We start from the raw sequence: 115,343 nt of genomic DNA on the forward strand, positions 1-115,343 counted from the left end.
CTTCTGCAATATTCTCCTCCAGCACCTTGCGGTCCACATAGACCTGTCTGAAGAGCGCCTCCACAGAGCCCTGATGATTGCCCTTTTCCAGAGCACTTCCGGCAATAACCGGCTTTTTCGGTGGTACAAAGAGAGGACGGTCCATAATGAAATCAAACTCAGGAGCCGCCTGGTCCATGGAGGTGAACTCTGCCTCCCGCGGCAGCTTGTCCTTTATGGTAATGGCCTTGTCCTCCACCTGCTGAATCAGCTCATAAATGTACCGCTCCTGCTCCAGATAGCCTTCATCCACATACTGACGAATCTGGCGGGACAAATTGCTGACCGTGTCCATTACCTGTCGGGCCGCCTCAGACCACTGACGGCGGATATGACGCATATCATACTGCTTCTCCACCTCATCAATGCCCTCAATGGAAAGAATCCGCCCCAAAATGGCATCCATTTCCTCACGGGAGGACTGATTCATGAGATAATCCCAAAAGGCGCCAAAGCTCCGCCCCTGTTCCGAATGCTGGATGTAATCCCGGTCCTGAAAGAACTTTTCCAGCAGCTCTCCCTTGCCTTTTTTCCATGTAACAATCTGCTCCATGAGGCTGCGTTCCAGATCACGGAAGTTTTCCTCCACCTCGCGAAAATCCGCCAGAATACTTCTGGCGGTTTCAGCAGCATGAATATAGCGGTCCTTTATCTGAACCTCATTTAATGTTTTCGGGGAACCTCCCTGCTCCAGACGGTTTATTTCCTGCTGGATAGCCTCCTGTTCAGCCTTAAGCTGGGCAATGCGTTCCTGTGGTGTCACATTGCTGGCCTGATCAATCTCCCGCATAAGATTAAATACCAGCCGCACTCTGGATTCAGTGCCAATGAAGCTCTGCTTTTTCAGACCCACCAGCCATTCAATCCCCCGCTGGGCAGCAGCCGTCAAGTCATAGCAGGCTTCATTTTTATTCACAAAAAATTTTCTAAGCCAGGAATGCTGTCCATCGGTCCAGGAAGCCAGATAGTCCTTGGCAGGCCGGATAATATCCACCGCCTGGGCATTATCATGGAGATCATATATGAAATTGCTTAAATCCTCCAGCAGCCTGTCCTCCGGCACTGCCCGCTGATTCTTTGCCATAAACTCATGATAAAGAAAGGCCGCCACGAAGCTGCATTGCTCCGAGGCCAGCAGACGCCAGGCCGGATGCTCGTTTCTCAGCTTTACCAAAAAGCTGTACTGCATATTTTCCGGTATATTTTCAATCATCTTAGATACTCACTATACTTGTTGTTTTCTGTTAAAGCTCAATTACACCATAATGAACCTTGGAGTGCTTGCCTCCAGCAATGGTGTCAAAGCCCAATCTGGCAAACTCAAGGCTGCGGCTGTTTTCCTTCATCACAATGCGATGACGGGCCACCCGTCTTGCCTCATTGACAGCAGTCAGCTCCAGGGGCCGGTGATCCGCCACAGCCCTAATAGGATTAATATTGTGGCTGTCCTTCAATGGATGGCGAAACATGGGGTCAAAATATATAACATCCACTGATTTATCCGGCAAGGTCTTTAAATACTCATTGTAATCCGCATTTACTACCTTGACCCTCTTAATGGCACTATGAAGCTCATAATTGGTAGCCAAAAAATGCTGCATTCCTTCACCCGTAACAAAGGCAATCAGCGGGCTGGCCTCCAGACCAATGACACTGCCACCTTCTCCGGCCACAAAGCTGGCCACAATGGAATCAGCCCCAAAGCCCAGGGTACAATCCAAAACACTCATGCCTTCCTTTAGGTCCATGGCCTGAATCATGTGGTCCTGGTCCCCCATGCGGATATTTTTTATGCGCAGCTGGGACATATTGGGATGGAAAAACAGCTCCCCGTCCAGAGTGTCCAGTACAAAACTGCCCTTCTTGGCCACCAGAATATTATCTACGCCGTATTCCTTCCGCATATCCGGCAGGGCCGCACGATTCCGCTTAACATTCCTGATACCCAGCTTTTCCGCAGCATAGGCCGCCAGCTTTATACTGTCCCTATGATTTTTTCTGTCCGTTGTGACAATGGTATTTAACATGATTCTCCCTAAATATATGACACGATGAGCTTAAAAGCCTGTACGCTTAAACATCTTGGCCAGCTCATCACTGCTGAATTTCAAAATAGTTGGCCGCCCATGTGGGCATGTATATGGCATGGCAGTCTTATTAAGCTCCTCCAGAATAATCTCCATCTGACGGAAATTCAGCTCAAAGCCCGCCTTGATGGCCGCCTTGCAGGCCGTCATGGCCAAACATTCATGGCGGATTTCCGCTGCACTTAGCTGGTGCATATCCTCCAGGGAAGTCAAAATTTCCCGGATAATATTTTCTGCCTCTCCCACGGGAATATCCGCAGGAATCTCCATGAGTCGGTACTGGTCCGGACCGCTCTGCTCCAGACCAAAGCCCAGGCTATGGAACAATTCCAAATTTTCCTCAATAAGCTGGGACTCACGGCTGCTGAAATCCAAGAATAAATGGACAAGCAGCTGCTGGGACGGAATCCGCTCCGTCATGGCCGCAAACCGGTCATACAAAATCCGCTCATGGGCCGCATGCTGGTCGATGATATAAAGCCCCTTGGCATCCTGGGCAATGATATATGTATTGTCCACCTGTCCAATCGGCACCATAGGGCTGGACGGGCTGGCAGACTCCACAGGATTGACTGCTGGCTGGCTCACAGCTTCCGTGGAAGCTGCTGAAACAGATTCAGTTGTTGAAGCCGCTGGTTCAGTTGCTGGCACCTCATTGGCAGATACCCCACCGGCAGACGGCTCCAAGATTTCCCCGGTTTCCGTATCCACCACCAGATTATTGTGAATCTCCATCTGGGCCTCGTGTAAGGTCTTGGCCTGCTGCTCCACCCGATACTGATAGGCAGAAGACGGCAGGCTGGACGGAGTATAGCTATGGCTCACTGCTGCAGCCACAGTTGTCTTTGGCTCCTGGGCCGGCACAAAGTGCATATCGTCAATAAGCGGCTCCATTACAGGCTTTGCTTCCTTCATGGAAGCCGGTGCCCCGGTAAAATGCCGCTCCGGCCGCTCCACCTGGGCCGCAATATTTCCCAGAGCCTGGCCATGAGGCCTTACTGCATCCAGCACAGCCTTGTAAACTGCCTTGAAAATCCGGCCCTCATCCTCAAACTTTATCTCGCTCTTTTGCGGATGCACGTTGACATCAATGGAATTAGGGGCCACCTCCATAATCAGGGCCACCATTGGATAGCCGGATTTAGGAATCAAGGACGCATAGGCATTATCCACCGCCTTGGACATGGCACGATTGGATATTATACGGCCATTGACGATAAAGGTCTGCCAGTTGCGGTTGCTCCGAATGGTGGAAGGCTTGGAAATATACCCCCTAATGCTGATATCCGCATCGGCAAAATCCATGCCCAGCAAAGCATCCCCCACAGAGCCGCCATAAATGCTGCGCAGAGTATCATGAAGGTTCCCATTTCCCGGTGTTACCACCGAGGTTTTGTTGTTGTTAATAAACTTAAAGGCAATATCCGGACGGGAAATAGCCAGCTTGATAATGAACTCATTAATCTTGCTGGCCTCGGTATTGTTGGTTTTCATAAACTTCTTGCGGGCAGGAGTGTTAAAAAACAGGTCCTCCACCCGAATGGTAGTACCAAGGCTGCAGCCAGCTTCCCCGATTTCCGGTTCCTTGCCCCCGATAATCTTTACCTCAGTACCCAGCTCAGCCCCGGCCTGGCGGGTCTGAAGGGTAAAGCGGGACACTGCGGAAATACTTGGCAGTGCCTCACCCCTAAATCCCAGGGTATCAATGTCCATCAAATCCTCAACCTTGAAGATTTTACTGGTGGCGTGGCGGCGGATGGCCATTTTTGCGTCTTCCATGCTCATGCCGATACCATTATCCGATACCCGCATAAAGCTGGTACCACCGGCCATGATTTCCACTTCAATGCGGTCTGCCTTGGCATCCATGGCATTCTCAATCAATTCCTTTATAACTGAAGCGGGGCGTTCTACTACCTCGCCGGCCGCTATCTTGTTGATAGTGCTATCGTCCAGAACATGTACGAAACTCATCCTTTGCCTGCCTCCTCCTTGGCCTGCTGCTGTAAGCGATACAGGGTATTCATTGCTTCAATTGGGGTCATGGTCATTACATCCATGGCCAACAATTCATCACTTATGGAATTGCCAAAGAGGGAAGCCATCATATCATCCGGCTCTGCCACTTCCCTGGCCTTTTCCTGCTTTTTGGTCAATGGTATGCTCTCCACCTTGGAGCCCTCGGCCTCCAAGGCAGCCAATATCTTCTCTGCCCGCTGGGTTACAACCTTTGGCAGTCCTGCCAGACGGGCTACATGTATACCGTAGGATTTATCTGCTGAGCCAGGAATAATCCGCCGTAAAAAGCTGATATCCTTGCCCTTTTCCTTTACGGCAATGCAGTAATTCTTGATTAAATCATCCTCAAGATCTGTCACCTCATGGTAATGGGTGGCAAAGAGGGTCTTGGCGTGAACCTGCTCCCGAATATGCTCAATAACAGCCCGGGCAATGCTCATGCCGTCAAAGGTACTGGTACCACGGCCAATTTCATCCAAAATAACCAGACTGTCACGGGTGGCGTATTTCAAAATCTGGGCCACCTCATTCATTTCCACCATAAAGGTACTCTGGCCACTTACCAAATCGTCGCTGGCACCAATACGGGTAAAAATACGGTCCACCGGAGAAATAGAGGCTTCACGGGCAGGAATAAAGCTTCCCACCTGGGCCATAAGGGTCAGTAACGCTGTCTGACGCATATAGGTGGATTTACCCGCCATATTAGGCCCCGTAATAAGCATTATTTCACAATCTGTATGATTTAAGCGGGCATCATTGGGAACAAACAAATCCCTTGTAAGAATCCGCTCCACCAATGGATGCCGCCCGTCCTTGATATCTATCTTACCATTATTTACCAGCTGAGGCCGCACATAGTTATAATTGCTGGCCGCCTCTGCCAGACCAGCCAGTACATCCAGTACCGCAATATGCCTGGCGGTTTCCTGAATGTCTCCCAGCTTGGCCTTAATGGTCTCCCGAATCTCCATAAAGAGATTGTATTCTATATTGACAATCTTTTCCTCGGCCCCCAGAATCTTGGTTTCAAAATCCTTCAATTCCTGGGTAATATAACGCTCCGCATTGGCCAGAGTCTGCTTGCGGACATAGTGATCCGGTACCAGCTCTGCCCCGCTGTGGCGCACCTCAATATAATAGCCAAAGACCTTGTTATAGCCGATTTTCAGGGTACGAATGCCGGTGGCTTCCTTTTCCTTCTCCTCCATTTCCTGCAGCAGCTGCTTGCTGTCACGGGAAATCTTGCGGTATTCATCCAGCTCCTCATTGTAGCCTTCCTTGATAATGCCACCATCACGAATGGTAAGCCCCGGAGAGTCCACAATAGCCCGATTCAGAAGGTCTACAAAATCCTCATAAAGATGAATTCCCTCGTGGCACTTCTTTAACAATGGAGACTTGCAGTCTGACAGGAGCTTCTTGATAGCCGGCAGGGCCATAAAGGAGGTACGCAATGCCACCATATCCCGGGCATTGACAGAACCCACCTCAATACGGGTCAGCAGACGCTCAAAGTCATAAATGGACTTGGTGGAGGACTTCACCTCTCCCCGCAGCATGAAATCCTGGGTCAGTTCTTCTACTGCATCCAAACGCTGATTAATCTGCCCAATATTAATAAGGGGATATTCCAGCCACTTCTTCAAAAGACGGGTGCCCATGGCCGTATCCGTAAAATCCAACACATCCAGCAGGGTATCCTTTTTGCCCCCATCCCTAAGATTGCGGGTAATCTCCAGATTACGCAGGGTATAGGTATCAATTACCAGATTATTGGCAAAATCCAGCTTGGTGAGCTGGGACAAATGGGATAAATCTGTCCGTACAGTTTCATGGAGATAACCCAGCATGGTAGCCACGGCCTCACTAGCCGCCTGCCCTGCCGGACGGTTATTTACATCAAAATGCTGGATGATTAAATCATCCACATTCTTCACAGGCTCCTCAATGCTGGTAAAGGCACAGGCCGCCATACGCATATCGATAAAGCCCTTTAAATCCCCCAGGAAGGATGGCTCTCCCAAAATAATCAGCTCCGGCATCATAATGCGATAAAGCTCATCATAGAGGGCCTGCAGACGGTCATCACCGGTATATACCCCATAGAAGCATTCACCAGTGGAAATATCTGCACCCGCCAATACCACCTCTGCCTCAGTTTCATACACCAAAGCAATATAATTGTTGTTGGCAGACTGCAGGGCACTTTCCTCCAGAATGGTACCCGGAGTAATAACCTTGATGACCTCACGCTTGGTCAGCCCCTTGGCCTTGGGATCACCAATCTGCTCCGCAATGGCCACCTTGTAGCCCTTATTGACAATTTTGGTTATATAGCTTTCTGCTGCATGGTACGGAATACCACACATGGGATTTTTCTGCACATCACCGCTGCGGCTGGTAAGAGTAAGCCCCAGTTCCCGGGAAGCAGTTACCGCATCATCAAGGAACATCTCGTAGAAATCACCCATACGGAAGAAAAGAATTTCATCCGGGTGCTGTTCCTTTATTGCCAGATACTGCTGCATCATTGGTGTTAATTCCATGAAAAAACCATTCCTTCTGTCTATCTTATGTAATAAAATGAAGACTTATTCAGGTGGAGTTTTAAACTCCATCTGAATTTAGTCGAATTTTACCCATTGCTTTACGGGTGCTTAACTCCCACCTTAAAGGAGGGAGTCTTAGCACCCGTTAACATCGGAAACTTATGCCAGTTCACCCTTCAAAACCCAGGTCTGAGGCTGACAAATCTTCACCTTAACCAGATCTCCCGGCTGTTCCTTGCCCTCATAAGGCCACAGCACCAGCTTGTTGGTATCTGTACGGCCGGACCAAACCTTGTCGTCGTTGCTGCTTGGTCCCTCTACCATTACCTCTACTACCTTGTCCTGAAGCTGCAGATTCTTCTCCAGACTAATCTTGTTCTGAAGCTCCATAAGGCGGTTCAGACGGTCATGCTTCACCTCATCCTCCACCTGGTCCTCCATAGTAGCCGCCGGAGTACCGGAACGCTTGGAGTAAATAAAGGTATAGGCCTGGTCGTAGCGAACCCATGCCATTAAATCCAGCAGCTGCTGGAAGTCTTCCTCGGTCTCCCCCGGGAAGCCCACGATAATATCCGTGGTAATGCTGGCATCCGGCACCGCCTGACGAATCTTGGCAATAAGCTCCTTATAGGCCTCCACGGTATATACCCGGTTCATGGCCTTCAAAATGCGGTTGGAGCCGTGCTGCACCGGCAAATGGAAATGGGTACAGATATGCTGGCTGTTCTTAATAACCTCGATAACCGCATCACTTAAATCCTTAGGGTGAGAGGTCATATAACGTACACGTTCAATACCCTCCACCTTGTCCACCATGGAAAGCAGCTCGGCAAAGGTGGCCTTCTTGTGGTCCTTGCCATAGGAGTTAACATTCTGTCCCAAAAGGGTAACCTCTTTATAGCCCTGGTTCACTGCCTCCTGCACCTCGGCAACAATATCCTCCGGCATACGGCTGCGCTCACGGCCCCGTACATAAGGAACTATGCAATAGGTGCAGAAATTATTGCAGCCATACATGATAGGAACCCAGGCAGACAGTGCTGTCTTGCGGTGAATGGCAATATCCTCCGGCATGTCCTTTTCATTGATTTCAGTATCTACAATATGCTTCACCTGGGCCTGTTCCAGCTTTTCAACGGTGGAAACCACTTCCTGAATCTTGTTGGTACCAAGAACAAAATCAATGTGAGGCGCACGCTTAATGAGCTTTTCTCCCTCATGCTGGGCCATACAACCGGTAATACCAAAAATAAGGTCAGGATTGTTGCGCTTAAGGCCCTTAATCTCCCCGATTTTGCCATAGACCTTATCCTCGGCATTTTCACGGACAGCACAGGTGTTAATGATAATCAGATCCGCCTGGTCCATGTCCTCGGTGGGCTCATAGCCCAGCTTGGCCAGCTCCCCCTCCATGCGCTCAGCGTCACTGAAGTTCATCTGGCAGCCGTAGGTCAGCATTTTCAAGTATTTCTTCTCTTTATTTATGGTCAAATTGATACATCCTCTCAAAAAAATCGTACTGTTTATTATACCACAATTAAAAAAGGATTTACACGGCATATACCGGTAAATCCCCTTTGTACTTTCCCTATTGATTTTAGAGGCCTGCGTCTGTTAAATAGCCAATTCATTCAGCAGATTTCGCAACACAACAATTTCATCCTTTGTAAAGGTAACCCCCTTGCCCATACGGCTTCTGTCCGGTGCCCACTCCCTAATATCATATTTAGGATTAAGATGATTCCAGGATACCAGATTCAGCTCCTTGCGCCAGCCCCGCCTGTCCTGACAGATAACCCCCATTTCTTCTTTAATTTCACAGGTAATTTCCCTTTTCTCATTACTCTCCATGATATTATTCACTCCTTTGTTAATATATTTAATATCTGACTATATATTAACAAATATTATTATGTTTGTAAACAATTTTCCAAAATAAAAAAGGCTGTTTTCACAGCCCTCAAAAGATAATCACATATTTCCGTCCCAATGCTTAAATAAATTATTCTCCACATTGAGGCTATCGCATATTTTCCCCACCAGCATATCCACCAAATCCATCAAGGTCTTTGGCTGATGATAAAAGCCGGGACTGGCCGGAATAACCATGGCCCCCAGACGGGACATCTTAAGAAGATTTTCCAAATGGCCAGCGTGCATCGGGGTTTCACGAGGCACAACTATAAGACGGCGTCCTTCCTTTAAAATCACATCAGCAGCCCTGGTCAGCAAATTATCCGTAACCCCGGTGGCTATACAGGCTACTGTCTTCATAGAAGCAGGCACTACCACCATGGCATCAGCCCTAAACGAACCGCTGGCAATGGAAGCTCCAACATTATGCACATCATGAAGCATATCGGCACTGGCCAGAATCCGCTCATAAAGCTCAGGACATTCAAACCGCACAACCTTATTGCCACTGTCCGTCAGCACCACATGAACCTGATGGCCGGCATCCTTCAGCACCTCTATTAAACGCAAGCCATAAATACTGCCACTGGCTCCCGTTATTCCTACAATAATTTTCATATATCCTCCAAAAAGCCCCTGCATCAACCGGCCTCAAAGGCATTCTCAATAAGCCTGAAGCTCATGTTGCCGCTTTTAGGGGCCAATATCTCCAGCACATCAAAGCGGTAGCTGTAATCCTGCAAGCCCTTATATCTGATATAAGATTGGGCTGTGCGGACAATTTTCTGCTGCTTGTAATAATTGACTGCTTCCGCCGGGGCACCATATCTCAACGAGCCTCTGGTCTTGACTTCCACAAAAGAAATCAGATTCCCCTTGCTGGCTATAATATCTATCTCACCGGTCTGGGCCCGATAATTCTTCTCACGGATAAAATACCCGTGATTTTCCAGATATTGGGCCGCCACCTGCTCTCCCTTATTTCCTAAAATCTTGTTGTTCATTACATGCCCCTTACTGGCGGCATCTGATTTTTCTGTTCCTTGCGCCGCTGGTCAATCCTATACACATAAGCCAGAATTTCAGCCACAGTGGTATACAGCTCTGTAGGAATTTCCTTGTCCAGCTCCAGAGCCATCAGCATATTTACCAGAGATTTGTTCTGGTAAACAGGCACCTTGCCTTTTTTGGCAGCCTCCAAAATGTTTTCTGCCACATGGCCCTTACCCTTGGCCACGACCTTTGGCGCCATATTCTTTTCAGGATCGTATTTAAGTGCTACGGCCTTTTTCTCGGCAAGGGGATCCCTCTCCGGCTCCTCATGCGGCCGTCTTCCTCTATTCATCATTGCTTACAGTTCCTATCTTCAGATCAGTTAGGTTAATCGGTGAATCGTACAGGGCTTTGCGGATATCCGGCAAATAGTCCTTAAACTCTTTTACTGCATCGTTATCCGAGAATACCACCCGCAAATTCAGGTTATTGCCCTCATACAGACGACAAACAATATCCACTGCCCCGATTTCATCTGTCAGCACACATACACGGAACCATGTATCCTTCCGCGTAACACCGTACTCGTCCTCATGGGGCGGTTCGTCATAAATATGAAGATATGCAGGATAGCTGAGAGTGCCGTCACCTACATAAAGAGGCATCATATAGGAAATTGATTTCTGACCATCTGCCTTAAAGGCACCGTCACTATCCATGGAGCCCTTTATGGCATTGGTAAAATTGGTAATTTCCTTGCTGGCATTTCTGTACTGATAGCCCTTCATTTTCTTCAGGGTTCCAAGATCCGCCAGCTGCATAAATGCCCACAGCTTTGGCAGGGCATCAAAGCCCATCTTCTGGGCCGCCTGCTGAACCGAGGCCGGCATATTTCCCTCTATGGTGCGAAGCAGGGTATTCAGCTGCTTGGCATCCTGCTCAGACAGCATCCCCTGATTTTCATTTATAAAGTTGTTAAGAAGCTGAGCCTCCTTTGGAGTCAGCTCCATATTTTTCATGATTAGCTGACCGGCATCCTTCAAGGCCAGCGCCACCTGCTGGCTGTCCATCTGTGGCAGCTGATACTGAGTGCTGGTATTAGGTGCAGGCGCATTATTGTTCTCTATTGGCTGATTGGCCCCGAAGCGATTGAATATACTTCTGAACAAAGGATTCTGCTCCACAGGACCATTCATTCTGGCAGAAGTACCCTCGTAGGCCATGCCAATATTATTGAGACGCACGTTAATAGTCTCCCGCCCTGGAATGGTAGGAGCTGTTCCATCACTATTGGTAACCGTTGGCTGGCCCGTCTGAGGCTGTACTGTCTCCTCAGAGGCCATAGCCGCCTGATTAGGCATCGCCACACCTGGCTGGGACCCCTGAAGCGGTGTCCCCTGGACAGGAGTGCCCTGAGCTGCAGCCCCCTGTGGCATGGCGTTGGTGCCCGGCATATTGCCAACCATATTATTGGCAGCATTTGCTGTTGCCCCTGGCTGGGCCTGTCCCGCCATATTCTGGCCAGTTTGGACATTTTGCGGAGTCTGGGTATTGGCACCAACCTCCGGCATAGGATTATTTGGAACCCCTGCTCCCAGCTGAGCCACCTGCCCATTCTGTCCCATTGGAGCATTCTGCAGGTTCTGAGCCCCTTGGGCAACATTATTGCCAGTATTTTGGGCCATGGCCTCTGCCATATTGCCCATAGGAACCCCCTGAGGCTGAGCCGTATTGCCGGTTCCAGCCCCCTGGGCCACAGTCTGGGCCATATTGCCAGTCCCAGCTCCCTGGGCCATAGCCTGCCCCATCCCCTGGGCAGTACCCTGTGGCATTCCCTGAGTGTTCCCCTGCTGTGCCTGAGTCTGAGCCCCATCACCGGCAAAGGCTGATTTCGGGAAAAAGGCATCCACCAGCTTATTCAGTATATTGAGCCCTTCAGTAGGCTGCTGTGCTCCCTGGGCAGGCTGAGAATTGGTAAGGGACGCCAGCTGGGACAAAAGCTGCTCCAGCTGCTTTGGCATTTCCTCCCCCTCCGGAAGCTGCATAAGCTGAAAGGCCAACTTATTGATATTAACCGGCTCCATGGAGCTATTGTTGCCCAGAACCGACTTTAGATTATCAAAAATCGCCTGCATTTCCTCGGAAAACTCACCCAGTTTCCCCTGGTCCGCCATGGTCCCCATCTGGGTTAAAATACGGCTCAGGGTATTGAGCTGTTCCACGGAAAAGCGCTGGCTGGCCAATGAACTGCCCACGCCCTCGCCTACAGTACCTTCCACGGTAAAGGCGTTGCGCATAATATTTTGAATGATATTTTTCAGCTGATTTGGAATGGCATTTTCCGCCTCAGACTGATGGGTGGAAATCTTGGACAGAACTCCAGCCATATTATCAATGGAATTCTTTATACTGACATCAGTACGGGGTGAAAAGGCAGAACCGGCACTGCCACCGCCATCTCGTTTGACGGATATTTTATCGCCTTTGGTCTCTTGGGTACGCTCCGTCGCCTGGACAGAAGGCGTCATTCCTGTAACATTGGTTGGCAAGGCCTCTCCACCTCCTAAATACGTTCTTACTGCTTGCTAAATATATTATCGATTTCCTCGACTTCTTCTACCATGGATTTTATTGGCTCAAAGGACAGCCGATGAATCGGACATGGCCCATATTTGCGAATAGCCTCGATGTGGCTGCCAGTGCCATAACCCTTATGGCCGGCAAAGCCATATTCCGGATACTGCCTGTCGTATTCATCCATCAAACGGTCACGGGAGACCTTGGCAATGATGGAAGCCGCTGCAATAGAGGCCGACTTGGCATCACCCTTGATAAGTGACAAGGATGCCATAGGCAAATTATCCAGCTTCACCGCATCCAAAAGCACCTTGTCCGGCTGCGGCTCCAGTCCAAAAATAGCTTCATACATACCATTTATGGTTGCCTGCAGAATGTTCACCCGGTCAATGGTACGCTCGTCAACAAAGACCTGCTTAACGCAGAGTGCCTTGGCCATAATCTCGTCATAAAGCTCATCACGGACCTTTTCCGACAGCTTCTTGGAATCGTTAATCTTCGGGATTATCAAATCCTCCGGCAGAATTACCGCCGCCACGGACACAGGCCCCGCCAAAGGACCACGGCCAGCCTCGTCCACACCGGCAATAACCTTGAGCCCTTCATTTCTGGCCTCATCCTCATAACGGTACATGGCCTTTACGCGGGCTACTTCCTTTTGCTGCCGCTCATAACGCTTGATGAGTCGGGCACTGGCCGCCCTGGTGTCCTGTCTCAGAGCCTCAATCAGCTCCTCTGTCACCTGACCGGACGCAAACAAACCCTCTATTTGTTTTATCGAAAGTTCAGCTATATTCATTAATCTTTTACCTCATAAAATGAGCCTCATATCTCTGGCTCTGGTGGGGTATCAAGGCTAACAGTCCCCAGCTTGCCGCTTCTGAAATCAGTGAGAACAATGCGCTGGGCCTTTTCCAGATCTACTACGCCGCCCTTGACCAGACAGCCCCGCTTTTTGCCAATAAGCTCCAGCAGTTCACCAGAGGTTTCCGGCAGCTCGGTGGTAATCTTATAACGCTCCTTGATGCGCTCCGGATACAGCTTGAGCATGGTATCAAGGAATACACCCGTAATAAGCTCCCTATCCACCGCCTCATCATTGATGGCTCCGGTAAATGCCAGCTTCAGACCGGCATTCATGTCCTCAAACTTCGGCCAAAGAATACCCGGGGTATCCAGCAGCTCCAGGCTGTCCGCCAGACGAATCCACTGCTTGGCTCTGGTAACACCCGGCTTATCAGCAGTCTTGGCCTTATTGGAGCCGGCCAGACGGTTTATGAGGGAAGACTTGCCCACATTTGGAATACCCAAAATCATTACCCTTGCAGAGCGGGCCTTGGCACCCTTGGACACCAGCTTTTCTGTCTTGGAACGGGCCAGATCCTCCGTAATCTTCACCAGCTGTTTGGTTCCCTTGCCCTGGGTGGCATCCACTGCCACAGCCTGAACACCCTGACTGCGGAAATAATTAACCCACTTCTTGGTAATAGCCGGGTCCGCCAAATCGGACTTATTGAGGGCCACCACCTTTGGCTTCCCCGCAATAATTTCCTGCAGCATTGGGTTGGCACTGCTATAAGGAATACGGGCATCCAGCAGTTCAATAACCACGTCCACCAGCTTAAGGTTTTCCGTTATGATTCTTCTGGCCTTGGTCATGTGACCCGGGAACCACTGTACATTCGGCAGCACCTGCTCCGCCGCCAGCTTTCTGGCACTTTCTTCCCGTTCTTTTATGTAATCGTTCATATATAAACTCCTATTCTAAACCTTTAAATTAAAATGCTTATAAGAATACGCCTTATAATTATATAGCCATGCCCATTTATTATCAAATCCAGTTTTTGTACCGCATTGAAAAGGCCGGGAAAACGCCACGGCATCTCCCCAGCCTGTAAAACCATACTGTTATTTTCCTATGCACTCCGCCAATAGGGCCTGCACCTTATACACATCAGCATCCTTGCTGAAGGTTTTTACCAATGGTGTAGTCCCCATATCAGCTACCCATATTTTAAGCTCTGCATCCAAATCAAAATGACCGGCGGACTCCACCTCAAAATGACGGATACTCTTATATGGTACGGAATGATAATTTACCTTCTTGCCCGTTGCCCCCTGAATATCCACCATTATAAGCCGATAATCCGTAAAAATCATCAAGTCCCGAATCCACTGATAGGCCTGCACAACCTGTTCATTCCGTCCCAACAGCTTGCCATAATCCTTCTTAACCGCCTCAACATCCGTTCCTGAAGCATTTCCCATCAAGCCACTAATTAACCCCATAGCTCTCGCCTCCTGTCCATATTTATTGGGTCACTTGATCCAAAAAGATTGTTTTTTATAACAATGCATATCAAGTAGGCTTTCCCATGACTTCGATTTTCTCATATTTTCTTGTTTCCGAATCTATCACTATCATTGCAGACTCACCAATCTGTGTACCATCGCGATAGGTAGAAAATACATCCGTCAAAGTGATGCCATCTTTATCATATATTTCCTTCACAGGTGTATGCCCAACTACCTGAGTATACTCCTCATGTCTAAATGTTTCCCGTTTCCCATTAGGCGGTCTAAACCACAATGGTGATTCATCATGCCAAAGATGATCTTTCGAAGCATGATTTACTGCCCCAATAACATTATCAATATCAGCATCAAGCAGACCAGCATCAAGCCACTTTACAAACTCTTTTGTAAGTCCACCATGCGAAAATAGAACATTGCCAATTCTATGCATTATATTTATCTGGGACGAATCCGGCAATGTGTGTACAAGCTCCTCCAACTTAGACATAACCGTTCGCTCTGCATATGGAGAATATCCCGTTTCCAACCGTCCCCATAGATAACTAACATCATGATTGCCATAACACCAAAGCGTTTCAGGATAATCAACTGCAAACTCTATTGCCCTGTCAAAGGTCTCTTCGTATCGATTAACTTGAAATTCCATATTCCAATCATCTGGCACATCCATAAGGCATACAGCCCTATCTGCCCTACAAGATTTTAAAATATCTTCAGCTCTGTCAAAAATCCATGTTTTTAAATGAATATCAGGAATAACAAGAACCTTCATAGTGTCACCTCACTTTCATCATAACGAATTTGCCGCCAGTTGGCTATCTGATTTCATTTTATATTAAACCTATAATGTTCTTCCTCATTTCACCGAATACCATCTTTATCTTATGCTATTCATGCAAAGTAATATGCTCATCCCCCAATAAATTTCCCGTTATCACCGACGAGTTAGGATTATGATTATCAAAGCCCTGTCTTGCCCGCTCCAAGCTGGCATTGGCATAACAATAGCGGCAGCCATGGATACAGGTATCATACTGACCAATATCAAAACTCTCAACGCAGTTGCACAGCGGCCGCTGGGTCTTGGCCCTGCTGACATTAAGTGACTTGCCCACTATGCGCTCCACCAGCTCCCCATCGATACAGGCCCCATGAACAATGCCGTACTTTTCCAAATCAATGGCCTCAGAACAGGTCTGAAGGGTAACACCACTGCCTTTGGCAATATCTGACATCCCCGCTGCCAGTGTATTCATTTCTTCCTCAGAAAGTTCATGCAAGTTCAGGCCCTGAGTGTTCTTTTTAGCCTTGGCATATAAATCAATAAAGCTGATGACACACCGTTCCACACAGGGAGCCAATGACTCCAGGGTATTTTTGAACCATTCCAGATGCCCCTCTATAGTGTAGTGATCATTCAATAAAATCGGGTCATAACGCCACACTACCCGTTCCCGCCCAAGCCTTTCGGATAACTCCTGCACGGTGCTTATAATATCCTTTTTATCCCACAGCTTTGCCTCCACATCATGACCATAAGGGGTTATGGAAACCTGGACATAATACTTATAATCATTGAGAGCATCCAATCCCTTTAACATAGGTGCAGGGTCCTTTGTCCAAAAAACAATACAGTCCACATACTCGGGTTTCAAGGATATACGACTCACTTGCTTGCGGTTGAATGGATTGACCACATCCACATAGCCCGCCTTTAACCTCTGACAAAACCAGTCAAAGTAAAATGCCGGTATATCCGTCCGCCTGCTGGCACTAATTATCATGACGTTTTATCTCCTCTAACTCTCCTTTAGAGATAAGGAACAGCCCATAGCACTTAAATAACGAATTATTGTTTCGATAGTACCGCCGCTCCCTTTTTCCAAGCGGCTAATTGCCTGCTGCGACAAACCAGACCTCTTACTTATTTCCTTCTGAGTTAGAGATAATTTTTTCCTCTTTTCTATGAGTTCTTGCTTAAATTTCATTTCAGCCAAGAATAGTTGATGTTGCAAGCGTAATTGCTCATCACTTTCCACTAATTTATTTATAATCTTTTGTTCTTCTACGGGATTGCTTTTAGTTAACATAATATCCCTCCTACAAAATGCATCTATACCACTTTTGCGAATCTCAGCACGTATATCATAAATTTCCAACTGCTCTTGTTTGGGCAATTTTTCAATATAGGAAATAATAACATTTTTTCCTCCCGCAGACTGGTAGTCAAAAATATCCAAGATAATGCCTCCTAAAATATTACCCTACAGTAATTTTACATCATTATTGATGTATTATCAATGTATTTAACTTTTTCTCACACTCTAATAATTAATTGTTGTTTTAAATATTATTTATTATTTAATGTAATATTATTCTTTGTTTTATATTTTATAAATTAATCGTTGTATTGTCAAAAAAATCTTTTATAGTCGCTACGACAAAAACATATTAAAAAAACGGCAAATGCCCAAATATAGCATTTGCCGTTTTTTATATTATCAACTTAATATCATTTTTCCGTATAAGGCTTATAATCCAGTGGCTTGGTGCAGCCCCATTTGGCGGCCACCTTTTGAAAGTTTTTACGCTGTATGGTTTTAAACATCAGTTTCAAGCACAGGCGCAGAGGGAGCGGAAAGATTTCCAGCCCAGTGAATTTACGGCATTCATCGGAAAAGAAATCGCCATTTTGAGCGAAAATCTGCCCCATTTTACGATAAGGCTCCGTAATTTTATCCCGTTCCTTGCCCTCAACGAAACGTATGCCGAAATTGTCACCTTTTACCAGGGTTCCACCGTATTTGCACCCCAGCTGCCCGGCCAATAATCTTAAATAATTCTCACCGCAGCGAAGCTGGGCCCCTTCAGCAAAACCACTCTGTAAAATAAAGGACAACTGAGTATTTTCATTCTTGGGGGCAAGGCCTTCCAAAAACTCCATCAGCAGCCCTGGAACACACTCCACATAAAGAGGCAAGGCGATTATGATGTTATCATTTTCCCTAAAGGCTTCCCGGATTTTCTCCCAGTCCTTGCGGACAGAAATCTCATAAACCTCACTGGAACAGCCACCCTCCTGAAGCCCGGCGGTGAACTTTTCCAATATCTTATCCGTATTGCTGAACTGCTTCACCCGTGGACTGCCGTTAATAATCAGTGCATGCATTTTGCCGCCTCCTTTAACTCAGCCACAGGATAAGCCCCCAGGGATTTGCTGTCCAGATTATCGGTACACCTGTCCAGCCACTGCTGCAGATAGTTTCTGTTGGCTTCCCCCTGATAAATAATCCCAATATCCGTCCTCTTATCATAACGAAGTATATGCCGCATCTGGTCACCACGAAACTCAAGATAAATACAGAGAATCGGCAGTATCCGATCAAAAACATTCTTCCCCTTATGGTTCAGAAAACCAAGAGCCGTATCAGAAATAACCCATAGCTGGTCTGCAGTAATTATTTTCTGCATTATCCCTGCATAATCGTCATTAATGACACAAGTGCCGGGGTTCTTCAGCCAGCAATGACCACAGCCCATGCAATGGCTTATGTTCATATCAGCTGTATCAATGACTTCAAAATCTGTCTTTTTCTGATTAAGAAGCCCTTTTAATATTTCTGACATATTGCTATTTGAAGTCGTGTTTATGATAAGTACCATAGCTCCTCCGCAATGCCATTAAAAAATTACCCGAAAATCTGTCCTGGCAAGACTTTCTTTTCCTTATACGGGAACTGGGCCTCAAAGGCTTCCAGCTCCTCAGGATTTTCTTCGGCTACCATGTAGCCGGCTGGTGGAGTATATTCCCCCGTGATGCCAGATAAATAGCCTGGCTTTAATTCCTTGCAGAGGAAGAATGATGCGTCCTCTCCCTCCGGCAGCCCATGATAGCGGATGCCAAATTCACTGGCGTAGGTAAAGCCGCTCTTGCCATAAAAATCAATATTTCCTTCAAAGCACATGGCACCACAGCCCAGCTCTGCAGCTTGCTCAAGGCAATAATCAAGCAGCAGCTTTCCATAGCCCTGGCGCTTGTATTCGGGAGCAATAGAGATTGGTCCCATGGCCATTACCGGAATATTTTGCCCATTATCAGCCTTAATAATAGCCCGCATAAATATATTCTGGCCAATGAGTACGCCTCCCTTTTCCATAACAAAGTCCAGCTCTGGCACAAAATCAGCATTATCTCTCAGCTTATGCAGTACATAATGCTCCACACAGCCGGGACGGTACACATTCCAAAATGCTTCCCTAACAAGGTTCTCCACAGCCCTATAGTCCTGCTGAGTCTCCCGACGAATAACTATATCTTTTTTATCCAATTTTCTCGCTTCTTTCTTTATACATATATTCAAGTTTGCCCGTGCACAGTAGCACAGGCCTTCAAATTCTTCAAAGCGTCTGGATTGTTCTCAATAATTGCCCCCACCGTCTTGCATTCTTCCAGCTCCTGACACTCCCCACAATTGTTCATGTTCTTTTTCAGGGCACACTGACGAATTTCGCAATACTTCTCACAGTATATAAGCTTCACACCATCAGCACGACAGCCTTCACAATTAATATGCTCTGGCTTGATAGGCGAATTGTACAGCTCACTCCAGGCCTTGGCGGTCTTTTCCCGCAGGGCATCGTCATTGTTGGCCGTAGCAATATAGGCATCACATTGTTCACAATCTAGTCCGCAAAACGCAAGTAGCTCTTTCATAAAAAATATCCCCCTATAATACACACTTTCATTTAATCCCTTTAATGGGTTCTCATCCAATCATCCAAAAACTTCATCTGCTCCTCTGTGTGGAACCAATGCTCACCCTTCTCCATAACCGTCAGCCCGGCCTTGTGCTTCTCGGCAAATTTCTCCATAGTTTCCCGGGAAGTAAGCTTATCCTCGCTGCCATACAGTATTCTTGTCGGCACATTCCAGCTGATGGGGTGGCTTCTCACATAGGAAAGATACTCCCAGGACAAATCCTCCCCAAACTCCGTGGATATGACCCCCTTGGCCTCCAGCTCGGCCTCCGTTACATTGGCCCACATCATCATATCCTCAATGAGCCGTTCCATATTCACAATAGGCGAAATGAAATAGGCCTTCTGAACAAGTCCATCCAGATTTCCATTCATGCTGAAAAAGGCACCAATACTATTGGCCACCAGTATTACATTGTCATACTGCGTTTTCAGCTTCTCCACGAAGGCCCTTATCTCTTTTCCCGTTTCCCAAGGTGCGCTGGTCTTATAATCCAGTCCCACAACCTCAGCATCCGGGAACAGTGCCTTATAATGATTGGCCTCCGCTGCACTGCCGCCCTTTCCATGAACATACAATATTACAGTCATCCAATTCTCCCCTATTTATCAATGTATAAAAAATCATTCCCCCGATAAAAATGAGTTTCCCTGTGCTTAATCCTTCAAGGCCTTCAAGGCAGCCTCACGGGCATGAATCAGGGTAGTATCATATACCGGCAACACACTATCCTCAGCGGTTATCAGCATACCAATTTCCGTACAGCCAAGGATAACGCACTCTGCCCCCTGTGCCTTCATGGAAGCTATTATGCGCTGATACTCCTTGCGGGAGGACTCCATCACCTTTCCCAGGCACAGCTCGTCAAAAATAACGTCATTTACCAGCTCAATGTCCGCCTCATCCGGTATCATTACCTCCAGACCAGCCTTTCTGAACCGTTCATGCAGAAAATCCTGGGTCATGGAGAACTTGGTCCCCAAAAAGCCCACCTTACACAGGCCATCCTCCTTTATCTTCTCTGCCGTAGTATCTGCAATGTGCAAAATCGGTATACTGATATTCTTCTCAATGTCAGGCACCAGCTTATGCATGGTATTGGTGGCGATAACAATATAGTCAGCTCCCGCATCCTCCAGCCGCTTGGCTGCCTCAGACAGGATTTTTGCATTTCCCGCCCAGTTGCCGGTGGACATATTCTCCTCCAGCTCCGCAAAGTCCACGTTGTACATCATTATCTTGGCACTGTGGTAGCCCCCCAGCTTCTCAACTATGGTCTTATTCAAAATCTCATAATATGTAATGGTACTTTCCCAACTCATACCGCCTAATAATCCAATGGTCTTCATAATTATTCCTCCCCAAAAACAAGCTATCACACTACTCGGCACAAGGTTTTACTTTCTGACCAGCTCACTAAAAATCTTATCCCGGTCAAATTCGCCGGTAATCAGCCCCGGAACTTCCTTGTAGGCCTTGCAGAGAGCCAGGCTCATTTCCGTAAACACACTGCTCATCTCCTTATCCGTATATGGACAATCATCGGTGACAATCAGGGTTGCAAAGCTAAATGCCACCAGCCACAGATTCTGAAAATAGCGGTCCGCCGTTGCGGCGTCCATATTATAAATTCTCATTATAGAATCCCGCACCAAATCCTGGGAAAACTTCAAAGCCTCCATGGCTCCGCCACAGGCTTCGCTTGGCTTGGTCAAAAACAGCAGCTTGTACAGCTCCGGCTCGTTCTGGGCAAAGCGGATATACTGCTGACCTACTCCAAGGAATGGGATAGGCCCTGCCAGTCCGGCCTCAACATACTCCTTATAGCAGACCTTGGCCTGCTGATGAACCTCACTCTTTAACTGCTCAATGGTATCAAACCAGGTAAAGATGGGACGGGTGGAAACATTCAGCTCCGCCGCCACCTCCCGGGCCGTCACAGCATTAATCCCCTTTTTGCGGGCCACATTCAGTGCCGCACTCACTATATCTTCCTTTTGAAACTTCACTTTAGGTGGCATATAGTGCCTCTCTTTCTATCTCCAAAACTTTTGTTGCATAACTAATGTTGCATAACAATTATTATACTATTCCTTCTCTGCTTCCCTGTCAAGGAAAATTTCTTGCTGAAAGTTACCTTGAAGTCACACTTTTATGTTAAAATAGTATACAAACTATTTATTCTAAAGGAAGTGTTGTTTTTTTGGATACCTATCACCCCACACTTATATTTGCCATAATCTTCGTTTTAATGCTGATTAATGTCTTTTTTGCCATGGCGGAAACTGCCCTGACAGAAAGCCATAAAAGCCGGCTGGAAAAAATGGTGGATGATAATGTCCCAGATGCCAAGGCAGCCTTGGAGCTGTACGAAGCTCCGGAATTAGCCTTCGTGGTCGTACAGATTGGCATCACCCTGGTCAGCATCCTGATGGGTGTTGCCACCAGCGTGCTGCTTACCCCTGTTGTGGGCCAATATATCAGCTTTGTCCCATATCACGAATGGGTTGCACTGCTGGCCAGCATTGTGGTGGTTACCTATTTCACCCTGCTTCTATCTGAATTCCTGCCAAACTCCATTGCCATGCGTCATCCTGAGCAGACCCTTATTAATTGTCAGGGGACCCTGCGGACTTTGGTGAAAATCACCCGGCCATTTACGGCAATTCTCGAAACCTCTGCCAGCTTTTTCCTCAGCTTCTTTGGTATAAACCTAAAATATGAGGACGTGGTTACCGAGGACGAGGTAAAGGATCTGATTGAACAGGGTACAGAGGACGGTACCTTTGAGAAGACGGAGCAGGATCTGGTGGACCGGGTATTTCACATGAGTGACCAGACCGCCTACTCCCTTATGACACCAAGAACCCAGATGATGTGGCTGGATATCAATGACTCACTGCAGCACAATCTGGACCTTATCAAAAACTCCTCAGAGTACATTATCCCTGTGGGACGGGACAGCCTGGATGAGTTCTGCGGTGTTATCTACACCAAGGACCTTTTAAATGCCGCCTTAAACAACGAATCCCTGGAGCTGGAGCCCTTCATCAGAAAGCCGATGTTTATTCCCCGCTCCATGGAAACCTTCCGGGTGCTGGAGCAATTTAAGGAATCCGGCATTCACGAAGCAGTAGTCCTTGACGAATACGGCGGCGTAATCGGTTTCATTACCCTGCAGGATATACTCATTGAGCTTATTGGTGATACCAACAACGTAAACGAGCAGGAGCAGCTACAGATTGTACCAAAGGACGACAACGAATGGTACGTCGAGGGTATGTGCTCCATCGACGACTTCAAGGAAAAATTCGATATTGATGAGCTGCCGGAGGAAGAGCAGGATTATTACCAGACCATGGGCGGCTTCGTCACCTCCCTCTTTGGCTACATTCCAAAGAAGGGTGAAAAGGTGGAATGGGACGACTTTACCTTTGAAATCAGCCGTTTGGACAAGTACCGGGTGGACAAGATAATCTGCACCCGCAAGGTTGAGGAGCCTGCCACTGAGGAACCAACATAAAATCTCCTGCCTTTAGGCAGATAAAAAAACGCTGGAGCGAAAACTCCAGCGTTTTGTATTACAGGGATATTAATTTTATTTGGCCACTACTGTCAGAATTGGAATTTCTGCAGGGAGGTCTGAAGCTCCTGAGCCAGATCAGCCAGAGACTGGCTGGCTGTAGCAATTTCAGTGGCAGAAGCACTCTGCTCCTCGGAAGCAGCAGAAACACTTTCCATTTCCTGAGATACCTCATCACCCTTGCCGGCAATGCGTACAGATTTCTCATTGATGTTCTTGGTATCCTCAGATACAGCATGGAGCTCTTCAATCATATTCTGAGCACGCTCTACTACACCATTAGAGGCTGCATTAATGGCCTGGAAGGTTTCACGGAGCTTCTCCACGGAGGCACTGCCTTCACGAACAGCATTGCTGCCCTTTTCCATGGAAGCAACTGCAGCATCTGTGTTATCCTGAATTCCCTTAATAAGGGCGGTAATCTGCTGGGCAGCATTCTGAGATTCCTCAGCCAGCTTTCTTACCTCCTCTGCTACAACGGCAAAGCCACGACCCTGCTCACCGGCACGGGCTGCCTCAATGGCAGCATTCAAAGCTAACAGATTGGTCTGGCCTGCAATACCGGAAATGGTCTCCACAATCTGACCAATTTCCTGGGAGCTCTGTCCCAACTTATTAACAGTGTCTGCAGACTCTCTTACTATAGCCTCCGCAGACAGAATCTGCTGAACAGCAAATTCAATGGCCCTGGTACCATCTTCAGCCTGATCGTTGGCAGATTTAGCCTCGTTGGTTACAGCGCCTGCAGCAGTACCAAGATTCTCTACAGCCTCATTAGACTTATCTACAGAAGCCTTCATATCCTGCAGCAACTGCTGCTGTTCTATAACTGCACTGGCAGATGTGGTTACATTCTGAGCCACCTGATCAGAGGCCTGTGCTGACTGACCAGCGGAAGCTGTCAGCTCCTCGGAGCTTGCTGCCAGCTGTTCGGAAGAACGGCTGATCTGACGCATTAATTTATTAAGAGTACCACATACTTCATCAATGGATCTTTCCATGGCACCAAACTCATCGCCACGATCTACACCATTGTTGTTAACACGGAAATCACCGTCACGCAGCTTATGGCAAATTCCCATCATCTTGTTAAGTGGAGAAGTTATTTCCTTGGTGATCCACATAACAACTACAACCAAAATCAACAAAGTAACAACACTGAGAATAATCATGTTGCGCTGAGCGGCATCACTTTCTTCATCATTGATTCTATCAATTTCTGCTGCGGCCTCGGCTGCCTCATCAGCAAGATTTGCCAAATCACTGGCTACAGTTGCTGCCAATTTGGAATTATTATCATATATTGCCTTACCTTCTTCAGGATTACCACTCTGGGACTGTTTTACAGAAGAATTGAGACCATCCTTGAACTTTGCCCAATCCTGAGCAGTTTTGGCATACTTTTCTGCAGTATCACCTACACCACCTGAAGCCTTATTAAATGCTTCGAGATTTTCATCAGTGGTTTTAATAGCATCATCATACTTGCCCTGAAGCTCCTTCATACGAGCCGGATCATCCTTGACGGTGGTCATAATAACCGTCATGGTCTGGGCGGAGCGCATCCCCTGGCGTGCATTGCCCAAATGCACAAGGCCAATTACATTCACATTGTACAAATGTGTCATGTCATTTTGGGCCTTTTCCAAAGCTGTGAACCCAAAGAAGCTTATAATTGCCATTCCAATAGCTGAAATAACAGCCAAAATGAGCAGCTTATAAGCTACCTTAATATTGTTCATAAAATTCATAACAATATCCTCCCTCTTTTCCACGATGCATTATTCTAATCCGCATCAATTAATAACAATTATTATTTTTCCATACAAAGTCAATACTATCATACCATATATCAACAGTCATGTTAATAATTATTATTCGTTAATAATAAATGATAATCCATTAATTTATTAAGGCATTATGGAAAACTTTCAAATAAATAAGGAGAAGAATCAAAATTAATTCTTCTCCTTTTATATTAAATTAGCTCATACATATTTTTTGTCTGTTCCAAAATGCTGTCACGGCGCTTCTTGGAATCGGCGAAATAATCATGAACAGCCTGGCGGTCACCGCTTTCTATGGCCACTATTACCTCAGCCAAAATGCCCTGCAGGAGCTTCAGATGGTTGGTGATGGCCTCCTGATTGGTCATGCAGATATCCGCCCACATATCGGCGTTGGAGGATGCAATACGGGTAGTATCCTTAAATCCACCGCCGGCCAGCTTGAGGCAGGCGGCCATATCGCCGTGGCTGCGATTCAACAGGGTTACCAACGCCGCAGCGGCTACATGAGGTATATGGCTGATAACTGAAGCGCAACGGTCATGCTGGGCAATATCCAGGGTTTCCAAATCCGCCCCGGTAAGTCTTACCAAATCACAAATCTTATCGGTGGCCTCTTTAGGAGTCCCGGTATTTTCCACTATTACATAGCATTTATTGACAAATAAATCCTTCTTGGCAGCAGTGACACCACTCATTTCACGGCCTGTCATTGGATGCCCCGCAACATAATAGATATCCGGTGGCAGAATTTCCTTCAGGCTATGCCAGATAAACTGCTTGGTACTGCCCGCATCTGTAATGATGGCCCCACTTTTCAGGAATGGCAGCATTTTCTCCACCATAGGCACCATCTGAAGCACCGGGGTACTGAGGAAGATCACATCTGCATCCTTCACCACTGCCTCCAGATCGCTGGAAGCAAAATCAACGGCCCCCATTTCCATGGCCTTATCCATGGACTCCTGGGTACGGCACTGACCAGTTATGTAAATGTCATCTCCCATTTTGTCCTTTAGGCAAAGCCCCAGAGAACCACCTATAAGACCTACACCGATTATGGCAAGATTTAACTTGGCCATTAATTATTCCTCCCTCAAAATGGCGGACATACGCTTAATTTCAGCCATTACCTTTTTAAATTCCTCCGGAGTCAGAGACTGGTCACCATCACAGAGGGCCACCTCAGGATGTGGATGTACCTCGATAATAAGACCATCTGCCCCGGCTGCAATAGCCGCCTTGGCCATTGGACTTACCATGCTGCGACGGCCAGTGCCATGGCTAGGGTCAACGATAATAGGCAAATGGGACAGCTCCTTGACTGCCACTACAGCACTGAGGTCCAGGGTATTTCTGGTGTAGGTTTCATAAGTACGAATACCACGCTCACAGAAAATTACATCATCACAGCCGGAGCTCATAACGTACTCAGCGGCATTGAGCCATTCCTTGATGGTTGCACAGAGGCCCCGCTTCAGGAGAACCGGACGGCCGGCACGGCCCACTTCCTTCAAAAGCTGGAAGTTCTGCATATTGCGGGCACCTATCTGAAGCACATCAGCATAGCGGGCCACTTCCTCCACAGTACGCTGGTCCAGCACCTCAGTTACAACCTTTAAATTGTACTTATCAGCGGCCTTCCGGAGCATCTGCAGGCCATCCTCGGCCATGCCCTGGAAATCGTAAGGGGAAGTCCGGGGCTTATAAGCACCACCCCGCAGGAACTGGGCTCCGCCATCGGCAACAGCCTTGGCAGCCTCCATCAGCTGATCCATGCTCTCAACGGCGCAAGGACCGGCCATAACAACAGGATTGCCACCGCCGATTTTCACGCCGCCTACATCAATAATGGAGTCCTCACCCTTGAATTCGCGGCTGACCAGCTTGTATTTTTCAGTAATGCGGACAGTTTTTTCCACACCCGGCAGAGCACAGTGCATTTCCAGCTCGCTGATGGCCTTTTTGTCACCGATAACACCTACGATGGTACGGGATGTACCAGTGGACAGATGATATTCAAGACCCTCATTCTTTATTTTCGTTTTTACCCGCTCTAAATCCGCTTCGGTTGAACCTGGTGCCATTACAATAATCATAACTATTACCTCCTACAAAACTATAAATCCAAAAGATAAACCATAAAATATAAAACCAAATAAAAAAGCTCGCCCCTGTAACAGGGACGAGTCTAACTCGCGGTACCACCCTGCTTGCCTTGGCAAGCCACTCTCGTCAGGTACTAACATACCCTAGCCCTTGGTAACGGGGGCCTCCGGCAAAGCCTACACACCTAATGATGGGTTCAGCCTGCAGCTCACGGGTGTATTTCGTCAGGTTCTCCTGCTGTGTTGCACCAACCCACAGCTCTCTGGAAGGGTCTGCTGATTACTTCTCCCGCTCAATGCTTTTTCAATATGAACATTGTTTACACTTCATGTGCTTTATTATAGCTATATGACATATTTGTGTCAAGTAGTATATAAACAAATATTGATAAATGCTACACAATGCCTTATACACGGTATAGCATGGCAATTTCGTTGCAGTTAGGAAACTTTGGACAATCAATACATTCCTTCCAGATTTTGTGCGGCAGCTGATCCTTGGTAATTTCAGCAAAGCCACATTTCTGGAAGAACTGGTCCTGATATGTCAATGTGAAAACATCGGTAATACCCAGCTCCTTGCCTTCCTCAATGAGGCCACGGACTATTTCCCGTCCTATGCCCCGCCGGCTATGGCCAGGGTCCACCGCCAATGAACGGATTTCCGCCATATTTTCCCATGTAATGTGCAAGCCGCCTACACCAACAATACCGTCCTTCTCATCTACAGCCACTATCATATCCCGAAGGGACTCATAAAGGGCGTTACGGGACCGGGCCAGCATAAGGCCCTCGTCGGCGTAATGGTTTACCAACTCATATATTGCTTCTATATCAATAAATTTTGCCTTGCGATAAATCAATTCATTTCACTCCAAAAAGGGTATCAAAATATAATATATTAACTACGATTCACGGCTGGGACAGAGCTCATTCAGAGGACACTCCCCACAAAGGGGCTTGCGGGCCTTGCAGAGCCTCCGGCCATGCCAAATAAGCCAATGATGAGCTGCAGACCAGTTATCCTTAGGAATGGCCTTCATAAGCCCCTCCTCCACCTTTAATGGTGTATCACCCACCGCCAGCTTCAGACGGTTGGCCACCCGAAACACATGGGTATCCACCGCTATGGCCGGGCGGTTGAAGGCAATACTGGTAACCACATTGGCGGTTTTACGGCCCACACCCGGGAGCTCCAGCAAGGTGTCATAATCAGATGGCACTTCACCGTCATACTGCTCCACCAAGGTCTTGCAGGTGGCCATAATATTTTTGGCCTTATTCCGAAACAAGCCACAGTCCTTTATCTCCTGCTCCAGGGCCCCGATTCCCATATCCACAATGGACTGGGCATCAGGAGCCTTTTTAAACAGGCGGGCGGTGGTAATATTCACCCGCTGATCCGTACATTGAGCAGAGAGAATAACGGCTATCAGCAGTTCAAAGGGATTCTTGAATTTAAGGGCAGGCTTGGTGTCCTTATAAAGCTCCCCCAAAATATTAAGTTGCTGTTCTTTTATTTTCTTGGTTACGCGCATAGTATCAGCTCATTATCAACATCAATTGGTAAGACTGCGCAATGGTGCCGGAATTCGTCCGCCTCTGGCAATAAAGGCATCGGAGCTCCAGCTATTGCGTACCTTGACGATAGGGCAACGGCCCAACAGACCGCCAAATTCCACGCTGTCCCCCACCTTTTTGCCAGGAACCGGAATAATGCGGACAGCAGTTGTCTTGTTATTAATCATACCAATAGCAGCCTCATCGGCGATAATGCCGGAAATTGTGGCAGCAGTGGTATCTCCTTCCACAGCAATCATATCCAGACCAACGGAGCATACGCAGGTCATGGCCTCCAGCTTTTCAATGGACAGAGAGCCGCACTCAATAGCCTCAATCATGCCCTGATCCTCACTTACCGGAATAAAGGCGCCGGAAAGGCCACCAACATGGGATGATGCCATAAGTCCGCCCTTCTTTACTGCGTCATTGAGGAGAGCCAGGGCTGCGGTAGTACCCGGAGCACCGCAACGCTCCAGACCCATTTCCTCCAGTACGTTGGCAACGGAATCACCAACGGCAGGAGTCGGAGCCAAGGACAGATCAATGATGCCAAAAGGCACTCCCAGACGACGGGAAGCCTCACGGGCCACCAGCTGGCCTACACGGGTAATCTTAAAGGCAGTCTTTTTAATGGTCTCAGCCACCTCAGTGAAGTCTGCCCCCTTAATATCCTCAAGGGCGTGCTTAACAACGCCAGGGCCGCTGACACCTACGCTGACAACCTTCTCTGCCTCGTTAACGCCATGGAAAGCACCGGCCATAAACGGATTATCCCCCGGGGCATTGCAAAATACCACCAGCTTGGCACAGCCCAGGGCATCCTGATCCCGGGTAAGCTCAGCAGTACGCTTAATGACCTCACCCATCTGGCGCACGCAGTCCATATTGATACCGGCCTTGGTGGAGCCAAGATTCACGGAGGAGCACACTACATCAGTGGTAGACAGAGCCTGAGGAATGGAATCAATAAGAATCTTGTCGCCCTTGGTAAAGCCCTTGTCCACCAAGGCGGAGAAGCCACCGATAAAGTTTACGCCAACCTCTTTTGCAGCCTTGTCCAGAGTCTCAGCCACCGGAACATAGGAATCCGTCTCGCAGGCCTCAGCTGCTATAGCAATAGGAGTTACAGAAATACGTTTATGAATAATAGGAATACCATACTGAGCCTCGATATCCTCACCGGTCTTTACCAGAAACTCAGCACTCTTGGTGATTTTGTCATATACATTCTTGCAGAACTGATTAATATTGGGATGAGCACAATCACGGAGGGAGATACCCATGGTAATGGTACGTACATCCAGCTTATTTTCCGTAATCATACGGTTTGTTTCCAAGATATTGTCAATTGTAATCACTAAACAGACCTCCAAAATGCCCAAAAACTTACTTTCAGCTTAAACAGATTACATTAATTATACATTATGCATAATGTTAAAGATTTCCTGATTCTGAACCTTGATTTCAAGATTCATTTCCTGCCCCTTGTCTTTAAGCTCCTTCTGAATGTCTGCTAATTTTACTGATGAATCGGTAAGTTCAGCCATCATAATCATGTTAAAAAAGCCATCCACGATATTCTGGTTTACACTGGTAATATTTACCTTCTTGGCAGCCAGAATATTGCTTACATTGGCAATAATGCCCACCTGGTCTTTTCCAAAGATAGTTACTACTAATTTCATAATTGTATTCTCTCCCTTTAACCGATATTTTGCTGCAATGTAATCTTTACAGTATTTCATAATTATACCATAACTTTGATTATTAATTAACACATTTCTTAAACTTACAGTAGGCAAATTTCCATTAGTTGATGCCACGACTAAAACGAGGAGAAATATTTATCCATAAATGGAAAAATATGAACATTTGCGTTATAACTAGGCAAAAGATATTTCCCGCCTCGTTGAAACGCCCCTAGGAATATTTTTCCATAAAATGGAAAAATATGAACATTTGCGTTATAATATTGCAGTATCTGATTCGACATATATTTTAATTAGGAGGCAACATGATTACCAAGGAATTGATAGATGAGATAAACGCATTGGCCAGAAAGCAACGCTCTGCGGGGCTGACACCTGAAGAAAAGGAGCGCCAGACTGAGCTTCGTCAGGCTTATTTGGTGAGCTTCCGTGAAAACATGAAGTCCGTTTTGGATAATATTGAAATCGTTGACGAGCTCCCTAAAAATCAGCAGCACTGATTTAGTATTAAGAGGCATTAATTGGTATTAATTTGTTTGACAAAATTTATCATACAACTTATACTTGAATTAAAGATTGCTTATAGGGGATAAGCAGTATATTTCGGGGAATTTAATATTATATTTTTAAGGAGATGTTATAATATGTCGAATCCAGTAAAAATTACTGAAACCGTTCTCCGTGACGCCCATCAGTCACTGTTGGCAACCCGCATGCGCATTGGTCAGATGCTTCCTCAGTTAGAGGCTCTGGACAACATTGGCTACAATGCGCTGGAAGCCTGGGGCGGTGCAACTTTTGATAGCTGTCTGCGTTTCTTGAATGAGGATCCATGGGAGCGCCTTGATACTCTTAAGGCTCATCTCAAAAAGACTCCTATTCAGATGCTGCTCCGTGGACAGAATCTGTTGGGCTACAACCACTACTCTGATGATGTAGTAAGAGCTTTCGTTAATAAAGCATCCGAGCACGGTGTCGGCGTATTCCGTATTTTCGATGCACTGAACGATGTAACTAATCTCCGCACTGCAATTGATGCAGCTCTGAAGGCAAAGGAGAAGCCACATGTACAGGGCTGTCTCGTATATACCATCAGCCCATTCCATACCAACCAGACCTTCGTTGATCTGGCAAAAGAGCTGAAGAAGATGGGTGTTCACTCCATCTGTATCAAAGATATGTCCGGCCTGTTGAAGCCTTATGTAGCCGAGGATCTGGTTAAAAAGCTGAAAGAACAGGTTGGCCTCCCTATCGAACTTCATACTCACTATACTTCCGGTTTCGGTTCCATGACTTATTTGAAGGCCATTGAGGCAGGCGTAGATATTATTGACTGTGCTCTGTCCCCACTGGCAAACGATACTTCCCAGCCTTGTACTGAGACAATGATTGCTACTCTGGAAGGCCTGGAGAGAGACACCAAGCTTGACCGTCAGGTTATGGAGCCTATCGCTAAGCACTTCCTGGGCGTTAAGAAGGAAATCATGAAGGAGTTCAATCTCCCTGGTTACTTCGATGTTAATCCAAAGGTATTGGATTTCCAGATTCCAGGTGGTATGCTTTCCAACATGGTAAACCAGCTTAAGGAAATGGGTGCTGCTGACAAGTATCAGGAGCTGCTGGATGAGATGCCTCGTGTACGTGAAGATCTTGGCTTCCCACCACTTGTAACTCCATCTTCCCAGATTGTTGGTACCATGGCTACCATGAACGTAATCATGATGGCTAACGGCCAGCCACGTTACACCATGGTTCCTAATGAGGTTAAGGACCTGGCCCGTGGTAAGTTTGGTAAGACTCCAAAGCCTGTTAAGAAGGAAGTTCTTGAGGCTATGAAGATTAAGCCTGAGGATATGATTACTGACTGTGCTGTAGCAGATGCCAAGGAGCCTAAGGTAGCTGACTTCAAGAAGGAGCTGGCTGAAAAGGGTTATCCAAACGCTTCTGATGAAGATGTACTCTCCTATGCACTGTTCCCACCAGTTGCACTGGAATTCTTCAAGAACAACAGATAATATATCCATATAACTTAATATATCCTAAGCTAACGAAAGAGGCCTATCGCATTGCGATAGGCCTCTCTTTGATTGTAAAACCGTTATAATACATTGCCTTTCTTTTTTACGACCTCATGGTGTGGATTGGTCATTACCATGTCCGCTGCTTTCTTTACGATGCACAACAGCTCCACCTGGTTGCCCTGGTCAAAAGCCTTCAGCTTGCTGAGCACCTCACCTCTGGAACTGCTTACATACTTTGGCTTCATGGAATTCAATGTAATTGCCTTGATGTCGGCCACGCACTGCTCGCAGCGACAGACACCGGGAATGCTGTCCAAAGTCTTGTCGAGGTACTGATCAACAAAAATCTCCACCACATTTTTTACTTCAACAGCCATCTCTTCTCCCCCCTTCACTGTTTGGTAAAAAAAACTCCCTCTTAATACGTTTTATTCTGTTTTTTCCTATAACTATATTAACTATATAAATATGTATATAGTTGCTATACTGCATAGAATATAAGAAATTTGTCAGACCAAAGGCCTTATCACACCATGTTTATACTTTATTTATATACTATTTATACTGCCAATGACAAGCATTTCTTTCAATAAGATCGATAGTAGTAAACAAAATAAGTCCCAAAAGACTAAGAACTACAATGCCGGAATACATCTCCAAATAATTTACCCTGAGCCAGGCATCCATAATAAAATATCCCATACCATATTGGGTGCCAAAGGTCTCAGTAAAGAACAGCACTGAAATGGCTGTAGCCAAAGCTACCCTGATGGCTGTAATAAATTTTGGCAGTGATGCCGGCCACAGCACCTCAAAGAAAATATCCTTAAAGGAGGCACCAAGGGAATAAAGAGGATAATATGTTTCGTTGGGAATTGCCCGAATACCGTCCCGGACAGCCACCACCACCTGAAACACGATTATCAAAAATATCATAAAGACCTTGGAAAGCTCCCCTACGCCAAACAACAGCATAAGTATAGGCAGCAGGGCAATCTTTGGAATTGGATATGTTAAATAAACCACCGGGGCCAAAAATCTGTCTGTCTGCGGGAAGTATCCCATGATAACCCCCAGAGGCAGCCCCACCGCAATGGCCAACAGCAGCCCGGCAGCAATGCGCCACAGGCTGTATAGGCTATGAATGGCAATATATTTCATGAATATATCCGCCAGATTCTCCACCACCAGAACCGGCGATGGAATAATTGGTAAATCTACCACCTTGGCCACCACAAACCAGATAATGGTAAGGGCCACCGCCGCCAGCAGATACCATACGCTCACTAATTTTCCCATGCCTGATTCCAGTCCTTCTTTATAGAATTCTTGAGCTTTAGGCTCATTTCAAAAAACTCAGGATTTTGTCGTATATCCTTGCCCCCAAACAGTGGATTGTCCACAATGCGGTTAATGTTGCCGGAGCTGGCAGACAGAACCGCAATGCGCTGTCCCAGATACAGGGCCTCCTCCACATAATGGGTAACAAATATGGTAGCCACGTTGTTTTTCTGCCATAGCTTTAAAAATATATCCTGCATTTCCTCCCTGGTAATGGCATCCAGGGCAGAAAATGGCTCGTCCATCAGGAGGACATCAGGCTGGAGTGCAAACACTCTGGCCAAGGCTACCCGCTGCTGCTGACCACCACTGAGCTCTGTAGGATAACGGTGCCCAAGGCCCTCAATGCCCAGCTGGCGCATGAGCTTTTTCAATACCTTGCGGTCAAGAAGCTCCGGTGCCCGCTTGATTTTCATCCCCAGACGGATATTGTCAATAACGGTACGCCAAGGAAGCAGGCCATAATTCTGTGGCATAAAGCCAATGGTCTGCTTCTTCGGATTAACCTCTTCCCCATTAATCTTAATAGTTCCCTCATATTCGGGGATGAGGCCGGCAATGGCCTTTAACAGGGTGGACTTGCCACAGCCCGAAGGACCAATAACCGCCAGGGTACCCCCGGCGGGAATGGTAAGATTAATGCCGGAAATGGCTGTATAGACATCGCTGTCTGATTTGTAATTTACGGATAAATTTTCAATGTTAATCATAGCTAAAAAATGACACAAGAATTACTTAAGCAAATCCACTACCAGATCCTTGTAGGAGAACTCCTGCTTAATAAGGCCCTTGCTGTTCATCCACTTCATGCAGTCCACTACGTCCTTTTCCTTTGGCAGACCAGCTTCACGATACTTAGGCAGCTTCAGTGCAGTCTTGGCAACAGCAGGGAAACCGCTCTTTTCGATAATCAGGTCCATGTATTCATCCTGAGGATGCTCATTAAGATACTTAACAGCCTTGTTATAAGCACGATAGAAAGCCTGAAGCTCAGCCTTCTTGTTATCTACAGCCTTGGCGGTGAACATCATAACGCCAGGATTGATACCCATCTGCTCAGAATCAGTAATGAACTTGCAGCCGTTGGCTACAGCGATGCTGCCCATTGGCTCCGGAAGAGTAGCTGCTGCCAGCTTGCCGTTCTGGAGCATTTCCAGACGGGTAGGAATCTGAGGAATAACCACCTTGTTGATGCTGTCTTCCTTCATGTTCTGGGACACGGAAATCTGATCGGTAACATACTCAATAATAGTGTTCTTGGATACAGCCACATCCTTGCCAACCAGATCACGAGGGCTGGAAACGGCCTCATTCTTGCCGGCAATAAGCTTGTAGTCACCATCAGTATAAGCAGTAACCTTTACATCAAAGCCACCGCTCTTGGCAAATGCCACTGCCAACAGGTCAGAAATAGCACCATCAAGGTTGCCGCTCTGCAGGGCTGCATCACGGTCCATGGCACTCTTAAACTGCTGAATCTCAACCTTCAGGCCTTCCTCGGCAAAATAACCCTTTTCCTGGGCAATGATGATTGGCACGGAATCAATATCCGGCATAACGCCAACAGTGACGGTCTGCATTTCCTTATTATTGGACTGCTGCTGACCACAGCCAGTTACCAGCAGGGCAAATACGCATATCAAAGACAATGCCAATACTAAATACTTTTTCAATGTAAAAACCTCCATATTTATGTTGTTTAAAAACCGAACCGACATGTTGCCAATTCAGCAGCATTAACGGTTAAAAAGGGAGATACCCTGCTCCAGATAATGAACAATAGTATCAATTAATCCCTTGTTTTCATTATAAACCCGTTCAGCCTCCTCCTTGGTACGAATAGCCTTCTGGCGCATAGCTTCCAGCTCATCCAGCTGACGGTTTACCTCCTCATAGGTTTCCTTGGCCTCCTGAATGGAACGGTTCAGCTCCTCAACCTTGCTGAGGGCCTTCTCCTCTTCCTTGGCTGAGGCCTGGGCATCCTTTTTCTCCTGGGCTTCCTTGCCAGTCAGCTTATCAAAGACCTTTTCGGCACCGGACTTGTCCTTCTGGTCCTTATTCAGCTGCTCATTTTTGCCCTTTAGCTTATCCGCCTCAGATTTTGCGGCCTGCTGCTGGGCTTCCAAATCCTTGATACGCTGATCCAGCTGCTTCTTTTGGGAATTGAGATCACTTTGCTTGCCCTCGGCAGTACGGGCATCCCTTTCGGATATTTCCTGCTGGGTCTTCAGCTGGGCATCCCTGGAGGTCTGCTCGCTGACATAGCCGGAAATAAACAGCCCCACCATCATGGCCACAACGAAGGCCAGTAAAAGTGTAAATACCAGCTTGCCCTTACCACTTTTTTTAGGTGGTTTGGGCGGCATACCATTATTAGGTGGCTGATGATGGGATTGGCCAGGACCATTAGTGGCCTGGTGACGATGACGTACATTAACCGGCTCCAGACGACGCACCTGATTGTAATTAATCAGCTGAGTCTTCTGGTCCTCCATGTCATCAGTTACCCGGGGTATGGGCTGGGTTTTATCCAAATTGTCACTCATTTAATCTATCATCCTTACTTGTATTCATACTTGCTATTTAATATGTGAATTAACCTGGCGGGTCAGAAGCTCCGCTTCCTTTTCCAGGGTCTTGGCCTGCTTCAATGAAGCATCAGCCGTGCGGATAGTGGATGCGTTTTTATCATCCATCCACTTGGCATAGCCCTGGGCATAGTCAATATGTAAATCACAGATTTTGATGCGAAGTCTATGCAATGAACCGGCAGCCGCTGGAACATTCATATCCTCCAGCTCCCCTTTTCGGGCCTGCCACTCCGGCACTACCCCATCCAGCATTAGCTTCTTCAATGCCTTACGGGTATCGTCACTGCCCAAAGAACCGCTGCCAAGAATGTTGCTGGCATCCTGCTCCAGAGACATAACCTTGGCATCATGCTTGGTCATAATGGCCGCAGACTGTTCCAGATATACCTTCACGTGATCACGGCGGGAATGGTTAACCATGGTAATGAAATCCTTTAAATTGGTGATTTCATAAAGCTGCCAGCCCCCATTATCCTTTTTGACAAATTCCATGTCCAGAATAAATTCTTCGTTGGCTTCCTCCTGGAAGACCCGCACCTTGGCCACAGCAGTACCGTTATCGCCATCCACGGCCATACTGTCCAGCCCCCTGAAGGAGGTGGATCCAATACCGGATTTTTGCACTACCATATCGGCATCAATGCCGCCAGCCCCTTCACTGTTGCCGGTCTTGGTCCACTGGCCATATTCCACGTAATTGTCAATGGCCATCTGAAGGCTCATGCTGACCGGTGCCTTAAACATACGGGTAAAGCTGCTGACTGCATCCTTGGCATCTCCCACCGCAGGAATGTTGGCATCCACCAAGCCTTCCAGCAGAGCGTCGCTGCTGGTATCCAGCAGGTGCTCAAAATCGATGTATTTTCTTATCTTGTCCTTGTCATGATTCTCAACACATTCCTGAATCATTTTTAAGGCATACTCCGGGGTGTTGGTATAATATGTGGCATACCACCAGGCCCCTCCAGCGGCCGCCACCAATACAACGGCCAAAATCGCCAAGAGTCTATACTTGACAGAACGTGCAAAGCTGCTCATACTGACACTTCCTCTTTTATTTACTGTATATAAAAAATATAATTGCTGTCATTACTTTTCATGGTGAACTGACACATTATTCGACAATAATGCCGCCACCTACCACCTGGTCGCCGTCGTAGAATACTACGGACTGCCCCGGTGTAACGGCCCGCTGCGGGCTGTCAAAGGTGACCTTAACCCGGCCATTTTCCAGAGGTGCCACAGTGCCCAAGCCCTCACGGGCTCCGTAGCGAATGCGGGCATTAACCTTTACAGGTCCAGTTAATTCATCAAAGGCCAGCCAATTCATGTTTTCGGCTATAAGGCTTTCTGCAAATACTGACTGATTTGGCCCTACCACAACCTGATTTTTTGCCATGTCCAGCTTCACCACGTAAAGAGGCTCCGGATATGCAATCCCCAAGCCCTTGCGCTGACCTATGGTATAAAGTGGCACCCCTTCATGGTGTCCTAATACGGTACCATCCACATGGACAATATCACCGGGCTTAAGGCACTGAGGCCGGAACCGACGCAGCATAGCCTTGTAATCATCATCCGGAACAAAGCAGACCTCCTGGCTTTCCGCCTTTTTGGCCACTGCCAGACCATACTTTTCTGCCAGTGCCCTGGTTTTAACCTTGGTAAATTCGCCCAATGGCAAAATTATATGCTGTAAAACATCCTGTTTTACACGATATAGGGCATAGGACTGGTCCTTATGCTTATCCACTCCGCAATAAAGGCCGTAGCGGCCATTTTCATCCTGCTTCACCCGGGCATAGTGACCGGTGGCAAAATAATCAGCCCCCAGCTCCTGGGCTTTACTTAAAAGAGCACCAAACTTTATCTGAGGATTGCAGGCTACACACGGATTTGGTGTACGGCCTTGGGCATATTCATCCAAAAAGTAATCAATAACCTTGTTTTGGAACATCTCCCGAAAATCCGCCACGTAATGCCTAATGCCCAGCTGCTCCGCTACCCGCTGAGCATCCTTAACTGAAACCAGTGCTGCTGCCTCAGCCTCCGGCGAAAGGCAAAAGCCGCGGCCTTCATCACTGAGCCGCATAGTAATGCCGATAACCTCATAGCCCTGCTCCTGTAAAAGAGTCGCGACCAGAGAGCTATCTACCCCGCCACTCATGGCAACAGCCACTTTTTTCTTCATATAAAAACCTCCCAGGGACATAACTTGCCTTGTATACCTACTATATTATAACGCAATTGTTCATATTTTTCTTCTTAAAGAAGAAAAATATTCCAATCAGCGTTTCAACTCGACATTTTATGTCGAGTTATATAACCTATCATACCCATCGTCAAAAGCTTTAGGGCATTTCCCACCTTGTCTTAAATTTCCTTTAGTTATTTTTGTAAGTCTGCTAAAATAACTAAAGAAATATTATATTTTACGGTGACGGTTATGATTACAGGAATAATTGCAGAATACAATCCATTTCACAATGGACATCTCTATCAAATAAACAAAGTGCGGGAGCTTTACGGCCACGATACCGGTATCGTGGCCTGTATAAGTGGCGGACTGACCCAGCGTGGCGAGACTCCTATATTGGACAAGTGGCAACGGGCCGCATTGGCTGTGGAGAACGGCGTCAATCTGGTGCTGGAGCTTCCGGCCATATTCGCAGGCCGCAGTGCCCAACACTTTGCCTTTGGCGGTGTATCACTGCTCCATAAGCTGGGGGTTGTGGACCGATTGGTGTTTAGCACTGAATATCCAGACATCGAACAGCTGAGCAAGGCAGCCTCCATCGATATAGACCTGTATCGGGCTGAGCTGCAGTTTATGATGAAGCAGGGACAATCCTATGCCAGTGCTCTGCCCCAGGTTATGTCCCGTATAACAGGCATTGACGTCGATATTTTCAAGGAGCCTAATACCATTTTGGGCATAGAATATATTAAGGCCTTGAAGCATCTTTCCTCTTCCATGGAGCCGGTGGCCATTCAGCGTATAGGCACCAGTCATACTGACACGGAGATAGCCAACGGCTTTGCCAGTGGTACTGCCATAAGGGAGCTGATGACCAATGCAGCAGAAACGGATACCTCCGCCGGCATATCGCAGGAAATCAGGGAAAGACTGCAGTCCGTGGTTCCTGAGGCTACCTATAATAAGTTAATTTCCCTGTCTCCTTCTGACTTTAACCGGCTCTACCCTACGCTACAGCTAAAATTATTAAATAGCCGTCCAAAGGAGCTGGCAGAGATTTATTCCATGAACGAAGGAATGGAATATAAATTAATGGAAGCCGCCACTGCCCCAACCATGACGGAGTTTGTGGACAGCCTGCTGAGCAAGCGTTACCAGCGGAGCCGCATTAATAGGCTGGTTAATTATATTCTGTTGGATTTAACGAAGGATCTGGTAGCGGAAGCAGAACGGACCGGCGTCACCTATGGCCGGGTGCTGGCCTTTGATGACCGCGGCCGTGAAATCATGAAGGAAATAAAAAAAGTGTCCGCTTTGCCACTTGTAACCAAGGTAAGCCAATACATAAATCAGCGGGATTTTATCAACAAATATCTCACCACACCACTGCAGCGTCAGCTGCATGTGGATATACAATACAACAATCTCTACGAGCTGGGACAGCAAAAGCCACAGCTTAACAAGGATTTTGTGACTTCACCCTTCTATTATTCAAGATAATATCGATTGCCAGGCAAATGGCACATAACAAAAGTACCGCCGGTCCATAAAACAGGACCGACGGTATTTTTTATTGAGCGTTGGATTATTTCTCAAGCTCTTCAAATTTAATGTTGGTTATTATACGACCAAGGCGGGCACCGGAAATAAAGTTCCAGAACCACTTGATGCCCACGGTGATATCCTCGTGAGCCCCCTCAAGCCGCATGAGATGCAGGAACATCCAGATAACCCATGCCAGGAAGCCGCCAATTTTCAGTGCCCCCCAGGAAACAACAGCCTCACAGCGGCCAATTGTGGCCATGCTGCCGTAGTCCTTGTACACAAATTCCTGCAGCTTTTCGCCCTTGATCATGCGGATAATATTATCCACTGCAGCCCTTGCCTCCTGATTGGCCACAGGAGCCACTGTAGGCAATGGCCGGCCATCCTGCAGGAAGTGGGCATTATCACCGATGGCAAATATTTCCGGATAGCCAGGAACCTGCAGAGTCTTTTCCACGATAACACGGCCTGCCCTGTCACACTCGGCACCAATGGTTGATGCCAAATCATGGGCCCGGACACCAGCCGCCCAAATAACGGTCTTGCTTGGAATAAAGGTACCATCCTTGAGGGTAAGGCCATCCTCACTGCAGTCTGCCACCTGGGTATTCAGCATAACCTCAACACCCTTCTTCCGCAATACATCCAAGGTGTATTTCTGAAGCTTTTCAGGCATCATCGGCAGTACCCTGTCTGTTGCCTCAATAAGCTTAATGCTTACTTCATCGAAATTGAGGTTAGGATAGTCCAGCTTCTGCACAGCCACCAACTCAGCCAAGGCTCCCGCTTCCTCTACACCGGTCGGACCGCCGCCAACACAGATAAAGGTCAGCATCTTGCGACGCTCTTCCTCACTGTCCTCCTGCTTATTGGCACGTTCAAACATATGAAGGGCATGATTGCGGATATGCAGGGCCTCCTGAATGGTTTTCATGCCGTAGGAATACTTCTCCACGTTTTTCATACCAAAGAAATTATTGGTAGCCCCGGCAGCCACAATTAGGTAATCATAGGAAATGTCACCGTGGTTGGTGTGAAGAATCTTATTTTTGCCGTCAATTCCCGTAGCCTTGGCCATAAACAGATCCATATTTTTCCGCTTACGGAACATGGCTCTTACCGGGAAGGAAATATCATCTGTGGAAAGCACCGCTGTAGATAACTGATACAAAAGTGGCTGGAACAGATGATAATTAGTTCTGTCAACCAGAGTAATCCTTACGTTGACATTCCTAAGGGCCTTCATGGCCGCAACACCGCCAAAGCCTGCACCAACTATAACAACATGAGGTAATTTCTCAGTCAATATATATCGCTCCTTTTTTTAATATCATGATTAAGGTAGTTTATTATATCACATCTTTGCAATAAATAATATACATAATATAAATCATCCCTACAAGGCTTTTACACAAAATCTTGTAGGGACAATTATATTGAAAGTATGGGATATAAAATGACTTATCTGAAAATAATCAGCTGATTACTACATAAGTCCTGGCAATACATTCTGGAACATACTGAGTATCAGAATAATAACCAAGCCGGTTAAGCCAGCCACAAAACCACCTATGGTCCATGCCTTCATGGTTTGTGGGAAAGTAAAGCCGGAAAAACGGTTGATAACCCAGAAGCCGGAGTCATTTGGCAGGGATAAGCCAACACCGCCGCAGCAAATGGCCAAGCCTACCAATATTGGAGAAGCACCCATGGATTCAATGGATGGAGCAACAATTGCTGCTGTTGTAACAAGTGCCACAGTAGCTGAACCCTGAGCAGCACGGAGAATCTGGCTCAGTGTAAAGCCAAGGATAATAAGTGGTACATTAAAATCATGCATAGTAGCAACAATGTAGTCACCGATACCAGTTGCATTGATAAGTGCACCAAAGCTGCCGCCTGCACCGGTAATCAAAAGTACCATACCAGCCTGGCTGGCGGCACCGGTAATCATTTCTTCTGCCGGCGATTTAAAATATTTCTTCAGAGTCAGCAATGCAACAACTACACCAAGGAACAGGGCAACATTCTTGTCACCGATAAAGGCACAAATCATGCCCAGGGTAGATTCCTTATCCAAAACGGCCCCTGCAACTGTACCAATCAAAATCAAAATAATAGGAAACAGTATCAGCATTATGGCCAAGGTTCCGGAGCAATGTTCACTGGACCGTCCATAATCCTCGGATAAATCAATGTTTTGCTTTTCATGACCACACTGCTCAGGAAAAAAATGCTTTACAGTCAGCTTGGAATAGAGCACACCACCCACCAGGGCAGCCGGAACGGCAACAATGATGGAATAAAGAACGAACGAGCCTACAGAAGCATTCAGTGCTCCAGCAACTGCCATTGGGCCCGGAGTAGGAATGATTATACAGTGACCAATAATAAGGCCAACGCCCAACGCTGTTACGAATCTTGCCAAAGGAATACCGGTTTTTTCAGATAACTGACGGGCAAGATTTACAAGGATTACGAATGCTGCGTCAAAATACACCGGAATCGCAACGATAACGCCTGTCAAGGCCATGGCCAAAGGTGAATTTTTGACACCTATTTTCCTCAATGCCAGGCTTGCTATTTCTTCTGTTCCACCAGTCTGATACAACAGCTCACCCAGCATTATACCTAAAGCAATTACTATACCTATTCCGCCCAAAGTGCCACCAAAGCCGGATGACACACTGCTTAAAATTTTTGGTACAGGCAACCCTGCCGCTACACCAATAACCAAGGATGTTAAAATTAATGCCAAAAATGGATTCACCTTAAACTTGATAATCAACAGCATCAGTAAAATAATGCCGCTTAAGAAAATAACCATTAACAAAAGAATCTCCCCCTTACTTTAAAATTCTTTTTTGGATTAAGGTATATGACTTACGCCTAACAGCCATACACTTTTTTATCAGTTTAGCCCCTCTTAAATAGATCCATATATTGTTCCACTACAGCCGTCATCTGCTTTTCAGCCGCCTTGGTCATTGCTTCAAAGCGTGTGTTGGCATCTGTGTTGGCCCCCAGGAACTCGCGGGAAGCCTTTATTCCGGTAGTGGATACCTCAGTATTAATATTTATTTTTCTGATTCCCAATTCTATTGCCTTACGAAGCAATTCATCCGGAATCCCGGAGCTGCCATGCAATACCAATGGGATATCTACAGCTTTATTTATACTGTCAAGCTGCCCAAAATCCAGCTTTGGCTCTCCCTTGTATATTCCGTGAGCATTGCCAATAGCTATTGCAAGAGCATCTGCCCCGGATGTCCGGGAATATTGCCGGGCATCAGCCACGGAAGTGAAGCTCCCCTGCTCCCCCGTTGCTGCCGGTGTACCATCCTCCGGATTCATATATCCCAGCTCGCCCTCCACACTGGCTCCCATACCATGGGCAATATCTGCCACATAACGGCTTTGCTCAATATTTTCTGCCAACGGCAGGGCTGAGCCATCGTACATGATGGAAGTAAAGCCTGCCTTTAAGGCCCGGAATATAGTCTCCAGCTTCTTGCTATGGTCCAGATGCAGAACCAATGGCAGCTCGCAGTGGGCTGCATAATAGCTGAACATGGATGCCATCGCTTCCAAAGGCATATGCTTATCATAGCTTTCCCCAAAAGATACAATAGCCGGAGATTGGGTATTTCTGGCCGCCGCCATAACAGCCTGAACCGATTCCACATTATACACATTGAAAGAACCAATGGCCATCTTCTTTTCCTCGGCCAACTGAAGGATTTCTTTCAAATTCATTAGCATACCAATATCCTCCTATTATTTGGTACAGAGCATATCAACAACCTTGCGGAGAGTATCAACAGCTCCCACATTACCTGGGAATATAACATAAGCCATATCAGGGAATTTGCTTTCCTTGCCGGTCTTCCAGACAGGAATGCCAGGAGCAACCTGTCCCATAACCATTGCATGCTTTACTGACAGGCCCTTGGTTCCCACATCACTGGAAGTAATTCCCCCCTTGGCAATAAGGAAGCCAGGCTGTATTGATAAACGATTTACTATACTGGTTATTGCCTCGGAAATCTTCACAGAAACCCGCAGTGATTCTTCCTCAGAACCGGCATCAAACCGCTTACGGCCGGTATAGACGGCCACAGTCTGACCGTTTTTAATATCCTTTTCCACCTCAGCCACAATCCGCTTCAGTTCATCCTCCAGCTTCTCAGGCTCCAAAACCAGCATATGATTAAATTCAATACATTTTACATAAAGACTCTTTTGAAGCTCTTCAAACTGCTTTGTGGTTTTCTGCACATGGGAGCCAATGATAATAAGACCACCATTATTGTTTCCGGAGGCAACCAGCTCTTCCCTGGTCAGCAGCGGTTTATCGGAAACGCCGCCGATAACCTTGGTAAATGCTGCCGCCGTACGGAACATGAAGCTCTTTCCCTTGTTCATGGCTTTTATAAGAGCAAGGGCAAATACCTTGACGTCTACATAATCAACTGCATTAACAATTACCTTATTAAAATCCTTTACTGCCAGCAGCTGATTAGTGATTTTTTCCACATCAAAGGCCCTTAAGTCATCCAAAGAAATGCAGGTAACCGAATCCTTGGTGTACTGTCCCCTGGTTTTTTCCTCAATATATTCAGCCATGTTGGACTTGGTATAACTGAAGGTCTTATCCTTGGCAAATTCCGTCTCCCCGGCCGGAGTCAGATATTCCTCCTCCTGCACATAATGGACATTTCCAATGGTAAAGCGCCCACCCTCTTTGAAGAATGGCATCAATACCTCACCGTCAATAGGCTGGCTTCCCTCAGCTTCCACCACCCTGCGCAACGTCTCAGTCTCCAGTGGATAGTGTCCCCGAAGAGTTGAATCGCTGCGGCTGATAATCATAAAGCCCTGATTACGCTTCTTGGCCTCTGCTGCTATGCGCTGTGCCATAATAGTGTGCTGCTCTTTGGTATATTCAGCAGAAAAAGCCCGGGAATTGGTCAGAATAAAGAACATTGAATTGGCTTCATCAAAACCTGCCGCAATGCTTTCTTCTGTCCAATCAGTGTAAACTGAAATATCGTGAACAGTTTGTACACCGGTAGGATCGTCATCCAGAACCACAATTTTCTTGTTAAAATCCTTCAAAGCAACATGTAATGCTGCCTCCACCTTTTCCTCATCTATTTCCTTTATGTTTGCAAAAAGCTCGCTTTTTAAAACCTTGGCCATTTCCTGTCCTCCCACTATCACTCAGCAGTCTTTACTTCGACCCCGGATATATGCTCATAGAACTGAACTATACCGCTGTGATCGTCCATAATATGACCGTTTGCCTTAAGGCTGAGCATAATCTGCTGCAATTCGCTGGTAAGAACAAGAGGCACTTCAAGACTCTTGGCCGTATCCATGACATTGGTAATATCCTTCAAATTGATAGCAATGGTACCACCCGGATTGAAGTTGCGGCTGTACATCATAGGAGCCTTGGCATCAAGCACCACACTGCCGGCCAATCCGCCACGAATGGCTTCATATACCTTCTTAGGATCAGCACCAGCCTTCTGTGCCAATACCAAAGCCTCAGAAACAGCGGCAATGTTAAGATTAACAATAATCTGGTTGGCCAGCTTGGTAACTGAGCCACTGCCATTTGGGCCCACCACAGTAACAGAGGTTCCCATGGCATCAAATACGTCCCGCATTCTGGCAACAACGGCTTCCTCACCGCCAATCATGAATGCCAGGGTTGCATTGATGGCACCGGGCTCACCACCGCTGACAGGTGAATCAAGGAAATCACAGTTCTTTTCCTTGGCCCATTCGGCAAACTGCTTGGATTCAACAGGAGTTACAGAGCTCATATCAGCAATAATAGTCCCCGCTGACACGCCTTCAAGAATTCCATTCTCCCCCTTCAGCAGGGAGGCAACAATTTTGCCGTTAGGAACCATGGTGATAACTACATCCTGTCCCTGGGCAGTCTCCTTAGGGCTGGTACCGGCTTTTGCCCCCTCCTTGACCAAAAGCTCCACTGCTTCCTGATTAATATCATAAACAGTTGTCTCAATCCCCTTCTTTAAAAGGTTGCGTACCATTGGCTTTCCCATAATCCCCAGACCAATAAAACCTACTTTTGACATTTCTAATTCCTCCTACTTGATTTTTCCCCTTATTATATTTATGTCAGTACGTAATATGTAGCATACTACTCAATTTAAAAAGATGTACCATGTAGCATACTACTTACTGCACAAACAAATACCTGATTCATTGCCCCCGACAAACCATACAACCGGTGCAGAACTGCTGCAGCAGGACTGCCACGGTATGCTGGTGTGTCTGGATTTCTTGGATTACATATGTCTGCTCATAAGCTCCCGTGTTTTGTCCATATGATCCTGAAGGGCCCTTACAGCCTCATCGCCATCACCGGCCTTAAGCGCCTTTAATATGCGCTCATGCTCCTGAAAGGCCATCTCATGCCTGTTCTTGTACACCAGGGAGCTTATGGTTACACGCTCAACCTGTGCCCGCATCATCTGGAAAATACGGGCAAAATACATATTGCCTGTATAGTTGATGCTTACCTCATGAAATTCCATATCCGCCTGCATGAACTCATAATGATTATCCTGGTCCCGCAGCTTCTTCATGGTATTTTCCAGACAATCTTCCATTATAGCCAGGGCTTCCTGACCTTTTTGGGTGCCAGCCCCCTCTGCCAAACAGCGAAGTGTACACTCCTCAATGGCTTCACGGGCCTGTATAATTTCATTTATGTGTTCAACCGAGACCGGCTTAACGCCAAAACCACGGTTTAAATAAACCTCTATGAGATCCTCATTTCTCAGCTGCAATACAGCTTCTCTTACCGGAGTACGGGATATATTGAGCTTATCAGCAATCATCTGCTCAGAATAGATTTCCCCCTCATGAAGACTGCCGTCCACAATAGCATGACGCAAATACTCATATACCTGGTCTTTATATGATACCTTTTTTATCATGTCAGGATACCCTCCTCTGTTGTATGTAGTATACTACACTCAAGTACCTTATTGCAATTACTTTTTATTATTTTCTTTGTTTTTATATTTTTGTGCAAATATTCATTTTTTTCTTCCAAGTTATTTCATCTGACTATGGGGGAACAATAAAAAAATACCGCCGGACAGAATGCAATTCTGTCTGACGGTATCTGTACTTATATACTTGAATACCTCGTACTTATTGTTTTTGCAGGCTTAGATGGCCAGATCCTTATTTTCCTCCTGCTCAGCCTCATCTTTGCGGGCTGCATACTCAGGCTGCTCCTCAAAAATAACTGTTGGAGCCAATTCAAAACCGTTAAAGCGACTGGCGCTGACGCTGGTATAAGAGCCCATATCGCTTACCAGCACCCTATCCCCTACGGACAGCTTTGGTGCCATAAAATCACGATAAAGCACATCAATGCCATCACAGCTTGGACCGCCGAAGGTGGAAGGCTTCATTGGCCCCTTGCCAAAGCAATGCAGTGGATAGGTCCAGTGGTCAAACATAATACCGGAGAAGCACCCGTATATACCTTCGTCCAGGATATACCAAGGCTTGCCACCACGATTCTTGGTACCAATAACGGAGGTTACCAGATTAACAGCAGTGCCGCACATAAAGCGGCCTGGCTCCATCCATACCCTGGTATCCGGGAAAAGACGGTCTATCTGATGATTGATGGACTCCATCATAGCAGCCACATCAACGGCCAGACCATCTGCATCCGGAACAGGGAAGCCGCCGCCAATATCCAATTCAGTTAAGTGCATCCCCCGGGCCTCAGCCTCATCGAAAAGATTACGAACTAAGAGCAGTGCCTCCTCATAGGCTGCCGTAGAAAGGGACTGGCTGCCTACATGGAAGCAGATACCTCTGGCACGGAGACCGGCCTTCTCGGCCTTTTCCAGCAGATCCAGTGCCTCATTCATTGGTGCGCCAAACTTGGTATTCAGATCAACCAATGCCTTGTTGTTGCGAACCTGAATACGTACCAGCACATCAGCCCCCGGAACCGCGTCAGCCATCTTTGGTATCTCGGACTCATCATCATAGGTGAAACGATGCACCCCATTGTCAATTGCCGCCTGCAGCCCCTTGGCATCCTTCACCGGATTGGCATAAATCATGCGGGAGCCATCCACCCCAAGCTCTGCCAGTGCTTCAATCTCACCAGCTGATGCCACATCAAAATGGGAACCCATTTCTGACAGCATCTGCAAAACCTCAGGAGTTGGATTGGCCTTGATTGCATAATATACACCAGCCCGTGGCAAGTGGTCACGCAGGAAGCGATAGTTCTCTGCTACCTTCTCAAGGGAGGTTACAAGGAACGGGGTCTGAATCCGTTCTGCCATAGCGTTCATTTCCTTTTCGGTAAGTCTGAAACTTTTCATATCACATTAACACGACCTTTTTTCTTAAATTTGGCCTATCCATAAAATTGCATAAACCTACAGAGTGTATTGTAATACATTCGTTCCTATTCTACAACTAAAAAAACTATTTTTTGCATTTTTTTACAAATTATGCATTATTTACTAAAAATCACCTGCCCCAGGGGACAGGTGATTTAAATACTTATAATGCTGTTTATAAAGTTTTGGCAATAAAGGCCAGCAGTGGCAGCGCAATGATAGTACGCTCCAGGAAAATCACGAACAGACGCTTAATATCAAGGCCAACATTGGACTTAACAATGATACTGCCCACCTCGGTGAGATAAATTATCTGAACCAAAGACAAGCCAGCCACCAGGAAACGGGTCTGCTCAGGCAAGTCAGGAGAGGTAATCAACGCCGGAATAAACATATCGATAAAGCCCACCAGGGTGGCCGGAGCGATCTCAAAGGCCCCTTCAATACCCAGGAAGCTCATATAGGCACCCATAGGATAGGAAACCCACTGCATAATTGAGGTTTCATTTACAAGCAGGGACCCCAGTGTTCCCCACGCAATTACTATTGGAATCAGATCCATAATAATGCCAATGGTCATTTTGCCGGCTGAATCCAATGCATTCATTAAACCGAATTTCTGGGCCCGCTTCATGGCTGCCACCCAGGCCCATCCCAACAAGGAGGTGGACTCTGGCACTTCCTCATTTATGTTTTTCTCACCGCAATATTCATCAGGGATGTTGGACAAAGGTGGAATACGTACACCAATCATAGCCAGCAGGAGGCCGATGGCAGTTACAGAACCGTAAAGCAGAAGGAAATGGTTGGTTACATTCAGTGTTTCGGCAATTACCATACAGAACGGAATAGATACCAAAGAGAAGTTGGTCATAATTGACGCAGCCTCACGCTTGCTGTAATAGCCATGCTGATGCTGGTTGCCGGTAATCAATACGGCAGTATTGGAGGAAGCCAGCCAGGATGCAATCAGATCCACAGAGGCACGGCCAGGCACCTTGAACAATGGTCTGATTAAAGGTCTCAGCAATATACCCATAAATTCCATAATGCCGCAGTCGGTCAGGAACGGAAGCACAAAGCTCAAGGTAACAGCAATGGCAATCAGTGTCTGAGCCAGGGAAACCATGCTGGCCCCCACGTCCTCACTGCGAACAGCCTCAGGGCCCACCTCAAACACAACACATATGGTTACAAGCAGGGCAATCAGACGGGTCAATGCATAAGGCTTGGATACAAACATCAATGGAAAAATCCAGCTATATCTGCCTGATTTTTGAGGCTTCCAGAAGCATCCCACCAGGGCACTTAACGCAGAAAAAACCACAACAACTGTAAGAAGCCAAGGTACATTCTGCTGAATAGCCTTGTCCAGTGCCTCAGTCAATACACTGAGGGCTGTATTGTAGGTACCGCCTGTGGTATCCCACGGATACAAAAACATAAAGCATCCAAATAATGAACACCCTACAAATTTGAGAATATCTGATAAACCATATTTTTTCGTTGAAGTATTCTGCTCTTCCATTTCTTGTTTTGCAACCATTGTCTGCATTATTATCCCTTTCGAATTATATAAATATGATATTCATTAGTGAATTATCTTTCAACACACCAACGCATAATATAATACATGATTATGGAAATTTATGCAATGAATAATTAGTATAAAAATACCGTCAGATGAATTATCCATCTGACGGCTTTATTATTTTGCGATTTATGAAATTATTATTTTCCGGTTCTGCCACGCTTGGTCATTGGAATACCCTTCTGACACAATGGGCAGTTGTCCGGCTGGAAGGTCTGAACATCCATGTGGAGCAGTGCTGTGCTTGGCACATCACCAAAGGTAGCCCGGCCGCCGCTGCGGTCAACCAGCATGCTTACTGCTACTGGAATACCACCATGCTCCTTTACTACATCAATAACCTCACGAATGGAACCGCCGGTGGTAACGATGTCCTCAACGATGAGAACCCGCTCCCCTTCATGGAGAGTAAAGCCGCGGCGGAAGGTCATCTTGCCATTTTCACGCTCAGTAAAGATTGCTCTGGTACCAAGAGCCTTGCCGGTTTCGTGGGCCAGCAGAATACCACCGGTTACAGGGCCTACTACGGTTTCAATATTGGCATCCACAAACTTGGCAGCCATGGCCTGGCACAGCTTCTCAGTATATTCAGGCTTCTGAAGTACATTGAATTTCTCCACATAACGTGGGCTGTGTAAACCGGAGGTCAGCAGAAAATGGCCTTCCATTATTGCACCGGTCTCCAGCAGCATATCCTCTACTTCTTTTTCAGTCAGCTTCTTTAACTCTGCCATTATTTTACCCTCTCCATTTCTTTAATAATTGCTTCTGCAGCCAGCTTCGGATTCAGAGCAGCCCTAATTGGACGCCCCACCACCAGATGGGTGGCACCATTCTTCAAGGCTGCCTCTGGGGTGGCAATACGGCTCTGGTCATCAATGCTGGCCCCCGCAGGGCGTACCCCTGGGGTAATAATCAGAAAATCCGGGCCGCAGGCCTCACGGATGGCGGCCGCCTCCTGAGGAGAGGCCACTACACCATCAAGACCGGCTTCCTTGGTGAGCTTGGCCAAACGAACCACCTGCTCACGGATTTCACACTGCATACCAAGGCCCTGCCAGTCATCCTGGTTAATGCTGGTCAGAATAGTTACCGCTATAAGCTTCGGACATGGAATTCCCATTTCCTCAGCCTTTTTATGCACCCGCTCCGCTGCCTTCTTCATCATGGTAAAACCACCGGAGGCATGTACATTCATAATATCCGCCCCCTGCGCCATAAGGGAGCAGAGACCTTCGGCCACGGTATTGGGAATGTCATGGAGCTTAAGGTCCAGAAAGATGTTCTTCCCCTGTTCCTTCAAATAGGATATGACCTTGGCTCCTTCGCTGTAGAACAGCTCCATGCCAACCTTGTAGTAGCTGACGCTATCTCCCAGAGTTTCTACCAGCTCTTTTACATCGTCAAATTTATGATAATCAAGGGCTACAATCAAACGATTATCTGCCATAAAAATCTCCTCTATCCAAATAATAGTGCGAAGGAATTTTGCCGTAGAACGAGGCAGCATGAGAAAAATCCCGGAAGCGTACTAAATAAGGTACGCTGAGGACATTTTTTGAAATGCTAACAAAGTTATACGGCAAAATAACGAGCACTTATGCCAGGTCGTAGCCGCCGCCCACATAATCCTGAATAGCCAGGCTATACACTAAGCGGCGCTCCCGCATGAACTCCAGCACATTGAGAACCTCCCAGGCGGTATCCAGGGAAGTCAGACATGGGATAGCATGCTCTACCGTTGCACGACGGATCTTGAAGCCATCGTGTACAACGCTCTTGCCCTGATTCTGGGTCATGGTATTGATGACCATGTGAATGCGACCCTTCTTGATCTGCTGGATAATGTCCACACTGCGCTCGTGCATCTTGCCCACTACTTCCACATCAATGCCCATGGACTGGATAGCCTTGGCACTGCCGGCAGTAGCTACCAGCTTGAAGCCCAGCTCGGAGAAGGCCTTGGCCAGCTGCTTCATTTCTGCCTTGTCCTTGTTGGCTACAGTAAAGAGAATGGTACCATTTACCGGTATATTCATGCCGGCACCGGTCATGGCCTTGTAGAGGGCCCGGTTATAGTGATAATCGATACCCATAACCTCACCGGTGGACTTCATCTCAGGACCGAGGGAAATATCCACATCAGCCATCTTGTTGAAGGAGAATACTGGCGCCTTTACTGCCACATAAGGCTTAGGGCTGACCAGACCAGTCTTGAAGCCCAACTCCTTAATAGTGGCACCCATGGCAATCTGGGTTGCCACATCCACCATCTGTACATCTGTTACCTTGCTGAGGAACGGTACAGTTCTGGAGGAACGTGGGTTTACCTCGATTACGAATACCTCATCGTTGGCCACTACATACTGGATGTTCATAAGGCCCTTGACGTGGAGCCCCACTGCCAGACGCTTGGTGTAGTCCACAATGGTGTACTTAACCTTCTGAGGCAGGGTCTGTGGCGGATATACGGCAATGGAGTCACCGGAGTGAACGCCGGCCCGCTCGATATGCTCCATAATACCCGGGATAATCACATCAACGCCATCGGAAATGGCATCGACCTCAACCTCGGTACCCTGCATATAGCGGTCTACCAAAACCGGATGCTCAGGAGTAACCTTTACAGCCCGGCCCATATAATCAACAAGCTCTTCCTCGTTATATACGATTTCCATGGCCCGGCCGCCCAGTACGTAGGAAGGACGAACCATTACAGGATAACCGATTTCAGTAGCACCCTTGATGGCATCCTCCTGATTGGTTACACTGATGCCCTGTGGGCGTGGAATACCAGTCTGGGTAAGCACTTCATCAAAGCGCTCCCTGTCCTCTGCTCTGTCGATGTCATTTACAGAGGTACCGAAAATCTTGATGCCGGCCTTGCTGAGGGCCTCAGCCAGATTAATGGCAGTCTGGCCACCAAACTGTACGATAACGCCCTCCGGCTTTTCCTTGTCGATAATGTTCAGCACATCCTCGGCAGTCAGCGGCTCGAAGTAAAGTCTATCGGAAATATCGAAGTCCGTGGATACGGTCTCCGGATTATTGTTGACGATAATGGCTTCAATGCCCATGTTTCTGAGGGCCCATACAGAGTGAACGGAGCAGTAGTCGAACTCCACACCCTGGCCGATACGGATAGGACCGGAACCCAATACCATCACCTTACGACGCTTGCTGGAGGTATCTACCTCATCCTCCTGGGCATGGAAGGTGGAATAATAGTATGGAGTGGCCGCCTCAAACTCAGCCGCACAGGTATCTACCATCTTGTAGCATGGCAGAATGTTCATGGTCTTTCTGAGGGTGCGGATTTCATCGGTGGTCTTGCCAGCCAGCTCTGCAATGGAGCGATCAGCCAAACCCACATCCTTGGCTGCCAGCATCAGGCTTGGAGTAATCTGCTCTTTCTGTATACGCAGCTCCAAATCAGTGATTTTCTTAATCTTACGCAGGAACCACTTATCTATTTTAGTTATGTCATGGATACCATCCACATCGATGATACCCCGGCGCAGAGCCTCAGCGATAACAAAGAGGCGTTCGTCGTTGCACTTGGACAGGGCCTTGATAACCTTGTCATCGTTCCACTCGTCCATATCCTCCATGTGAAGGCGGTGTACACCGATTTCCAGGGAGCGGACTGCCTTCAGGATAGCACCCTCGAAGTTACGGTCGATGGACATAACCTCACCGGTGGCCTTCATCTGGGTACCCAGAGTCTTGTCGGCATAAACGAACTTGTCAAATGGCCAGCGTGGGAACTTAACTACACAGTAGTCCAGGGCTGGCTCAAAGCAGGCCTTGGTCTTCTGGGTTACGGCGTTGGTAATCTCATCCAGGCTGTAGCCGATGGCAATCTTGGCAGAAACCTTGGCAATTGGATAGCCTGTGGCCTTGGAGGCCAATGCAGAAGAACGGCTTACACGAGGGTTTACCTCGATTACATAATACTGGTTAGTCTTAGGATCCAGAGCATACTGGGCGTTACAGCCGCCCTCGATGCCCAGCTCACGGATAATGCGGATGCTGGCACTTCTCAGCATCTGATATTCATGGTCAGTCAGGGTCTGGGAAGGAGCCACAACGATAGAGTCACCGGTGTGAACGCCAACCGGGTCAAAGTTCTCCATGTTACAGATGGTAATACAGTTGTCGTTGCCGTCACGCATTACCTCGTACTCGATTTCCTTCCAGCCGGCCACGCTGCGCTCAATAAGCACCTGGCCAATCATGGAATACTTCAGGCCCTTGATAACAATATCAACCAGCTCTTCCTCATTTTCAGCAATACCACCGCCGGTGCCGCCCATGGTATAGGCAGGACGGACAATCAGCGGATAGCCGATTTCGTTGGCAAACTGAACAGCAGACTCCACGTCCTCTACAATGGTGGACTCCGGAATAGGCTCGCCCAGCTTGTTCATGGTTTCCTTGAAAAGCTCTCTGTCCTCTGCCTGCTCAATGGCCTTCAGTGAGGTACCCAGCAGTTCTACGTTGTACTTTTCCAGAATACCACGCTCGGAAAGCTGCACGGCCAAATTCAGACCAGCCTGGCCGCCCAGGGTTGCCAGCAGGCCATCCGGCTTTTCCTTGCTGATAATGTGCTCCATGAACTCCACAGTCAATGGCTCGATATATACTCTATCCGCCATGTGCTTGTCAGTCATAATGGTAGCCGGATTGCTGTTTACCAGCACTACCTCCAGGCCTTCCTCCTTAAGGGCGCGGCAGGCCTGGGAGCCGGCATAATCAAATTCAGCGGCCTGACCGATGATAATAGGGCCAGAACCGATAACGATAACCTTCTTTAAATTTTCCTTCTTTGGCACTACTTATTCCCCCTTCGTCTCGCCAGTCAACAATGTCCAGAACTGGTCAAACAGATACATGTTATCATCAGGGCCCGGGGAAGCCTCCGGATGATACTGGACGGAGAATAATGGCAGGGAGGTATGACGCATACCCTCTACAGTGCCATCATTTACATTAAGATGAGTAACCTCCAGCGGAAGCTCCTTCAAGGAGTCCTCCTCTACGGCATAGCCGTGGTTCTGGGAGGAAATATACACCCGGCCGTTGCGCAGGTCCTTAACCGGCTGGTTGGAGCCGCGGTGACCAAATTTCAGCTTGTAGGTGTTGGCACCCAGGGCCAGTGAAATCAGCTGATGGCCCAGACAGATACCAAACATTGGCTTCTTGCCAATGAGCTTCTTAACCTCGGCAATAACCTCAGGCACATCCTTTGGATCTCCAGGGCCGTTGGAGAGGAAAATTCCCGCAGGATTCATGGCCAAAATATCATCAGCCTTGGTGTCTGCCGGTACTACAGTCAATTTACAGCCCAGATTGTGGAGAGAATTCAGGATATTCTGCTTGATACCGAAATCCATTACTACCACATGAGGACCATCATTATCCATTACATACTGCTCAGGAGTGGTAACCTCGGCTACCACATCGGTTTTAATTGGCACAGCCATAAGCTTGTCAATTTCTTCCTGGGTTGCATCCTCGGATACGATAACACCCTTCATGCAGCCCTGAGAACGGATGGTCTTGGTTACTGCACGGGTATCCACATTGTAGAGGCAAGGAATCTTCTGGTCATTAAGGAATTTGGCCAGCTCATTTTCCTTCTGCCAGTTGCTGCCCTCATCGCAGAGCTCACCGATAATGAAGCCATTGACAAAGGATTTGCGGGACTGCATAAACTTCTCAGCCACTCCGTAATTACCAATCAGCGGGAAGGTAAGAGTAACTATCTGACTGCAATAGGATGGGTCAGTAAGAATCTCCTGATAGCCGGTCATACCGGTGTTAAATACTACCTCACCAGTAGCCGTAAGCTCGTTGAGCAGGTCACCGGTGAATACGCTGCCATCCTCAAGAATAAGTTTTCCTTTCAAGAATTACACCTCCACAATTACACCATTATCCATTACCAGCTGGCCATCAACCAGAGTCTTGATAGCCTTGCCCTTGAACTGGCGGCCGATAAATGGAGAATGAGAACCCTTGGTATAGAACTTCTTGTCGTCAACAGTCCACTCCAAATCAGGGTCAATCACAGTTATATCAGCAGGCATACCTACGGAGAGGCTGCCGGCATTTAAATCGAAAATCTTGGCTGGCTCAGCGGTGAGCTTGGAAATCATGGTAACGAGGTCCAGCTTGCCAGGGGCCACCAAATCAGTCATCAGACAGCCAAGGGCTGTTTCCAGACCCGGGAAGCCGCTAGGAGCATACATATACTCCCGGTCCTTTTCCTCCTGGGCATGTGGGGAATGGTCCGTAACGATACAGTCAATGGTGCCATCCTTGATACCCTCCAGCACTGCTTCCACATCCTTGGACTGGCGCAGTGGCGGATTAACCTTGGTGGAGCTGTCAGAAAGAACCACCATATCATCGGTCATAGTCAGATGCTGCGGAGTAGCCTCGGCAGTAACCTTCACCCCACGCTTCTTGGCCTGACGTACCAGATCTACCGCATTGGCAGAGCTGATGTGGGCCACATGAACCCTTGCACCGGCATATTCAGCCAGGGCGATATCACGATATACGGCAATATCCTCAGCAACCGTTGGACGGCCCTTCATGCCCAGCATGGCACTGCGGTGGCTTTCGTTCATAACGCCCTCATCCACCAGGCTAGGGTCCTCTTCATGGTTGATGATAACCTTGTCAAAAGGCTTCAGATAATCGTAGCAGTTAAGGAGCACCTTGGCGGACTTGGTAAAGTGACCGTCATCGGAGAAGGCGACTGCTCCTGCCTCGGTCATATCACCCATTTCAGCCATTTCCTCGCCCTTCTGGCCCTTGGTAACCGCACCGATAATCTCTATATGAACTACAGCCACATCCTCTGCCCGCTTCTGAAGGGAGCGGACCATTGCGGCGGTATCTACTACTGCGTTGGTGTTAGGCATGGTAGCCACGGTGGTGTAACCACCTGCTGCCGCAGCCTTGGAGCCGGACTCAAAATCTTCCTTGGCTTCCTGGCCTGGCTCACGGAGATGAACGTGCATGTCGATGAAGCCCGGGCATACAATCTTGCCCTCTGCCTCGATTACATTATCAGCAGTTGCCTTGATATTGCAGGCTACTTTAGCAATCTTGCCGTCCTCGATTAAAACATCGGCTACTTTATCAAATGAATTGGCAGGATCGATTACTCTGCCGCCCTTAATCAATGTTTTCATGCCTTGTTACCTCCAATCAATGCGTGGGTCAGTATAGCCATACGAACTGCTACACCATTCTGCACCTGCTCCTGAATAGCGGAGTGGTCGCCGTAAGCTACGAATGGAGAAATTTCCAGGCCCTTGTTCATTGGACCAGGGTGAAGAACCAGTACATCATCCTTGGCCAAAGCCAGACGCTTATCGTTAAGGCCGTAGATACGGGCATATTCTCTTGGAGATGGGAAGAGGCCTGCCTTTTGGCGCTCCAGCTGAATGCGGAGAACGTTGATAACATCCGCATCCTTAATGGCATCCTCAATATTGTCATGGATTACGATGCCCTCTTCCTCAAAGAGATAACGTGGCATCAGGGTTCTTGGGCCAGCCAGATGGACCTCAACACCCATCTTGCGCATGCCCTGAATGTCCGAACGGGCTACGCGGCTGTGGGTGATATCGCCTAAAATAACGTACTTCAAGCCTTCCAGATGTCCCTTGTGCTCCTGCACTGTAAACAGGTTAAGCAAACCCTGGGACGGATGGGCATGGGCACCGTCACCGGCATTGATAATAACCGGACTGGCAACCTTGGCAGCATACTCTGCAGCACCCTCAGCCTTGTGACGCATTACGATGGCATCAACACCCATGGCCTCAACAGTGTACAGGGTATCCCGCAGGCTCTCGCCCTTTACGATACTGGAGGTGCCGGCAGTAATATTTACCACATCGGCTCCCAAATACTTACCAGCCAGTTCAAAGGATGAACGGGTACGGGTACTTGGCTCGTAGAACAAGGTCACGATGGACTTGCCTCGCAGGGCCGGTACCTTCTTGATGTCACGATGAATGATGTTCTTCATCTCCTTGGCGCTTTCCAGAATCACCTGGATTTCCTCGGCAGAGAAGTCGGCCAACGCCAGAACATCCTTGCCTCTGAGGTTTACTTTAGAATTATCCAAGACAATCACTCCTTTATTATTTTGACCCGACTGGTTGTGTGAACTGAGCAACAAAAAAAGCTTTCTCATGCCGAGGCACAAGAAAGCTAAAATCTGCTTTTAGATATAGTTATCCCAGTAAATATTGATAGCGCACTATCTTACCAGCTTCCTTTATCAGCCTCACAGGACTAATTTCAAAGGTCATTATTCAACTGTAAAAACTATAACACATAGTCGATACGAAAGCAAGGAATATTAGTAGTTATAATATATTTACAACAAAAAGAGGACTGCAGGAACAGTCCTCTTTAAATTTCAATATCAGATTTCCATAATGATTGGCAAAATCATTGGGCGGCGGCGGGTGCGCTCGAAAATATAGCGTCCCAGAGCGTCACGCATAGCGGACTTCAAGCCGGACCACTCGGTAATGCCTTCGTCCTCACAGCGGGCCAAAGCTTCCTCCACCCGGGTACGGACATCATCCATGAGCTCTTCGGATTCACGGACATAGACAAAGCCGCGGCTGACAATATCAGGACCAGCCACTACAACGCCCTGCTCCTTGTCCATGGTAACCACGATGATAATGATACCATCCTGGGACAGCTGACGGCGGTCACGGAGAACGATGTTTCCAACGTCACCTACACCAAGGCCATCAACCAAAATGCGGCCGGAGGTAACCTTGCCGGCTACCACGCCCTTGTTCTTGGTGAACTCCAAAATCTGGCCATTTTCGCCAATGAAGATATTTTCCTTCTTCATGCCCAGCTCCTGGGCCAGCTTGGCGTGCTTCACCAGATGGCGGTACTCACCATGAACCGGAATAAAGAACTTAGGCCGAACCAGATTGTGCATCAGCTTCAGCTCTTCCTGGCTGGCATGGCCGGATACGTGGATGCCGTTTTCACGGCCATAAACCACATGGGCTCCCAGCTTCAGCAGGTTATCAATGGTTCTGGAAACCAGCTTCTCATTGCCTGGAATAGGGGTAGCGGAAATAATAATGGTATCACCTGGCACAATCCCAACCTTGCGGTGGTCGGACTGTGACATACGGGTCAGGGCGGACATTGGCTCGCCCTGGCTGCCGGTGGTAATAACAACGACCTGATTAGCCGGATAATTATTTATCTCATCAATATCGATGATGGTTCCCTCCGGAGCGGTGATATAGCCCAGCTCCCGGGAAATATTCACTACATTGACCATGCTGCGGCCAAGAACAGCCACCTTGCGCTTGTAGCTGATAGCAGTATTGATAATCTGCTGAATTCTATGCACGTTGGATGAGAAGGTAGCTACGATAATGCGGGAATTTGCATTGTGGAAGGCCTTGTCAAAGGAAACACCAACGGTGCTCTCACTTGGGGTATGCCCTAAACGCTCAGCATTGGTACTGTCCGCCATCATTACCAGTACACCCTTGTTGCCCAAATCGGAGAAGCGTCTGAAATCAGTCATCTTTCCGTCAATTGGGGTATAGTCCAGCTTAAAGTCGCCTGTATGGACAATGGTTCCAATAGGCGTAGTAATAGCCAGACCTACAGCATCAGGAATACTGTGGTTCACGCGAATAAAATTCACGTTAAAGGAGCCAGCCTTGATACTGTCACCCTGCTTTACGGGACGTAACATATCATTGCCTACTCCATTTTCCTTCAGACGACCTTCAAGGATACCCAGGGTAAGTCTGGTGCCGTACACTGGTGCGTCTATCTCCTTCAGCACATAAGGCAGTGCCCCGATATGGTCCTCGTGACCGTGGGTCAACACAATGGCCTTAACGTGCTCCCGGTTTTCCTGCAAAAACGTAAAATCAGGAATAACCAGGTCTATACCCAGCATCTCCTCGTCTGGAAACATTAAACCGGCATCTATAAGCAGTATCTCCTCGCCGTACCGCACTACTGTCATATTTTTGCCGATTTCACCTAATCCGCCCAAAGGAATAATCTGTAATTTTTTCTCTTTTGGCAAAAATCACACCTCCATATTTAATTAGAAAACACATTTATGATAAATCCGAATCTTATAATATAAACCGTTTCACAAATCCTTTAACTAAGAATAATTATCCGAACAGCTCATCACACTCCATTATACGTTATCAGAATGAGATTTGTAAAGAGAAAAAATGAAGTGACAATTCATGCAGAATCATCACTTCATGGGCATTACTTATACTGTTTTAGGATTTTCTGAATATATTCCTTGTAATCCTGAACTACCTGTGGCGGGCTTACTACCTGTATATCGTCTCCGAAACGGGCCAGCCAGCTGAAGAAATTGGTGGTGACATAGAGCTTGGTGGTCAAATCAAAATGACCATCATCCACCTGTTTGGTGTCTACTTCCTCCCCGAAACGGTCAATCATAATGGTTATGAGCTTGTTGCGGCACCGCAGCACCACTGTCCGCTCATTTTCCTCGTTCGCCATCATGCTGAAGGCCCGCTGGGAATACTTGGACAATAAATCCCGGTCCGGCTTTCTCACAGCCTGTTCCTTGGAAATGGTCAGCGAGCTTCCATCAATGCGGTCAATGCGGAAGGTCTTGGTTGTTCTGGTGCTGTTTTCATAGCCCACCAGATAATAGTGGTCCTCGTTCCACACCAAAAAGTACGGGCTTATGTCATATACCTTGCCATCATGTCTGGCCTGAAGCTCTTTCTTTATGTTGTACTCATTATATTTGAAGTTAATTCTTCGTTTCTTGCCGATAGCCCTGGTCAGCTTGTCTATGGTCAGATTAACGAGCTTGCTGTAGGGCTTGATATTCTTATTAATATCCCGATTCCACAGAAGCTCCTGGGCCTGATACTTACTGCACAGCTTTTGCAGCTTCTCAATAAGGGAATTGGTGGCCTTGGTGGAGATAATCTTGGAGGCGGAAATGGCATCCACCATAAGCTTTAATTCCGACAGCTCAAAAATCCGTTCCCCCATGAAAAAGGAATTGTTGGAGGACTTGACAATCACCACATCATAGCCGGAGGCAATCAGCAGGTCCACGTCATCCTTGACGGTCTTGCGGTTAACATCCAGCCCCAAATCCTTCATCCGATCAATAATCTCGTTGGTGGATAATGGATGGTCCTCGTCGGTTTCTTCATTGAGCATCCTCAGAAGCTGCAGCATACGGGCCTTTTTGTTGCCCTTGATACCCTTCTGGATGGCATCAGCATTAATATTTCCGTCATTTATATAATCGTAGGCCATAAATATCACTCCTATTCCAGCAGTTGAACAACGGTATATAGAAATACTCCATGGTAATAAAAACGACCAAATATCAATGTAACTAAGTATTATCACATAATGCTATTGCCGTCAAGAAAAAAGAAGATATTGCCGGGGGATTTTGGCAATACCTTCTAAAAATAAAACTCTCAAATTAATGATAGGAAATTTTCCATCATTTTCCGCCCCTGAGGGGTCAGAATGGATTCCGGATGAAACTGCATTCCATAAACAGGGTACTCTTTATGCTTCAAGCCCATAATGGTACCATCAGCCAGCTCGGAGGTTATCTCCAGACAGTCAGGAAGACCTTCCCTGGCTACCACCAGTGAATGATAGCGGCCTACCTCCACCTGCTGCGGCACATCCTGATATATTTCTTCCCCGACATGGCTAATAGGGGAGGTTTTCCCGTGGTAAATCTCTCCTGCACCCACCACCTTGCCGCCGAAGACCTCTCCAATGGCCTGATGCCCCAGACAAATGCCTAAAATTGGCAGCTGTCCCTTCATTTTGTCAATAAGCTCCTCCGTAATACCAGCATCCTTAGGCACTCCCGGACCAGGAGAAATCACAATGGCCTCATAGCCCTTCTCAGCTACTTCCTCCACCGTAATCTGGTCATTGCGGACCACCTCAACCTTTGCTCCCAGATCGCACAGAAGCTGATAAACATTGTAGGTGAAGGAATCATAGTTATCTAAAAGCAACAACATCATTCTCCACCTCCTCTACTACCTTAAACATGGCTTTGGATTTTTGCAGTATCTCGTTATATTCAAAGTCGGCCTTTGAGTCATACACGATACCGGCCCCTGACTGAATATAGGCATTGTCTCCGTCAATAACCATGGTCCGCAGGGTAATACACATATCCATATTGCCATTAAAATCCATATAGCCAACGGTTCCGGAATAAGCGCCACGCTTCACCGGCTCCAGCTCCTGAATAATCTCCATGGCCCGGAGCTTCGGGGCACCGCTGACTGTCCCTGCCGGGAAGCAGGCCTTGATAACATCCATAGGGGTGAAGCCCTTCTTAAGGCTTCCCATAACCTCAGAAACCATGTGCATAACATGGGAGAACCGCTCCACCTCCCGCAGCTTGGTTACCACCACGCTGCCCGGCTCACTGATGCGGCCTATATCGTTACGGGCCAGGTCCACCAGCATGGAATGCTCTGCACATTCCTTAATATCGGCCTTAAGCTCTGCTTCCAGAGCCTTGTCCTCCTCCTCGGAGCCGCCCCGCCGACGGGTACCGGCGATTGGATAGGTGTAAACGTGCTTGCCGGCCACCTTAACCAGCATTTCCGGGGAAGCAGCCACAAACTTCTTTTTGCCAAAATTCAGATAGAACATATACGGGGAAGGATTAACCTGCCGCAGACGGCGATAAAAATGGAAGGCCGGCTTGGTGAGCTTTTCCCTAAACTGGCGGGATGGCACCACCTGAAAAATATCCCCGGCCACAATATAATCCTTGCACTTCTTAATGGTTTCCGCAAAATCTGCCGGCATCTTGCCGTATTTGGCCAAAAAATCCACCTTTTCCCTGCGCTGAACACTCTTTACAGCAGGAGTCTGTACCGTCGCATAGAGCTTATCTGCCAGCTCCATCATTTTCTGCTGGGCGTCTTCGTATACCTCATCCAGATTCTGGCCATCCTTGACGCTGGCCAGATAAATGAGCTGGGAGGCATTCTTCTGCTGGTCAAACACCATGAGGATACGGCAAATCATAAACTGTCCCAACAGCTCTTCATCCGCCACCTGCAGATTCCGCACCCGGTCAAAGACAGCGGAAATTTCATAATTGAAATAACCTACGGCACCACCGTTGGCCAAAGGCAGCTCCTGGTCGCCCATGGCACTTTTGAGACCATCCATATACTTATTTATGGCCGTTACAGGGTCACCGTCCACCGCCTTCATTTCATCCTCTTCCTGAATCATGAGGCGATTTTTATACACCTGTAATTTTATAAACGGGTCTGCCCCAATAAAGGAAAAGCGGCCAAATTTCTGATGGGCATCCACAGACTCCAGCAGGAAGCCCTTTTCCTCTCCCACCAGCTTGTAATACATGGACACAGGAGTATCCAGGTCAGTGGAAATCGGCATGCTAAGGGGCACCATATTGGCGGTTTGCGCCTTGTTTTTGAATTCTTCCAACGATGGTGTCAACTTCATTTAACTCACCTTCTTATCCAGCGCCTGACGGATATCACCTATAAGCTGGCCCGCCTCAGCATACTTTTCTTCCATAATCAGCTTTACTACAGCAGAACCCACAATAACTGCATCGGACTGCTGTGCCGCCTCCACGGCTGCCTCAGGAGAACCAATACCAAAGCCCACGGCACATGGGGTATCGGTCTGCTTCTTCACCCGCTCAATCACCTTGTTAATAGGACTGTAATCAATCTTTCTTACGCCGGTAACACCGTTAATGGATACGCAATAAATGAAGCCATCGGCAGTCGTACAGGTTTCACTGATGCGGGCATCGGTGGTACCCGGAGTCACGAACTCCACCAAATGAAGGCCCTGGGCCTGACAAATCTGCTTCATCTCCCCGGACTCCTCATGAGGCACATCAGGAATGATAAAGCCATCTATTCCAGCCTCCTTGGCATCCACTGCCAGCTTTTCGAAACCATAGTTAAGCATATTGTTGATATAACCCATGCCCAAAATCGGCACCTGGGTAAACTGACGGATTTCCTTCACCAGCTCCAATACCTTTGGCAGGGTCATGCCCCTCTGAATTGCCTGATAGGAAGCGGCCTGAATAACAGGGCCATCAGCCATAGGATCAGAGAAGGGAATTCCCAGCTCAATCACATCGGCACCGGCCTCCACAGCGGTCTTTACCGCCTTGATGGTGCCTGCCGCATCCGGCATGCCGGCTGTAATATATATTACCAGCCCAGTTTTATTATCAGCCTTAAGCTCCTGAAATTTATCCTGTAAACGACTCATAATCAAATCTCCTCTCCTAATGCCTTTGCTACCTGCTGCACGTCCTTATCTCCACGGCCGGACAGGGTAACTACCACCACTTCATCCTTTTTGGTATTTGGCATGAGCTTTTCCAGATATGCCAATGCATGGGAGCTTTCCACAGCCGGAATGATACCCTCTTCACGGCTAAGAAGCTGGAAGGCATCCAACGCTTCCTTGTCATTTATTCCCACATACTTGACCACGCCCTGATCATGGAACATGGCATGCTCCGGACCAACACCAGGATAGTCAAGACCGGCAGAAATGGAATAAACCTCAATGACCTGTCCGTCATCATCCTGTGCCAGATAGCTGTAAGCACCATGGAGCACTCCTGGGCGGCTGTCCGGATTGGATAAGGTCTGGGCATTGTCCCCTACAGCCGGGCCACGGCCAGCGGCCTCCACGCCGAACTTCTTTACATCCTTATCATCTCTGAATTCATAGAAGGTACCAATGGCATTGGAGCCGCCGCCTACACAGGCAATCAGATAATCCAGACGGCCGCCGGCTTCCTCCTTGATTTGTTCACGGATTTCCTTACCAATAACAGACTGAAAATCCCGCACCATGGTTGGATATGGGTGAGGACCAACAGCCGAACCAATAATATAATGTGTATCCTCAATATGAGCTGCCCAATAACGGATAGCCTCGCTGGTAGCATCCTTCAGGGTGGAGGTACCGGTGGTTACCGGCACAACCTCAGTGCCCAGAAGTCTCATCTTGAACACATTCAGCTTCTGGCGCTCCATATCCACGGCACCCATGAACACCTTGCACTCCATACCGAAGAGGGCCGCCACTGTAGCTGTGGCCACACCGTGCTGGCCGGCACCGGTTTCCGCAATAATCCGCTTTTTGCCCATACGCTTGGCCAACAGCACCTGTCCCAGAGCATTATTAATCTTATGGGCACCGGTATGAAGCAGATCCTCCCGCTTCAGGAATATCTTGGCCCCGCCGTAATATTTGGTCAGCTTCTCGGCATAATAGAGCAATGTAGGACGACCGGCGTATTCCACATAGTATTTTCTTAAATCACTTAAAAACTCCGGATCGTTCTTGTATTTTTCATAGGCTGCTTCCAGCTCAGTCAATACCGGCATAACAATTTCTGGTACATACTGACCGCCATATTTTCCAAATCTTCCCTTTGACATAATCTCTTCCTCCTAAATCTCATTCAAACCTGTATGTAAACATTCTTTTAATCACTTAATAAGGCAAAATCCCGGGTGGTTTTTCCTACATCCTTGGCAGTGGATAATCCCTCTCCCACCAATATGCCATCCAGGCCGGCCTCATGGAGCTTCCTTACTTCCTCCATACTATGGATACCGCTTTCGCTGATAATAGTTCTGCTGCGGTCCACATAAGGCAGCAGCTCCAATGTATTATCAATGGTTGTCTTAAATAATTGCAGGTTACGGTTATTGATGCCGATAAACTTGGCCGGGGTTTTCATGGCCTTGTCGATATCCTCCCGGTCATGAACCTCCAACAAGGCATCCATACCCAAATCCCAGGCCAGCTTCAGATAATCGTCCAGCTGCTGTTGTGTAAGAATTCTGGCAATCAGCAGTATGGCATCAGCCCCCAGCATTCTGGCCTCGTAAATCTGATATTCATCAATAATGAACTCCTTGCGGAGCAGGGGCAGCTTGACCTCTTTTCTCACTGCCACCAGATCCTCATTCTTTCCTAAAAAGTGGGGATCCGTGTGGATGGATAACATGCTGGCACCGTTTTGTTCATACATTCTGGCCAATTCCAATACAGAATAGGGATGTCCAAAATTGCCCTTGGAGGGTGACTGGAGCTTGCACTCGGCTATAAGGTTCCATTTCCTTTTCTGGAACTGGCTGCACATGGCAAAGGTACCTTTTTCCGCCTGCTCCTTTACAGCCTTCAAAGGGAGCTTCCTCTTTGCATCCTCGACTATATCCCGTTTCTTGGCCACAATTTCGGCTAAATAATCTCTCATATTTCCACCACTTTCTTTCCTGCTGCCACCAAAAACTTTCTGATTAATTCCGGTGATTTTTTACCTTCAATTTCCATGGAGCCGGAAGCATCTATTCCGTAGGGATTAAACACTTCAATGGCTTCCTGAAGGGTGTTGGCTGATATACCACCGGCTATTATGTATGGCTTCTTCAATTCCCTTATGGTACTGGCGGCCTCCTGCCATCGAAAGCTGACGCCGCTGCCCCCCACTGTATGCCTGCTGTAGCTGTCTATAAGTATGTACCGGGCGGGATAAGCCTCGGCCCTTTCCAGTGAGAAATCCTCTCCATATCGAAAGGCTTTTATGATGGGCTTTTGTATCCTCTGAGCGTACTTTTCATCCTCATGTCCATGAAGCTGAACCAGATCCAAGCCACAATACTCAGCCAAATCATTAACCTCGTCAGCAGGCTGGTCCACAAAGACCCCCACCTTTATCGGTCCCTTTATCTCACTGCATATGCGCTTTACGGTGTCCGTAGGACAAAAGCGTTTAAATCTGTCGCTCATGATAAAGCCCATAAAATCAGCCGTGCTGGCCGCCCGGGCCGCTTCCATATCCCTTATGCCACATATTTTTACCTTTGCCATTTTTGAACACCTCATTTATAAAACAAAAAGCCCCATGCATAACCTCCTACAGTTATACATGGGGCGAATTAATCCGCTGTGCCACCCAATTTCAGTGATATTCTCCGGTAATAAAAAAACACTTTATCCCATCCGAGACAAAATGTTTGCGCCACTCGTAATATCACCCTCTTAAGTACAGGAACCAGGTCCGATACCGCAGCCCAATAACGGTGGCAACCGTTCCAGCCTATTCACGGACAATGGCAACATTGCCGCTTTCGGTGGACTCTCTTGGGACCATTCGCTAAACGCTTTTCACAGGTCATTCCACCTCCGAATTTTCATCCGGCACCTGCTCGCTATCAAAAGTTGGATTAGCTACTATTTCCCAATCAATGATTTAGGTATTAAATTATCAACACCACAATAATAAGTCATATATCACTGTGTGTCAACATTTTTTGTAAACTTTTTGAAAAAATATAAAATTACGTTAAAAAACTGTAAAGCATATAAACTGCCAATCCCACTACTACGGCCAGCACCATCAAAGGAAGTGCTACAAACACAAAGCCGGCCAGCAAAAGGGCAATGGCCACCGCAAACAGCAGCTTGGTGAGAGTACTGCTGCCGGAAGAAAAACGGATGATACGAGGCCCCCGGCTCCCTCCGGAGCCCCCGTATCCTCCAAAGCCTTCAAAAGGATTGCTGCCCTCTTTACGCTGACGGGCAGCATCCTGTTCATTTCCACCTGCCTCAATAGTTATGCCGTCATAAGCGTTTATCTCCGCCTTGTCCATAACCCGCACATTCCCCTGGGCACAGTTAGGACAGGTTCCATCCATATTCAGCTGGCTGCCACACTTCTGACAAATCATAACAACTAACTCCTTTTTTCCGATGCTAACTGGTGTTAAAACTCCTTTTTCTTGGACGAGAGTTAAGCACCAGTAAAGCCCTGGGTAAAATTCAACTAAATTCAGGTGGAGTATAACACTCCATCTGAATAAGTTATCATTTTACGCTTCCCGTCTTTGGCGTATACGCTTAATCAGCACCATATCGTCCTTATCTCTGGTGTGCATGAGATAGTCTCCAATAAACTTGTTTTTAATGCGAAGTCCCGGAGCAATCTCAGAAAGAGGCACCAACACAAAGGCTCTGTCCAGCATGTGCTTATGAGGAAGAGTCAGCTCCTCTGTATCCATCTCCACGCCCTCAATGTACAACAGATCCAGGTCAATGGTTCTAGGACCCCAGTGGGTATGGCGAACCCGCCCCAGCTTCTTTTCAATGTCCTGACACACCCGCAGGAGCTCCATTGGTTCCAGCTCTGTTCTTACACACATGGCACCATTGAAAAACAGAGGCTGGTCTGTCTTGCCCCATGGTGGCGTTTCATAGAAGGATGATACACTGACTAAATGAATTTTGTCTGAAGCCGCTAACATTTTAATGGCTTTTCGAATAGTCGCTTCCTTATCCCCCATGTTGGAACCGATACTGATGTAGCACTCATACATCTTCTTCATTTCTCTCATTCCTTTTCTTGCGCTTAATACATAAAAACATAACTCTCTCTATATTTAAAATATATATAAATTAATATATATATTCATGCCGTTGACGCTGAATAGTGACCTGAACATCCTTAAAAACACCGGGTATTGGAGCCCCGGGTTTATGAACGACCACCTTTAACCCCTCCACCAAGGAAAAATCCTCGAATATGCCCTGGGCAATTCTGTCAGCCAGACATTCCAGCAGCTTTACAGGTGCTCCCTCCACAATTTCCTTTACTCTGTCATAGATTGCGGAATAATTCACTGTATTTTCCAAATTATCCGTATGTCCTGCCTTGCGCAAATCCAACTGAAGCGTTAAATCCACAACAAAGCGCTGCCCCAGCTGTTGTTCCTCCGGCAATACCCCATGCTTGCCAAAGAAATCCATCCCCTCTAAATAAATACCATCCATCATAGCTTTACTCCCATAATAGCATCAGTTATTCGGCACATGCGGGAAATCGGCAAAACATCATGCACCCGCATAATCTCGCATCCCTTCATTATCCCCATAACGCAGGTTGCGCCAGTAGCTTCCATCCGTTCCTCCACCGGCAAATTCAGGGTATTGCCAATAAAACTCTTGCGGCTGGTGCCCAAAAGAATTGGATACTCCTTTCCATCAATATTTTTCATTTTCTCCAGGTTCTGCATAACGTACAGGTTACCCTCCACGGTTTTACCAAAGCCGATACCCGGGTCCAAAATGATATTTTCTTCCTTCAAGCCAGCCTCCTGGGCAATAGCAATACTCCGGCGGAAAAAATCCACCATGGAATCCATTATGTCTCTATTATACTCCTTAGAAGCACGATTGTGCATCATAACTATTGGTAATTGATATTTAGCCGCCACCTTGGCCATTTCGCCAGGTTCCTCTGCATACTGGAGGCCCCAGATATCATTGAGGATATGTACCCCCTTGGAAGCTGCATAATCAGCAGTTTCCGCCTTAAAGGTATCAATGGATACCGGCACCGGACATTCCTTCAATATAGGCTCCAAAAACTGGCTGAGACGTTCAATTTCCTCTGCCGCCGACATGGTCTGAAAGCCGGGACGGCTGGACTCGGCCCCAATATCAATAATATCTGCCCCGGCGGCCACCATTTCCTCCATGTGCTTTAAGGCGCCATCAATGGTATTCCATTTTCCTCCATCGGAAAAGGAATCCGGGGTAACATTCAAAATCCCCATAATAAGGGTCCTGGAACCTATCTCCAAGGCTTTCCCGTCGGACCACTTATATACTCTCTTACTCATTATTATCCCTTCCTAACATACTCCAGGCCTGATGATAGCTTTGGCTGTCATCCTTAAACAGGCCACGGCAGGAAGATGTGATGGTTTTGGTACCATGGGCCATATCCCCCCGCATGGTCATACAGAGCTGCTGGGCTTCCACAATTACCAGCACACCATCAGCCTTCAGCCCCTGCTCCACGGCGGTTGCCACTTCCTCCGTCATGCGCTCCTGAAGCTGGGGACGATGGGATATTATTTCCACCATTCTGGTAAACTTGCTAAAACCGGCAATAAAGCCTTCATGAGGCTTGTAGGCAATTGACACCCGCCCAAAGAAGGGCACCAGATGATGCTCACACATAGAATAGAACGGAATATCCCGAACCGCCACTATGCCTTCATTTTCAACCTTGAACAGCTCGCCCCAAACCTCATTGGTGCCAGCATTAATTCCATTGAACAGGTACTCGTACATACCGGCTACCCGCTCAGGGGTCTTTTCCATTCCAGCCGCCTTAAGGTCAACCCCCAGGGCCTCCAGGAACTCCTGCATTGCCTGTACAGCTTTTTTGTTCATAGAATTATCCCCTTCGCTTTATCATCATAGCATCTCCAAATGAAAAGAATCTATATTTCTCTTCCACAGCCTTTTCGTATGCCTTCAAAACAAACTCACGACCAGCAAAGGCACTGATGAGCATTATAAGGGTGGACTTTGGCAGATGGAAATTGGTTATAATTCCATCTACAATCTTAAATTCATAACCCGGATAAATGAAGATATTGGTCCAATCTGTGCGGCCGGCAATCTCGCCAACACCTGTGGCAGCAGACTCCAAGGTGCGGATAGAAGTAGTGCCTACCGCAATAACCCGCTTGCCGGCAGCCTTGGTGGCTTTTATAAGGTCCGCAGTTTCCTGGGGAATGCTGTAATACTCCTTGTGCATTACGTGTTCCTCGATATTATCCACGCTAACGGGCCTGAAGGTTCCCAACCCCACATGAAGGGTGACAAAGCCAAGATTTATCCCCATGTCCTTCAGCTCAGCCATCTGCTCCTTGGTAAAGTGCAGACCGGCTGTTGGAGCCGCTGCAGAGCCCTTTTCACGGGAATAAACAGTCTGATAACGCTCACTGTCCTCCAGCTTTTCGTGAATATATGGTGGCAGTGGGGTTTCCCCAAGACGGTCCAGAATTTCCTCGAAAATTCCTTCGTAGTTAAACTTAACAATACGGCCGCCAAAATCCGTGCTGTCCTGCACCGTACAGGTCAGCTCATCACTAAAGCGGACAATCTGCCCCTCTCTGGCCTTACGCCCCGGTTTTACAAGGGTTTCCCAGGTGTCACCGTCAATACGGCGCAGCAAAAAGACCTCAACCTTGCCGCCGGTGCCCTCGCGCCAGCCCAAAAGACGGGCCGGCAATACACGGGTATCATTGAAAATCAGGGTATCCCCCGGCTCCAAATATTCCTTCAAGTCATAAAAATGACGGTGCTCTATAGTTTCCTCCACAGGATCCAGCACCATAAGCCGGGAAGAGTTACGCGGCTCCACCGGTGTCTGGGCTATAAGCTCCTCGGGTAAATTATAGTCAAATTCAGTTAATTTCATGCTTTAATATATCTCCCAAAATCAATACAGCTTGCTGATTTCAACATCTGTATAGTAATGATGCAGAATCTCGTCGTATTTTTTTCCTGCATCTGCCATGGCCTTGGCTCCATACTGGGCCATGCCCAGACCATGACCGAAGCCGTGGCCGTCAAACACTATGGCCACATTATCTCCTTCCACCCTCAGGTTGGTGCCATGCATGGCGGCCGGAGCTGCGTCAATAACATTGGCAGAGCCATTGTTTTTAACATCCTTCTTTACAGGCGGAATAGTTGCTGCCCGCTCAGTGCGAATATTGAAATAGGTGCTCTTAAGTCCAAAGATTTTACGGACATCCTGGGCATTTATAATAATGGTCTGGCCCGTGCCCACAAATTTTACTGCATTGGCCCGTCCGGAAGCCAATACACCATTGATGCTGGAGCTGCCCTGGGCAGCTGTCATGGAAATGCTCTTAAGCTGGCCGATGTTTTTTCCGGCTGCACTGAGGAGCTTCTGCACCTGGGCTGCCGTAAACCGTACTGACCAGTTGTGATATGGTGATTGGCTGTCATCATCCTTTACGGAACGCAGATATGGCAAATAATTGCCCCATACATCCTCAGAATTCTCTGTGGAACCACCGGAGGAGGAATGATATGGCGCATAAATTGGCTTACCCTGATAGGTCATTACCAATCCCATTGTAGCATCAGTTGCCAGTGAGGTGCTGTCCGCCTCATTGACCAGGCCATCATAGGACTGACAATGAGTGGAATCGCACAGATCATAACCGGACCCGAAATGAGCCTTCTGATTTTTCGTATAAAGGGCAAAGGTGCGGGCTGCCACTGCCTGGGCCTTTAAGGCCTCCTGATTCCAGGACGGAGTCATTTCTGATGGCAGAACCCCTTTGACATAATCCTCAAGAGACAAGCGGTTCACAATAAGCAGCTTGCCCCCTTCAGCGGTAACTACCAGCTGTCCCCGATATTCATGGCCGTTGTATTTAATCTTGCTGCCGGAGGCGTTCTCTACCGGAGCGAATACCAGGGAAGATGCCCCCGTGCTCTTGCCGTTGATAAGGATATTATTATTCTCTGCAGAAACGCTGGCCACAATATTGCTCTTAAAGCTGCCGTAATTATGGCTGTCATTGCCCCCAAGGGCATTCATGCCATTAACAGAGCTGATAACGCCCTTGACTACGCCATCCCCGATACCAATGCGGATAACATTATCCACTCCATAATTTTTCTTCACGGCAGACTGCTGCTCAGCCTGTGTCTCCTCATTATGGGCAGAAGCACCGGTCGGCCTAGGCGGATTGGTCCGCTTGTGTGCATTTGTTGGCTTGGTGCCGGTATCCGGAGTAATAACACTGGCCTCGGCCATAGCAGCTCCGCCGGATATTACCAATGAACCCGCAAAAGCCGCCAACATCCCCTGGGCGATTTTTTTATATAAATCCTTCTTCATCATAAAGTCCACCTCATCTTATTGTTCAGTCTGTGCCGCTGCTGCTTCCAGCATGGCCCGTTTTCTGGCCTTGGCTTCCTTTTTACGCTGCTTGCGGATAGCCTTGCTGTAGCGCTCTTCTTCGCTGAAAATGCATCCGCAATAGGGCTGACGATAAAGCTCCAGCTCCTTGCTGATGTCAATTCCCTCCTGCCAGCCTGGACGAAAATCCTCATAATAGAACTTCACCCCGTACATATCCGCAAAATGCTGAGCTGTCTCCTTCATAAGCTCATGCTGCTGATAAATACTGTAAAACAGGGTTGAGGAAAAGGCATCAAAGCCATTTTCCGCCGCATAGCGGGCCGTCTGCTCCAGCCGCCATGTATAACACATACGGCAGCGGCCATTTTCCTGGCTTTCCGCCGCCAGGGCCTTCCTCAGAAAATCCCTCAGCATGTAGTTTTCGTCAGTAATAATATTCATATCCACCTTTTCAGCAAACTGTTTTGCCGCCTTCAGGCGTTCCTCCCACTCCTTATAGGGGTGAATATTAGGATTAAAGAAATATCCCGTAGGCTCAATGCCATCCTCCCGCAGCTTTTTCACGGGATAGCAGGAACAGGGCCCACAGCACATGTGAAGTAACAAATTCATTATTAAATCTCCGGATAAGGAATGCCCATATGCTCATAGCCGGCCTTGGTTACCATGCGTCCCCTAGGGGTGCGGTTGATAAAGCCAAGCTGCAGCAGATATGGCTCATAAACATCCTCAATGGTATCGTTTTCCTCGCTGATGGCCGCCGCCAGAGTATCTATACCCACCGGGCCACCGCCAAATTTCTTTATCATGGAGTCCAGCATCCGCCGGTCTGTGTGGTCAAGACCCATCTTGTCCACCTCAAGACGCATCAATGCCTCATCTGCTATCTGATCTGTAATGACCCCATCCCCGGTAACCTGGGCAAAATCCCGCACCCGCTTCAATAAGCGGTTGGCAATGCGTGGGGTCCCCCGAGAACGGCGGGCAATTTCCAATGCCCCCTTCTCCTCTATGCCAATATCCAATATTTCAGCCGCCCGCTTGATGATCAGCACCAAGTCCTCCGGCTTGTAATATTCAAGACGGGAAATTACACCAAAGCGGTCACGCAATGGCGCCGCCAAAGCCCCGGCTCTGGTGGTAGCCCCGATAAGAGTAAACGGAGCAATATCCAGACGGATGGAGCGGGCACTTGGCCCCTTGCCAATAACAATATCCAGGGCGAAGTCCTCCATGGCGGAGTACAGCACCTCTTCCACATTGCGGGACAGACGATGAATCTCGTCGATAAACAATACATCCCGCTCATTCAGATTAGTAAGCAACGCCGCCAAATCCCCGGAATGATTAATGGCCGGACCGGAGGTAATCCTAAAGTTAACTCCCATTTCATTGGCTATAATCCCGGCCAAAGTGGTCTTGCCAAGCCCCGGTGGTCCGTATAGCAGCACGTGGTCCAAGGCCTCCTGCCGATTCAGGGCTGCCTTGATAAAAATATCCAGATTGTCCTTGGCCTTGTCCTGACCGATATACTCCCGCAAGTGACGGGGACGCAGGCTGTACTGCCAGTCATCGCCTGACTGCTCATTCATGGTCACAATGCGGTCGTCACCAAAATTAATTTCCTCCATCCCTTATCACCTCCTGGACAGCTGCTTCAATGCCAGCTTAATAACATTTTGTACGTCAGAATCCGGATCAATCCGGCCCATATTCTGGAACACAGTATTGACCTCGGCCTGACTATATCCAAGAGACATAAGGGCAGCGGCAGCCTCACTTAAAAGATCCTCACCAACCTGGGAATCACCAAAGAGGCCCCCAACGTGCTGAGTATCCTCTGCACTGCCACCAAAATGCAGCTTATCCTTAAGCTCCAAAATCATGCGCTCTGCCGACTTTTTGCCAATGCCCGGCAATGCCGTCAAAGCCTTTACATTCTTGTTCTGCACGGCCTGAGCCAGTCCCTCAGGAGTAATGGCACCAATGATGCCCATGGCCACCTTGGGACCGATGCCGCTGATGGCGATCAGCAGCTGAAACAGGTCATACTCCTCCTGAGTGGAAAAGCCGTAGAGCTGCATGGCATCCTCCCGTACACTGAGATGAGTAAAGAGCATGCTTTCCTGGCCCTGCTTTAATCTGGCTCTGGTATTGTTGGACACAAATACCCGATAGCCAACGCCTCCTACATTCAGAAGACAATAATCTATAAAAATGTATTCTACTTTTCCCTTTAAAAAACCAATCATATAAAAGTTAAATCCCCGAATTAATCTTTTCGTTCCTCCAAAGCCCGGCGAAGAGCCTTGGTCATAATCTCCAGATCAGGCTCAATGCCCGTCCACAGTCGAAGGGACTCTGCCCCCTGGCCCACCAGCATGGCCTCGCCATTAAGAACCTTGCAGCCATGCTCCTTGGCAGTTTTCAAAAACAGCGTTTCCGCCGGAGTATAGATAATATCATAAACCAGAATTCCCGGCTTTACCCGGTCCCAATTAACCGGTGGCATGGCCTCCACATAAGGACACATGCCCAGCGGTGTAGCATTTACAAGGAGCTCTGCCTTTTCCAGCGCCATCTCAAAGTCCTCGGTCTGCCAGTCCAGCAGGGTGATTTCCATATACTTGCTGAAATATTCCACCAATGGCCGAACCTTTGGTACATTACGCACCCCAATGGTCAGGCTGGCCACACCCTCCTGAATAAGCCCCCAGATAACGGCTCTGGCTGCTCCACCGGCCCCCAGCAGCACCGCATGCTTGCCCTTGGGCGCGTAGCCCAGCTGCTTCATGCCGCCAATAAAGCCCTTTACATCTGTATTATAGCCCGTAAGCACCCCATCCTTATTGACGATGGTATTCACGGCCCCTAAAATTTCTGCATCCTTATCAACATGGTCGAGGTGTTTCATGACCTGCTCCTTGTGAGGGATGGTCACATTAAGACCACATATGCCAAAGGCCTTCATGCCCTGGATAGCCTTACCCAGCTGCCCATCAGCCACAGGAAAGGCGGTATATATGTAGTCCAATCCTGCCGCTTCAATGGCAGCATTCTGGAACACCGGTGACAGAGAATGAGCCACAGGATTGCCAATAACGGCCAGCGTCTTTGTCTTGCCAGTAATCATATTTAAAACACCTCAACAAACATAAAAACATTCATTTTTCCTCATTCGACCATCGTTACCATTATACCATTCATGACAAGATACCTCTAGTTTTTTAGTAAACTCTCCGCCAATCAATGACCAATTCCCTATTAAGAAAAATTTTTAAAATTTTATCTTTTGACTTATTGACTTTTTGACTATTGTGAGTATAATAGCAATTAAGAAAAGGGAATACCTCAAAGGCTCCCCTATCTTACCAAACAAATCAAATATCTAAATGAAAGGGGATCGTTATTATGTTTGGCATTGTTCCGTTTGCTATGAGAAGAGACCTGGCAACAGAGGGAGATGGCTTCGATCGCCTGTTCAACTGGATGAATCAACCAATTTCCAGCTTCTTTAACGACACAGGTTTTAGCAGCAATTCCTTCAACGTGGACGTAAAGGATAATGGTGACAGCTATGAGCTAAAGGCTGAGCTGCCTGGTTATACCAAGGATGACGTACATCTTTCCTATAAAGACAATTATCTGTCCATATCAGCCAAAAAGGAAGAATCCAAGGAAGAAAAGGATGATCAGGGCAACTATATCCGCCGGGAGCGTTACTGCGGCAGCATGAGCCGTTCCTTCTACATCGACAACATCGATGAACAGAAATGCAACGCGGAGTTTAAGGATGGTATCTTGACTCTTACCATGCCAAAGCTCTCCGCCCCACAGGAAGAAATCGTCCATGAAATTCCCATCCATTGATGATTCTTCACCAGTAATTTAGTTCGCAAATTAAACACTCCAATAAGAAAAACGGGTTTCCGCCACTGTGCGGAGGCCCGTTTTTCTTGTATTCCCAAGGACACTGTTTCCTATAATATGTTATAATACTTACGTTTTTTGCTTTAAGTAAAAAATCGAGGTGTTTTATAATGTTTGATCTTTCTCCTGCCAAGAAAGGTGCTGTTCTGGCCATCACCGGCTCCATTCTCTGGGGTGTAATGGGAGTAACCAGCCAGTATCTCCTTCATATAAAGGAATTGCCTGCCATGTGGGTTGTGACGGTGCGCATGTTCTTTGCCGGCATTATCCTCTTGATGGCAGATTATTTCATCTACAAAAAGGATTTCTTCGCACCATGGAAGGGCACGAAGAATATCCTTCAGATGCTTATTTTTAGCTTTATCACCATTATGTGGGTGCAATACGCCTATCTGTCTGCAGTTGAGTATATGAATGCGGCCATGGCCACCGTCTTTGTCAGCCTTGCCCCCATTGCCACCATACTTTGGCTGTCCCTGCGCAGACGCCGCCTGCCCCACTTTTACGAGGCTGTATGCTGCATCTCCGCCGTTCTGGGTGCCACCGTCATGGCCACCCACGGTGATATGACTACCCTTTCCGTATCTGACGAAGGAATCATTTACGGCATTATGCTCCCCATTGCCGGGGTAATATACACGATACAGCCCGGCTATCTGATGAAAACCTTCCGCCCATCCAATGTAACGGGCTGGGGCCTTTTATTGGGTGGTACGGTGCTTTTGCCCTTTGTCCAGCCATGGACCATTACCGAAACCGTGGAAATGGATCCTCTCACCATCTTTAATGTGGTTTACACCGTGGTATTTGGTACTGCCATTGCCTTTTGGACCTTCCTGGCCAGCCTGAAATACATAAAGCCCCACATTGCCGCCATATACGAGCTGATTGAACCCGTCAGTGCCATTCTTCTTTCCGTGTGGTTAATGGACGTCCTTTACCAGCTGCCGGAATTTATCGGCACGGTAATGATACTCTGCCCGGTTTTGTATTTGTCCCTTATTCACAGAAAATAGCTTCCTTGTCACCCTGTTTTGCAGGAAAATCATACTACTTTGTTGAATAGGTTACGCAACAAATTCAAGGAGGTATCACAACTATGAGAAAAACGAATCCCATAAGAATACTATTTTTGATGTTGGTTCTGGTTTGTGCCATGACTTCCTTGGCAACAGCCTCACCACTGCCCCGTGTTGCCGTGGTGTACACAAATAACGCCAATACCACCTACGATGCCGAGCTTGACGATTGCGTATTAAATAACCTCAAGCAAAATCTGTCCAGCCATTTTGAGGTGGTCAAAAACGAAACCGTTGTAAAAAAGCTGGCCGATACAGGACTGACTGACCTTTCCATGGCAGAACGCCGTGATATTGTTGATGCTCTTTCAGATGAGGCTTTTGACTATGTAATATGCCTTTCCATAGAGCCCTTCCAACGCAAGGAAAAATTTACATTTTTTACCCAGGGCATTGAAATGATTGCCACAGTTCCGTTCAAGGTTATCGACGTGAAAAACGACAAATATCTTTACAACGGGAAATTCGTGGAAAAGCAATCTGACAGCACATGGATTGGCACTGTTGGCAACAAATCAGTGGCCATCGAAGCACTGCAAAAGGTAAACAAAGGTATAAACAAGGTTATCCGTGAGAAAATGCTGACAGCCAAATGAGTTTACTCACTCTAAAAACGCCCCAGGAATGAGCTTTTCCAAAGCTCATCCTGGGGCTTACTTTATACAATATCTTTTTTAGGAATAACCCGATGATAACTTAATCCATCCGGCACAGAACTGTCATCATCATTATCATCAATAACTGGTATTTTTTTTGCCATTTCAATATCCTTCTTTATTTCATCATCAGAAATTGCGCGAGCCTCTTCAAGTGTCATTTTAACAATTGCCATAATAAAGCGCCTCCTCTTCTTTATTGGCTTTTCGTGCACTTATAATTCTAATTGCATTATCTCTATCAGTACATACAACTAAAAGTATCTTATCCACTAAACCAATTACATTATAACGCCATTCTCAATTGATAAAATAATATTCAGATTCAATTCTATTAACATCCAAGAATACTTTAACGGCTTGCTTGAAAGAAATACCATGCTTATTTATATTCTTATAATTCTTTTCTTCATCCCACTCAAAATTCATCTTGTTTTACCCACCAATATTATATCATATCTCCTAATTCTTAGACATTATCGAATATCATTTTTCAGCTGAATAGCCTCCGCCAGATGAATGTCCCTTATCTCATTACTGTTATCCAGGTCTGCTATGGTCTGGGCCACCTTCTTTATTCTATCGTAGGAGCGGGCGGACATATTTTTCTCCATAAAGGCAGTGCGAAGTATCTCCTGGGCCTCCTTGGTAATATGGCAGGTTTTCTTTAAAATGGCGCTGGTCATTTGGGCGTTGCAGACAATACCATATTTCTCCAGCCGACTAAGCTGACGCTGACGGGCAGCCACCACACGCTGGCGGATAACTGCCGACGGCTCAGCTTTTTCTGTTGCGGTCAGTTCCTTATAGGTCACCCGTGGAACCCGAATCTGAATATCTATCCGGTCCAATAAGGGGCCGGATATTTTATGGTTATACCGCCTGATTTCCTGATAGGAGCAGTCACACTGCTTTTCCGGGTCATTGTAATAGCCGCAGGGGCATGGATTCATTGAGCAGCATAATAGTATACGGGATGGAAAGGATAAAGAGGCATTGACCCGGGCAATACTTACCACCCCATCCTCCAGGGGCTGGCGCAAGGCCTCAAGGGTTTGCTTGCTGAACTCCGGCAGCTCATCCAAAAACAGCACTCCATTATGGCTAAGACTCACCTCGCCGGGATGAGGAATGGAGCCTCCACCGATCATGGCCACAGAAGACGTGGTGTGATGGGGACTACGAAAGGGACGTTTCGTAATAAGACCACTGTTTTTCTTCAACAGTCCGGATACACTGTAAATTTTAGTGACCTCCAAGGCCTCTCTTTCTGTCATTTCCGGCAGAATGGAATTCAGGCGGCGGGCCAGCATGGTTTTGCCGGCGCCAGGACTACCTACCAGCAGAATGTTGTGGCCGCCTGCGGCAGCTATTTCAAAAGCCCTTTTGGCCATAAACTGCCCCTGCACATCGGCAAAATCCTCCACTATTGCTTCACTGCTTTCCTGCTCCTCCTGACTCCCCGTGGATGGCTCCCAGGTGACTTTTCCATTTAGAAACTCCACCAGCTCATGCAGGCTGTCCACCCGATATATTGGTATTCCATCTACCAATAAAGCCTCATTGACATTTTCTCCTGCCACAAAGAAGGCCTTAAACCCCTGCTCCTTGGCCTTTATGGCCATTGGCAAAATCCCTGCCACCCCACGGATCTGGCCTTCCAGTGACAATTCCCCGGAAAACAGCCTGCCCTCAATACTTTCCTGACTTATAATCCCATAGGCCGCCAGCATGGCCATGGCAATAGGCAAATCCAGTCCCGGGCTGTCCTTGCGGATACTGGCCGGTGCCAGATTAATAGTCACCTTCTGGGGTGACAGCTTAATCCCGGAATTTTTCACTGCAGTCCTCACCCGTTCCTTGGCCTCCCTCACCATGGTATCCGGCAGGCCTATCATCTCCACTCCCGGCAAGCCATTGGCCACATCCACTTCCACATCTATTATCTGGCCATCTACCCCAAGGGTTGTGGCTCCACAGCATTTTGCAAACATTTTATTACCTCCACAGAATATTATTAATTATATATTATATATTTTCTAATATTATTATGCAATATCATTTTATCATGTGAATATTTTAATAATTATAATTTAACCATTAGTAATAAATAACGCAAATGTTAATTCAAGTTTCCATTGCACTTATAATTTTTGTAGTGGAAAATATAGGTGTACATATAAAACAGGGTGCTTGGATATATGAGGGGGATTTCCATGGAGAAAGAGCAAGTTATCCGAAAGCTTCGTGCCCAGCTACACATCAATGGCCATATTATTGGAGCCTCGGTGGGCTCGGGCATGACAGCCAAGCTGGCGGCTCTTGGGGGAGCCGATTTATTGATGGTCCTTTCAGCCGGAAAATACCGCATTATGGGACGCAGCTCCTTTGCCAGCTATTTTTGCTATGGAAATAATAATGACCAGGTCATGGAAATGGGTACCCGGGAGATTTTTCCGATAATCCGTGACAGTATTCCTCTGTTATTTGGTATTATGGCCACCGATCCCACCATCCAGATGTATGATTACCTAAATCAGATTAAAGCCAGCGGCTTCTCCGGAATTGTAAATTTCCCAACTGTTTCCCTTATTGACGGTAATTTTCGTGAGGCCCTGGAGCAGGATGGCAATACCTATAATCGTGAAATTGCCACCATCCGGCTGGCAAATCATATCGGATTATTCACCATGGCCTTCGTTACCAATCCTGAAGAAGCAGAAAAGATGCTGAATGCCGGAGCCGATGTTATCTGCCTGCACCTCGGACTCACCAAGGGAGGCATTCTAGGTGCCAAGAAATATATTTCTTTGGGCGAAGCCAAAAATCTCATGAATGATGTTTTCTCAATATGTAAAGCAAAAAATCCTGACGTGATTCGCATGATTTACGCCGGCCCTGCTACTACACTATCAGATATGCATTATCTATATAAAAATACAGATTGCCAGGGATATATTGGTGGCTCCACCTTTGACCGCATTCCCATAGAAAACTCTGTACTGGAGACAGTTAAGGCATTTAAGCACCGTGATGACCAGCCTGCCAACAATCCGGTCCATCAGCTTATTGAACGAAACTGGGGCAAGGGAAATGTGGTCAATTCCATACGCCAGTATATTGAAGAGCATTACATGGAGCCAATACAGCTGGGAGATATTGCCCTGATTGCCCACATGTCCCCTACTTATCTGAGCAGCAGATTCAAAAAGGAAATTGGTGCCAGCTTCACGGAATACTTATTGGATTATCGTATGGGCAAGGCCAAGGAGCTGTTGAAGGACAGGCTTATATCCTGCAAGGAGGCCGCCTACAAGGTTGGCTATGGGGATTATATTCAGTTTTCCAAAATGTTTAAAAAGCACGTCGGTATTTCCCCAAAAGAATATCAATCAAAGCAAAAAATGATTAAATAATAAAACTCAATAGCTGTGTTTATATAATAAATACTTATATAAACACAGCTATTTTTTCTGACAATTCTGTCTACTTTATATAAATGCACAACAAAAGCATATATAAACACATTTACTACAGCTATATGATTTACTACAATGAAATCAGATAGAGAACCGGTTCCAATTATCCATATTGCGTAGAGAAAGAAGGCGTGATAATGAAAACCATAGCAATTGCAGGTACTTTTGATACTAAAGGGAAGGAATTTCTTTATGTCAAAGGGCTCGTGGAAGAGCTTGGCCTTCGTCCCTTTATGATTCATACCGGTGTTTTCGAATCACTCTTTGATGTGGATGTTTCCAACGAAGAAATTGCAGCTGCCGCTGGATATGACATCAAGGAAATAGTGAAGAAAAAAGATCGGGCTATGGCTACAGAGGCATTGTCGAAAGGCATGCAAATCTTAATTCCCAAGCTATATAAAGAAGGAAAATTCGACGGTATTATTTCCCTGGGTGGCAGTGGCGGTACCTCCATGGTCACTCCGGCAATGCGTGAGTTGCCTGTAGGTGTGCCAAAGGTAATGGTTTCAACCATGGCATCGGGTAATGTTGCACAATATGTTGGCACGAGCGATATTGTAATGATGCCGTCCATAGTTGACGTTGCTGGGTTAAACAAGATATCAAAGACCATTTTCAGCAACGCGGTTCTGGCTATTGTGGGAATGGTGGCCGGCAGAGAGAAGCTGCAGGAGGAAAAGGCTGAGGAGAAGCCACTTGTTGCTGCTTCGATGTTTGGTGTTACCACACCTTGCGTCAATTATGCCAAGGAATATCTGGAGAAAAAGGGTTACGAGGTTCTGGTTTTCCACGCCACGGGTACTGGTGGAAAAACAATGGATGCACTTATTGATGCCGGATTCTTTGCCGGTGTGCTTGACCTTACTACCACCGAATGGTGCGATGAGGTTGTTGGCGGTGTTTTGACGGCCGGGCCGGACAGATGTGCCGCTGCCATTCGCCAACGCGTACCTCAGGTGGTTTCGGTGGGTGCCTGTGATATGGTTAACTTTGGACCAATGGAAACCGTTCCTGCAGAGTTTGTCAAGCGAAATCTGTATAAACACAATCCAACGGTAACCCTTATGCGGACAACGGTCGAGGAAAATGTTCAAATTGGTTCCAGACTGGCAGAGAAATGGAATAAGGCCGAAACTCCAATGACGGTTATTTTGCCAAAGCAGGGTGTTTCCATGATTGATGCAGAGGGACAGCCATTTGAGGGCGTACAGGAGAGAGCTGCCCTCTTTGACACACTGAAACAGAACATAACCAATGACAAGGTAGATATCTGTGAAATGAATAACAATATTAATGACCAGATATTTGCTGAAACCGCAGCAAAACGTCTGGTGGAGCTGATGGAAGCAAATAAAAAATGATTGCATGTTTGAAATGACGGGGAGGATTTAAATATGTTGAAAAAATCTAGGGCTGAAATCATTGAGGATTTCCGTAATCAGGTGAAGCAGGGGAAAATATTGGTAGGTGTTGGTGCAGGTACCGGTATTACTGCAAAATGCAGTGAAAAAGCAGATGTAGATATGCTTATAATCTACAACTCCGGCCGATTCCGCATGGCGGGCCGCGGTTCTCTTTCCGGGCTTTTATCCTATGGTGATGCCAATGCAATTGTAACCGAGATGGGCCAGGAGGTTCTGCCAATCGTTAAGAAGACTCCTGTCCTTGCAGGTGTATGCGGCACTGACCCATTCCGTGTTATGGAAATCTTTTTGAAGCAGCTCAAGGAACAGGGCTTTAATGGTGTTCAGAACTTCCCTACTGTAGGACTCATTGACGGTAAGTTCCGTGCCAATCTTGAGGAAACCGGCATGGGCTATGGTCTGGAGGTTGACATGATCCGTGAAGCTCACAAGCTGGATATGCTCACCTGTCCATATGTATTTGACCCAGAGCAGGCCAAGGCAATGGCCGAAGCCGGTGCAGACATTCTGGTGGCTCACATGGGCCTGACCACCAAGGGCTCCATTGGTGCGGAAACCGCAGTAACCCTTGATGACTGCTGTGAAAAGATACGTGCCATAATCAAGGCCGGCCGTGAGGTTCGCCCGGATATTATGGTTATCTGCCACGGTGGCCCTATTGCTGACCCTGAGGATGCAGCATATGTAATTAATAATGTTCCTGAAATTGATGGCTTCTTCGGTGCTTCTTCCATTGAGCGTCTTGCCTCTGAGCGTGGCATGACTGCACAGGCAGCAGCATTTAAGGCTATCAGCAAACAATAAGCAAAATAACTGCCATAGTCCCAAATAAAAAATCAGGGAGTCTAGCATTTCGCTATGCTCCCTGATTTTATTTTGTCACGATGATGGCTACAAGGCCTTTTCGTATGCCGCCCGGGTCCGCCCGTCAAACAGGACCCACAATATCTCATCAAAGGCCTCCGGATATTCCTGCACCACTTTCTTCACCGTCTGCACGGCAATATCAGCGGCCTGCTCAACAGGATAGGAATACACGCCTGTGGAAATTGACGGAAAGGCAACTGTACGAATACCATGCTTTATGGCCAGCTCCAAGGAATTACGGTAACACCCGGCCAGCAGCTCCGCCTCCCCATAATCGCCGCCATGCCACACAGGACCCACAGTATGAATAACGTAATCACATGGGAGCCTATAGGCCTTGGTTATTTTTGCCTGCCCGGTTGGACAGCCATTTAAGGTCCGGCATTCCGCCAAAAGCTCCGGCCCCGCCGCTCTGTGTATGGCACCATCTACTCCCCCGCCCCCCAGCAGGCTTTCATTGGCGGCATTTACAATAGCATCTGCATAATGCTTTGCCGTAATATCACCTAAAACGGTCTTTATTTTTGTCATAACCTTCCCTCACATCAGCCAGCACTCAATGCTTGGACAGGACAAGTGAAGCATAAGGCTCACCCATCAGGACATGCTTATACCCATCGCCGGAGTCTTTCTGTGGGCAGATAAGGGAAACATCCACGGTGGACTGGAATACCATGACAATGTCGCTGCCGCCAAAGAGGAAATATCCCATAGGATCTCCCTTCCTGACAACATCCCCTACAGCAAGGTTTTCCTCCCAGTTACAGGAGCATATCTGGGACATACCGATTGGCAGAATAGCCACCAAGCCGTATTCTTCTGTATCAATAACAACGCAGTCACGGGTTTCAATGGTCTGCCACCCTGGGATGGAATCAATCAAATAATAGCGTTTCAGCTTTGGATCCCACTCGGTAACACCGCCGGCACCATTGGTTCCAGGAATTTTCCGCAGCTCAACAATTTTTCCGCTAACCGGAAAATGATACCGATGATAGTCATTCACATCAAGGAAAGTATGGGTCACTGTTCCGCCGTTAAAGGCATCACCATAGGCGGAATCCGGTCCCATCAGTTGAGCTATAGAGGTAAAGTTGGCTGCCTTAATAGCAACACCCTTTTTTTGGATAAGATTGCCTGTTTCATCGATTCGCCAGATGCCCTGAGGCGTAGAATCCGCCGGAGCAACCACGCTGCTGTCCGCAATCGGACGAACAGAAGGATCAACCAGATGACGTGAGAACCAGTCATTAAAGCTGTTCCATGCATTGTAATCTGCATACCAGCCATACTGCATATTCATGGAAGGGTCCTGTTTGATTCTCTGATAGTAGGTGTCGTTCCAGCTTTCCTTAGTCGAGAGGAACCGCCCCCACTCCTGGGAGTATTCCCGGCACCAGGTGGCGATAGGCTCATGGTATTGAAGGCTAGGATAATAATATCCACGGTTCTCCAGTTCCTCCAGTGGCTGATCCACTATAAACCAGAAATAATCAACACTCTGATCTATATGACTATACAATGTAGGATAAGAAGCGTCTGAAAGCACATTCCAAGGCATGCAGGTCACGGCCCAGTCCAGGAATGAATATAAATCGTTGACACTTTGTATTGGATTGGTATTCGGGTCCGGATTGATGACACGGGCCTTTGCAATGGATTTTTCCATCATTTTCATCAGTGCAGGGTCATCATTCAGATATTTCATCATGGAGATGGTGGCCTGAGAATGAGGCAGATTTGACTTGGGAACCGCCGCCTGTGCCCCCAGACTGTAGAGCAGAAGCACAACACCCAACAATAGCGTAAAGACCTTTCTTTGCATTGAAGTAACCCCCTTGTCTTACTTTGTAAATGAATAACAACCTATTAGGATATTCTTATTGTTACTTCGACACTATAACATAAAATCCTTCCTTTTATCTGGCGACACAGGCCTCTGACCCCTAAAACAAAAATCCGCACCCATACTCATGGATGCGGATTTAATATTTCGTTACTTAATGGCACTTTTTTGCTTAGAGCTTAAACCTGCCAGTTTCCTCTGACAGATTGTTAGCCAGGGAAGCCAGTGCCTGGGATGCAGAAGCGATCTCCTCACTGGAAGCGGACTGCTCTTCAGCAGCAGCGGAGATAGTCTGGGTGTGATCGCTGGTAACACGGCTCACATCATCAATATCATCTACTGCCTTTACAATATTTCTGGTACCGTCAGCAACGGTAGTAGCAGACTTGCTGATAGACTTCATCTTATGCTCGATACCACTCACCATTTCCATTATTTTGGTGAACTGTACGCCTACTCCCTGTACAGCCTCAGCACCATGCTGAACCTCCTCGGAGCCATGCTGCATGGCAGTTACTGCCGCTGCAGTATCACTCTGAACGGAAGCAATACGGTTCTTAATTTCTTCGGCAGCCATAGAGGACTGTTCAGCCAGCTTACGCACCTCTTCAGCAACTACAGAGAAGCCACGGCCCGCATCACCAGCACGGGCAGCCTCTATGGCTGCATTGAGAGCCAACAGATTTGTCTGGTCGGCAATGCTGGCAATTGTTTCCACGATCTGACCAATCTGCTGGGAATTGTCTCCCAGCTTACGAACTACGCCTTCCAACTGACGAACAGACTGCTCAATCCCCTGCATTCGCTGGGTAGCTTTTCTCATAAGCTCCTCACCCTGACGGGCAGCATCAGCGGTTTCTGCCGTATCTGCTGCCACCTCCTGAGCCTCGGCAGTCATATTTTCAATATCAAGGGACACGCTATCCACATTATTTCTGGTTCCGTCAACATTGACCAGCTGCTTTTCCATGCCCTCAGCTACCTCGGTAACAGTTTCAGCCACGTTGGTAGCAGCCTGAGCCGCCTGATGAGCACTGGCAGTAAGCTCCTCACTGGAAGCAGCCACCAGCTCAGCAGATTTCTTTACACCGCCAATAAGCTTCTTCAGATTTTCATTCATCTGATTAACATCATCGGACAGCTGCCCCAGCTCATCCTCAGAATCCACATGAAGCGGGCGCTGATTCAATACGCCGTTGGACATATCCTTTACCCGGTCAGCCAGGCTTTCCACAACCCGGACAATACGGGTAGAGAACTTCAGGCAGGCAAAGACAATCAACAGAATACCAAATAAAGTAAGGATACTATAGGTAATCTTAAGGGTACGAAGCTGACTATATACATAACTGGTCGGTGCAGACACTACGGCCTTCCAGCCAGATACTGGAATAGTAGCATAGGCTACAACGCACTCCTCACCACCATCATCCGCCACGAAGAACCCCTTGTCATTGGACTTCATTTCGGCAGCATGGGCCTTAAGCATCGGATTGTCATCCATGCTGGTAAGATTCTCTTCCTCGTTGGCAGAAGCAATAATAATATTGCTCTCCGGATTGATCAGCATTCCCTTGCCTTCACCCTGGAACTTAATCCCCTTGGCCTGCTCCACCAAAGTGTCCATTTTAACGTCTTCACTGAATACACCACCAACAGCGCCCTTCCGGTCATAAGGCACAGCAATGGTTACTACCATGCTGCCGCTGCTGACATCCTGATAAGGATCAGTATAGATAATGTGTCCCGCTTTCTTGGCATCCACATACCAAGGGCGCTTGGTCCACTCACCCTCCCCGGTGAGGTCACCATCATGCCATGCCATGGCAAAGCCGTCCTCCATGGCATGAATATTATCCAATACCTCATTGTCATCTGCAATCTGGGCCACCATCTCATGACGCTTTGCCAGATCAGTGCTGTCAGCCGGTATCTGCTTAAATACGGACGCACCGGCAATAACCACCTGCCCCTTGGCGTTAAGCCAGTCATTGGCCTGGGATGACTGACGGCCAATTTCGGAAATAATTTCCTCCTCTACAGTTCTTTCCAAAGAACTGGATGCAGTAAAGTAGCCAATAACAGACACAATGGCCATAATTGTCCCCGCAACGCCGGCAAGCATAAAAAACTTCTGTTTAATACTCACTTTCTTACCTTCCTTTCAATTTACACAACGTTGTAATTATAGCACCAAGTGCTAAATTTTACAAAGTAAATAGGATAAAAACACCAAAAAATATTAATTTGCTTATATTATTGTAGTTAAAATTTATTATTTTCAACTTTCCTTTAAAATCAATATTTGACTAGTGGTAAATTCTGGTAATATACTTAGGAGAAACGTATTATGTGTTGTTGAAAGAAAGTGAGTCGTAAAAATGATGTATTTATCCAGGAAGCTGGCCATTCTCTGTGTTCTCACAGCTACCATAGCTTCTTTTTCTTATAGTGATGTCCAGGCCTATTCCGAAGGGGATTTCCATACCCCCACATCCAAGGAGGAGCTTAATGCTGCCGAGAAAACCATGAAGCTGATGCAGAAAAAGCATCCCGACATGGAGGAAAGCGTTTTTCTCACGGAGCAGCTTCAGGCACCACTCATAAAATACAACCCCACCTTATTAAAAAAGGCCACCAAAAAAAATGAGGATGGCCTGCGCAATGTATATATTATAGGCAAAAACAATCCTGGGGAAATTGGCAAGGGTGCATTTAATATTACTGCCGGCAATATCGCCCTTACCCAAGGGCTGATTAATGCCAGAATGGCCTTTCATCCCGGCAGCTTCGAGCCAAAGCCCTTTAAAGATTATGATGTATATGCCCTGAGCAGCCTGGCCCCTGATTATGCCCGTGAGGTGGCCCATTGGTACTATAATGACGGATGGACCGAAAAGAATCAGGCTCCTCTCACATATGAGGAAATGCCATGGATTAACAGCCGGGCAACCCTATTGGGGCAAAAGCTGCTGGAAAATGTGCCAACCATCAGCATTGGTGGTCATATTATGGCTGACCTGCGAATTCAGGAAGAAGATTATCAGCTTCAGGATGAAAAGCTGAACGAAACCTACGACCAGATAATGAATATCTCAAATTACCGGGTGGGCTTCACCAACGATGTACTCTCCACCAACCAACTACTGGTGGCAGACAAAAATGGTGATTATTGGGAGGCCTTTGCCCCGGCCCAGTTTGATGTCACTGCCCTCAAGGATGAAGCACAGGCAGAGGAAAAATCCATCATGACCCGGGGGGAAGACCGTGCCTATTATGTTGCCGGCCAGATTGCCTGGGCCATCAACCACAGGGCCTGGGACAGCCAGCACGTAGAGCTGGCAGATGCCCATAAATATTTTAGGGATTTGCCAAAGGATATAAAGTTCACTGCCATTGTTGCCACCGCTGATGATGGCAGCTGGAAGCTCATTGACTGGTATCTGGATGACAGCAGCTATCTTACCGGCAATCAGCTTGATGAATTAAATCTTTACATTGATGGCATAAAGGCAAGCTACGATGATGCCATAAATTATTAATTACTCATTCCAACAGCGACAGGAGAAAAACATGGATAAAAAGAAGCTCATGCAGGTAGCCTCCGGCAAAGTAAAAGCTCAGCTGGTACTGAAAAACGGTAATGTATTTGCCGGGTTCACCGGAAAGTTTCTCACCACGGATATTGCCATTCAGGACGGCTATATCGCCGGTCTTGGAAACTACCAGGGTGAGGAGGAAATTGACCTTCAGGGACAATATATAACTCCTGGATTTATTGACTCCCATGTGCACATTGAAAGCTCCATGCTCATCCCCTTTGGCTTTGCCCAGGCTGTAGTGCCCAAGGGTACCACCACGGTAGTGGCTGATCCCCATGAAATAGCCAATGTTGGCGGTGAAGCCGGCATTCAATATATGCTGGATGCCTCTGAAAATCTGCCGCTGCAGATTAAATTCATGCTGCCATCCTGTGTTCCCGCCACTCCTCTGGAGGATGCCGGGGCTGTGCTGGGTGCAAAGGAATTAAAGCCTTTCCTGGAGGACAGCCGGGTACTGGGACTGGGAGAGCTGATGGATGTGCCCGGGGTCCTCAATGAATCCGACACCGTCTGGGAAAAGCTGAATATTATCGATCCCCATCACTTTGTGGATGGCCACGCTCCCATGCTTACAGGCAAGGAGCTGATGGGCTATGCTGCAGCAGGGGTGGATTCCGATCATGAATGTGTCACTGTTCAGGAGGCAGAGGACCGTCTGGCCGCCGGAATGTATCTCATGATACGGGAAGGCTCTGCTGCCCACAATCTGGAAGCACTGCTGCCGGTCATCACCGCCGCCAATAGCCGTTTTTGCTGCTTCTGTGCCGATGACAGACACCCCGGTGACCTTATGGCCGAGGGCGGTATAAATGCCATGGTACGGGAGGCCACAAAATTAGGTCTGCCAGTGGAGCAAGCCCTGCAAATGGCCACCGTGAATCCAGCCACATATTTTGGCATTCGTGATACCGGTGTTATTGCACCGGGTCGACGGGCTGATTTGCTGGTATTTTCCAATCTGAAAGGCTGGGAGCCTAAGCTGGTATTTACCAACGGAACCCTGGTGGCTAAAGAGGGCCAATGTCTGGAGCAGATATGGAAGCAGCTTCCTACTCCACCAGTTCCGGAGCGTCTCAGTAAATCCATGAATCTGCCTGAGCTGACCATGGACCAGCTGGCACTGCCTATAAGGGGCGATAAAGCCAATGTAATTGGTCTTATTCCCCATCAGCTGCTGACCCGGCATCTATGGCAGGCCGTTCCTGTTAAAGAAGGTCAGGCCGTGGCTGACCCGCAGCAGGATATACTAAAGCTGGCCGTATTTGAACGCCATCACAATACCGGCAAGCGGGGTCTTGGTCTTGTAAAGGGCTTCGGGCTGAAGCAGGGTGCTATTGCCCAGACCATTGGACATGACAGCCACAACCTCATTGTCATCGGCACCAATGATGAGGACATGCTGATGGCTGCCCAAAGTCTGCAGGCCTGCGGTGGCGGTATTGCCATTGCGGTACAGGGAGAGGTAAAGGAAATACTGCCTCTGCCAGTGGGCGGTCTTATGACAGACAAATCTGCCACCGAAACGGCCAAACAAACAGCCAAAATGGAGCAGCTGGCATACCAGCTGGGAGTGGACCCGCAATATGACCCATTCCTTACTCTGGCCTTCCTCAGCCTGCCGGTAATTCCGGAGCTGAAGCTCAGTGACCGGGGACTGGTAAAGGTTCTGGAAGGTCGCATTATAGGTTTAGAAGAAGAGACATAGTTAAATAAAAAAGGCAGTGGGCTGTTGCCGGAAGCAATAGGAAAAGTCACGTCAAGAAAGTTTTACTTGCCATACATCTGTATGAGTGGAAAAAATCATCTGTTTGAGCGACGCAACGCTAGTCCTGCAAGGGCGAAGCGAGTTATGATTTTTTACACTATATAAAAGCAAGGAAAACTTTTAGTGACTTTATCCGTGCTAACGGCGGCAGCTCACTGCCTTTTAATATGAATTTCTATCTCTGACTTATATATGGATATGCTCCACCTTTACCTGGTCCCCGTTAATATTCAGCACCATAAAGGACTGAGGCTTTCCATCCCGGGGGTGGGACACACTGCCGGGATTAAGCACCAGACAATCCGGACCCTCATCTATTTCCGCCACATGGGTATGCCCGTAAACAGCAATATCCGCCCCCTGATTGACAGCCGCCTGCCGCAGGGCCAGGGTGCTGCGCTTTACACCATAAATGTGGCCATGAGTCAACAATATCTTATGGCCCCCCAGCTCAGCTATTACCTCATCATCAGCACCGGAGCCTGGCCAGTCACAGTTGCCGGCCACATTAATAACCGGCTTGTCCGTCACCATGCCCAAATATTCCGCATCCTCAACAAGGTCCCCGGCATGAAGCCAGCAATCCACTTCCCCGGCCTTTTCTATGGCCTGATCCACCGCCATGGTATTTCCGTGGCTGTCACTCATTACGCCTACTCTCATTGCAAATACTCCTTTAACAGTACTGCCATTTTCCGCAGGGCCTCACCACGATGGCTGATAGCCTGCTTTTCCTCCAGAGTCAGCTCTGCCATGGACTTATCCCCCACATAAAAATATGGGTCATAGCCAAAGCCGCCGTCACCCTTGGCCTCCAGTCTTATTTCACCGGTGCAGAAGCCCTGGGCCTGCAATACACTGCCATCGGTATCAGCAAAGGTCAGTGCACACTGATAGGCCGCCGGAGAGCTGATCAGGCCCAACTGTTCCAGTTCAGATACCAGCTTGGCATTATTGGAAGCATCATCAGCATTCTCTCCTGAATAGCGGGCAGAATATACCCCAGGAGCCCCACCAAGGGCCTCAACCTCCAGACCGGAGTCATCGGCAAGGCAGGCCAAGCCTGTCATTTTCTGATAGTGACGGGCTTTCTTCAGGGAATTATCCTTGAAGGTCTCTCCGTCCTCCACTGCCTCCGGAATATCACTGTCTATCTCAGCCAGTGAAACCAGCTCTACCGGTAAATCTATAAAAGCATTCTGCATTTCTCTTACTTTTCCCTTATTCTTGGTGGCTATTACTATCTTTTTCATTAAACTGCAAACCAACCTTCCATTATTTTTATCATTTTTCTTCGTTTACACAGGTAATTTTACTACCATTAAAGCCCCGAGGCAAACATTTAACCCCACAAGAAAAGGTCCGCCTGACTTATGTCCAGCGGACCTTAATTGCTTACATTGCTACAGAACTAAGCCAATCAGAACTTGAACTGTCTAAGAGCCTGCTTCTGCTCAGTTGCCATGACAGACAGGGACTCACTGGCAGAGGCGATTTCCTCGGAAGAAGCTGACTGCTCTTCAGTAGCTGCGGAAACAGATTCCATGCGGGAAGAAACTTCACGGCCCTTGGAATTAATCTCCACAACAGAATTGGAAATGTTCTGGGCATCCTCGTTAACCTGTACAATAGCCTCATCCATTGCCTTGGTCTTCGCAGCACCATCCTGAACCAGCTCATGAATACGCTCAAATACCGCCTGCAGATCTTCAACAGACTTGGCACCATTAACAACAGCCTCACAGCCCTTGTTCATGGAATCAACGGCATCAGCAGTATCCTTCTGCATTGCATTAATCAGGTCAGCAATCTTATGAGCGGCCTCCTCGGACTGCTCAGCCAGCTTACGAACCTCCTCTGCTACAACGGAGAAGCCACGGCCCTGCTCACCGGCACGGGCTGCCTCAATAGCAGCATTGAGAGCCAGCAGATTGGTCTGGCTGGCAATCTGGGAAATAGTATCAACAATAGCACCGATTTCCTCGGAACGGGAACCAAGACGGGTCACCATTTCAGCAGTGCTGCTTACGGTGGACTCAACATCACGAATCTCACGAACGGATTTCTCAAGGGCCTTGTTACCCTGAGCAGCCTCATCCGCAGCAGTCATGGAGTTGGTGGATACCTCGTTGGCATGGCCACGCATAGCCTGAATGGAGTCATTAACCTTATTAAGGAGCTCCTGGCTTTCCTTCAGCATATTTTCCTGATCCATAACCAGATGAGCGGCATCGCCTACAGCCTCAGCAGACTGTACAGAAGCCTGGGCAGACTGCATGGAAGCCTCCTTCAGGTTTCCGGAGGAATCATTGATATCCTGAATTGCCTTGTATACGCCCTTCATGTAGGAAGCCATGGTGTTCTGCATTTCAGAAAGAACACGGGAAAGATGACCAAACTCATCACCTCGGTCCATAGCATGGGAGGAACCACGGAAATCACCATCACGGAGCTTTTCACAAATATGAACCATTGTAGAAAGTGCACCAGTAATATTGTTGGCGGTAAATACGCTGAATATGCCCTGAATCACTATAGCAACGATAGTAACAACAATAATCATCATAGCAGCGCTGCTGTTGGCATCACTGTTGGCCTGGGCAGCCGCCTCAGCCTGGGCGTTAACGGTATCCTGCATACCATGCAAAGCATCACGCAGACCACGGGTAGCCGGAGAACCAGCCTTTTCATAATATTCTACCGCTTCTGCCTGTTTTCCCTGGGAGGCCATCTCTACAGCCTGATCCATAACCTTCTTGTAGTTGGCCCACTCTCTATCTATTTCTGAAGTATCTTCTGCCGGAGTACCCTTTACAGCAGCCTTGTATTCTGCCAGATACTTCTCTACATTATCCACGCCCTCCTGCTTCTGTTTCTTCCAGGTATTCAGACGTTCCTCAGTAACATTCTGGGCAGTAATAATCTGCAGGGTCTTTACCATCATAACACGGCTGTACTCTACTGCCTTGCCCAAGTGCTGCACACCCTGCATTTCCTTCTGATACATGCTATGCATACCTTCATCAGCACTGTTCAGTGCCCGATAGCCAGTAAAGCTGATAACCAGCATAGCCACTGCTGCCACTGCTACAATCATGAGCAGCTTGCCGGCCACTTTAATGTTGTTAAAAAACATATTTATATACCTCCTAGTAAAAAATTCTTAGCGCCCATAAAACATACAAAAGGACCAGCTATTCACATACAGTGAATATCCAGCCCCTCATCAGCATTTTCACTGACCTGAAAAGTAATGTGGCGCCTTTCCACAGGTAAAACCATCATTTTTCAAGTCATCTATGTAAGAATTTTTTTAATATGAACACATAACGGGGCTATTATATCAAAAATGTATGGCAATTTCAAACAAAATATTTCAAATCATCATGCAAAAAAGGCCAGCAACTCTCCTCTCTGATAATTACCAGCCACAAAACCCCAAAACCAAAACTTTCCGAAAACCTGCTCTCCATTGAATTAGGTGGCAGGAGAGCTTTATATCCCCATAAACCTCCCCTGCGCTAACATGAAGGTGAACCGACTCTTTTTCCACTCCAACCTTCATGTTTTTTATTCTATATCTGTACCATAAATCCTTCATTTTTTGAATTTTTTTTGCGAAATAAAAATGGCTAATGCTTTTAAACATTAGCCATTAAGGTTTACAACATATTAAACAAATCTTCTGCCAGACTGTACTTCGGCTTCAGCACCATACTCTGCTGAGCCAATAGCTGTTGCCCATCCTCTGATTTAGGAATAGGAGCATTAGGGTCCGGCACATACTCCAAATGAGGTGGTTTACGATACCGGTTCTTGACCTTACTGCCAACATACTCGGTAATCTCAATACTTCCATCAGGCATATAGCGACGGATGACCTCCGTAACCATACCTTCCTTTTTAACGGTATTGATTGCTTCCTGTTGGTCCCTCATTTCCTCAAGGGTATCCTGAACGGATTCAATCTTTTCACATAGGATGGACTGAAATTCCTCCGGGGTACTGACCGTCTTCTGGGAGGACTTGGATGTTGCCTTAATCCCCTCCACATTGGCGGCATTACTGGTTCTTAACGACATGAGCTCACCTTCCTTTTGCATATTCTGCAATATCCGGTGCCTTCCTTAGCTTACACAAATCCTATACCAGCTTATCGTCATTCTAGAGGAAAATTATAATTAGCATATTATTTTCCGTATTCAGCCGCCAGCTTCTTAAAGGCAGGAATGGAGCGCTCAATGGTCTCCTGTTTAATGCAGTAAGCTGCCCTGAAATATCCCGGACAGCCAAAGTCGGATCCCGGAACCAGAAGCAAATCATACTTCCTGGCCCGCTCGCAGAAGGCATAGTCATCCTCCTCCAGAGCCTTAGGGAACAGATAAAAGGCCCCCTGAGGCTTCAGGCAGGTAAAGCCCGCCTCAACCAGACCATTATAAAGGAGATTACCGTTTCGTTCGTAAGCCGCAATGTTAGACGGTTCATCCACACAACGGGCCACCACCCGCTGGAACAAAGAGTTGGCATTTACGTGGGTCAAAACTCTGGCTGCCCCGGCAACTGCACCGTAAACCCGGCCAAAATCAGCCACCTCATCAGGCACTACTATATAGCCAATACGCTCACCCGGCAGGGACAGTGACTTACTCCAGGAATAGCACACCAAAGTGTTCTTATAATACCTGGTCATGTATGGAACAGTGATACCGCCATAAACCAGCTCCCGATATGGCTCATCGGAAATAATGAAAATAGGATGACCGTATTCCTTTTCCTTGGCATTGAGAATTTCTGCCAGCTTTCTGATGGTCTCCTCTGAATATACCACACCACTAGGATTATTCGGGGAATTCACAATTACCGCCTTGGTGTCCGGGGTCAGCATTTCCTGAAACTTGTCAAACTGAATCTGAAAATCAGCCGTATTGGCCGGTACCACCTTCAGCTCCCCGCCTACAGCCTCCACAAAGCACTTGTACTCTGGGAAATACGGTGCAAAGGTAATAAACTCACTCTTGCCCTCATCTGCCGTCAGGGCCTTAAAGCATATGGTAATGGCCGCTGCCGCCCCGCTGGTCATAAACAGGTTTTTCCCGGCAAAGCTGGTACCAAAGCGACGGTTAATGCTCTTTGCAATGGTTTCCCGCACCTGAGGATCACCAGGGGCAACAGTATAGCCGTGAAGGGCCACAGAATCCACTTCATTAAGAATATCAATAATGGCCTGCTTTACACTGTCAGGAGCCGGCACGTTAGGGTTGCCAATGGAAAAATCGTAAACATTTTCCTCCCCCACTTCTGCAGCCCGCTGGCGGCCAAATTCAAAAATCGTCCTGATGGTGGACTTCTTGGTACCTAACACATAGCTTTTCTCTGAAACCATTCCCCATACCCCATTTCATATAAAATCAGCAATTCTGTTTACATAGTACAACTGCCACTAATTATACAATAAAAATAGGTGTAAGGCCAGTTTTTCACACTGACTTTACACCTTTTGTTTACTCAGCAAAGTATTGCATGCTTGTTTTTTTCCACTCTTTTTCCGTAAATTGCAGCTCATACTCCGTAATACCAGTCTCCTCGGACAGCTCCCTGGCGAACTCAATGCAGCTTTCCTTGCTGTCCATGTGAATCATGGTATAGAAGTTATAAGGCCAATCCGGGGCCGTGTTGCGGTCATAGCAATGAGTAACCTCGCTGTGGGCACACATCTTGGCTGCCACCTCGTCCATTTGCTCAGGAGGCACTACCCAAACCACCAGGGCATTTGCCTTAAAGCCCACCTCCACATGGCGGAGAACAGCACCCATTTTTCTAAGGATGCCTTCCTCCTTCATTTCATTTAAACGATTTAAAAGCTCCTCCTGAGAAATACCAATGTCCTCTGCTATCTTCCTGTAGGGCTCGGAGCAAATAGGAAAATCACTCTGAAGGGCCCGTACTATCTTTTTATCGACTTCCGAAAATTCCATATACGGCCTCACTTTAACTTAAACTGTACATCTATCTTGTACTTTTTCTGGGAATACAAATCCAGCAGGGAAATCACTCCCGGCAGCTGACGAATTTCCGCCAAAATCTGCTTTCGTCTCTCATCGCAGTGGGTAATGGCAGTGAACCAAAGCACATAGCCGCAGGTCCGCTGGTAATTATGGGTTATCTCAGGATACTCATTTATCCTGGCCGCCACTGCTGCCACCTGCTCCGGCTCAATCTTTGCCGCCACAAGGGTACCGCTGTAGCCCAATTTATCAGAATTGAAGAAGGCTCCCACCTTGCGGATAAAACCACTCTTTTTCAGCTCCTGCAGCCTGGAGATGACTCTATCCTCAGATACCCCCAGCTGCTGTGCCATGGCCTCGTAGGGCTTCGGCACGAACTGAACTCCGCACTGCAATACATTTAGAAGCTGCTTATCAAAGGCTGTAAGCTCCATATTCTCTCCTTATACACCACACAAAAATAAAAGCTCCCCTGCCCTTAAGCAAAGGAGCCACTATTATTTTAGCAAATCAACTATTTAACCGTCAAGAAAATGTGAAGCCTATTCACTTTTTTCTTAATCAATGTCCTCAGCCTCATCATCCTCCAGCAGGCAATCCGCAATAACATTAAGCAGCTCATCCCGCCCCAGATTCTTTACGGATGAATATGGCAGCACATCCAGCTCCGGTACCCCCAGAGCCCGTTTTATCTGACCAATATTCTTGGCAACCGCATTCTTGCTGAGCTTGTCCACCTTGGTGGCAATGACCAACACCGGCAGATTGTGCTCCACCAGCCAGCGGAACATATCAACATCGGAGGCCATAGGCTCATGGCGGCTGTCAATAAGCTGGCAGACAAACTGCAAATCCTCGGAGCTGAGCAAATACTCGTTGATGAACTTGCTCCAGATTTTTCGCCGCTGTGCCCCGGTCTTGGCATAGCCATAGCCAGGCAAATCCACCAGATAAAAATCCTTCCGCTCCGGGTTGTCGTCTATCTTGGCACCGATTTCATAAAAGTTTATGGTCTGGGTCTTGCCGGGCTGACTGGACACCCTGGCCAGCTGATTAACTCTGGTCAAGGAATTAATCAAAGAGGACTTCCCCACGTTGGACCGGCCAATAAATACGATTTCCTTGCGGCGAACCTCGGGATACTGCTCCTTCTTCACCGCAGAGGCCAGATACTTGCCCTGCGTAATAATAACCTTTTCAGCCATAGCTACCTCACTTCAGCAGTGCATTATCCAGCACCTTGTCCACGTGATCCACGGTGATGAATTCCAGCTTCTCACGGACATTTTCAGGAATTTCCTCAATATCCCGCTTGTTTTCCTCCGGCAGAATAATGGTCTTGATGCCTTCACGGTAAGCCGCCAGCACCTTTTCCTTCAAGCCGCCGATTGCCAGCACACGACCCCGAATGGTGATCTCACCAGTCATGGCCAAATCACTGCGGACCTTGCGGCCAGTCAGGGCAGATACCATAGCCGTAGCCATGGTAATACCGGCGGATGGGCCATCCTTTGGTACTGCACCCTCAGGGAAATGAACGTGAATATCATTGGTTTCATAGAAATCGTCAGCCAGTTTAAACTTCTTCTGGCGACTGCGAATATAGGACAGGGCCGCCTGGGCGGACTCCTTCATTACATCACCCAACTTGCCGGTCAGAATCAGCCGACCCTTGCCTGGGAAGATATTAACCTCAGTAGGGAGAATATCCCCACCGGTCTGGGTCCAGGCCATGCCTGTGCACAGGCCTACTGTTGGCTTGCGCTTCTCTTTATTGTGAGGATATTTAATCTTGCCCAAAATATCCACTAAATTCTTGGTAGTAACGCTGACGCTGGTTACCTCACCCTCCACCAGCTTCTTGGCAACCTTGCGGCAGAGCTGGCCAATAACACGCTCCAGCTCACGGACACCGGCCTCACGGGTATATTCAGTAATAAGACGTTGAATCACCCCGGCACCAATCCGCAGATTCTTGCTGGTCAGGCCGTTGGCCTCATGCTGGCGTGGCACCAGATATCTCTTGGCAATTTCCAGCTTTTCCTGCTCGGTGTAGCTGGACAGGGTAATAATTTCCATACGATCCCGCAACGGACCAGGAATATTGCCCAAGTTGTTGGCTGTTACAATCCACAGCACCTGGGACAAATCAAATGGCAGCTCCACATAGTGATCACTGAAGGTGTTATTCTGAGCCGGATCCAAAACCTCCAGCAATGCAGAGGTAGGGTCCCCCTTATAATCTGCCGCCAGCTTGTCCACCTCATCCAGAAGGAACACAGGATTCTTGGTACCGCTCTTTTTAAGAGCCGCCAAAATACGGCCCGGCATGGCACCTACATAGGTACGGCGATGACCACGGATTTCTGCCTCATCACGGACACCACCAAGAGAAGCCCTGACAAACTTACGGTTTAAAGCCCGGGCAACGGAGCTGGCCAGAGAGGTCTTACCAACACCAGGTGGCCCCACAAGGCACATAATAGGGGCATTCTGGCCATCAGTCAGCTGGCGTACAGCCAAGTATTCCAGAATACGCTCCTTGACCTTTTCCAGACCATAATGGTCCTTATCCAGCACCTCTGCCGCCTTCTTGATATCCTTGTTATCCTCCGTAGTGGCATTCCACGGCATATCCAGCAGGGTCTCAATATAGGTGGTGATAACACTGGCCTCCTGGGACATGTTACCAGCCCGTTCCAGACGGCTGATTTCCTTATTGACAGTCTTCACCACATCCTCAGGATATTTCGCCTTCCGCATACGCTTGCGGTAGCTCTCAATATCCCCCTGAACGCCGTCCTTGTCGCCCAGCTCATTGTGGATAGCCTTTACCTTCTCACGGAGATAATATTCCTTCTGAACCTTCTCTATCTGCTTGCGGACCCGGCCACTGACCTTCTTCTCAATGTCCAGAATTTCCCGCTCCCGCTTCAGCACACCATAAAGGCGTTCCAGACGGGCTTTAATGTCGATGCATTCCAGCAGCTCCTGACGCTCCTCCAGCTTAAGATTCAAATGTCCGGCAATCATATCCGCCAGACGGCCTGCGTCAGAAATAATGGACACGGATACAATGGCATCAGCCGGAATCTTGCGGCTGGTCTTGACCCACTGCTCAAATTCATGGACAACCACACGGACCAGAGCCTCCATTTCCAGGCTCTCCTCCGTTACATCCTGATATTCATGAACATCAACATCAATAAAATCGCCATCATCGTAGCAATTCACAATCTGGGCGCGATACAGGCCTTCCACCAGTACCCGCACAGTGCCACCCGGCATTTTTACCAGATGCTTTATCTCAGCCACAGTACCCACGGAATACAGATCAGCAAAGCCTGGCTTTTCCACGTCTGCATCCTTCTGGGCTGTAAGCATAATTACCTTGTCATCAAGCATGGCCTGCTCCAGTGCCGCCACGGACTGCTCCCGTCCGGCATCCAGATGAACCATCATATATGGAAATACCATCATGCCCCGCAGTGGCAGCAATGGTAAACGTCTCAATTCATTTTTCAAACAAAACACCTCCTGGTGCAATTTCTAAAAAAATATAGACGCTGCAGCAGCAACGTCTATAGTAACTCACCCTTTAGGCGGAAGCTTCATTTTTGGCAGAAAGCCGTGACTTATCATAGCTCAGGATAGGATCAATCTTATCCTCAACCACGGCCTTTGTCACCTGACACTTGGTAACGCCCTCAAGAGATGGAATATCATACATGACGTTCTTCATAATGCCTTCCATTATGGACCTCAGGCCACGGGCACCGGTTTTACGCTTCAGTGCCTCCTTGGCAATGGACCGAAGGGCATCATCATCAAAGGACAGGCTGACATCGTCCAAATCCAAAAGTGCCTTGAACTGCTTAACCAACGCATTCTTTGGCTTGGTCAAAATCTCTATCAGAGCATCCTCGTCCAGGGAATCCAGAGTAACAACTACTGGCAGACGGCCAATAAACTCCGGAATCAGACCGCTCTTCATCAAATCATCAGGTACAACGTGCTTCAGAACCTCGCCAATCTCTCCCTTTTCCTTGGAAGTAACCTTGGCACCAAAGCCCATGTTCTTGTTACCACGACGCTTGTTTATTATTTTTTCTATGCCGGCAAACGCACCACCACAGATAAAGAGAATATTGGTGGTATCAATCTGCAAAAGCTCCTGATGTGGATGCTTGCGGCCCCCCTGCGGTGGAACGGAAGCAACCGTGCCCTCCAAAATCTTCAGAAGGGCCTGCTGAACGCCCTCACCGGATACATCACGGGTAATGGACACGTTCTCGCCCTTGCGGGAAATCTTATCAATCTCGTCGATGTAAACAATGCCCCGCTCAGCCTTGGCAATATCAAAATCAGCAGCCTGTATCAGCTTTAAGAGGATATTTTCGACATCCTCACCCACATATCCTGCTTCAGTCAAGGTAGTTGCATCAGCAACAGCAAACGGAACCTGCAAAATCTTGGCCAGAGTCTGGGCCAGCAGGGTTTTACCGCTACCGGTCGGACCCAGCATCAGAATGTTGGATTTCTGCAATTCCACGTCAACATCAAACATATCGCCGGAATTAATCCGCTTGTAGTGGTTGTACACCGCTACTGCCAGGGTTTTCTTGGCCTCATCCTGACCAATTACGTACTCGTCAAGAATAGCCTTGATTTCCTTTGGCTTTGGCAGGGACTTCAGCTCCTCAGGAGTGGCAGCCGCATTTTCCTCGGACACAATCTCCTGACACAGCTCAATACATTCATCACAAATATATACCCCTGGTCCTGCCACCAGTTTTCTTACTAAATCCTCTGTCTTGCCGCAGAAGGAACAAGTCAGTTTTTCATTGTCATCGAAGCTCATAACAGTGCCTCCTTACTCGTCCTTGTCAGATTTCTCCTCCGGACGAACAATAACCTTATCAACCAAACCATAAGCTACTGCTTCTTCAGCACTCATGAAGTTATCACGCTCAGTATCAGCATTAATCTTATCCAAAGGCTGGCCGGAATGCTGGGCCAACACCTTGTTGATCATATCACGGGTACGCTGCATCTCCTGGGCCTGAATCTGAATATCAGTGGACTGGCCCCGGGCACCGCCCAATGGCTGATGAATCATAATCCGGGCATTTGGAAGAGCAAAACGCTTGCCCTCTGCACCTGCAGTAAGCAGCAGGGAGCCCATGCTGGCAGCCTGACCTACACAGATAGTGGAAACATCAGGCTTAATATACTGCATAGTATCATAAATAGCCATTCCGGCGGTAACTACACCACCAGGGCTGTTAATGTAGAGATAAATATCCTTGTCCGGATCCTCAGACTCCAAAAACAGGAGCTGAGCCACCACAGAGCTGGCAACGGTGTCATTGATTTCACCGGTCAGCATAACAATGCGGTCCTTCAACAGACGGGAATATATATCATAAGAACGCTCACCATTACCGGACTGTTCAACTACATAAGGTACAAAATAACTCAATTAAAATCACCTCAAAATTAATATCATAACAAAACTAAGTTCAACCATTCATATTATTATACCACTAAATGGTCAATCTTGACTTTACTATAACATCAATTTATCAATATTTTCTGAAAAAACTCCAAATAAAAATTAAATCCCCGCCCGGAGAAAGCCCCCAGGCGGTGGATTAAATTTTCTAATCAGTCAATATTACTGTGCAATGCTGTCGATTACGAAGTTAGCAGTCTTTCTTCTCAGAACGGTACCTGCCAAATCGCCGAGACGGCCCTGCTCAGCAATGATCTTCTTAACCTGTGCAGGAGTTGCGCCATAAGCAGCTGCCATGGTAGCAACCTCGTTGTCCAGATCCTCAGCCTCAACCTTGATACCCTCAGCCTTGGCAATAGCCTCCAGAACCAGATCAACCTTTACGTTGGAAGCAGCGGTCTCCTTGTAGTTCTCACGGAGCTTAGTAATATCAGTGCCAGCGTAAGCCATGTACTGCTCCAGCTTCAGGCCCTGCTGCTCAAGACGGAGAGACATCTCCTGAATCATGGCATTTACACGGTTCTCAACCATAATCTCTGGGATATCAACCTTTGCGTTGTCAGCAGCCATGTTGATAGCCTTCTCGCGCTTCTCGGACTCAGCCTTGGTCTCAGCGCTCTTCTCCAGGTTGGACTTCAGATCAGCCTTCAGCTCATCAAGAGTCTGGAAGGTGCTTGCCTTCTTGGCAAAATCGTCGTTCAGCTCAGGAAGAACCTTCTTCTTGATGCTCTTTACAGTGCACTTGAATACTGCAGGCTTGCCCTTAAGCTCCTCAGAATGATACTCCTCTGGGAAGGTTACATTAACTTCCTTCTCCTCGCCAACCTTGGCGCCGATGAGCTGATCCTCAAAGCCTGGGATAAATGCATTGGAACCAATCTGGAGAGGATAATCCTTGCCCTCGCCACCAGCGAAAGCCTCACCATCTACAAAGCCCTTGAAGTCGAGAGTGATGAAGTTATCCTTCTCAACAGCAGCGCCCTCTTCAGCCTCAACCATGTCAGCCTGACGGTCCAGCATGCGAACCAGCTGCTGCTGAACTGCCTCATCATCAACAACGTCCTTCTCAACCTCTACCTTCAGGCCCTTGTACTCACCAAGCTCAACCTCAGGCTTCTTGGTGGAAACAGCCTTGAATACCAGGTCCTTGCCCAGCTCAAGAGTATCAACGTCAATCTCAGGACGGGTAACGATCTCAAGCTGCTCCTGCTTAAGAGCCTCATCCAATGCCTTAGGAGCAACCATCTCAAAAGCATCAGTCATAATGTACTGCTTGCCAACGTGACGCTCTACAATATTCTTTGGTGCCTTACCCTTACGGAAACCAGGGATATTTACACGGCCAGCAATCTTCTTTGCTGCTGCATCGTATGCCTTGCTCAGCTCTGCAGCTGGAACAGTAATGTTCAATTCAACCTGCTGGTTCTCTAAATCTTTTACACTAACTTCCATTGTCTTAAAAGACCTCCTAATGTATTCTTTATGGGGCTTTAACCCACTTGTGACCTGTTTATGCCCACATAGTAAACATAATAGCATATATGGGGATTTAATACAAGTTACTCAACAGTTTTTATGGCTATGGGCATTTATATAATATTTTACAAACCAACATTTTGGCTCAATTTTTAGGAATATGTTAAAATGTGTTCAGAAATTAATCAAATTTACGAAGTACAATACAAAGGAAAGCCTATTGCCGCCCATGCCTCTTTCGGCATTGATGGTAAGGCATACGTTTATTGGTTTGAGAATCATGGTTTTGACAACTACAACATATTCTTACGGGTCATAGATGAGCATTAAGGGGGTGCCTACGATGGAGAAACTGACAATAAGACTAAATAATGTCAAAGATACATATTATGGTTTTGTTGTAGCCGTGCTGACATATGTAAAAAAGAAACCATCCAGGCAGAAAAAGGTCGAGGCCTTCATGGCGAATCATCCAGAAGCCTTAACTGCTGATATCCTTGATTTCATATCCAGTCAGGATGATTTCTTTGATGATGCTGCCTATGATCATGCCGAGGTAAGCTAATTACAACAATATTACTTCACAACGAAAGCTCCCAGTAACAAGTTCCAATTAGAGCGTGTTGCTGGGAGTTTCTTTACTGCCCTATTGCCACCAATACGCCGACAGATGGGACTATTGTAAAAAACTTATAATTACAGCAAATTTATAAAAGTATCTTTAGTGACCTTGTCCAGGGACAAATCAACATCAACCGCATCTGAGAGCTCATTAACCACCGTGGCTCCTGCCATATTAAGCACATCTCTTAGCTTCAGCACTGTTGTCACTTGTGTTGTCATGGCTTTTATGGCATTTTTCCCCTTCTCATCATCACAGGCCACAATGCTGTCTCCAAAACTGGCATTCATAAAATAGAAGGTTTTGGTGCCAATTTCATCTGCTGCCAGGAACCCCAGGAAATCTTCCCCACGGTCTATGGAATTGTTGATATTCAATACCATCTTATGACAATTAATCAAATAATCATGGTTAATGTACTCAGGTCCCACATTTCCCACCACAAATTTATATGGCACTGGCTGGTGATTGTAGGTATAGCAATTCAGATAAACAGCCGCCCAATCCTCCTGCACCTTCTCCCGGATAAAAAATGCCTCGGTGGCACCGCCTTTATCTTTTGGTGCATCTGTCATATCTCCGGAAAATATAACTTCTTCCAATCTGTTCTGCTGGGTATTCCACCCCACATAATACTTACCCGATACATAATGTAAATCCAAATCCACCCGTTCAGAAGATAAATTTTCCCAATGTATACCTATTACTACGTCCTTGTCCAAATTCAGGGCAGAGTAAAAAGGCACGCCACCTACAAAATGCTTTTCACTTGTAGGCATGGCGTATTCCACTGTATCAGGAATATAAAACACCTTTCCCCCTACCTTCATTTTGACATCTTCCACAATATTTGCTATTACCGCCTCCAGAATTTCCTTATGCTTAGCAGTAAACTGCGGAGGAGCCGTCAGTTCCCTAGCAAAGGCTGTGCCATTTCGAATCAGATATAAGGCCGACTTCGGGTTATTCTGACGATATAACAAACAATTGGCCAAAACCACTTTTTTATAGAAGGAAACCTTTGAAAGTTCCGCAATAACCTCATCTGTTTTTACAGAATCATCCCATGTGATACGTTCCAATAAACCTATATTCTTTACATATTTGCATCTTTCAGAATATTTTCTGGCCTTGTTGATAATGCGTGAAACTGTGGCATCCCCCTTGAAAGCCAGCCATAGCTTTTTATAACGCAAAAACTCTGCAGCCAAAGGCTCAATTCCATTTTGGTTCACAAATTGCTGAAACAAGTCGGCGGTCCAATCCAGCTTTTTATACTCCCGCAACAGTCTTATATGCCTAATAACAGATTGACTTTTTATCAGCAAACTATTGCCCGTGGTCTTAAATAACAACAGGCGCAAAAATTCCTGGGCAATGGCAGGAATCTGATCCAATTGATCATATAGCCGTACCCGCAACTCCTTGTTAGGTATTGTCGCTAAGTCCAAGGACAGCATATCCAGCTCCCGCATAATAACGACCACACAGTCCAGTGTTTCCTGAGACAAAGCCATCCCTGACATAATTGCCTTGCGCACCCGATTTTTTATTTCTTTATCCTCAATAACATCAATGACCGTGAGTTTTATTGGTTCGCCGTCAGGCAAATTAAGCTCCGTTTGTGGTATAAAAACCAAATTGCTATCAACTTTTTCCGCAGTTGTCATATCACCATTTTGTAGGTATACCGACATGTAATGCAAAATCTGATGAATTAGCCACTGCTTTGACGAGGCTTCCTGTACCTCATGAAAATTCTTATAAAAGCCCTGATTCATGGCCCACATGTCATAGCCGAATTTTTCCCACAAAAATTTATGGCTGTCAATATCCTGCAAAGACGGGCAGGCAGCCATAGCTTCATCGGTTATATATATGCCATGGGCAGCATCTTTTTCATTATCCGGCTGTGCTGATATTTTGCCTGTACGAGGTACAGCTCTAAACAATGTAAGAACAGCTTTTTCATAGGCAGTAAACATAGTCAGCACCTCCATAAACAAGAAACGGTTGCTATCAAGCAACCGCACCATCATTGAAAAAATAGGCGGAAGGTAAGTCTTTCCAACCGCCACCAAAAGGGCGGCGGTGATTATATTCATACAGGAACCTTCTATGCCTAAAAAATCTTATCTATTAATGTTAGAGAAATTATACTCTAATTTAACTTAATTGTCCAGATATTCTATATCAGGTGAAGCCCATTTTTTCCTTTCCTTCATCACAAGTTCCAAACCAACCTCAGCAGCCTTCCGATACCACATTAAAGCTTTTTCCTCGTCCTTGTTTTCTTCCCTTGCATACTCATTACCAAGGGCAAACATAGCATAACTATCTCCTGCATCAGCGGCCTTTTGATACCATTTCAGGGCTTCATTTTTATCCTGCTCAACACCATGGGTCCCATGCTCAAAGGCGTAGCCCCGTCGTACCATGTCATATACGTTGTTTTCATTCGTTTGAACCAAAACATCCATAATAATTCCGTCCCAAAGTCCGCCGCCCCCTATCATCGCCCCACCAATCATAAAGGATGGCCCTATTGTAACCTTCTCTGCTACCTGGCGGTACAATCCCAAAGCTTTCGTCTTATCCTGCGCAATGCCTTTTCCAGACTCATAGGAACGGGCCAACAAAAGAACAGCCTTCAGTTCCCCCTTATCAGCCTCTTGTTTAACATATTCCAATGTTGCACCCGTACTATACTTTTCATGAAATTCCAGCATAACTTTTTTTGCATACCTGTTTCCGTTATTGGCGGCATTTTGATACCACTTAATGGCTTCACCAATATCTTTTGTAACGCCGCTCCCCTCTACGTAGGCACTGCCTATGGTAAGGATTGCCTCCATATCTTCCGCCTCAGCAGCCTTCCGATACCACTCCATAGATTTTTCCATTTGCTGAGCATTTGCATAATACTTCCCAATAGAACACATTTGTCCCGCACTCAAAGGCTCTGCTATTCTTTCCCTGAAAGCTTTCCGCAAACGCTGAGATACACGTTTATCATCAATCCACAAATGATGCTTAAATTCACTGCTTTTTGGACAATTCCCCTCTGGTGGCCGACCCTTGGAACTGCGCCGCCGCTCACCACAAAAATAACAAATATATTTGTCTCCTTTCTTCATTGTTCCACACCTCACCAGCAATATTGATACCAAAAATATTTATTATCGTACACATTATCATCCGGCGAACATTTCTTTAATTCATATTTTGCGAAATTCTCCAAAACGCCGTTATAAAACCCCACAGCCACATCCAAGCCATTGAAAGGTTGTTTATCACCCCAGTGCCCTATATGTTTCCTCATAAATTCCTTTATATGTTTTTCAAAAATTCTAGTATTAAAATCAATCTTATGGGCATATATTTTATTATCTATTTCCTGGATTACGTGCATCTCACTCATCCCACCACCAAAATACTCAAACTCAATGGTCAATTTTCCGTAATCCTTGGTATTAAAAAAATGTTTTAAGTTTATAAATCATCCAGTCATAATCATCAAGAAACAAGTGCGTGTACATTTCGTCACGAAAATCTGTATCACTTGAAAGCACAAAATGACTTAATTGATCATCATAAGGAATAGGTTTTAAAGGTCTCCTGTTAATATCCCTTTTAAAATATTTCCTGTGTTGCTGTTTCCTACTGGTCCTACTCAAATTTACGCACCTCCCCCCATAGTGTTCATACTATTTCCAAATAATCATGCCCAATCCCGCAGCAGTTTGGTATCAGGAGCTGTCACTACAGCATTATAGAACGCTACTATTTCTTTTTCTCCACTAAATGCATATTCCTCGTCCCAACTACTGATATGTCTCTCCATGAATTTAATAATATGTTTTTTGAACAGCTCTGCACTAAATTCAAAAACAGTTATATAGCGGGCATCATTGTATATAGGCTGTAATTTGGTAATTTCCATATGGCAGGTTTCACTGCCACAATATTCAAATTTCAGCCTTATTTTTCCATAAACTTTGGTCGGTAAATCAGCAGTAAGCTTGTAGTGCATCCAATTATTGTCATCAAACACCAGTGTAGTGGCAAAAGGATCCCAATCATCAGGCCCGTATTCAAATGCAGAATATTCCTTATCAAAAACAATCGGTTTATAGTCCATATCATTCACGCCTCGCCATTGACTTTTTATTATTACTTTAACAGCTCTAATAAAGCATAATTGGCACCCTAAGAGTTAAAATGTCACAACAATCTCTTATTCCTCATCCAGCTTTTCCAGAGCCTTAACACCGAATATATCCTTTATTTTTCCCCTGGCCTGAGCCTTAATATCATCATCAATATACATCTGGGCCAAAAGCAGGGCGATGCCAATGGCCGCAGCATCATCGGTATAACCAACGATTGGCGCAAAATCCGGAATAAAGTCAAACGGGGAAATCAAATATCCCAGAGCACCATAAATCCCGGTCTTGACCTTCATGGGACACTTTGGGGACTGGGCCACATAATAAAGCTGTAACGCCTTGTAAATCAGACCAATACCAATGGAGGCAACATTATCCTTTATCTTGGACCAAAGCCCCTCTTCCGAGTAATCCTCCACATAGTTTTCTACTTCAATATCGCTGAAATCAGCCTCAATAGTTTCATTATTCATGATAAGTCCTCCCTTGTCAGCTACAGTTCTACAAAATCAGATACATTTCCTGCTTTAAAAATAGTACACGGAAATCAAGCTGAAAGGTTTCCCCCTGGCCCTTTGGGGACCAAGGGGGAATTTATACTGCCTGATACCATTTTTCTACAACGTGAACTATTTCTTATAACGTGGCTTTTGCTGCTCTTTCTGCTCCTCCTTAGATTGCGCAGCTTTTTTCTCAGTATCTGCCTCAAGCTTTTTCAGGTACTTCGACATATATCTGTTCATCCCAGATGTTTCCGCAGTAAATCCGTAGCCATCACAGGCTATGTCCCTAATATCAAACCCTCTGATAAACATACATCTCAGCTCCCTTATCAAAAGTATTATGACGGTCTTACAGCCGTTCTGGTTGTGCCGTCAGGTAATTCCATTCTAATGACATTTTCATCCTCCCCTGCCGACTTGCCATTATCCAAGTCCTTAAGAAGCTTTTCCAAAGTGCTCCTGTACTTTGTCAGCGGATCAGAGCCGCCCAATTCATCATCCTCATCCTCCTTGGTCGTCGCCTTGAGGTCAGTAATAATCTTGTCCCCGCTCCGCTCAAGAGCAGCCTGAAGCTTCTGGATAGATGACTTTACTTCCTCATAAACCTTTTCCCGCTGTTCATCAGTAGTACACTCAGCTATGGCCCACTTTGCTTCATCCCGGATTTTTTCCATCAGTGCCTCAATTCTTTCTGCAGTGGTGGGCTCCCGCCTGGAATCCCTTGGAACTCTAAAAAGATCATCATCAAACTTCCCCTCAGACTCCAGCCATGCTGCAAGAGCCAGTCCTGCAATACCGCCTACACCCAACAACAAACCGTTTTTCCACCAACTCATAATTAATTCCTCCTTTGATTTTTCGTAAATGAGTTTCTTTAGGATGACTTAATTATAAAATAAGAAAAATGCGAAAAGGTTGCCGCCCCGGCAACCTTTGAATTATTTTTAATATACTTTTACCTTCTCTTTCAAAGCACAGCTGGCACACAAATACTCAAAATGTCCATGCCCAGTTATATTGGAAATATAAACCTTCTCCACATGATCCTCAGAGCCACATTTTTCGCATTTCTTCTCATCGGACAGTACCTTCTTCAGTTTTTCCAGCATAGACCTCCCCCCTCGTTTAATCCTCATCGTCCATTATGGCTAACTGCAAATAAGTATTGGCTCTGGAACAGCCCACATACATAATTCTTTGCTGCAACGAATTTTCAATCCTGCTCTTTTTGGCATCAATAAGCAGAACTGCCTTGGCCTCCAGGCCTTTAAATTTCCTCACAGATGTAAACCACACTGTATCCTTTGCCCGAATTTCAGACACAGGCAATCCGCCCAGCTTATACGTCTTTAAAAGGCTCTTTTTTACGCTATCTACTGTCAGAATTACAAAATCATCAGTATTGATACCTTCTTCCCGCATTTCACGAACAAATTTATCGGCAATACCAGCGAGCTGTTTTTCATCCTTGTAGTAATCTGTACGTGGTTCCAGCCCGTGTACCTCATTAACATAGCTATTTAGCTTTAAGCCAATAATTTCACCAGCCAGCCTGCCAATCTCGGCAGTATTACGGCAATTTTTATATAGCACCAATCGGCACTCTGCATTCTTATCAAGCCATTCTGGCTTATTCCGCTGCATTATATATTGATTGCGGTCATAGAACACGTAAAAGATACCATCATTTACTTCGGCCAGAAAGGCCAAATGCTCCAATATCTGGTCACTGACATCCTGCCCCTCGTCCACCACGATGTTTGGATACGGCCATTTTTCATCATCATACTCTTTGGCAAAAAACTCCTCAAATGCCGGAATCACTTCATTTATAGCCAGTGAAGTATCTTCCATAAGCTCCTCTGCCAGGGTACGAACATTGTGAAAAGTAATATGCTCATGGTCATAATCACTGTTTCGCAGATGGTTAAACAGGAATTCGTTGAAGCACAAATAAAGTACATTTTTCCCCTGCTCCGCCAGCATCTTGGCTTTTTGCACCGCCAAAAGGGTTTTGCCCGTGCCCGCAGGACCATGGATAGCCGCCATAGGCTGTTCCTGCAAAAAATGTAAAACAGCCCCCTGCCGGCTTGTCATCTGGATATATGATTCCTTTTCATCTCTTGCATAACTGGAAATAGACTCCACAATCTCAAATTTCGGCATGAGAAACTTAACTATCTCTTTAAATTCCCCCTGATTAAGTTCCTGACGCTTATTCATATTATCCTGCCAAAACTCAAAGGCCCTGTCCAATGCCTTTTCCGGATAGTCCAATGCGGACTCATCCAGCAATATGTCAGGGGTAACCTCCGGCGGCAGTGGCACACTGCTGGAAAAATGGGCTGATGTAAACCACACCGCCCGTCCAATCATATAATCACGAAATCTGGTACCAAATTTCCCACGTAAGAGATTGTGGACTTTGTGCTGACTCTCAGCCGCCTGCCCTAGGGGATCAATTACCTTCTCCTCCCCGGTAAGACGATTTGTCTGTATCCACTGTCCATCACGGAAGGATATTCCCCCGGCCTTGACCTCAATGGACAATATGCCCTTTCGTGGATGCAGCACAAGAAAATCCGCTTCCCCCTCACTGCGGTACTGCTGGCTTGTCCCCAACCAACGATAGGAATAAAACACCGTGTAATCGTTGTTAAGGGTGCTAAGAGCCTCATAAACCAGCTTCTCGCCCTGACTGTTATGAAAATCTTGTACTACAGATGGGTACATTTTTGCCATGATTTTTCTCCAAATAACAATCTTAAAGTACCCCAAGCTCCCATTGAATCGCACACAGAAATTAGCTAAACAAATTTAATAGCTCATATTTTTATCCGCCGATAAGTTGCTAAAACGCAACCACACGTAAATACTTGGGGATGCCTTACAAATCTTCCAAAGCCTTTTCGTATTGAGATATATGATTATCAATTACTTTATTTATTGATTCTATTTGGGTTTTAAAATTAGTATCGCGATTATTAATACGCAGTTGTTCAATCCCATCGTTAATATTTTTTAATTCTTGCATAACATAATTGGTACTCCATTTTAGTGATTCAGAAAATAAAAAATCATTTACAAACTTTTCATTACATAATCTTTGATTATAATACATTATTTTCTTTATATTATTAATCATAAACATTAACATTTCTATACATTGTATATCATTTTGTATTTTAGCCATAATTGCATAATAACTCTGAATTGTAATGGGTGCCATTCCTATTAGTAATGAATTGAATGGTCCCATCGGTGGTTTTGCCTTAGCTTGATCTTTAAGTCGCATCATAAATTCATATTTTTTATTATTTAACATATTTATACATTGGTCCAGAAATTCACTATCATAAAACCCCCTTATTATAGATAGGGCGTCTACACTTTTAATATTCTTTGATAGCCGCAAATTTTCTTTATCCAGTCTTATATTATTCATATCTATATCCACCTTGTAATAACGAAAATAGGGGGGTGTCACGTCCACAGCATGGCTTCACTTATAATCATCATCAGCATCCATTGCAGCAAACTCCGCAGCTAATTCAGGATCAATTGCAGCTACTTGAGCATCAAATTCAGCTAGTCGCAATTTAGCGTATTCAGCTATCTGATGATCTATCTGATGATCTATCTGATGCTTAATTTTGTCTGGCAATGAGACAGTATTTTTAGCTAATTGCCTAAGGAATTCTTTATTCCTCTCATATATTGATATTAGCATCGATATCAGGTTCAACCCCATGCCTTTTTCTTGCTTCTTCTCTTATTCTACGTCTTCCATCTGCACCTAATCGCTGACTGTCTTTTAATAAATTTTCAAAAGATATTGGTCTATCTGGGTATTGCCTATTATGTTCAGCTATTTGCTCTGCTAGCTGAGCATCTATTTCAGCCAATTTAGCGGTGCGTTGAGCTTCAAATTCAGCTTCTTGAGCATCGATATCAGCTAACATCAAGTCACATATATCTGTCAGACTCATTTCCGTTGCATCCAAAATATACTCATATGTATTATTAATATACGCATCATAAAAATATTTGAACACACGCAATTTACTACGCTCATCTTCATCTAAAGACCCCATGTTATATCTTTTGGCCTTCTCTATCACGTCCTCAAGTAACTCAGATTCTGTGGAACCCTTTTCATAAATCAAAAAAGTACCATCGCGTGTGGTCAGTTTCAAAAACACTACATCTATAAATCCAACAAGTTGACCTGTAGGACTATATGGTACATTCAATGTCATGCTTTCAGAATTGATAACATCTCTCTCATCAATCACATGATTCTCCAGCCTAATCAATGTATTTACCCCCTCATATGCTCCATCTAAATTATGACTAATAATATAATCAATATTATAAAATACCAACTATTTACAATCATATTATGGTTCCACTGCATCCACTGTCTTGTTATACTCCTGCTTCATCGATACAATTTCCCTATTAATTACTTCATCCGTTGCCTCAGGATTCATCTCTTGTAATGCTTCCTTTACGCTAGCACTGACAGCTGTAATTTTATCAACACTCAATTCGTTCCCCATATAATCAGCAAAATCCTTGGTTGATTCTATTTTATTCTTCTCAAAAGACTCAATTATCTTTGCAGCCTGTTCATAATTGATAGCTGTTTTATGAACAGCTGCAATAAAATCTGGCGTTACAGCCACATGATATTTTTCATCGATATTTTTTATCAAAATGCCAGTACCTATAGCAGATGCAGCAATCTTTTCGGTTTCACTCATCTTATCAAACTTTTCCTTATCTAAAGGAACAGTTCTAAGATAGCCTAAATACTCTTCTGTACTTTCATTGGGACGTTGCGGTCTTGTCCCCTCCTGCATCGTCTTAGCACCTATTTCTTCAGTCTTCTCATCTTCTGTACATAACCCAAAAACTCTTGAAATTCCTGTAATAATATCTGAAGCAATCTGGACAACTTTCGCTATATTCTCTATGGTTAACAATTTTGGCAGTGTTGTAACCACCGTTTTTGCCACATTGGCTAATACCGGACCAATAGTAGAAGAAACTGCTGAAATTACTGATGTTACTGCACTCGCAATAGCTGTAAAAATACCAAACATGTTAAAACACTCCTTTTAAATTCTACGTTTACTACTTAATCCATTTGATACAATAATATCCATATCTGCAAAACTAGTAATGCCATTTTGCATATTATTAAACATAATATTTAGTGCCTGTACAATCAAATTCTCCTTGTCATTTTTATCTACATGGTAAAATCTGCGTATAAAATATCTTTGCACCCCCTCAAAGCCTATCATCTTCTCAACCTCATCACATAATTTCCTAAACTTATCAGTTACCTCGGATTTGTCTATAATGTGAATATATTCTTTATCCAATTCATCAAATAAATGAGCACTTGACAACAATAAATTTACCTTATCTATGTCAGGTTTTTCTAACAGAACACCTAAACCATAAAAAAAGTTTTTCTTATAGTCTTTAGCATAATACTCTATTACCCTCCTTCTTATAGTTTCTTCATCTATCAACTTCCCACTAGTAGTATTAGTTTTTTTGAGCACTTGAACCTGTAAAGCTTTTTCCCAGCCCGGCGAAAAAGCCACTACTCGCCCCGGATCAAGATAGGATAAATACTTAACCTGTTCTTTTGTTAAAGCCATGGTATTACCTACTGCATCTTTATCATCTTGTGCAAACAACTTGTGAACAATTTTAGTATTGGTATTCTTCAATACCTCAGGAGTAAGTTTGGCCGGTATCTGATCTGCAATTATCAAAGATTCACCATAT

The 115,343-nt window shown here is 46.8% G+C and carries 114 protein-coding genes, 1 pseudogene and 1 other annotated feature (2 of these 116 running past the window's edge); of the genes and pseudogenes, 13 read left to right on the top strand and 102 right to left on the bottom strand.

Features of this window, described 5'->3' with window-relative positions:
- From D081_RS03540 to D081_RS03650, 23 genes are all read right to left on the bottom strand, one after another.
- Positions 1-1,252, bottom strand: partial view of a DUF3375 domain-containing protein gene (locus D081_RS03540; protein WP_085022758.1) — the 5' portion only. The gene continues 227 nt to the left of window position 1, outside the view; 1,252 of the gene's 1,479 nt are visible here — the first part of the coding sequence; it begins with the start codon at positions 1,250-1,252; the stop codon falls past the left edge of the window.
- 31 nt (positions 1,253-1,283) lie between these two features.
- Complete coding sequence (locus tag D081_RS03545; RefSeq protein WP_085022759.1) at positions 1,284-2,066, bottom strand: class I SAM-dependent methyltransferase; 783 nt, start codon at positions 2,064-2,066, stop codon at positions 1,284-1,286.
- 30 nt (positions 2,067-2,096) lie between these two features.
- Complete coding sequence (gene mutL / locus D081_RS03550; protein WP_085022760.1) at positions 2,097-4,100, bottom strand: DNA mismatch repair endonuclease MutL; 2,004 nt, start codon at positions 4,098-4,100, stop codon at positions 2,097-2,099.
- Positions 4,097-6,694, bottom strand: coding sequence for a DNA mismatch repair protein MutS (gene mutS, locus D081_RS03555; RefSeq protein WP_085022761.1), 2,598 nt, complete (start codon positions 6,692-6,694; stop codon positions 4,097-4,099). The genes mutL and mutS overlap by 4 nt, the downstream gene beginning before the upstream one ends.
- A 162-nt stretch (positions 6,695-6,856) precedes the next feature.
- A complete protein-coding gene (gene miaB, locus D081_RS03560; RefSeq protein WP_233127417.1) occupies positions 6,857-8,155 on the bottom strand; it encodes a tRNA (N6-isopentenyl adenosine(37)-C2)-methylthiotransferase MiaB in 1,299 nt (432 codons plus the stop codon).
- A 156-nt stretch (positions 8,156-8,311) separates the two neighbouring features.
- Positions 8,312-8,548 carry a YdbC family protein gene (locus D081_RS03565; protein ID WP_085022763.1) on the bottom strand — a complete coding sequence of 79 codons (237 nt, stop codon included), beginning with the start codon at positions 8,546-8,548 and terminating at the stop codon, positions 8,312-8,314.
- 120 nt (positions 8,549-8,668) lie between these two features.
- The gene (locus D081_RS03570; protein WP_085022896.1) at positions 8,669-9,229 is read right to left on the bottom strand and encodes a UbiX family flavin prenyltransferase; all 561 of its coding nucleotides are present in this window, start codon (positions 9,227-9,229) and stop codon (positions 8,669-8,671) included.
- 23 nt (positions 9,230-9,252) lie between these two features.
- Positions 9,253-9,615, bottom strand: a complete 363-nt coding sequence (locus D081_RS03575) for a YraN family protein (protein ID WP_085022764.1) — start codon at positions 9,613-9,615, stop codon at positions 9,253-9,255.
- Positions 9,615-9,959 (bottom strand): EscU/YscU/HrcU family type III secretion system export apparatus switch protein, encoded by a 345-nt coding sequence (locus tag D081_RS03580; protein WP_085022765.1) that lies wholly within the window; start codon positions 9,957-9,959, stop codon positions 9,615-9,617. Before D081_RS03580 ends, D081_RS03575 begins: the two co-directional genes overlap by 1 nt.
- Positions 9,949-12,153: a hypothetical protein gene (locus tag D081_RS03585; RefSeq protein WP_085022766.1), complete on the bottom strand. Its 2,205-nt coding sequence runs from the start codon at positions 12,151-12,153 to the stop codon at positions 9,949-9,951. Before D081_RS03585 ends, D081_RS03580 begins: the two co-directional genes overlap by 11 nt.
- Positions 12,154-12,179: 26 nt before the next feature.
- Entirely contained in the window at positions 12,180-12,980 is an 801-nt protein-coding gene (locus D081_RS03590) for a ribonuclease HII (RefSeq protein ID WP_085022767.1), read from the bottom strand.
- Between the two features lie 26 nt (positions 12,981-13,006).
- Positions 13,007-13,930, bottom strand: a complete 924-nt coding sequence (gene ylqF, locus D081_RS03595) for a ribosome biogenesis GTPase YlqF (protein WP_085022768.1) — start codon at positions 13,928-13,930, stop codon at positions 13,007-13,009.
- 159 nt (positions 13,931-14,089) lie between these two features.
- Positions 14,090-14,470 (bottom strand): PH domain-containing protein, encoded by a 381-nt coding sequence (locus D081_RS03600; RefSeq protein WP_085022769.1) that lies wholly within the window; start codon positions 14,468-14,470, stop codon positions 14,090-14,092.
- Between the two features lie 70 nt (positions 14,471-14,540).
- Entirely contained in the window at positions 14,541-15,269 is a 729-nt protein-coding gene (locus D081_RS03605; protein WP_085022770.1) for a metallophosphoesterase, read from the bottom strand.
- A 115-nt stretch (positions 15,270-15,384) separates the two neighbouring features.
- Entirely contained in the window at positions 15,385-16,281 is an 897-nt protein-coding gene (locus tag D081_RS03610; protein ID WP_085022771.1) for a DUF1848 domain-containing protein, read from the bottom strand.
- Positions 16,282-16,296: 15 nt separating this feature from the next.
- Positions 16,297-16,737, bottom strand: a complete 441-nt coding sequence (locus D081_RS03615) for a helix-turn-helix transcriptional regulator (protein ID WP_198941946.1) — start codon at positions 16,735-16,737, stop codon at positions 16,297-16,299.
- A 272-nt stretch (positions 16,738-17,009) separates the two neighbouring features.
- Positions 17,010-17,666, bottom strand: coding sequence for an NAD(P)H-dependent oxidoreductase (locus D081_RS03620; RefSeq protein ID WP_085022772.1), 657 nt, complete (start codon positions 17,664-17,666; stop codon positions 17,010-17,012).
- Entirely contained in the window at positions 17,654-18,160 is a 507-nt protein-coding gene (locus tag D081_RS03625) for a flavodoxin family protein (RefSeq protein WP_085022773.1), read from the bottom strand. The genes D081_RS03620 and D081_RS03625 overlap by 13 nt, the downstream gene beginning before the upstream one ends.
- A 26-nt stretch (positions 18,161-18,186) precedes the next feature.
- The gene (locus tag D081_RS03630) at positions 18,187-18,825 is read right to left on the bottom strand and encodes a GNAT family N-acetyltransferase (RefSeq protein WP_085022774.1); all 639 of its coding nucleotides are present in this window, start codon (positions 18,823-18,825) and stop codon (positions 18,187-18,189) included.
- A 29-nt stretch (positions 18,826-18,854) separates the two neighbouring features.
- Positions 18,855-19,211, bottom strand: coding sequence for a DUF3795 domain-containing protein (locus D081_RS03635; protein WP_085022775.1), 357 nt, complete (start codon positions 19,209-19,211; stop codon positions 18,855-18,857).
- A 41-nt stretch (positions 19,212-19,252) separates the two neighbouring features.
- Entirely contained in the window at positions 19,253-19,846 is a 594-nt protein-coding gene (locus D081_RS03640) for an alpha/beta hydrolase (protein WP_085022776.1), read from the bottom strand.
- Positions 19,847-19,912: 66 nt separating this feature from the next.
- Positions 19,913-20,605 carry an aspartate/glutamate racemase family protein gene (locus D081_RS03645; protein WP_085022777.1) on the bottom strand — a complete coding sequence of 231 codons (693 nt, stop codon included), beginning with the start codon at positions 20,603-20,605 and terminating at the stop codon, positions 19,913-19,915.
- A gap of 48 nt (positions 20,606-20,653) precedes the next feature.
- The gene (locus tag D081_RS03650; RefSeq protein WP_085022778.1) at positions 20,654-21,277 is read right to left on the bottom strand and encodes a TetR/AcrR family transcriptional regulator; all 624 of its coding nucleotides are present in this window, start codon (positions 21,275-21,277) and stop codon (positions 20,654-20,656) included.
- Between the two features lie 182 nt (positions 21,278-21,459).
- Here D081_RS03650 and D081_RS03655 point away from each other — a divergent pair, with 182 nt between their 5' ends.
- Positions 21,460-22,779, top strand: coding sequence for a hemolysin family protein (locus tag D081_RS03655; RefSeq protein ID WP_233127413.1), 1,320 nt, complete (start codon positions 21,460-21,462; stop codon positions 22,777-22,779).
- Positions 22,780-22,871: 92 nt separating this feature from the next.
- Here D081_RS03655 and D081_RS03660 read toward each other — a convergent pair whose 3' ends face one another.
- The 7 genes from D081_RS03660 to D081_RS03690 all read right to left on the bottom strand — a co-directional run bounded on the left by D081_RS03660 (position 22,872) and on the right by D081_RS03690 (position 29,982).
- Positions 22,872-24,590 carry a methyl-accepting chemotaxis protein gene (locus tag D081_RS03660; protein WP_085022779.1) on the bottom strand — a complete coding sequence of 573 codons (1,719 nt, stop codon included), beginning with the start codon at positions 24,588-24,590 and terminating at the stop codon, positions 22,872-22,874.
- A 227-nt stretch (positions 24,591-24,817) separates the two neighbouring features.
- A complete protein-coding gene (locus D081_RS03665; protein WP_085022780.1) occupies positions 24,818-25,708 on the bottom strand; it encodes a prephenate dehydrogenase/arogenate dehydrogenase family protein in 891 nt (296 codons plus the stop codon).
- A 3-nt stretch (positions 25,709-25,711) separates the two neighbouring features.
- Complete coding sequence (gene aroF / locus D081_RS03670; protein WP_085022781.1) at positions 25,712-26,725, bottom strand: 3-deoxy-7-phosphoheptulonate synthase; 1,014 nt, start codon at positions 26,723-26,725, stop codon at positions 25,712-25,714.
- Positions 26,726-26,804: 79 nt separating this feature from the next.
- Positions 26,805-27,040 (bottom strand) — a binding site (T-box leader).
- Positions 27,041-27,141: 101 nt separating this feature from the next.
- Positions 27,142-27,597, bottom strand: coding sequence for an N-acetyltransferase (locus D081_RS03675; RefSeq protein WP_085022782.1), 456 nt, complete (start codon positions 27,595-27,597; stop codon positions 27,142-27,144).
- A gap of 42 nt (positions 27,598-27,639) precedes the next feature.
- Positions 27,640-28,272 carry an endonuclease III gene (nth, locus tag D081_RS03680; protein WP_085022783.1) on the bottom strand — a complete coding sequence of 211 codons (633 nt, stop codon included), beginning with the start codon at positions 28,270-28,272 and terminating at the stop codon, positions 27,640-27,642.
- 21 nt (positions 28,273-28,293) lie between these two features.
- Positions 28,294-29,655 (bottom strand): PFL family protein, encoded by a 1,362-nt coding sequence (locus tag D081_RS03685; RefSeq protein WP_085022784.1) that lies wholly within the window; start codon positions 29,653-29,655, stop codon positions 28,294-28,296.
- A gap of 57 nt (positions 29,656-29,712) precedes the next feature.
- On the bottom strand, positions 29,713-29,982 hold the full coding sequence (locus D081_RS03690; RefSeq protein WP_085022785.1) for an ACT domain-containing protein: 270 nt from the start codon (positions 29,980-29,982) through the stop codon (positions 29,713-29,715).
- A 329-nt stretch (positions 29,983-30,311) separates the two neighbouring features.
- On the opposite strand from D081_RS03690, the gene D081_RS03695 reads away from it, so the two are divergent.
- Together D081_RS03695 and D081_RS03700 are read left to right on the top strand one after the other, a co-directional pair.
- Positions 30,312-30,506: a DUF896 domain-containing protein gene (locus D081_RS03695; protein WP_085022786.1), complete on the top strand. Its 195-nt coding sequence runs from the start codon at positions 30,312-30,314 to the stop codon at positions 30,504-30,506.
- Positions 30,507-30,650: 144 nt separating this feature from the next.
- The gene (locus D081_RS03700) at positions 30,651-32,021 is read left to right on the top strand and encodes a pyruvate carboxylase subunit B (RefSeq protein ID WP_085022787.1); all 1,371 of its coding nucleotides are present in this window, start codon (positions 30,651-30,653) and stop codon (positions 32,019-32,021) included.
- A gap of 83 nt (positions 32,022-32,104) precedes the next feature.
- Here D081_RS03700 and D081_RS03705 read toward each other — a convergent pair whose 3' ends face one another.
- The 7 genes from D081_RS03705 to mnmA form a co-directional block, all read right to left on the bottom strand.
- Complete coding sequence (locus D081_RS03705; protein ID WP_085022788.1) at positions 32,105-32,404, bottom strand: late competence development ComFB family protein; 300 nt, start codon at positions 32,402-32,404, stop codon at positions 32,105-32,107.
- Positions 32,405-32,582: 178 nt separating this feature from the next.
- Positions 32,583-33,326 (bottom strand): ABC transporter permease, encoded by a 744-nt coding sequence (locus D081_RS03710; protein ID WP_085022789.1) that lies wholly within the window; start codon positions 33,324-33,326, stop codon positions 32,583-32,585.
- Positions 33,314-34,078: an ABC transporter ATP-binding protein gene (locus D081_RS03715; RefSeq protein ID WP_085022790.1), complete on the bottom strand. Its 765-nt coding sequence runs from the start codon at positions 34,076-34,078 to the stop codon at positions 33,314-33,316. Before D081_RS03715 ends, D081_RS03710 begins: the two co-directional genes overlap by 13 nt.
- A gap of 21 nt (positions 34,079-34,099) precedes the next feature.
- Entirely contained in the window at positions 34,100-35,041 is a 942-nt protein-coding gene (locus D081_RS03720) for an ABC transporter substrate-binding protein (RefSeq protein ID WP_233127414.1), read from the bottom strand.
- Between the two features lie 63 nt (positions 35,042-35,104).
- Positions 35,105-35,914, bottom strand: a complete 810-nt coding sequence (locus tag D081_RS03725; RefSeq protein WP_085022791.1) for a hypothetical protein — start codon at positions 35,912-35,914, stop codon at positions 35,105-35,107.
- 33 nt (positions 35,915-35,947) lie between these two features.
- Positions 35,948-36,997: a DUF2939 domain-containing protein gene (locus tag D081_RS03730; RefSeq protein WP_085022792.1), complete on the bottom strand. Its 1,050-nt coding sequence runs from the start codon at positions 36,995-36,997 to the stop codon at positions 35,948-35,950.
- Between the two features lie 76 nt (positions 36,998-37,073).
- Complete coding sequence (mnmA, locus tag D081_RS03735) at positions 37,074-38,150, bottom strand: tRNA 2-thiouridine(34) synthase MnmA (protein ID WP_085022793.1); 1,077 nt, start codon at positions 38,148-38,150, stop codon at positions 37,074-37,076.
- Positions 38,151-38,405: 255 nt separating this feature from the next.
- On the opposite strand from mnmA, the gene D081_RS03740 reads away from it, so the two are divergent.
- Complete coding sequence (locus tag D081_RS03740; protein WP_085022794.1) at positions 38,406-39,656, top strand: nucleotidyltransferase family protein; 1,251 nt, start codon at positions 38,406-38,408, stop codon at positions 39,654-39,656.
- A gap of 85 nt (positions 39,657-39,741) precedes the next feature.
- Here the strand turns inward: D081_RS03740 and D081_RS03745 are convergent, their stop codons facing one another.
- From D081_RS03745 to D081_RS03905, 33 genes are all read right to left on the bottom strand, one after another.
- Entirely contained in the window at positions 39,742-41,007 is a 1,266-nt protein-coding gene (locus D081_RS03745; protein ID WP_085022795.1) for an NAD(P)/FAD-dependent oxidoreductase, read from the bottom strand.
- Positions 41,008-41,187: 180 nt separating this feature from the next.
- Positions 41,188-42,528 (bottom strand): GntP family permease, encoded by a 1,341-nt coding sequence (locus D081_RS03750; protein ID WP_085022900.1) that lies wholly within the window; start codon positions 42,526-42,528, stop codon positions 41,188-41,190.
- An 89-nt stretch (positions 42,529-42,617) separates the two neighbouring features.
- On the bottom strand, positions 42,618-43,463 hold the full coding sequence (locus D081_RS03755) for a class II fructose-bisphosphate aldolase (RefSeq protein WP_085022796.1): 846 nt from the start codon (positions 43,461-43,463) through the stop codon (positions 42,618-42,620).
- Between the two features lie 15 nt (positions 43,464-43,478).
- Entirely contained in the window at positions 43,479-44,903 is a 1,425-nt protein-coding gene (locus D081_RS03760) for a four-carbon acid sugar kinase family protein (RefSeq protein WP_085022797.1), read from the bottom strand.
- A gap of 17 nt (positions 44,904-44,920) precedes the next feature.
- On the bottom strand, positions 44,921-45,814 hold the full coding sequence (garR, locus tag D081_RS03765) for a 2-hydroxy-3-oxopropionate reductase (RefSeq protein WP_085022798.1): 894 nt from the start codon (positions 45,812-45,814) through the stop codon (positions 44,921-44,923).
- Positions 45,815-46,027: 213 nt separating this feature from the next.
- Positions 46,028-46,681 carry a GntR family transcriptional regulator gene (locus tag D081_RS03770; RefSeq protein WP_085022799.1) on the bottom strand — a complete coding sequence of 218 codons (654 nt, stop codon included), beginning with the start codon at positions 46,679-46,681 and terminating at the stop codon, positions 46,028-46,030.
- Positions 46,682-46,918: 237 nt separating this feature from the next.
- Entirely contained in the window at positions 46,919-48,103 is a 1,185-nt protein-coding gene (locus D081_RS03775; RefSeq protein WP_085022800.1) for a type III PLP-dependent enzyme, read from the bottom strand.
- Positions 48,104-48,299: 196 nt separating this feature from the next.
- Entirely contained in the window at positions 48,300-49,679 is a 1,380-nt protein-coding gene (locus D081_RS03780; protein WP_085022801.1) for a YjiH family protein, read from the bottom strand.
- 176 nt (positions 49,680-49,855) lie between these two features.
- The gene (gene pyrE, locus D081_RS03785; protein ID WP_369823991.1) at positions 49,856-50,449 is read right to left on the bottom strand and encodes an orotate phosphoribosyltransferase; all 594 of its coding nucleotides are present in this window, start codon (positions 50,447-50,449) and stop codon (positions 49,856-49,858) included.
- Positions 50,449-51,165, bottom strand: coding sequence for an orotidine-5'-phosphate decarboxylase (gene pyrF / locus D081_RS03790; RefSeq protein ID WP_085022802.1), 717 nt, complete (start codon positions 51,163-51,165; stop codon positions 50,449-50,451). Before pyrF ends, pyrE begins: the two co-directional genes overlap by 1 nt.
- A 148-nt stretch (positions 51,166-51,313) precedes the next feature.
- Positions 51,314-54,550, bottom strand: coding sequence for a carbamoyl-phosphate synthase large subunit (gene carB, locus D081_RS03795; protein WP_085022803.1), 3,237 nt, complete (start codon positions 54,548-54,550; stop codon positions 51,314-51,316).
- Positions 54,551-54,553: 3 nt separating this feature from the next.
- The gene (gene carA, locus D081_RS03800; RefSeq protein ID WP_085022804.1) at positions 54,554-55,627 is read right to left on the bottom strand and encodes a glutamine-hydrolyzing carbamoyl-phosphate synthase small subunit; all 1,074 of its coding nucleotides are present in this window, start codon (positions 55,625-55,627) and stop codon (positions 54,554-54,556) included.
- 3 nt (positions 55,628-55,630) lie between these two features.
- Entirely contained in the window at positions 55,631-56,923 is a 1,293-nt protein-coding gene (locus D081_RS03805) for a dihydroorotase (RefSeq protein WP_085022805.1), read from the bottom strand.
- The gene (locus D081_RS03810) at positions 56,920-57,867 is read right to left on the bottom strand and encodes an aspartate carbamoyltransferase catalytic subunit (protein WP_233127415.1); all 948 of its coding nucleotides are present in this window, start codon (positions 57,865-57,867) and stop codon (positions 56,920-56,922) included. Before D081_RS03810 ends, D081_RS03805 begins: the two co-directional genes overlap by 4 nt.
- A gap of 303 nt (positions 57,868-58,170) precedes the next feature.
- Positions 58,171-59,769: a ribonuclease J gene (locus D081_RS03815; protein ID WP_233127419.1), complete on the bottom strand. Its 1,599-nt coding sequence runs from the start codon at positions 59,767-59,769 to the stop codon at positions 58,171-58,173.
- Between the two features lie 260 nt (positions 59,770-60,029).
- Complete coding sequence (locus tag D081_RS03820; RefSeq protein WP_085022808.1) at positions 60,030-61,073, bottom strand: YafY family protein; 1,044 nt, start codon at positions 61,071-61,073, stop codon at positions 60,030-60,032.
- A 170-nt stretch (positions 61,074-61,243) separates the two neighbouring features.
- Positions 61,244-61,810: an aminodeoxychorismate/anthranilate synthase component II gene (locus tag D081_RS03825; RefSeq protein WP_085022809.1), complete on the bottom strand. Its 567-nt coding sequence runs from the start codon at positions 61,808-61,810 to the stop codon at positions 61,244-61,246.
- Entirely contained in the window at positions 61,791-63,287 is a 1,497-nt protein-coding gene (trpE, locus tag D081_RS03830; protein WP_085022810.1) for an anthranilate synthase component I, read from the bottom strand. The genes D081_RS03825 and trpE overlap by 20 nt, the downstream gene beginning before the upstream one ends.
- Entirely contained in the window at positions 63,288-64,082 is a 795-nt protein-coding gene (gene trpA / locus D081_RS03835) for a tryptophan synthase subunit alpha (protein WP_143272121.1), read from the bottom strand.
- Positions 64,082-65,269 (bottom strand): tryptophan synthase subunit beta, encoded by a 1,188-nt coding sequence (gene trpB, locus D081_RS03840; protein ID WP_143272113.1) that lies wholly within the window; start codon positions 65,267-65,269, stop codon positions 64,082-64,084. The genes trpA and trpB overlap by 1 nt, the downstream gene beginning before the upstream one ends.
- 44 nt (positions 65,270-65,313) lie before the next feature.
- Complete coding sequence (gene trpC, locus D081_RS03845) at positions 65,314-66,090, bottom strand: indole-3-glycerol phosphate synthase TrpC (RefSeq protein WP_085022813.1); 777 nt, start codon at positions 66,088-66,090, stop codon at positions 65,314-65,316.
- A complete protein-coding gene (locus tag D081_RS03850) occupies positions 66,087-66,704 on the bottom strand; it encodes a phosphoribosylanthranilate isomerase (protein ID WP_085022814.1) in 618 nt (205 codons plus the stop codon). The genes trpC and D081_RS03850 overlap by 4 nt, the downstream gene beginning before the upstream one ends.
- 470 nt (positions 66,705-67,174) lie before the next feature.
- Positions 67,175-67,564, bottom strand: coding sequence for a hypothetical protein (locus D081_RS03855; protein ID WP_085022815.1), 390 nt, complete (start codon positions 67,562-67,564; stop codon positions 67,175-67,177).
- Positions 67,565-67,705: 141 nt separating this feature from the next.
- The gene (gene folK / locus D081_RS03860; RefSeq protein ID WP_198941949.1) at positions 67,706-68,218 is read right to left on the bottom strand and encodes a 2-amino-4-hydroxy-6-hydroxymethyldihydropteridine diphosphokinase; all 513 of its coding nucleotides are present in this window, start codon (positions 68,216-68,218) and stop codon (positions 67,706-67,708) included.
- A gap of 70 nt (positions 68,219-68,288) precedes the next feature.
- Positions 68,289-68,666 (bottom strand): dihydroneopterin aldolase, encoded by a 378-nt coding sequence (gene folB / locus D081_RS03865; protein ID WP_143272114.1) that lies wholly within the window; start codon positions 68,664-68,666, stop codon positions 68,289-68,291.
- Positions 68,663-69,517, bottom strand: coding sequence for a dihydropteroate synthase (folP, locus tag D081_RS03870; RefSeq protein ID WP_085022816.1), 855 nt, complete (start codon positions 69,515-69,517; stop codon positions 68,663-68,665). The genes folB and folP overlap by 4 nt, the downstream gene beginning before the upstream one ends.
- A complete protein-coding gene (folE, locus tag D081_RS03875) occupies positions 69,507-70,073 on the bottom strand; it encodes a GTP cyclohydrolase I FolE (RefSeq protein WP_085022817.1) in 567 nt (188 codons plus the stop codon). The genes folP and folE overlap by 11 nt, the downstream gene beginning before the upstream one ends.
- A 4-nt stretch (positions 70,074-70,077) precedes the next feature.
- Complete coding sequence (gene queA / locus D081_RS03880) at positions 70,078-71,109, bottom strand: tRNA preQ1(34) S-adenosylmethionine ribosyltransferase-isomerase QueA (RefSeq protein WP_085022818.1); 1,032 nt, start codon at positions 71,107-71,109, stop codon at positions 70,078-70,080.
- A 21-nt stretch (positions 71,110-71,130) separates the two neighbouring features.
- Entirely contained in the window at positions 71,131-72,573 is a 1,443-nt protein-coding gene (locus tag D081_RS03885) for a SpoIID/LytB domain-containing protein (RefSeq protein WP_085022819.1), read from the bottom strand.
- A 15-nt stretch (positions 72,574-72,588) separates the two neighbouring features.
- The gene (locus D081_RS03890) at positions 72,589-73,206 is read right to left on the bottom strand and encodes an epoxyqueuosine reductase QueH (protein WP_085022820.1); all 618 of its coding nucleotides are present in this window, start codon (positions 73,204-73,206) and stop codon (positions 72,589-72,591) included.
- Between the two features lie 2 nt (positions 73,207-73,208).
- Positions 73,209-74,225 (bottom strand): Holliday junction branch migration DNA helicase RuvB, encoded by a 1,017-nt coding sequence (ruvB, locus tag D081_RS03895; protein ID WP_085022821.1) that lies wholly within the window; start codon positions 74,223-74,225, stop codon positions 73,209-73,211.
- A gap of 6 nt (positions 74,226-74,231) precedes the next feature.
- Entirely contained in the window at positions 74,232-74,846 is a 615-nt protein-coding gene (gene ruvA, locus D081_RS03900) for a Holliday junction branch migration protein RuvA (protein ID WP_085022822.1), read from the bottom strand.
- Between the two features lie 20 nt (positions 74,847-74,866).
- Positions 74,867-75,727, bottom strand: a complete 861-nt coding sequence (locus D081_RS03905) for a shikimate dehydrogenase (RefSeq protein ID WP_085022823.1) — start codon at positions 75,725-75,727, stop codon at positions 74,867-74,869.
- A 278-nt stretch (positions 75,728-76,005) separates the two neighbouring features.
- Here D081_RS03905 and D081_RS03910 point away from each other — a divergent pair, with 278 nt between their 5' ends.
- The 3 genes from D081_RS03910 to D081_RS03920 all read left to right on the top strand — a co-directional run bounded on the left by D081_RS03910 (position 76,006) and on the right by D081_RS03920 (position 78,199).
- On the top strand, positions 76,006-76,464 hold the full coding sequence (locus tag D081_RS03910) for an Hsp20/alpha crystallin family protein (RefSeq protein ID WP_085022824.1): 459 nt from the start codon (positions 76,006-76,008) through the stop codon (positions 76,462-76,464).
- A 170-nt stretch (positions 76,465-76,634) separates the two neighbouring features.
- Positions 76,635-77,540: a DMT family transporter gene (locus D081_RS03915; RefSeq protein WP_085022825.1), complete on the top strand. Its 906-nt coding sequence runs from the start codon at positions 76,635-76,637 to the stop codon at positions 77,538-77,540.
- Positions 77,541-77,623: 83 nt separating this feature from the next.
- Complete coding sequence (locus D081_RS03920; RefSeq protein ID WP_085022826.1) at positions 77,624-78,199, top strand: hypothetical protein; 576 nt, start codon at positions 77,624-77,626, stop codon at positions 78,197-78,199.
- Positions 78,200-78,261: 62 nt separating this feature from the next.
- Here the strand turns inward: D081_RS03920 and D081_RS12605 are convergent, their stop codons facing one another.
- The 3 genes and pseudogenes from D081_RS12605 to D081_RS03930 form a co-directional block, all read right to left on the bottom strand.
- Positions 78,262-78,435 (bottom strand): hypothetical protein, encoded by a 174-nt coding sequence (locus D081_RS12605; protein ID WP_158087544.1) that lies wholly within the window; start codon positions 78,433-78,435, stop codon positions 78,262-78,264.
- Positions 78,422-78,688: pseudogene (locus D081_RS03925) on the bottom strand (BrnT family toxin). Before D081_RS03925 ends, D081_RS12605 begins: the two are co-directional and overlap by 14 nt.
- A gap of 47 nt (positions 78,689-78,735) precedes the next feature.
- Positions 78,736-80,253 carry a YifB family Mg chelatase-like AAA ATPase gene (locus tag D081_RS03930; protein WP_085022827.1) on the bottom strand — a complete coding sequence of 506 codons (1,518 nt, stop codon included), beginning with the start codon at positions 80,251-80,253 and terminating at the stop codon, positions 78,736-78,738.
- A 222-nt stretch (positions 80,254-80,475) separates the two neighbouring features.
- On the opposite strand from D081_RS03930, the gene D081_RS03935 reads away from it, so the two are divergent.
- The 3 genes from D081_RS03935 (at position 80,476) to D081_RS03945 (ending at position 83,969) form a co-directional block, all read left to right on the top strand.
- Positions 80,476-81,675 carry a phosphoenolpyruvate hydrolase family protein gene (locus tag D081_RS03935; RefSeq protein ID WP_085022828.1) on the top strand — a complete coding sequence of 400 codons (1,200 nt, stop codon included), beginning with the start codon at positions 80,476-80,478 and terminating at the stop codon, positions 81,673-81,675.
- A 200-nt stretch (positions 81,676-81,875) separates the two neighbouring features.
- The gene (locus D081_RS03940) at positions 81,876-83,102 is read left to right on the top strand and encodes a Tm-1-like ATP-binding domain-containing protein (protein WP_085022829.1); all 1,227 of its coding nucleotides are present in this window, start codon (positions 81,876-81,878) and stop codon (positions 83,100-83,102) included.
- A 33-nt stretch (positions 83,103-83,135) separates the two neighbouring features.
- The gene (locus tag D081_RS03945; RefSeq protein WP_085022830.1) at positions 83,136-83,969 is read left to right on the top strand and encodes a phosphoenolpyruvate hydrolase family protein; all 834 of its coding nucleotides are present in this window, start codon (positions 83,136-83,138) and stop codon (positions 83,967-83,969) included.
- Positions 83,970-84,056: 87 nt separating this feature from the next.
- On the opposite strand, the gene D081_RS03950 is transcribed toward D081_RS03945, so the two are convergent.
- From D081_RS03950 to D081_RS03960, 3 genes are all read right to left on the bottom strand, one after another.
- Entirely contained in the window at positions 84,057-84,563 is a 507-nt protein-coding gene (locus D081_RS03950) for an O-acetyl-ADP-ribose deacetylase (RefSeq protein WP_085022831.1), read from the bottom strand.
- A 25-nt stretch (positions 84,564-84,588) separates the two neighbouring features.
- Positions 84,589-85,857 (bottom strand): phosphatidylserine decarboxylase, encoded by a 1,269-nt coding sequence (locus D081_RS03955; protein ID WP_085022832.1) that lies wholly within the window; start codon positions 85,855-85,857, stop codon positions 84,589-84,591.
- A gap of 193 nt (positions 85,858-86,050) precedes the next feature.
- Complete coding sequence (locus D081_RS03960; protein WP_085022833.1) at positions 86,051-88,027, bottom strand: methyl-accepting chemotaxis protein; 1,977 nt, start codon at positions 88,025-88,027, stop codon at positions 86,051-86,053.
- Between the two features lie 232 nt (positions 88,028-88,259).
- Between D081_RS03960 and D081_RS03965 the strand changes: the two genes are divergently transcribed.
- Positions 88,260-89,420 carry a hypothetical protein gene (locus tag D081_RS03965; protein WP_085022834.1) on the top strand — a complete coding sequence of 387 codons (1,161 nt, stop codon included), beginning with the start codon at positions 88,260-88,262 and terminating at the stop codon, positions 89,418-89,420.
- A 31-nt stretch (positions 89,421-89,451) separates the two neighbouring features.
- Positions 89,452-91,185: an adenine deaminase gene (gene ade, locus D081_RS03970; protein WP_085022835.1), complete on the top strand. Its 1,734-nt coding sequence runs from the start codon at positions 89,452-89,454 to the stop codon at positions 91,183-91,185.
- Between the two features lie 246 nt (positions 91,186-91,431).
- On the opposite strand, the gene D081_RS03975 is transcribed toward ade, so the two are convergent.
- The 12 genes from D081_RS03975 to tig form a co-directional block, all read right to left on the bottom strand.
- On the bottom strand, positions 91,432-91,908 hold the full coding sequence (locus D081_RS03975) for a metallophosphoesterase (RefSeq protein ID WP_085022836.1): 477 nt from the start codon (positions 91,906-91,908) through the stop codon (positions 91,432-91,434).
- Positions 91,905-92,498 (bottom strand): RdgB/HAM1 family non-canonical purine NTP pyrophosphatase, encoded by a 594-nt coding sequence (rdgB, locus tag D081_RS03980; RefSeq protein ID WP_085022837.1) that lies wholly within the window; start codon positions 92,496-92,498, stop codon positions 91,905-91,907. Before rdgB ends, D081_RS03975 begins: the two co-directional genes overlap by 4 nt.
- Before the next feature lie 167 nt (positions 92,499-92,665).
- On the bottom strand, positions 92,666-94,381 hold the full coding sequence (locus D081_RS03985) for a methyl-accepting chemotaxis protein (RefSeq protein WP_085022838.1): 1,716 nt from the start codon (positions 94,379-94,381) through the stop codon (positions 92,666-92,668).
- 526 nt (positions 94,382-94,907) lie between these two features.
- Positions 94,908-95,357, bottom strand: a complete 450-nt coding sequence (locus D081_RS03995) for a hypothetical protein (RefSeq protein ID WP_085022840.1) — start codon at positions 95,355-95,357, stop codon at positions 94,908-94,910.
- Between the two features lie 77 nt (positions 95,358-95,434).
- Positions 95,435-96,628, bottom strand: coding sequence for a pyridoxal phosphate-dependent aminotransferase (locus tag D081_RS04000; protein WP_085022841.1), 1,194 nt, complete (start codon positions 96,626-96,628; stop codon positions 95,435-95,437).
- A 118-nt stretch (positions 96,629-96,746) separates the two neighbouring features.
- Positions 96,747-97,220 carry an AsnC family transcriptional regulator gene (locus tag D081_RS04005; protein WP_085022842.1) on the bottom strand — a complete coding sequence of 158 codons (474 nt, stop codon included), beginning with the start codon at positions 97,218-97,220 and terminating at the stop codon, positions 96,747-96,749.
- 8 nt (positions 97,221-97,228) lie between these two features.
- Positions 97,229-97,684, bottom strand: coding sequence for an AsnC family transcriptional regulator (locus D081_RS04010; protein ID WP_085022843.1), 456 nt, complete (start codon positions 97,682-97,684; stop codon positions 97,229-97,231).
- A gap of 123 nt (positions 97,685-97,807) precedes the next feature.
- Positions 97,808-98,455 (bottom strand): ribosome biogenesis GTP-binding protein YihA/YsxC, encoded by a 648-nt coding sequence (gene yihA, locus D081_RS04015; RefSeq protein ID WP_085022844.1) that lies wholly within the window; start codon positions 98,453-98,455, stop codon positions 97,808-97,810.
- Positions 98,456-98,462: 7 nt separating this feature from the next.
- On the bottom strand, positions 98,463-100,730 hold the full coding sequence (gene lon, locus D081_RS04020; RefSeq protein ID WP_233127420.1) for an endopeptidase La: 2,268 nt from the start codon (positions 100,728-100,730) through the stop codon (positions 98,463-98,465).
- Between the two features lie 118 nt (positions 100,731-100,848).
- A complete protein-coding gene (clpX, locus tag D081_RS04025; protein ID WP_085022846.1) occupies positions 100,849-102,111 on the bottom strand; it encodes an ATP-dependent Clp protease ATP-binding subunit ClpX in 1,263 nt (420 codons plus the stop codon).
- 12 nt (positions 102,112-102,123) lie between these two features.
- Positions 102,124-102,732 (bottom strand): ATP-dependent Clp endopeptidase proteolytic subunit ClpP, encoded by a 609-nt coding sequence (gene clpP, locus D081_RS04030; RefSeq protein WP_085022847.1) that lies wholly within the window; start codon positions 102,730-102,732, stop codon positions 102,124-102,126.
- Positions 102,733-102,927: 195 nt separating this feature from the next.
- Positions 102,928-104,217, bottom strand: a complete 1,290-nt coding sequence (gene tig, locus D081_RS04035; RefSeq protein WP_085022848.1) for a trigger factor — start codon at positions 104,215-104,217, stop codon at positions 102,928-102,930.
- Between the two features lie 367 nt (positions 104,218-104,584).
- Between tig and D081_RS04040 the strand changes: the two genes are divergently transcribed.
- Positions 104,585-104,806, top strand: coding sequence for a hypothetical protein (locus D081_RS04040; protein WP_085022849.1), 222 nt, complete (start codon positions 104,585-104,587; stop codon positions 104,804-104,806).
- A gap of 131 nt (positions 104,807-104,937) precedes the next feature.
- Here D081_RS04040 and D081_RS04045 read toward each other — a convergent pair whose 3' ends face one another.
- The 14 genes from D081_RS04045 to D081_RS04110 all read right to left on the bottom strand — a co-directional run.
- The gene (locus D081_RS04045; protein ID WP_085022850.1) at positions 104,938-106,968 is read right to left on the bottom strand and encodes a hypothetical protein; all 2,031 of its coding nucleotides are present in this window, start codon (positions 106,966-106,968) and stop codon (positions 104,938-104,940) included.
- 66 nt (positions 106,969-107,034) lie between these two features.
- The gene (locus D081_RS04050) at positions 107,035-108,000 is read right to left on the bottom strand and encodes a tetratricopeptide repeat protein (RefSeq protein ID WP_085022851.1); all 966 of its coding nucleotides are present in this window, start codon (positions 107,998-108,000) and stop codon (positions 107,035-107,037) included.
- Positions 108,001-108,011: 11 nt separating this feature from the next.
- The gene (locus D081_RS04055) at positions 108,012-108,317 is read right to left on the bottom strand and encodes a hypothetical protein (protein ID WP_085022852.1); all 306 of its coding nucleotides are present in this window, start codon (positions 108,315-108,317) and stop codon (positions 108,012-108,014) included.
- Between the two features lie 267 nt (positions 108,318-108,584).
- Positions 108,585-109,013 carry a hypothetical protein gene (locus D081_RS04065; protein ID WP_143272115.1) on the bottom strand — a complete coding sequence of 143 codons (429 nt, stop codon included), beginning with the start codon at positions 109,011-109,013 and terminating at the stop codon, positions 108,585-108,587.
- Between the two features lie 87 nt (positions 109,014-109,100).
- A complete protein-coding gene (locus D081_RS04070) occupies positions 109,101-109,505 on the bottom strand; it encodes a YkvA family protein (protein WP_085022855.1) in 405 nt (134 codons plus the stop codon).
- Between the two features lie 156 nt (positions 109,506-109,661).
- Complete coding sequence (locus D081_RS04075) at positions 109,662-109,847, bottom strand: hypothetical protein (protein ID WP_085022856.1); 186 nt, start codon at positions 109,845-109,847, stop codon at positions 109,662-109,664.
- 26 nt (positions 109,848-109,873) lie between these two features.
- Complete coding sequence (locus tag D081_RS04080) at positions 109,874-110,371, bottom strand: hypothetical protein (protein ID WP_085022857.1); 498 nt, start codon at positions 110,369-110,371, stop codon at positions 109,874-109,876.
- 108 nt (positions 110,372-110,479) lie between these two features.
- The gene (locus tag D081_RS12610; RefSeq protein ID WP_158087547.1) at positions 110,480-110,644 is read right to left on the bottom strand and encodes a hypothetical protein; all 165 of its coding nucleotides are present in this window, start codon (positions 110,642-110,644) and stop codon (positions 110,480-110,482) included.
- A gap of 16 nt (positions 110,645-110,660) precedes the next feature.
- Positions 110,661-112,277, bottom strand: a complete 1,617-nt coding sequence (locus D081_RS04085; RefSeq protein ID WP_085022858.1) for an NERD domain-containing protein — start codon at positions 112,275-112,277, stop codon at positions 110,661-110,663.
- Positions 112,278-112,422: 145 nt separating this feature from the next.
- A complete protein-coding gene (locus tag D081_RS04090) occupies positions 112,423-112,980 on the bottom strand; it encodes a hypothetical protein (protein ID WP_085022859.1) in 558 nt (185 codons plus the stop codon).
- A gap of 57 nt (positions 112,981-113,037) precedes the next feature.
- Positions 113,038-113,265, bottom strand: a complete 228-nt coding sequence (locus tag D081_RS04095; RefSeq protein ID WP_085022860.1) for a hypothetical protein — start codon at positions 113,263-113,265, stop codon at positions 113,038-113,040.
- A complete protein-coding gene (locus D081_RS04100) occupies positions 113,246-113,851 on the bottom strand; it encodes a hypothetical protein (protein WP_085022861.1) in 606 nt (201 codons plus the stop codon). Before D081_RS04100 ends, D081_RS04095 begins: the two co-directional genes overlap by 20 nt.
- An 84-nt stretch (positions 113,852-113,935) precedes the next feature.
- The gene (locus D081_RS04105; RefSeq protein WP_085022862.1) at positions 113,936-114,643 is read right to left on the bottom strand and encodes a hypothetical protein; all 708 of its coding nucleotides are present in this window, start codon (positions 114,641-114,643) and stop codon (positions 113,936-113,938) included.
- A 15-nt stretch (positions 114,644-114,658) separates the two neighbouring features.
- A protein-coding gene (locus tag D081_RS04110; protein WP_085022863.1) for an ATP-binding protein crosses the window boundary here: on the bottom strand, positions 114,659-115,343 show its final stretch. The gene runs 2,318 nt beyond the window's last position; only the last 685 of its 3,003 coding nucleotides appear in the window; its start codon lies off the right edge, out of view — the gene reads right to left on this strand; the stop codon is at positions 114,659-114,661.

Source organism: Anaerovibrio sp. JC8 (assembly GCF_002100115.1).
Lineage (GTDB): Bacteria > Bacillota > Negativicutes > Selenomonadales > Selenomonadaceae > Anaerovibrio.

What these genes read in the sequence shown, in the direction of transcription:
- trpC (WP_085022813.1), bottom strand. Translation starts at nt 66,090, where the DNA reads ATGAGAGATTATTTAGCCGAAATTGTGGCCAAGAAACGGGATATAGTC.
- D081_RS04005 (WP_085022842.1), bottom strand. Translation starts at nt 97,220, where the DNA reads ATGGAATTTTCGGAAGTCGATAAAAAGATAGTACGGGCCCTTCAGAGT.
- D081_RS03910 (WP_085022824.1), top strand. Translation starts at nt 76,006, where the DNA reads ATGTTTGGCATTGTTCCGTTTGCTATGAGAAGAGACCTGGCAACAGAG.
- mutL (WP_085022760.1), bottom strand. Translation starts at nt 4,100, where the DNA reads ATGAGTTTCGTACATGTTCTGGACGATAGCACTATCAACAAGATAGCG.
- D081_RS03640 (WP_085022776.1), bottom strand. Translation starts at nt 19,846, where the DNA reads ATGACTGTAATATTGTATGTTCATGGAAAGGGCGGCAGTGCAGCGGAG.
- D081_RS03985 (WP_085022838.1), bottom strand. Translation starts at nt 94,381, where the DNA reads ATGTTTTTTAACAACATTAAAGTGGCCGGCAAGCTGCTCATGATTGTA.
- D081_RS03605 (WP_085022770.1), bottom strand. Translation starts at nt 15,269, where the DNA reads ATGAAGGTTCTTGTTATTCCTGATATTCATTTAAAAACATGGATTTTT.
- D081_RS03730 (WP_085022792.1), bottom strand. Translation starts at nt 36,997, where the DNA reads ATGAGCAGCTTTGCACGTTCTGTCAAGTATAGACTCTTGGCGATTTTG.
- D081_RS03885 (WP_085022819.1), bottom strand. Translation starts at nt 72,573, where the DNA reads ATGATGAAGAAGGATTTATATAAAAAAATCGCCCAGGGGATGTTGGCG.
- D081_RS03755 (WP_085022796.1), bottom strand. Translation starts at nt 43,463, where the DNA reads ATGCTAATGAATTTGAAAGAAATCCTTCAGTTGGCCGAGGAAAAGAAG.
- ruvA (WP_085022822.1), bottom strand. Translation starts at nt 74,846, where the DNA reads ATGATTGGTTTTTTAAAGGGAAAAGTAGAATACATTTTTATAGATTAT.
- D081_RS03820 (WP_085022808.1), bottom strand. Translation starts at nt 61,073, where the DNA reads ATGGCCTACGATTATATAAATGACGGAAATATTAATGCTGATGCCATC.
- D081_RS03660 (WP_085022779.1), bottom strand. Translation starts at nt 24,590, where the DNA reads ATGAATTTTATGAACAATATTAAGGTAGCTTATAAGCTGCTCATTTTG.
- D081_RS03635 (WP_085022775.1), bottom strand. Translation starts at nt 19,211, where the DNA reads ATGAAAGAGCTACTTGCGTTTTGCGGACTAGATTGTGAACAATGTGAT.
- D081_RS03650 (WP_085022778.1), bottom strand. Translation starts at nt 21,277, where the DNA reads ATGCCACCTAAAGTGAAGTTTCAAAAGGAAGATATAGTGAGTGCGGCA.
- D081_RS04080 (WP_085022857.1), bottom strand. Translation starts at nt 110,371, where the DNA reads ATGAGTTGGTGGAAAAACGGTTTGTTGTTGGGTGTAGGCGGTATTGCA.
- garR (WP_085022798.1), bottom strand. Translation starts at nt 45,814, where the DNA reads ATGTCAAAAGTAGGTTTTATTGGTCTGGGGATTATGGGAAAGCCAATG.
- D081_RS03935 (WP_085022828.1), top strand. Translation starts at nt 80,476, where the DNA reads ATGGAGAAAGAGCAAGTTATCCGAAAGCTTCGTGCCCAGCTACACATC.
- D081_RS12610 (WP_158087547.1), bottom strand. Translation starts at nt 110,644, where the DNA reads ATGCTGGAAAAACTGAAGAAGGTACTGTCCGATGAGAAGAAATGCGAA.
- D081_RS03715 (WP_085022790.1), bottom strand. Translation starts at nt 34,078, where the DNA reads ATGATTAACATTGAAAATTTATCCGTAAATTACAAATCAGACAGCGAT.
- D081_RS03775 (WP_085022800.1), bottom strand. Translation starts at nt 48,103, where the DNA reads ATGAAAAGTTTCAGACTTACCGAAAAGGAAATGAACGCTATGGCAGAA.
- lon (WP_233127420.1), bottom strand. Translation starts at nt 100,730, where the DNA reads ATGATGGTATTTCCATATATGATGGTTCATCTGGATGCCGGACGGGAG.
- D081_RS03740 (WP_085022794.1), top strand. Translation starts at nt 38,406, where the DNA reads ATGATTACAGGAATAATTGCAGAATACAATCCATTTCACAATGGACAT.
- nth (WP_085022783.1), bottom strand. Translation starts at nt 28,272, where the DNA reads ATGCGCGTAACCAAGAAAATAAAAGAACAGCAACTTAATATTTTGGGG.
- D081_RS03665 (WP_085022780.1), bottom strand. Translation starts at nt 25,708, where the DNA reads ATGGCCAAGTTAAATCTTGCCATAATCGGTGTAGGTCTTATAGGTGGT.
- D081_RS03890 (WP_085022820.1), bottom strand. Translation starts at nt 73,206, where the DNA reads ATGAATTTGTTACTTCACATGTGCTGTGGGCCCTGTTCCTGCTATCCC.
- D081_RS04075 (WP_085022856.1), bottom strand. Translation starts at nt 109,847, where the DNA reads ATGTTTATCAGAGGGTTTGATATTAGGGACATAGCCTGTGATGGCTAC.
- D081_RS03855 (WP_085022815.1), bottom strand. Translation starts at nt 67,564, where the DNA reads ATGATTTGTCAGAAGTGTGGCAGCCAGCTGAATATGGATGGAACCTGT.
- D081_RS04040 (WP_085022849.1), top strand. Translation starts at nt 104,585, where the DNA reads ATGGAGAAACTGACAATAAGACTAAATAATGTCAAAGATACATATTAT.
- D081_RS03930 (WP_085022827.1), bottom strand. Translation starts at nt 80,253, where the DNA reads ATGTTTGCAAAATGCTGTGGAGCCACAACCCTTGGGGTAGATGGCCAG.
- D081_RS03690 (WP_085022785.1), bottom strand. Translation starts at nt 29,982, where the DNA reads ATGAAATTAGTAGTAACTATCTTTGGAAAAGACCAGGTGGGCATTATT.
- D081_RS04095 (WP_085022860.1), bottom strand. Translation starts at nt 113,265, where the DNA reads ATGCTAATATCAATATATGAGAGGAATAAAGAATTCCTTAGGCAATTA.
- D081_RS04050 (WP_085022851.1), bottom strand. Translation starts at nt 108,000, where the DNA reads ATGAAGAAAGGAGACAAATATATTTGTTATTTTTGTGGTGAGCGGCGG.
- D081_RS03590 (WP_085022767.1), bottom strand. Translation starts at nt 12,980, where the DNA reads ATGAATATAGCTGAACTTTCGATAAAACAAATAGAGGGTTTGTTTGCG.
- folK (WP_198941949.1), bottom strand. Translation starts at nt 68,218, where the DNA reads ATGAAGAAGATGTATGAGTGCTACATCAGTATCGGTTCCAACATGGGG.
- D081_RS03710 (WP_085022789.1), bottom strand. Translation starts at nt 33,326, where the DNA reads ATGGGAAAATTAGTGAGCGTATGGTATCTGCTGGCGGCGGTGGCCCTT.
- D081_RS03700 (WP_085022787.1), top strand. Translation starts at nt 30,651, where the DNA reads ATGTCGAATCCAGTAAAAATTACTGAAACCGTTCTCCGTGACGCCCAT.
- D081_RS03920 (WP_085022826.1), top strand. Translation starts at nt 77,624, where the DNA reads ATGAGAAAAACGAATCCCATAAGAATACTATTTTTGATGTTGGTTCTG.
- D081_RS03825 (WP_085022809.1), bottom strand. Translation starts at nt 61,810, where the DNA reads ATGTTGTTGCTTTTAGATAACTATGATTCCTTCACCTACAATGTTTAT.
- D081_RS04010 (WP_085022843.1), bottom strand. Translation starts at nt 97,684, where the DNA reads ATGGAGCTTACAGCCTTTGATAAGCAGCTTCTAAATGTATTGCAGTGC.
- ylqF (WP_085022768.1), bottom strand. Translation starts at nt 13,930, where the DNA reads ATGAACGATTACATAAAAGAACGGGAAGAAAGTGCCAGAAAGCTGGCG.
- queA (WP_085022818.1), bottom strand. Translation starts at nt 71,109, where the DNA reads ATGAAATTAACTGAATTTGACTATAATTTACCCGAGGAGCTTATAGCC.
- D081_RS03575 (WP_085022764.1), bottom strand. Translation starts at nt 9,615, where the DNA reads ATGAACAACAAGATTTTAGGAAATAAGGGAGAGCAGGTGGCGGCCCAA.
- pyrE (WP_369823991.1), bottom strand. Translation starts at nt 50,449, where the DNA reads ATGGCAGAGTTAAAGAAGCTGACTGAAAAAGAAGTAGAGGATATGCTG.
- D081_RS03620 (WP_085022772.1), bottom strand. Translation starts at nt 17,666, where the DNA reads ATGCATGCACTGATTATTAACGGCAGTCCACGGGTGAAGCAGTTCAGC.
- pyrF (WP_085022802.1), bottom strand. Translation starts at nt 51,165, where the DNA reads ATGGCAGATAATCGTTTGATTGTAGCCCTTGATTATCATAAATTTGAC.
- D081_RS03805 (WP_085022805.1), bottom strand. Translation starts at nt 56,923, where the DNA reads ATGAAAACATTGATTAAGGGCGGCAGAGTAATCGATCCTGCCAATTCA.
- D081_RS03965 (WP_085022834.1), top strand. Translation starts at nt 88,260, where the DNA reads ATGATGTATTTATCCAGGAAGCTGGCCATTCTCTGTGTTCTCACAGCT.
- D081_RS03950 (WP_085022831.1), bottom strand. Translation starts at nt 84,563, where the DNA reads ATGACAAAAATAAAGACCGTTTTAGGTGATATTACGGCAAAGCATTAT.
- D081_RS04085 (WP_085022858.1), bottom strand. Translation starts at nt 112,277, where the DNA reads ATGGCAAAAATGTACCCATCTGTAGTACAAGATTTTCATAACAGTCAG.
- D081_RS04000 (WP_085022841.1), bottom strand. Translation starts at nt 96,628, where the DNA reads ATGGTTTCAGAGAAAAGCTATGTGTTAGGTACCAAGAAGTCCACCATC.
- D081_RS03815 (WP_233127419.1), bottom strand. Translation starts at nt 59,769, where the DNA reads ATGACAGTAGTGCGGTACGGCGAGGAGATACTGCTTATAGATGCCGGT.
- ade (WP_085022835.1), top strand. Translation starts at nt 89,452, where the DNA reads ATGGATAAAAAGAAGCTCATGCAGGTAGCCTCCGGCAAAGTAAAAGCT.
- D081_RS03610 (WP_085022771.1), bottom strand. Translation starts at nt 16,281, where the DNA reads ATGATAATTAGTGCCAGCAGGCGGACGGATATACCGGCATTTTACTTT.
- D081_RS04105 (WP_085022862.1), bottom strand. Translation starts at nt 114,643, where the DNA reads ATGTTTGGTATTTTTACAGCTATTGCGAGTGCAGTAACATCAGTAATT.
- D081_RS03905 (WP_085022823.1), bottom strand. Translation starts at nt 75,727, where the DNA reads ATGATTACTGGCAAGACAAAGACGCTGGCCGTTATTGGCAATCCTGTG.
- folB (WP_143272114.1), bottom strand. Translation starts at nt 68,666, where the DNA reads ATGATGGATGGTATTTATTTAGAGGGGATGGATTTCTTTGGCAAGCAT.
- D081_RS03780 (WP_085022801.1), bottom strand. Translation starts at nt 49,679, where the DNA reads ATGCAGACAATGGTTGCAAAACAAGAAATGGAAGAGCAGAATACTTCA.
- D081_RS04070 (WP_085022855.1), bottom strand. Translation starts at nt 109,505, where the DNA reads ATGAATAATGAAACTATTGAGGCTGATTTCAGCGATATTGAAGTAGAA.
- D081_RS03645 (WP_085022777.1), bottom strand. Translation starts at nt 20,605, where the DNA reads ATGAAGACCATTGGATTATTAGGCGGTATGAGTTGGGAAAGTACCATT.
- D081_RS03695 (WP_085022786.1), top strand. Translation starts at nt 30,312, where the DNA reads ATGATTACCAAGGAATTGATAGATGAGATAAACGCATTGGCCAGAAAG.
- D081_RS03580 (WP_085022765.1), bottom strand. Translation starts at nt 9,959, where the DNA reads ATGATGAATAGAGGAAGACGGCCGCATGAGGAGCCGGAGAGGGATCCC.
- D081_RS03725 (WP_085022791.1), bottom strand. Translation starts at nt 35,914, where the DNA reads ATGAGTGACAATTTGGATAAAACCCAGCCCATACCCCGGGTAACTGAT.
- D081_RS03750 (WP_085022900.1), bottom strand. Translation starts at nt 42,528, where the DNA reads ATGGTTATTTTCTTAAGCGGCATTATTTTACTGATGCTGTTGATTATC.
- D081_RS03545 (WP_085022759.1), bottom strand. Translation starts at nt 2,066, where the DNA reads ATGTTAAATACCATTGTCACAACGGACAGAAAAAATCATAGGGACAGT.
- D081_RS03760 (WP_085022797.1), bottom strand. Translation starts at nt 44,903, where the DNA reads ATGGCCAAGGTTTTAAAAAGCGAGCTTTTTGCAAACATAAAGGAAATA.
- D081_RS03940 (WP_085022829.1), top strand. Translation starts at nt 81,876, where the DNA reads ATGAAAACCATAGCAATTGCAGGTACTTTTGATACTAAAGGGAAGGAA.
- D081_RS03705 (WP_085022788.1), bottom strand. Translation starts at nt 32,404, where the DNA reads ATGGCTGTTGAAGTAAAAAATGTGGTGGAGATTTTTGTTGATCAGTAC.
- D081_RS03975 (WP_085022836.1), bottom strand. Translation starts at nt 91,908, where the DNA reads ATGAGAGTAGGCGTAATGAGTGACAGCCACGGAAATACCATGGCGGTG.
- D081_RS03955 (WP_085022832.1), bottom strand. Translation starts at nt 85,857, where the DNA reads ATGCAAAGAAAGGTCTTTACGCTATTGTTGGGTGTTGTGCTTCTGCTC.
- D081_RS04090 (WP_085022859.1), bottom strand. Translation starts at nt 112,980, where the DNA reads ATGAATAATATAAGACTGGATAAAGAAAATTTGCGGCTATCAAAGAAT.
- tig (WP_085022848.1), bottom strand. Translation starts at nt 104,217, where the DNA reads ATGGAAGTTAGTGTAAAAGATTTAGAGAACCAGCAGGTTGAATTGAAC.
- yihA (WP_085022844.1), bottom strand. Translation starts at nt 98,455, where the DNA reads ATGGCTGAAAAGGTTATTATTACGCAGGGCAAGTATCTGGCCTCTGCG.
- D081_RS12605 (WP_158087544.1), bottom strand. Translation starts at nt 78,435, where the DNA reads ATGGCAATTGTTAAAATGACACTTGAAGAGGCTCGCGCAATTTCTGAT.
- D081_RS03600 (WP_085022769.1), bottom strand. Translation starts at nt 14,470, where the DNA reads ATGGGGTTAATTAGTGGCTTGATGGGAAATGCTTCAGGAACGGATGTT.
- D081_RS03625 (WP_085022773.1), bottom strand. Translation starts at nt 18,160, where the DNA reads ATGGTACTTATCATAAACACGACTTCAAATAGCAATATGTCAGAAATA.
- folE (WP_085022817.1), bottom strand. Translation starts at nt 70,073, where the DNA reads ATGAACAAAAAAGCTGTACAGGCAATGCAGGAGTTCCTGGAGGCCCTG.
- trpE (WP_085022810.1), bottom strand. Translation starts at nt 63,287, where the DNA reads ATGAAGTTGACACCATCGTTGGAAGAATTCAAAAACAAGGCGCAAACC.
- D081_RS03565 (WP_085022763.1), bottom strand. Translation starts at nt 8,548, where the DNA reads ATGGAGAGTAATGAGAAAAGGGAAATTACCTGTGAAATTAAAGAAGAA.
- ruvB (WP_085022821.1), bottom strand. Translation starts at nt 74,225, where the DNA reads ATGGAGGAAATTAATTTTGGTGACGACCGCATTGTGACCATGAATGAG.
- D081_RS03850 (WP_085022814.1), bottom strand. Translation starts at nt 66,704, where the DNA reads ATGGCAAAGGTAAAAATATGTGGCATAAGGGATATGGAAGCGGCCCGG.
- miaB (WP_233127417.1), bottom strand. Translation starts at nt 8,155, where the DNA reads ATGCTGACCTACGGCTGCCAGATGAACTTCAGTGACGCTGAGCGCATG.
- rdgB (WP_085022837.1), bottom strand. Translation starts at nt 92,498, where the DNA reads ATGAAAAAGATAGTAATAGCCACCAAGAATAAGGGAAAAGTAAGAGAA.
- D081_RS03770 (WP_085022799.1), bottom strand. Translation starts at nt 46,681, where the DNA reads ATGATAAAAAAGGTATCATATAAAGACCAGGTATATGAGTATTTGCGT.
- D081_RS03570 (WP_085022896.1), bottom strand. Translation starts at nt 9,229, where the DNA reads ATGAAAATTATTGTAGGAATAACGGGAGCCAGTGGCAGTATTTATGGC.
- D081_RS03915 (WP_085022825.1), top strand. Translation starts at nt 76,635, where the DNA reads ATGTTTGATCTTTCTCCTGCCAAGAAAGGTGCTGTTCTGGCCATCACC.
- mutS (WP_085022761.1), bottom strand. Translation starts at nt 6,694, where the DNA reads ATGGAATTAACACCAATGATGCAGCAGTATCTGGCAATAAAGGAACAG.
- D081_RS04045 (WP_085022850.1), bottom strand. Translation starts at nt 106,968, where the DNA reads ATGAATATAATCACCGCCGCCCTTTTGGTGGCGGTTGGAAAGACTTAC.
- D081_RS03945 (WP_085022830.1), top strand. Translation starts at nt 83,136, where the DNA reads ATGTTGAAAAAATCTAGGGCTGAAATCATTGAGGATTTCCGTAATCAG.
- clpX (WP_085022846.1), bottom strand. Translation starts at nt 102,111, where the DNA reads ATGAGCTTCGATGACAATGAAAAACTGACTTGTTCCTTCTGCGGCAAG.
- mnmA (WP_085022793.1), bottom strand. Translation starts at nt 38,150, where the DNA reads ATGAAGAAAAAAGTGGCTGTTGCCATGAGTGGCGGGGTAGATAGCTCT.
- aroF (WP_085022781.1), bottom strand. Translation starts at nt 26,725, where the DNA reads ATGATTATTGTAATGGCACCAGGTTCAACCGAAGCGGATTTAGAGCGG.